Below are 89427 nucleotides of genomic sequence, written 5' to 3'. Positions count from 1 at the left end.
AATCAAACTCCGTGATAGCTGGTTCTCCCCGAAATGCATTTAGGTGCAGCGTCGTGTGTTTCTTGCCGGAGGTAGAGCACTGGATAGGCGATGGGCCCTACCGGGTTACTGACCTTAGCCAAACTCCGAATGCCGGTAAGTGAGAGCGCGGCAGTGAGACTGTGGGGGATAAGCTCCATGGTCGAGAGGGAAACAGCCCAGAGCATCGACTAAGGCCCCTAAGCGTACGCTAAGTGGGAAAGGATGTGGAGTCGCAGAGACAACCAGGAGGTTGGCTTAGAAGCAGCCACCCTTGAAAGAGTGCGTAATAGCTCACTGGTCAAGTGATTCCGCGCCGACAATGTAGCGGGGCTCAAGCGTACCGCCGAAGTCGTGTCATTGCAGCAACAGGGCCAACGCCTGCTGTGATGGGTAGGGGAGCGTCGTGTGCCGGGTGAAGCAGCCGCGGAAGCGAGTTGTGGACGGTTCACGAGTGAGAATGCAGGCATGAGTAGCGATACACACGTGAGAAACGTGTGCGCCGATTGACTAAGGGTTCCTGGGTCAAGCTGATCTGCCCAGGGTAAGTCGGGACCTAAGGCGAGGCCGACAGGCGTAGTCGATGGACAACCGGTTGATATTCCGGTACCCGCTTTGAAACGCCCAATATCGAGCCCATTAATGCTAAGGCCGTGAAGCCGCCCCGGAGCCTTCGGGCAAAGGGGAGTGGTGGAGCCGCTGACCCAAGGTGGTAGTAGGTAAGCGATGGGGTGACGCAGGAAGGTAGTCCAGCCCGGGCGGTGGTTGTCCCGGGGTAAGGGTGTAGGCCGTGAGGTAGGCAAATCCGCCTCACATCAAGGCTGAGACCTGATGCCGAGCCGATTGTGGTGAAGTGGATGATCCTATGCTGTCGAGAAAAGCCTCTAGCGAGTTTCATGGCGGCCCGTACCCTAAACCGACTCAGGTGGTCAGGTAGAGAATACCGAGGCGTTCGGGTGAACTATGGTTAAGGAACTCGGCAAAATGCCCCCGTAACTTCGGGAGAAGGGGGGCCACACCTGGTGATCGGATTTACTCCGTGAGCTGGGGGTGGCCGCAGAGACCAGCGAGAAGCGACTGTTTACTAAAAACACAGGTCCGTGCGAAGCCGTAAGGCGATGTATACGGACTGACGCCTGCCCGGTGCTGGAACGTTAAGGGGACCGGTTAGCTGACTTTCGGGTCGGCGAAGCTGAGAACTTAAGCGCCAGTAAACGGCGGTGGTAACTATAACCATCCTAAGGTAGCGAAATTCCTTGTCGGGTAAGTTCCGACCTGCACGAATGGCGTAACGACTTCTCGACTGTCTCAACCATAGGCCCGGTGAAATTGCACTACGAGTAAAGATGCTCGTTTCGCGCAGCAGGACGGAAAGACCCCGGGACCTTTACTACAGTTTGATATTGGTGTTCGGTTCGGCTTGTGTAGGATAGGTGGGAGACTTTGAAGCAGCCACGCCAGTGGTTGTGGAGTCGCCGTTGAAATACCACTCTGGTCGTGCTGGATGTCTAACCTGGGTCCGTGATCCGGATCAGGGACAGTGTCTGATGGGTAGTTTAACTGGGGCGGTTGCCTCCCAAAGGGTAACGGAGGCGCCCAAAGGTTCCCTCAGCCTGGTTGGCAATCAGGTGTTGAGTGTAAGTGCACAAGGGAGCTTGACTGTGAGACCGACGGGTCGAGCAGGGACGAAAGTCGGGACTAGTGATCCGGCGGTGGCTTGTGGAAGCGCCGTCGCTCAACGGATAAAAGGTACCCCGGGGATAACAGGCTGATCTTCCCCAAGAGTCCATATCGACGGGATGGTTTGGCACCTCGATGTCGGCTCGTCGCATCCTGGGGCTGGAGTCGGTCCCAAGGGTTGGGCTGTTCGCCCATTAAAGCGGTACGCGAGCTGGGTTTAGAACGTCGTGAGACAGTTCGGTCCCTATCCGCTGTGCGCGTAGGAATATTGAGAAGGGCTGTCCCTAGTACGAGAGGACCGGGACGGACGAACCTCTGGTGTGCCAGTTGTCCTGCCAAGGGCATGGCTGGTTGGCTACGTTCGGGAGGGATAACCGCTGAAAGCATCTAAGCGGGAAGCCTGCTTCGAGATGAGTATTCCCACCTCCTTGAGAGGGTAAGGCTCCCAGTAGACGACTGGGTTGATAGGCCGGATGTGGAAGCCCAGTAATGGGTGGAGCTGACCGGTACTAATAGGCCGAGGGCTTGTCCTCAGTTGCTCGCGTCCACTGTGTTAGTTCTGAAGTAACGAACTCGCCATCGCCGGCTTGAGTTCAACTTCATAGTGTTTCGGTGGTCATAGCGTTAGGGAAACGCCCGGTTACATTCCGAACCCGGAAGCTAAGCCTTTCAGCGCCGATGGTACTGCAGGGGGGACCCTGTGGGAGAGTAGGACGCCGCCGAACAATCATTGTGGGAAAGCCCCGCACCTCATGGTGCGGGGCTTTTCTGCGTTCAGGGTCCAACTCGGCGGTAAGGGGATCTCCTCGTTACAGGAGATCCCCTTACGCATTCCTCCGAGCCTGTTCAGAGACGGCCGGCTGCCTTCAGGGCCAGGTACGCGTCCGCCAGCGCAGGGGCGAGGGTGTCCGGCGTCGCGTCGACGACCGTGACGCCGTGGCGCTGGAGCTGTTCTGCCGTGCGGAGGCGCTGGGCCTGGGCCTGGGCGCCGGCGGCGGCCTCGTACATCGCGTCGATGCTGCCGCGGGCGCGGGTCATCTCCGCCGTGTGCGGGTCGGAGACGGAGGCGACCACGACCGTGTGGCGCTGGGTGAGCTGCGGGAGCACCGGGAGGAGGCCCTCCTCGATGGGCGCCGAGTCCAGGCTCGTGAGCAGCACCAGGAGCGAGCTGCGCGGGGCCTTCGCGAGAGCGGTCGCGGCGAGGGAGCGGGCGTCGGTCTCGACGAGCTCGGGTTCGAGCGGAGCCATCGCGTTGACCATCGTGGGGAGGACGTCCGTCGCCGACCGGCCGAGGACCTGCGCGCGGACGCGGCGGTCGTAGGCGAGGAGGTCCACACGGTCGCCTGCGCGGGACGCGAGGGCCGTGAGGAGAAGGGCGGCGTCCATCGAGGCGTCGAGGCGCGGGACGTCGCCCACGCGGCCGGCCGAGGTGCGGCCGGTGTCGAGGACGATCAGGATGTGGCGGTCGCGCTCAGGGCGCCACGTACGGACGGCGACGGTGGTCTGGCGGGCCGTCGCCCGCCAGTCGATGGAGCGGGTGTCGTCGCCGGGGACGTACTCGCGCAGGCTGTCGAACTCCGTGCCCTCGCCGCGGGTGAGGACGCTGGTGCGTCCGTCGAGCTCGCGGAGCCTGGCGAGGCGCGAGGGCAGGTGCTTGCGGCTGGTGAAGGGCGGCAGCACGCGGACCGTCCAGGGCACCTCGTGGTTGCTCTGGCGGGCGGCCAGGCCCAGCGGGCCGAAGGAGCGGACGGTGACGCGGGCGGCCTTGCGGTCGCCGCGCCGGGCCGGGCGCAGGACGGTGGTGAGCCGTCGGCGTTCCCCCGGAGGAACCGTCACTTCATGGCGGGAGGCGGCCGGTTCGGTGCCTCGGGGCCAGCTGCTGGGCGGCCAGGCGTCGCGGACGTGGGCGCGGAGTCTGCGGCGCGAGGGATTGGTGACGGTGAGCTGCACTTCCGCCTCGTCACCGAGTCGAACTGACGTATCACCACTTCGGGTGAAGCGCAGCGTTCGCACTGGCGCCGCCATCGCGTAGTCGCACAGAATTGCGAGAGAGAGAGGCGCGTTCACCGCCAGCATCCCCGTCCAGCTGGGGGCGAGGATGCCGACGGGGAGCGAGCCGATGGCGGCGAGGAGCGCGGTTCGTCCGGTCAGAGCCACGTCGCTGCCTCAGCGGGGGACGGGGACGTGGGCGAGGATCGCGGTGATGACGGAGTCGGGGGTGACTCCCTCCATCTCCGCCTCGGGCCGCAGGTGGATGCGATGACGCAGGGTGGGCAGGGCGAGGGCCTTCACGTCGTCCGGGATCACGTAGTCCCGGCCGGTGAGCCAGGCCCACGCGCGAGCGGTGGACAGCAGTGCGGTGGCTCCTCGGGGAGAGACCCCGAGGGTCAGTGAGGGGGATTCACGCGTGGCACGGCAGATATCGACGACATAGCCGGCGATCTCGGGGGAGACCGAGGTCTTCGCGACGGCGGCGCGGGCGGCTTCGAGTTCGGCGGGTCCGGCGACCGGACGGACGCCGGCGGCCTGGAGGTCGCGCGGGTTGAAGCCGTCGGCGTGCCGGGTGAGGACGTTGATCTCGTCCTCGCGCGACGGCAGCGGCACGGTCAGCTTGAGCAGGAAGCGGTCGAGCTGGGCCTCGGGGAGGGGGTAAGTGCCCTCGTACTCCACCGGGTTCTGTGTCGCCGCGACGAGGAAGGGCTCGGGCAGCGGACGGGGGGTGCCGTCGACGGTGACCTGACGCTCCTCCATGGCCTCCAGGAGGGAGGACTGGGTCTTCGGAGGGGTGCGGTTGATCTCGTCGGCGAGCAGCAGGTTGGTGAAGACCGGGCCGGGCTGGAAGGAGAACTCGGCGCTGCGGGTGTCGTAGACCAGCGAACCCGTGACGTCGCTGGGCATCAGATCGGGGGTGAACTGGACGCGCTTGGTGTCGAGTTCGAGTGCGGCCGCCAGGGAGCGGACGAGCAGGGTCTTGGCGACGCCGGGGACGCCTTCCAGAAGGACGTGGCCGCGGCAGAGGAGCGCGACGACGAGACCGGTGACGGCGGGGTCCTGGCCGACCACGGCCTTCGCGATCTCGGCGCGCAGGGCCTCCAGGGAGGCGCGGGCGGCGTCCGCGTTCTCGGCGGTCGCGGGGGTCGGGGCGGTCATGAGGTGCGTACCTCTCTTTCGAGGGCGTCGAGTTGGTCAGCCAGGCGGATCAGGGCGGCGTCGTCGGCGGGAGCCGGGCCGAAGAGGAGGTCCCTGACGTCGCGGTCGCCCTCGGGCAGACGGGCGGAGACCGCGGGGAGCAGGGCGTCGGGGGCGTGGGCGGCGCGCGGGGCGACGCCGAGCAGGGGAGCGAGCCGCGTACGGGTCGCGGTGCGCAGGACGGTGGCCGCGCGGTCGCGGGCGTCGGCCCTGCGGTAGAGGCGGGCGCGGCCCTCGGTGGTCTCCGAGGCGCGGATCGCCACCGGGAGCCGTTCGGTCACCAGCGGGCCGAGGCGGCGGGCGCGCCAGACGGCGGCGAGCAGGGCGGCGACGAAGAGCTGCAGCGTGCCCCAGAGCCAGCCGGACGGGACGAGTGAGAGGAAGCCTTCGGCGACGCCGGTCTCTTCGGTCGTGTCGTCGGAGGGGCCCTCGTTGAGCGAGGGGTCGGACAGAGAGGGGAGGTACCAGACCAGATGGGTGCGGGAACCGAGGAGTTGCAGGGCGAGCGAGGCGTTGCCCTGCTCGTCGAGGCGGTCGTTGTAGAGGAGGTCGGGAGCGCCGAGCACGACGGTGTCGCCGCCGTCGGCGCCCTCGACGCGCAGGAGGGTCGGGTGGCCCTCGGCGGCGTAGCAGGTGTCGGTCCGCGCGGCGGGGAGTGTGGAGGTGTACGACTCGCCGCCGAGCAGGACGCTGCCGGCGCGCTCGGCGGGCGGGAAGGCGCAGCCGGGCTGCCGGTTCTTCACGGGGGCCGTGGAGGCGCTGGTGACGCCCGGGGCGAGGGTGCCGAGGGAGGCGGGTCCGGGGGCGAGGAGGACGGTGCGGCCGCCGGAGGCAGCGACGGCGGAGTGCAGGGTGTCCTGCTGATAGGGGGTCAGCAGGTCCGGGTTGGTGACGAGCAGGGTGGTGTCGGCGTCGGCGGCGGCGCCGGCCGCGGCCAGGGTGTCGACCGGGGTGACCGTGACGCCCTGGGCCTTGAGGAGTTCGGCGACGGCGCGGCTGCCGAGCTTGTCGGCGGAGCGCGGGTCGAGCCGGCCGTGGTGGTCGCCGGAGCGCATGGCGGCGAGGAGGATCCCGCCGATGAGGAGGATGGCGAGGCCGGCGAGCAGTCCGCGGGCGCGGGTCCACACCACGCGGGCCGGCACGGCCGTCGACGTCGGGCTGGGGGCGGTCCTGCTCATCGTGCGGCCCCCTCGGCGGCGGCTTCGAGCTTCGGCTTCGTACGCTCCAGGGCGGCGTCCAGGCGCTCCACGCGGCGGTACGCGGACTCGTCCGCGCTGCGGCCGCCGTACGTGACGTCGTCGAATGTACGGGCCGCCGCGCGCAGTTCGTCGGCGTGCTCGGGCAGGGCCCGGCCGGCCTCGGCGGCGGCCTCGTCGGAGGTGCGGCCGGGCCGGTGGTCGAGGACGGTGCGCTCCTCCAGGGAGCGGACGACGGCGCGCATCCGCTCCTGGACGGCCTGGTTCCAGTGGCCGGCGGCCGCGTGGCGGTCGGCGGCGGCCCGGTGCTCGGCGGCCGTGCGGGGGCCGTCGTCGAACAGGGAGTCCGCGGAGCCGGGAGTCCGCCGGGGGGTGCCCAGCCGCCACCACAGGGCGGCGGCCAGGGCGAGGACGACGACCACGATGGCGGTCAGGCCCAGCCAGCCACTGGTGCCGACCCCCGAGGCGGAGTCGAAGAGTCCGCCGACCCACTCCCAGAACTTGTCGAGCGCACGCTGCAGCAGGCTCGGGTCGTTCTCGTGGTACGCCGGCTTGGACAGTTCCCGTTCGGCCGCCTCGCGGGCGGGGTCGCGGGGCGTGTCCACCGGTACGTCCGTGCGGACGCGGGCCAGCAGCCGCGCCGTGATCGTTCCCCCCGTGTCGATCACCCCGTCAGCTCCCGGCGGGCTGGGGGCCGGCGGCGGGCGGCTGATCGCCCAGGCCCGCTGCCCGGGCGAGTTCGATGTCGAGCGCCTCGCGGCGGATGCGCTGGTCGACGTAGAGCAGGACGACCACGCCGGCGGAGATCGGGTACGTGATCGTGGAGCCGATCACCGCGCCGATGCCCATGACGATGAGGAAGGCCCAGCTGTACTCCGGCGCCTCGCCGCGCATCATGCTGCCGATGAGGTCGCCGTCGGCGAGGAACGCCAGGATCATGAACGGGATCTGGATGATCTGCGACACCAGGCCGGCGAGGATGGCCGTCAGGATCTGGATGCCGAAGATCCGCCACCAGGAGCCCTTGACCAGCTTCGCGGAGCGCTTGAGCGACTCGATGACGCCCCGGCGCTCCAGCATCAGCGCCGGCGACGCCAGGCTGAAGCGGATGGTCAGCCAGATGACGACGACGAACGCGGTCACCCCGCCGACGGTGGCGAGCAGGCCGCCGCCGACGCCGCCGATGAGCAGACCGGGCACCAGGCCGACCGCCAGGAGCGCCGCCGCGAGGGCCGGCAGTACGAACGTCAGGCCGAGCAGCGGCAGCAGCCGGGGCCGGGCCTCGTGCCAGGCGTCCGCGAGCGTCACGCCGCGGCCCAGGACGGCGCGGCTGATCACGACGGTGAGCAGCGCGGAGCTGATCATGGTGGCGGCCAGCATGATCAGTCCGGCGGGCACGCTGGCCAGGAGGGTGATCTGCAGGTCGTCGGCGGTCTGCGCCAGCGCCTCCGACGGGGTGGCGTCGGGGTTGGGCGCCGCCGGGGTCGGCACGAGGTAGCGCTGCACCAGGATCACGATGATCTGGGAGACCACCGCGACCGTGAGCGAGAGGGCCAGCACGGGACGCCAGTGGGTGCGCAGCGTCGACACGGCGCCGTCGAGGAGCTCTCCGATCCCGAGCGGGCGCAGCGGGATGACTCCGGGCTTGGCGGCCGCCGGGGCCTGGCCGGCCCAGCCGCCGCCCCAGCCCTGTCCGGGCTGCTGCGGCGGGACCGGACCGCCGCTGGCGCCGGTCGGCGGCGACCACTGGCCCGCGGGAGGCTGCTCCTTCGACCACTTCACGCCCGGCTCGCCCGCGTCGGCGGGACCGGCGGGGCGGGGGACCGAGGCGTCGCCGCCGTCGGAGGGATCGGAGGGCGCAGATCCGGGCGAGGCCCAGCCCGGAGTGTCGTTCACGGTCGTCCACCTCGAGTTTCGGTCGCGGGGTCGGCTCACCGAGCCGGCTCGGTCTCAGCGCCCGGCAGCCCTGCGGGGCGGCGGGCCGGCTGCCATCGTGCCACGCGGGGCCCGCCCGCGGGCGGGCCCGGGGATCTCCTCGGAGGCTCGCCCGCGCAGGTCACGGGGTGCAGACCGGGCGGAGGGCGACCAGTCCGTACAAACTCGCGGGGAGACGGGAGGAAAGGGGTGGGTGAAGGAGCGGTGATCTTCCGGCCGGTCGGGGTACGGTGCTGGCCGGCCACGGGGGCCACGGGGTGACCTGCACGCCTGACGTCGACACCCACGCACGAGGTGACCAGCGCCGGACGATCACGGGGAACGTCGGTGCCGGCGGGTGAGCTATCTCACCAGCCGCCTTGAGACTGATACGGAAATGGGATGATGTCGATATGAAGGGACGCGTTCTTGTCGTCGACGACGACACCGCTCTGGCCGAAATGCTCGGGATCGTGCTGCGGGGCGAGGGCTTCGAGCCGTCGTTCGTGGCGGACGGCGACAAGGCTCTCGCCGCTTTCCGGGAGGCCAAGCCGGACCTGGTACTGCTCGACCTGATGCTGCCCGGACGGGACGGCATCGAGGTCTGCCGGCTCATCCGGGCCGAGTCGGGCGTGCCCATCGTCATGCTGACGGCCAAGAGCGACACGGTGGACGTCGTCGTGGGCCTGGAGTCCGGGGCCGACGACTACATCGTCAAGCCGTTCAAGCCGAAGGAGCTCGTCGCCCGTATCCGGGCGCGGCTGCGGAGGTCGGAGGAGCCCGCCCCGGAGCAGCTCGCCATCGGCGACCTCGTGATCGACGTGGCCGGCCACTCCGTGAAGCGCGACGGGCAGTCCATCGCCCTGACGCCGCTCGAGTTCGACCTCCTGGTGGCGCTCGCCCGCAAGCCGTGGCAGGTGTTCACCCGTGAGGTGCTCCTGGAGCAGGTGTGGGGCTACCGGCACGCGGCCGACACCCGGCTGGTGAACGTGCACGTCCAGCGGCTGCGCTCCAAGGTCGAGAAGGACCCGGAGCGGCCGGAGATCGTCGTGACCGTCCGAGGCGTCGGTTACAAGGCCGGACCGAGCTGATCATGAGCGCAGGCAGTGCTGCTCCGAAGCCCGGGGAGCCGGGAGTCCGTACGGGGCGGACTGCCGGGTCCAGGGGCGGAGCCTCGCGGTTCGGCCGTCCGCTCCTCGGCGGAGGGCTGCTCCAGGACAGGGCACCGGGCGGACCGGTGCTCCGCCTCTTCGTGCGCTGGGTGCGCCGTCCGCTGCTGCCCGCCGTACGGCTGTGGCGGCGCAACATCCAGCTGCGGGTCGTCGCGGCGACGCTGCTGATGTCGCTGGGCGTCGTGCTGCTGCTCGGGATCGTCGTCATCGGCCAGGTGCGCAACGGTCTGCTCGACGCCAAGGAGAAGGCCGCCCAGAGCCAGGCCGCCGGCGGTTTCGCCGCCGCGCAGGACCGGGCCAGCACCGCCACCGGGCCGGGAGGCCAGGACGGCGCCCGGGCCGGTACCTCCGTGAACTGGCGGTCCGAGCTGGTCGCCATGCTCGCCAGCGGCGGCCAGAGCGCCTACAACGTGGTCGCGCTCAGCCTCGAGTCCGAGGGGGCCGCCAGCCGCGGCGCCCGCGCCTCGGGCGAGGTCGACCCCACCACCAGCATCCCCGTGGACCTGCGGCACGCCGTGGCGCAGGGCGCGGGCACCTTCCAGTCGTACACGCGGATCCACTACACCTCCGGCAAGAACTCCGAGCCCGGTCTGGTCGTGGGCAAGCGGCTCAACGACCGCGAGGGCACCCAGTACGAGCTGTACTACCTGTTCCCGCTGACGCAGGAGGGGGAGTCGCTCGCCCTGGTCAAGACCACCCTGGCGACGGCCGGGCTGTTCGTCGTCGTGCTGCTCGGGGCCATCGCGTGGCTCGTGGTGCGGCAGGTCGTCACGCCCGTGCGGATGGCCGCCGGGATCGCCGAGCGGCTCTCCGCGGGCCGCCTGCAGGAACGCATGAAGGTCACCGGCGAGGACGACATCGCCCGGCTCGGCGAGGCCTTCAACAAGATGGCCGCGAACCTCCAGGGGAAGATCCAGCAGCTGGAGGAGCTGTCGCGGATGCAACGGCGTTTCGTCTCCGACGTCTCGCACGAGCTGCGCACGCCGCTGACGACGGTCCGGATGGCCGCCGACGTCATCCATGAGGCCCGCAGCGACTTCGATCCGGTGACCGCGCGCTCGGCGGAGCTGCTCGGCGACCAGCTCGACCGCTTCGAGTCGTTGCTCGCCGATCTGCTGGAGATCAGCCGCTTCGACGCCGGCGCGGCCGCGCTGGAGGCCGAGCCGATAGACCTGCGGGAGGTCGTGCGGCGGGTCATCGGCGGCGCGGAGCCGCTGGCGGAGCGCAAGGGCGGCCGGATCGTGGTCGTCGGCGACGAGCAGCCGGTCGTGGCCGAGGCGGACGCCCGACGGGTCGAGCGGGTGCTGCGCAACCTCGTCGTCAACGCCGTCGAGCACGGCGAGGGCAAGGACGTGATCGTGCGCATGGCGTCGGCCGGCGGCGCGGTCGCCGTGGCCGTGCGCGACTACGGCGTCGGTCTGAAGCCCGGCGAGGCGACGCGCGTCTTCAACCGCTTCTGGCGGGCCGACCCGGCCCGTGCCCGTACCACCGGCGGCACCGGCCTCGGCCTGTCCATCGCCGTGGAGGACGCGCGACTGCACGGCGGCTGGCTGCAGGCGTGGGGCGAGCCGGGCGGCGGTTCGCAGTTCCGGCTCACGCTGCCGAGGACCGCGGACGAGCCGCTGCGCGGTTCCCCGATCCCGCTGGAGCCGGAGGACTCGCGTCGCAACCGCGAGCAGGCCGCGGCCGGGGCCCCCCAGGGCGACGCCGGCCGGGTCCGGCGGGCGGCCGTGCCGTCCCAGCCCGGCGGCGAGCGCCCCGGACTGTCCGTACCCGTCGCCCTGCCCGGGCCGCCGCGGCTGCCCCGCGAGGCGGCCGACCCGACGGCGCTGCCGGGCGGGGTGTCCCGGGTGGTCGCGCGGACGGGCGGCGAGACCGGTGACATGACGAGGACGCCGTCGGTGGCGGAGCGGGAGGACAGCAGCAGTGGGGGCTGACACCGGACGCCGGGCCCTTGGCCCGGCCGGCGGCGCGGGACAGGACCACACGGGGACGCGGAGGGGGCGGGCAGGCACGGCAGCCGGGGCCGCCGCCGTGCCGCGGCCCCGGACCGCGCCGGACGCCGCCACGCGGCCCGGCCGTGCCTCCGGGGTCGCCCGCGGCGCCGTCGTGCTCGCCGTCGGCGGTGTGCTCGTCAGCGGCTGCGCGGGGATGCCTGACCAGGGGGACGTTCGCCAGGTGCGGGCCTCCAATCCGGGCGACTCGCAGGTACGGGTCTATGCGGTGCAGCCGCGTGAGGGAGCCGCGCCGGACGAGATCGTCGACGGCTTCCTGGAGGCGATGACCAGCGACGACGCCGGCTTCGCGACCGCGCGCAAGTACCTCACCAAGGAGGCGGCGCTCACCTGGCGGCCGGAGGAGCGCATCACCGTGCTCGCCACCGCGCCCGACCGCAAGCAGCCCGACCGGCCCGACGACCGGGACGCGCGAGAGCTGACGTACCCGATCTCCGGGCGGCAGATCGCGACCGTCGACGCCCGGCACGCCTACCAGCCGATCAGCCCCGCCGACTTCTTGCGCTCCATCCACCTGGTGCAGGTGGACGTCGAGGACGGGCAGGGCAACGGCAAGGAGTGGCGGATCGACCGGCTGCCGCCGGGCCTGGTGCTCAGCGAGTCCGACTTCCAGCGCAACTACCGGTCGATCAACAAGTACTACTTCGCGTCCGGCGAGGACTGGGTGGTCGCGGACCCGGTCTACGTCCGCAACCGGCAGGACCCGGTCACCCGCATGGACCCGGTGGCGCAGACCGTCAAGGCGCTGCTCGAGGGACCGACGAACTGGCTGAAGCAGGTCGTCGACTCGCGTTTCCCGACCGGTACCGCGCTGAAGGAGGGCGTCACCACCCTCGCCCCGGACGACCAGAGCACCCTCAAGGTGCCGCTCAACGACAAGGCGGCGCACGTGGGCCGCAAGCAGTGCCGGCGGATGGCGGCGCAGCTGCTGTTCACCCTCGCCGACCTGCAGTCGGTGCGGATCGAGCAGGTCGAGCTGCAGCGGTCCAACGGCTCGCAGCTGTGCGTGGGCAGCAAGGCGCAGGCGGAGGAGTTCGCGCCGGTGCGGGAGTCCGGCCGCGCGGAGAACGCGTTCTTCGTCGACGGCCGCGGCACGCTGATGATGCTGCCGACGGGCGGCAAGGAGGTCGGCAGCCCGAGCGCCACGCTCGGCCCGTTCGGCAAGGGCCTGGCGCCGTTGCAGTCCGTCGCCGTGTCCCGGGACGAGAGCCGGGCGGCCGGGGTGAGCCAGGACGGCCGTCGGCTGAGCGTCTCGTCGATCATCTCCGACCACGAGCCGCGGGCGCCCAAGGTCACCAGTACGGCGGCCCGGCCCCAGGACCGGCTGTCCGCGCCGAGCTGGGACGGGCGCGGCGACCTGTGGGTGGCCGACCGCAACCCGCTCAGGCCGCGGCTGCTGATGGTGCCGGACGGCGAGGGCACGGCCGTCCCGGTCCGCACCCCGTGGCTGGAGAGCGGTACGCGCGTCGAGGCGCTGAGGGTGTCCGCCGACGGCGTCCGGGTCGCGCTGCTCCTGCACGAGCAGGGCCGTACGACGCTGCAGATCGGGCGGATCGAGCGGCAGACCGGGCCCTCGGGCCGGCCGGTGGTGTCCGTGGTCGAGCCGCAGCGCGCCGCGCCGCGCCTGGAGTCCGTCTCCGCGGTCTCGTGGGCGGGCCCGAGCCGGCTCGTCGTGGTCGGCACGGAGGCCGGGGGCGTGGAGCAGGTCCGGTACATCCTGACGGACGGCTCGACGTCGGCCACGTCGGTGCTGCCCGGCCTGAATGAGGTCAAGGAGGTCGCCGCGCCGCACGACGACCGCGCGCCGGTCGTGGCGAACTCGCAGAGCGACGGCATCGTCCGGCTCGCGCCCGGCGCGAACTGGCAGCCGATGATCAAGGCCGGCTCCTCGCCCGTCTACCCGGGCTAGCCGCCCTTCGGACGGGCCGGCGACGGCCGCGGGCGCAGGGCTTCGGTCGCCGGAATCGAACAGGCCGGGAGGTGGCACTCAGGGCCGCTCGGCGGCCTCGCGCGGGGCCGGGCGCGGTGGTTGTCCACAGCGGTGGCCGGATCCGCCGGTCCGGCGCACAGTGGTGGCATGCGGGGCTGGTGGCGCGAGATCGCCGGGCTGGTGCTGCCGGTCGCCTGCGGAGGCTGCGGCAGCCCCCGTACGCCGCTGTGCGCGCCGTGCGCCCGGATGCTGCACGGTGAGCCCGCTCGGCGGGTGCGGCCGTCGCCCGAGCCTCCGGGGCTGCCGGCGGTCCATGCCGCCGCGCCGTACGAAGGGGCCGTGCGCGCCGTGCTGCTCGCGCACAAGGAACGCGGGGCGCTGGGCCTCGCCGGACCGCTCGGCACGGCGCTGGCCGGGGCCGTGCGCGCCGCTGCCGAGCCTTGTGCCGCCGCCGGGGCGCGGCCTCTCCTCCTCGTACCGGTGCCCTCCTCGCGGCGCGCCGTACGGGCGCGTGGCCACGATCCGACGCGCCGGATCGCCCTGGCCGCGGCGGCTCTGCTGCGCCGCTCGGGGAGGCCGGCGCGGGTGCTCCCCGTCCTGCGCCAGTGCCGCGAGGTGGCCGACCAGTCCGGGCTGGGCGCCCGCGCCCGGAGCGCGAACCTGCGCGGCGCCCTGGAGGTCGTGCCCGGCGGCGAACGGCTGCTGGGCCAAGGGCCGGTGGTCCTCGTCGACGACCTCATGACCACGGGCGCCTCGCTCACGGAGGCGGCCCGTGCACTGAGTGCCGTTCACGGGCCGTTCACCGAGGGATTCACCCGTCCGGCGGCCGCCGTCGTGGCGTCCGTTCCCCGTTCGTTCGAAATAAACCGGAACTCGGGGGGAACACGCAACGTTGCAGGTGGTGAGAGGGGAAAAGCACCTCTTCGGAGGTAAGTGCTGGTAGCAGGTGCCGACACCCGTCGGAGCGAGCTATGTTCGGGTGTGAGGAGAGCGAATGCTACGCCTCAGCGAATGCATGAGTGCGCCTACAGGACAGGAGTTCAGGGCGAATTAACCTGCGGTCGGTGGGGTGGGGATCTTGCCGACTGGGGAGGAGGAGGTGAAAGTCGCCAGTCCGAGGCTCCGGCGATCGTCCGGAGCTTGGTGCAAAGGGAGAAGCTCAGCGGCAGCAGAGCCGACCTGAGCGATCCGGGAACGGAGTTCTGCGTGGACATCGTCGTCAAGGGCCGCAAGACCGAGGTGCCCGAGCGGTTCCGCAAGCACGTGGCCGAGAAGCTGAACCTGGAGAAGATCCAGAAGCTCGACGGCAAGGTGATCAGCCTCGACGTCGAGGTGTCCAAGGAGCACAACCCGCGGCAGGCCGACCGGTCCGACCGCGTGGAGATCACCGTCCATTCCCGAGGCCCGGTGATCCGGGCGGAAGCATCGGCGGCCGACCCCTACGCAGCGCTCGACCTGGCCCACGGCAAGCTCGAGGCCCGGCTGCGCAAGCAGCACTCCAAGAGGTCCACGCGCCGTGGCACCGGACGGCTGTCGGCCGCCGAAGTGCCCGAAGTGGTCCCGGACGTGGCCACCCTGAACGGCAGCGGCGAGCCGGTCCCCTCGGAAGAGTCGGGCGCGGTGCCCACCAAGATGATGGGCTCCGTCGAGGTCCGGGGCGAAGGACCGCTGGTGGTGCGGGAGAAGACCCACAAGGCCGCTCCCATGACGCTCGACCAGGCGCTCTACGAGATGGAACTGGTCGGGCACGACTTCTATCTGTTCGTGGACTCCGACAACAAGCAGCCCAGCGTGGTCTACCGGCGGCACGCCTACGACTACGGCGTGATCCACCTCGAGTCCGACCCGCTCGCCGGTGAGGAAGGCCGCGGCGCCGGCGGCTCGCTCGGCGGCTGACGGCCGGCCCACCCGTCCTCGTGGTGCCCCTGGAGCGCCCTGTGCGCCCCCAGGGGCACCCGCGTGCGACCACGGGATCACCGCTTCGGCGCCCGGGCATGGAATCATGGCGAGCAGGCCAACCGGTGCTCCGTGGACTGCGGTTGGCGACCGAACACGTACTTCAGGCCACGGCCTTCAGGGGGCGGAACGATGGCGGACAGCTTCGGGCCGGTGCACGGCGGGCGGATGCCCGACGGCGCGGCCACCCCGGAGGGACCGGATCCGGACAGCGGGGCGTCCCGCAAGGAGCCGATTCGCGTCCTGGTGGTGGACGACCATGCCCTGTTCCGCAGAGGTCTGGAGATCGTGCTCGCCCAGGAGGAGGACATCCAGGTCGTCGGAGAGGCGGGCGACGGGGCGGAGGCCGTCGACAAGGCCGCGGACCTGCTGCCGGACATCGTCCTGATGGACGTGCGGATGCCCAAGCGGGGCGGGATCGAGGCGTGCACCTCCATCAAGGAGGTGGCCCCCAGCGCGAAGATCATCATGCTGACGATCAGCGACGAGGAGGCGGACCTCTACGACGCGATCAAGGCGGGTGCGACGGGCTATCTCCTCAAGGAGATCTCCACCGACGAGGTCGCCACCGCCATTCGCGCGGTCGCCGACGGCCAGTCGCAGATCAGTCCCTCCATGGCGTCGAAACTCCTCACGGAGTTCAAGTCGATGATCCAGCGCACCGACGAGCGGCGGCTGGTGCCGGCGCCCCGGCTTACCGACCGGGAACTCGAGGTGCTGAAGCTGGTCGCCACCGGAATGAACAACCGCGACATCGCCAAGGAGTTGTTCATTTCCGAGAACACCGTGAAGAACCACGTCCGGAACATCCTGGAGAAGCTGCAGCTGCACTCCCGGATGGAGGCCGTGGTCTACGCGATGCGGGAGAAGATCCTCGAGATCCGCTGAGCGAGCCGGCGAGGGGCGCCAGCCCGCGCGCCCGCCGCCGAACCCCAGCCCCCGCGCCGCCGCCCGGCCCCCGCCCGCTCAGTCCAGGGCGGCGACCAGCGCGGGCGTGAGCTCGGGGCGGTTCACCTGCTCGATCCGGACCGCGTCGCAGCCCACCCACTCAGCAGCCTCGCGCAGTGCCCGGGCCATCGGCTCGACGGCCTTCGGGGCGTCCAGGCTCACCTGGCGGGCGACCAGCGTGCGCCCCTCGCGCGCCGGGTCTACCCGGCCGAGCAGCCTGCCGCCGGAGAGCAGCGGCATCGCGAAGTAGCCGTGCACCCGCTTCTGCTTCGGCACGTACGCCTCCAGGCGGTGCGTGAAGCCGAAGATCCGCTCCGTGCGCGCCCGCTCCCAGATCAGTGAGTCGAACGGCGAGAGCAGCGTCGTACGGTGCCGGCCGCGCGGCTCGGTCGCGAGGGCCGCCGGGTCCGCCCAGGCGGGCTTGGACCACCCGGCCACTGTCACCGGCACCAGGCCGGAGTCCGCCACCACCGCGTCGAACTGCTCGCCCTTGAGCCGGTGGTAGTCCGCGATGTCGGCCCGGGTGCCCACGCCGAGCGCCTCGCCGGCCTGCCGCACCAGGCGCCGTACGCACTCGGCGTCGTCCAGGTCGTCGTGCAGCAGTGTCTCCGGGATCGCCCGCTCCGCGAGGTCGTAGACCCGCTTCCAGCCGCGCCGCTCGACGCAGACCACCTCGCCGTACATCAGGGCCCGCTCCACGGCGACCTTGGACTCCGACCAGTCCCACCACTCGCCCTTGTTCTTCGCGCCGCCCAGCTCCGTGGCCGTCTGCGGGCCCTCGGCGCGCAGCTGCTTGATCACCAGGTCGTACGCGCCGTCCGCGAGCTCGTGGTACCACTGCGGCCGGCTGCGGTAGGCACGGCGGCGGAACGCGAAGTGCGGCCACTCCTCGACGGGCAGGATGCACGCCGCGTGCGACCAGTACTCGAAGGCGTGCGGAGCCGCGCCGTCGGACCCGGTCGACCAGTAGGCGTCCTCGACGGCGCCGCGGCCCACCGCGCCCAGCCGGGCGTACGGGATCAGTTCGTGCGAGCGGGCCAGCACCGAGATCGTGTCCAGCTGCACCGCGCCCAGGTGCCGCAGCACCCCGCGCACCCCGGCCCGCCGGTCGGGCGCGCCCAGGAAGCCCTGGGCCCGCAGGGCGATGCGGCGGGCTTCGTCGGCGGACAGTTCGGCTGCGGGGCGGGGCTGCGGCACGGTCGTCATGCCTCGCACCCTAGGCCCCGGCACTGACAGCCGGGCCGCGGTCCGCCCCCTCCCGGGCGGGCAGGTACGGCAGGACCGACGGCAGGCCCAGGTCCGACGGCAGGAGCGCGCCGATCCAGCAGTCCCGCAGCGTGCCCTTGTTCACCAGGCCCGCCCTCAGCACGCCCTCGACCCGGAAACCGATCTTCTCCGCCACCGCGCGCGAGGGGACGTTGCCGACCTCGGCCCGCCACTCCAGGCGCGGGCAGCCGAGCTCGGTGAAGGCCCAGCGGGCGACGGCGAGCGCCGCCTCGGTGAGGTGGCCGCGGCCCCGGTGCTCCTTGTCCGTCCAGAAGCCGATCTCCCAGCCGCCCGCGCGCGGGTCGTGCAGGCTCAGGGCGCCGATCGGGCGGCCGCCCTCGCGCAGGCGCAGGGCGAAGGTGTACTCGGTGTCGCGGCGCCAGCCGTCGGGGACCATGCGGTGCAGGAAGTACTCGGCGTCCTGCCGCCCGTACGGCGAGGGGATGGTCGTCCAGCGCTGGATCTCGGGATCCTGGCAGCTCGCGTACACCGCGTCCGCGTCCTCGGGGAGGAACGGATCGAGCAGCAGGCGGTCGGTGGTGAGGGTGACGGGCTCCATGAACGGATTCTGGTCCGGCCCCGCCGCCGAAGCGAACACTTTTCGGGACTTGCGGCACCTTCCGAGCGCCTCGTGCGTTCTCCTTCCGGGCGGCAGTTCGCATCGAGGCCGGTGGACCTCCCTGAGCGGCGGTCTCCTCGCTTACGATGGCCGGTGCGGCGGGGACCACCTGCCGCGCCCGTGCCAGTGTCCATGACAAGACCCAGTGCCAGGCCCGACCGGCAAGGAGACCAACCTCAGTGTCCGTCTTCAACAAGCTCATGCGTGCAGGCGAAGGCAAGATCCTGCGCAAACTGCACCGCATCGCGGACCAGGTCAACTCCATCGAAGAGGATTTCGTCAACCTCTCCGACGCCGAGTTGCGGGCGCTCACCGATGAGTACAAGGAGCGCTACGCCAACGGCGAGAGCCTCGACGACCTGCTCCCCGAGGCGTTCGCCACCGTCCGGGAGGCGGCCAAGCGCGTCCTCGGCCAGCGCCACTACGACGTCCAGCTCATGGGCGGCGCCGCGCTGCACCTCGGCTACGTCGCCGAGATGAAGACCGGTGAGGGCAAGACCCTCGTCGGCACGCTCCCCGCGTACCTCAACGCACTGTCCGGCAAGGGCGTGCACATCATCACGGTCAACGACTACCTGGCCGAGCGCGACTCGGAGATGATGGGCCGCGTCCACCGCTTCCTGGGCCTGACCGTCGGCTGCATCCTCGCCAACATGACCCCGGCGCAGCGCCGCGAGCAGTACGCCTGCGACATCACGTACGGCACGAACAACGAGTTCGGCTTCGACTACCTGCGCGACAACATGGCGTGGTCCGCGGACGAGCTCGTCCAGCGCGGTCACAACTACGCCTGCGTCGACGAGGTCGACTCCATCCTGGTCGACGAGGCCCGTACGCCGCTGATCATCTCCGGCCCGGCCGACCAGGCCACCAAGTGGTACGGCGACTTCGCCAAGCTGGTCACCCGCCTGACCAGGGGCGAGCCCGGCAACCCGCTGAAGGGCATCGAGGAGACCGGCGACTACGAGGTCGACGAGAAGAAGCGCACCGTCGGCATCCACGAGTCCGGCGTCGCCAAGGTCGAGGACTGGCTGGGCATCGACAACCTGTACGAGTCGGTGAACACGCCCCTCGTCGGCTACCTGAACAACGCCATCAAGGCGAAGGAACTGTTCAAGAAGGACAAGGACTACGTCGTCATCGACGGCGAGGTCATGATCGTCGACGAGCACACCGGCCGTATCCTCGCCGGCCGCCGCTACAACGAGGGCATGCACCAGGCGATCGAGGCGAAGGAAGGGGTGCAGATCAAGGACGAGAACCAGACGCTCGCCACGATCACCCTGCAGAACTTCTTCCGCCTCTACGACAAGCTCTCCGGCATGACCGGTACGGCCATGACCGAGGCCGCCGAGTTCCACCAGATCTACAAGCTGGGCGTCGTCCCGATCCCGACGAACCGGCCCATGCAGCGCAAGGACCAGCCGGACCTGATCTACCGGACCGAGGTCGCGAAGTTCGCCGCCGTCGTCGACGACATCGCCGAGCGCCACGAGAAGGGCCAGCCGGTCCTCGTAGGCACCACGTCCGTCGAGAAGTCCGAGTACCTCTCGCAGCAGCTCGCCAAGCGCGGCATCCCGCACGAGGTGCTCAACGCCAAGCACCACGAGCGCGAGGCGGCGATCGTCGCCCAGGCCGGCCGCCGGGGCGCGGTCACCGTCGCCACGAACATGGCCGGCCGCGGTACGGACATCAAGCTCGGCGGCAACCCGGACGACCTCGCCGAGGCCGAGCTGCGCCAGGCGGGCCTGGACCCGGTGGAGCACGTCGAGGAGTGGGCCGCGGCCCTGCCCGGCGCGCTGGAGCGGGCCGAGAAGGCCGTGAAGGCGGAGTTCGAGGAGGTCAAGGAGCTCGGCGGCCTGTACGTGCTGGGCACCGAGCGCCACGAGTCCCGCCGTATCGACAACCAGCTCCGCGGCCGTTCCGGCCGCCAGGGCGACCCGGGCGAGTCCCGCTTCTACCTCTCCCTCGGCGACGACCTGATGCGCCTGTTCAAGGCCGCGATGGTCGAGCGCGTGATGGCCATGGCCAACGTGCCGGACGACGTGCCGATCGAGAACAAGATGGTCACCCGCGCCATCGCCTCCGCCCAGTCCCAGGTCGAGGGCCAGAACTTCGAGACGCGCAAGAACGTCCTGAAGTACGACGAGGTCCTCAACCGGCAGCGCGAGGTCATCTACGGCGAGCGCCGCCGCGTCCTGGAGGGCGAGGACCTGCACGAGCAGATCCGCCACTTCATGGACGACACGATCGACGACTACATCCGCCAGGAGACCGCCGAGGGCTTCGCGGAGGAGTGGGACCTCGACCGTCTGTGGAACGCGTTCAAGCAGCTCTACCCGTGCAAGGTCACGATCGAGGAGCTGGAGGACGCGGCGGGCGACCGGGCCGGCCTCACCGCCGACTTCATCGCCGAGGCGGTCAAGGACGACATCCACGAGCAGTACGACGCCCGTGAGCAGCAGCTCGGCTCGGACATCATGCGCGAGCTGGAGCGCCGCGTGGTCCTGTCGGTGCTGGACCGCAAGTGGCGCGAGCACCTCTACGAGATGGACTACCTCCAGGAGGGCATCGGCCTGCGCGCCATGGCGCAGAAGGACCCCCTGGTCGAGTACCAGCGCGAGGGCTTCGACATGTTCTCCGCGATGATGGAGGGCATCAAGGAGGAGTCCGTCGGCTACCTGTTCAACCTGGAGGTCCAGGTCGAGCAGCAGGTCGAGGAGGTCCCGGTCCAGGACGCCGCCGAGAAGACCTCGCTGGCCAAGGAGGGCGCCCCGGCGGGCGCGCGTCCGGAGATCCGCGCCAAGGGCCTGGACGCGCCGCAGCGGCCGGACCGGCTGCACTTCACCGCGCCCAAGGTCGACGGCGACGGCTCGGTCGTCGAGGGCGACTGGGCGACCGACGAGGCCGCGGCCGGCGACGGGATGACCCGCGCGGAGCGCCGCAAGGCGCAGAAGGGCGGCGGCGGCCGCCGCCGCAAGAAGTAGGCCACGGGCCCCGGCAGGGGCCGTCGCGGAGGGCCGGGCACCCGGATCGGGCGCCCGGCCCTCCGGCGTGTCCGGGCGCCGAGGGCCGTCCGGCGGTCCTACGGCCGCGGGCGGCGCGACTGGGCGGGGACGCGGGGCGGCTGGTCGTCCAGTTCGACTGCGGCGCAGCGCCAGCGGCGGTCGGTGGCCCGCTCCAGGCGGAACGCCATGGCGCGCACCCGCTCGCCGGTGGCCACGACCGCGGAGACCTCCATGACCCTGGGCTCGACCGCGCGGTCCTGCTGCACACGGCAGCGGCGCAGGACCGGCCGTACGCCGCCCCGGCCGCCGAAGGGCACGCCCGGGGCGAGCTGGACGAGCTGCTCGTACGCCGGCCCGACGGTCTGGCCCAGCATCCAGTGGACGGGCCGCTCGCCGCTCAGGACGGCGAGAAGCCGCTCGGCGAACAGCGCGGGCGCGGGCAGCGCGCGGACCGGCGTACGGCGGCGCGAGCCCTCGCCGGGGCGGAGGTTCCCGGGGCGGGCGTTGCCCGGCCGGGCCGTGCCGGGCCGGGTGGTGCGGGGGCGGGTCGTGCTGGTCATGGCGGGGGTCCCCGTTTCGGTCGCGCCCGGAGGGGCATACCGGGCGGTAACTTCTGTTGGGGATCTTGTACGGGCGGGCTCCGCGGGCCCGCAAGGCACGCTCCCGGCCGTGGCGGCGGCCGTCGGATTCACCTATCAGAGTGAGTCCCGCCGGCCGCGGGCGTTCCGGCGGGCCCGCGGGCCGGGTGACCGCCCGCGCGCCGGTGGACGGGCCCCGCACGGCCTCCGGCACCCCGAAGGGGGACCTGCGCACGTATCCTGAGGGCGTTTCCGACTACGAAAGCGGCCAGCCATGCGCGTGTACGTCCCTCTGACCCTCCCCGGACTCGCACAGGCGCACAAGACCGGCGAGCTGGGCCCCGGCCCGCTGACCGCCTACGCCGTCACCCCCGCGCTGCGCGAGTGGTACGTCTCCGACGACATCGAGGAGCTCGAGTACGCGGCCCTCAACCGCGCCGCGGCCGCCTCGCTGCGCCTGCTGGCCGGCGACCCCGCCGCGGCCCGCCGCCGGGTCGTCGTCGCGGTCGACGTGCCGGACCGGGAGGCCACCGTCGACCCCGACCGCGGCCTCGACGCCTCCTCGCTCGGCGAGGTCCGCGTCGCCGGTCCCGTACCGCTGGCCAAGGCCGCGGCGGTGCACGCCGACGCGGACGACGCCGAGGCCGACGTCGCCGCCGCGGCGGACGCGCTGGGCGCGGCGGACCAGGGCGACGACGACGCCCGCTTCGTGGTGGACGGCGCGGAGGACCACGAGCTGCTCTGGTACGGCGTGCAGGAGATCCCCGGCCTCCTCGCCTGAGGCGGGCCTGCACAGCACAGGACCGGCTGTCGGAGGCGGGCTGTACCGTTGCCGGTCATGGGGAAGCACCTGGTCTGGGACTGGAACGGCACGCTGCTCGACGACATCCACGCGGTCATCGGGGCGACCAACGCCGCCTTCGAGGAGCTCGGCCTCGAACCGATCACGCTGGAGCGGTACCGCGAGCTGTACACGGTGCCGGTGCCGAAGTTCTACGAGCGGCTGATGGGACGCCTGCCCACGGACGCCGAGTGGCTCGTCATGGACGACGCCTTCCACAAGCACTACTGGGCCCGGGCAAACGCCTGCGGGCTCACGGCGGGCGCCGCGGAGCTGCTCGCCGAGCGTCAGGCGGCCGGGCGGACGCAGTCGCTGCTCTCCCTGGCCCCGCACGACCGGCTGATACCGATCGTGCGGCGGCACGGCATCGAGGAGCGGTTCGTCCGCGTGGACGGGCGGCTCGACACGTCGACGTCCGGCAAGGCGGAGCACATGGTGCGGCACCTGCGGGCGCTGCCGGGCGTCGTGCCCGAGAGCGTCGTCGTCATCGGTGACGCGGCCGACGACGCCATCGCGGCGGCGCACGTGGGGGCGCGGGCGGTGCTCTTCACCGGCGGCTCGCACAGCCGGGCGTCCCTCGCGCGGGTGGGCGTGCCGGTCGTCGACTCCCTGGAGGAGGCCGTCGCCGTGGCGGAGGAGCTGGCCTAGCCGCGCAGCCGGCCCCCTGCCCGTACGGCCCCTGCCTGTACGGCCCCTGCCTGTACGACCCCTGCCCGTACGACCCTCAGCCTGCCGGAGCCGTGTGCCTGAGGATCTTCAGGAACTCGCGCATCCACGTCGGGTGGTCCGGCCAGGCCCGGGACGAGACCAGGGTGCCGTCGACCACCGCCTCCGCGTCCTGGAACGTGGCGCCCGCGGCCTGCATGTCCGGTTCGAGGGCCGGGTACGACGTGACGCGGCGGCCCTCCAGGCCGCCGACCACGGCCGTCAGCAGGGGTCCGTGGCAGATCTGCGCGACCGGCTTGTCCGCGTCGAAGAACGCCTTCAGGATCTTCCGCAGCTCCAGGTCGTTGCGGAGGTACTCCGGCGCGCGCCCGCCCGGGATCACCAGGGCGACGTAGTCCGCGGGAGCCACCTCCGAGAACGCCAGGTCGGCCGGCCAGGTGTAGCCGGGCTTCTCCGTGTACGTGTCGTAGCCCGGCTCGAAGTCGTGGACGACGAAGCGCAGTTGCTTGCGCGTCGGCGCCGCGATGTGCACCTCGTACCCTTCCTCCTGGAGTCGCTGGTAGGGGTAGAGGACTTCCAGCGATTCCGCCGCGTCGCCCGTCACGATCAGGATCTTCGGTGTCATGGGACGCCTCCCGGATCTCGGTGCAGCCTGCGAGAAGGACATGTGTCGCTGTCCAGAACGTCAAACTTCGCCCCCTGCTTTTGTACACATACGGCTCATGACGATCCAGGGGTCCGGAGCGATAGGCTTTTCCCGTGATCAGCGCCATACGCCGAGGGGGCAGCGAAGCCCCCGGCCCGCGCCCGGAGTGCCACCGCGCCCGGGCGAGCAGGGCGATCGCTGATCTTCTCCGGGCCGGCCCGTCGCCGAAAATGGCCGATAAGGGACCGGACCTCTCTCATCCCGGCATAACGTCGACAGCGACCGGACACCCCGGGTCGCGGCGTTGCGCCATTTCTTCCACCGACGTCACGCAACGGCGCGCGACAGGAGCCAGAGGACATGCAGACCAAGCTGGACGAAGCAAAGGCCGAGCTGCTCGCACGGGCCGCCCGGGTAGCTGAGAACAGCCCGGTCGGGGGGCGACTTCCGACGGGCCCGGAGGGCGGGGAGCGCCCGGACCGGGACACCCTGTTCGAGTACCTCCAGCGCTACTACCTGCACACCGCGCCCGAGGACCTCCAGGACCGCGACCCGGTGGACCTCTTCGGCGCCGCGATGTCGCACGCCCGGCTGGCCGAGAACCGCCCGCAGGGCACCGCGAACGTCCGCGTGCAGACCCCCACGGTCGAGGAGAACGGCTGGACGTCCACCCACTCCGTGGTCGAGGTCGTCACCGACGACATGCCGTTCCTGGTCGACTCGGTCACCAACGAGCTGTCCCGTCAGGGCCGCGGCATCCACGTGGTGATCCACCCGCAGGTCGTCGTCCGCCGCGACGTCACCGGCAAGCTCATCGAGGTCCTCACCGGCGAGCCCAAGGGCGACCTGCCGCACGACGCGCTCACCGAGTCGTGGATCCACGTCGAGATCGACCGCGAGACCGACCGCGCCGACCTCAAGCAGATCACCTCCGACCTGCTCCGCGTCCTGTCCGACGTCCGCGAGACCGTCGAGGACTGGGAGAAGATGCGCGACGCCGCGCTGCGCATCGCCGAGGGCCTGCCCGACGAGCCGGTCGCCGACGACCTGCGCCCCACGGAGGTGGAGGAGGCCCGCGAGCTGCTGCGCTGGCTCGCCGCCGACCACTTCACCTTCCTCGGCTACCGCGAGTACGAGCTCGTCGACGGCGACGCCCTGACGGCCGTCCCCGGCACCGGGCTCGGCATCCTGCGCTCCGACCCGCACCACAGCGGCGACGACCACCACGCCCACCCGGTCTCGCAGTCCTTCAGCCGGCTGCCCGCCGACGCCCGCGCCAAGGCGCGCGAGCACAAGCTGCTGATCCTCACCAAGGCGAACAGCCGCGCCACCGTGCACCGGCCCTCGTACCTGGACTACATCGGCGTCAAGAAGTTCGACGCCCAGGGCAACGTCATCGGCGAACGCCGCTTCCTCGGCCTGTTCTCGTCCGCCGCGTACACCGAGTCCGTCCGCCGCGTCCCGGTCATCAGCCGCAAGGTCGCCGAGGTCCTGGAGGGCGCCGGCTTCTCGCCGAACAGCCACGACGGCCGCGACCTGCTGCAGATCCTGGAGACCTACCCGCGCGACGAGCTGTTCCAGACGCCCGTCGACGAACTGCGCTCCATCGTCACCTCCGTCCTCTACCTGCAGGAACGCCGCCGGCTGCGGCTCTACCTGCGCCAGGAGGAGTACGGCCGCTTCTACTCGGCGCTCGTCTACCTGCCCCGCGACCGGTTCAACACCACGGTCCGCGAGCGGCTGACGGACATCCTCAAGGAGGAGCTCGACGGCACCAGCGTCGACTTCACCCTGATGAGCACCGAGTCGGTCCTCACCCGGCTGCACTTCGTCGTGCGCGTCGCGCCCGGCACCGAGCTCAGCCACCTGTCCGACGCCGACAAGGAGCGCATCGAGGCCCGGCTCGCCGACGCCGCCCGCTCCTGGGCCGACGGCTTCGGCGAGGCGCTGCACGCCGAGTTCGGCGAGGAGCGCGCCGCCGAGCTGCTGCGCCGCTACGGCAACGCCTTCTCCGAGGGCTACAAGGCCGACCACTCGCCGCGCGCCGCCGTCGCCGACCTGGGTCACCTGGAGCAGCTCAAGAGCAGCGGCAAGGACTTCGCGCTCTCGCTGTACGAGCCGGTCGGCAGCGGCCCCGGCGAGCGCCGCTTCAAGATCTACAAGGCCGGACCGCAGGTCTCCCTCTCCGCCGTGCTGCCGGTGCTCAACCGGCTCGGCGTCGAGGTCGTCGACGAGCGCCCGTACGAGCTGCGCTGCGCGGACCGTGAGGCGCACGCCTGGGTGTACGACTTCGGCCTGCGGATGCCCGCCGCCACCGGCGACTACCTGGGCGACGACGCCCGCGAGCGGTTCCAGGAGGCCTTCGCCGCCACCTGGACCGGCGCGGCCGAGAACGACGGCTTCAACGCGCTGGTGCTGTCCGCCGGGCTGAACTGGCGCCAGGCCATGGTGCTGCGCGCCTACGCCAAGTACCTGCGGCAGGCCGGCTGGGCCTTCAGCCAGGACTACATGGAGGACACCCTCCGCAACAACGTCCACACCACCCGGCTGCTCGTCTCCCTCTTCGAGGCCCGCCTGTCGCCGGAGCGCCAGCGCGCCGGCACGGAGCTGATCGACGGCCTCCTGGAGGAGCTGGACGGCGCCCTGGACCAGGTCGCCTCCCTGGACGAGGACCGCATCCTGCGGGCCTTCCTCACCCTGATCAAGGCCACGCTGCGGACGAACTTCTTCCAGAAGAACGCGGACGGCGCCCCGCACTCCTACGTGTCGATGAAGTTCGACCCGCAGGCCATCCCGGACCTGCCGGCCCCGCGTCCGGCGTTCGAGATCTGGGTGTACTCGCCGCGCGTCGAGGGCGTACACCTGCGCTTCGGCAAGGTCGCCCGGGGCGGTCTGCGCTGGTCCGACCGCCGCGAGGACTTCCGCACCGAGATCCTCGGCCTGGTCAAGGCGCAGATGGTGAAGAACACCGTCATCGTGCCGGTCGGCGCCAAGGGCGGCTTCGTCGCCAAGCAGCTGCCGGACCCGGCCCTGGACCGCGACGCCTGGCTGGCCGAGGGCATCGCCTCCTACAAGACCTTCATCTCGGCGCTGCTCGACATCACCGACAACCTGGTCGGCGGCGAGGTCGTGCCGCCGGCAGACGTGGTCCGCCACGACGAGGACGACACGTACCTCGTCGTCGCCGCCGACAAGGGCACCGCCACCTTCTCCGACATCGCCAACGGCGTCGCGGAGGAGTACGGCTTCTGGCTCGGCGACGCCTTCGCCTCCGGCGGCTCGGCCGGCTACGACCACAAGGGCATGGGCATCACCGCCCGCGGCGCCTGGGAGTCCGTCAAGCGGCACTTCCGCGAGCTGGGCCACGACACCCAGACCGAGGACTTCACCGTCGTCGGCGTCGGCGACATGTCCGGCGACGTCTTCGGCAACGGCATGCTGCTCTCCGAGCACATCCGCCTCGTCGCGGCCTTCGACCACCGGCACATCTTCGTCGACCCGAACCCGGACGCGGCCGTCTCGTACGCCGAGCGCCGCCGCCTGTTCGAGCTGCCGCGCAGCTCCTGGGCCGACTACGACACCGAGCTGCTGTCCGCGGGCGGCGGCGTCCACCCGCGCACGGCCAAGTCGATCCCGGTCAACGCGCACATGCGAGCCGCCCTCGGCATCGAGGACGGGGTCACCAAGATGACCCCGGCCGAGCTGATGAAGGCGATCCTCCAGGCGCCCGTCGACCTGGTGTGGAACGGCGGCATCGGCACGTACGTGAAGGCCTCCGTCGAGTCCAACGCGGACGTCGGCGACAAGGCCAACGACGCGATCCGCGTCAACGGCCAGGACGTGCGCGCCAAGGTCATCGGCGAGGGCGGCAACCTCGGCGCGACCCAGCTGGGCCGCATCGAGTTCGCCCGCTCCGGCGGCCCCGAGGGCCTGGGCGGCAAGGTCAACACCGACGCCATCGACAACAGCGCCGGCGTGGACACCTCCGACCACGAGGTCAACATCAAGATCCTGCTCAACGGGCTGGTCGCCGAGGGCGACATGACCGTCAAGCAGCGCAACAAGATCCTCGCGGAGATGACCGACGAGGTCGGCTCCCTCGTCCTGCGCAACAACTACGCGCAGAACACGGCCCTCGCCAACGCCGTCGCCCAGTCCCCGTCCCTGCTCCACGCCCACCAGCGCTTCATGCGCCGGCTGGGCCGCGACGGGGCCCTGGACCGGTCGCTGGAGTTCCTGCCCAACGACCGGCAGATCCGCGAACTGCTCAACGCCGGCAAGGGCCTGAGCCAGCCGGAGCTCGCCGTGCTGCTCGCCTACACCAAGATCACGGTGGCGGACGAGCTCATCGGCACCGAGCTGCCGGACGACCCGTACCTGCGCGGGCTGCTGCACGCGTACTTCCCGACGCAGCTGCGCGAGAAGTTCGCCGAGGCGGTCGACAACCACCCGCTGCGCCGCGAGATCATCACCACGGTCCTGGTCAACGACACGGTCAACACCGGTGGTTCGACGTTCCTGCACCGCCTCCGCGAGGAGACCGGCGCGTCGATCGAGGAGATCGTCCGCGCGCAGACCGCCGCCCGCGCCATCTTCCGGCTCGGCGAGGTCTGGGACGCGGTCGAGGCCCTCGACAACAAGGTGCCGGCCGAGGTGCAGACCCGGATGCGGCTGCACTCGCGGCGGCTCGTCGAGCGCGGTACGCGCTGGCTGCTGGGCAACCGGCCGCAGCCGCTGCAGCTGGCCGAGACGATCGAGTTCTTCTCCGAGCGGGTCGAGCAGGTCTGGGCGAAGCTGCCGCAGCTGCTGCGCGGCGCTGACCTGGAGTGGTACCAGTCGATCCTCGACGAGCTGACCTCGGTCGGCGTGCCGGAGGAGCTGGCGCTGCGGGTCGCGGGCTTCTCGTCCGCCTTCCCGACGCTCGACGTGGTGGCCATCGCGGACCGCACCGGCAAGGACCCGCTGGCGGTCGCCGAGGTGTACTACGACCTGGCCGACCGGCTGCGGATCACGGACCTGATGGACCGGATCATCGAACTGCCGCGCAACGACCGGTGGCAGTCGATGGCCCGCGCCTCGATCCGCGAGGACCTGTTCGCCGCGCACGCCGCACTCACCGCGGACGTGCTGGCCGCCGGGAACGGCACCTCCACCCCGGAGGAGCGGTTCAAGGCCTGGGAGCAGAGGAACACGGCGATCCTGGGCCGGGCGCGCACGACGCTGGAGGAGATCCAGGGCTCGGACACCTTCGACCTGGCGAACCTGTCCGTGGCGATGCGGACCATGCGCCAGCTGCTGCGGACGCACAGCTAGCCGACGGCAGGCGCGGCCGGCCGAGAGCAGACACGGCTGGCCGACAGCAGGCACGCTCGGCTGACGGCGGATACTGCTCGTCACGCCGTCGCTCAAGGGGGCGCCCCCGCCGGTTTCCGGCGGGGGCGCCCCTTGTCGTACGCGGCTCGGCCCTCGGGCTCGCCTTGGGTGCCCTGGGCTCGTTCAGCCCTTGGGCTCGCTCACCGAGGTCCGCCACAGGCCCCGGCAGGCCAGGAACCCGGCCGCGAGCAGCAGCCCGTTGCGGGCGACCATGACGGCGAGCCCGGCGGGGGTGCCGGCGAGCACGTCCTCGTACAGGACGGGGTACGCGAGCGCGCTCAGCGCCGTCGCGGGCAGGAGCAGCAGCACCGCCGGGCGCATCACCGTCTCCCGGCAGGTCAGGCAGACCGCGGCGAGACCGAGCAGCCAGACCAGGTACTGGGGGCTGATGACCCGGCTGGTGAGGGTGAACAGCAGCACCGCGGCGAAGGCCGCGTCGAGCGGGGTGGCCGCGGTCCAGCGGCGGGCCCGCACCCGCCACACGACCAGCCAGCAGCAGGCGGCCAGGGTGGCGAGCAGCGCCAGCACCTCGACGTACGAGATGTGCGGACCGACGTACTCGAAGGCCCCGTAGCGGTACTGGACGCGGCCCGGCCAGAGGCCGACGGCGCGGGCCAGCGCGAGGGCCGTGCCGCCGAGCGACTCGATCTGGATGCCCCGGGCGCCCTGCTGGACCAGGAAGTCCAGCGGGTGCCGGAACATCACGCCCAGCGCGATCAGCAGCGCGACGCCCGTGGTGCAGGCGGCCAGCCACGCCTCGCGGGTGGAGCGGCCGCGGGGCGTGCCGATGAGGGTGAGCGCCGGCCACACCTTGATCAGCGCCCCGAGGCCGGCGAGCGCGCCGCCGAGCGCGGGCCGGGCGCGCAGTACCAGCAGGGCGAGCACCGCGACGGCGGTGGTCTGGACGTCGTACCGGGCCAGGGGGATGTGCAGCAGCAGCGGCAGGCCGCAGACCCACACCCAGGCGCCGTGGGTGACGCGGTCGCTGTCGGCGAGGGCGAGCGCGACGGTCACGACCGCGTCGGCGAGCAGCACGAGGGCGACGAACGCCTGGAAGTACGTGAACCAGGGGAGCGCGGCGGGGGAGCCGATGACGAGGGCGGCGCCGGGCGGGTACTGCCAGGTGGGGTCGTCGGGCGGGAAGGTGCCGTGGGCCAGCCGGTCGTACCAGAGCCGGTACAGGACGTGCACCTCGCGGCCGACGCCGCCGATGCCGAGGCTGTCGCGCCACAGCAGCACCAGCATGCCCAGCCGGGTGACGAGCCAGACGGAGGCGAGCGCGATCTGGGGGCCGTAGCCGGTGGCGACGAAGGTGGCGGAGGTGAAGGCCTCCGACTCGAACGGCGAGCGGGTCAGAGACGGCGGAGGGGCGGCCGTACGGCCGACGGACCCGGTCGTGGCGGGGCCGTCGGCAGCACGTCCGCTCCGGCCGCGCCCGACGGCCCACCGCGCCCGCCGCAGAGCGGCGGCCCGCAGCGTCCGCGCGGGGGGCGGCGGGGCGTCGAGGTCGGGCGCGGGCGGGCGGGGGTCGGAGCGGTCGGGCGGGCGGGCGTCCGCGGGGGAGCCGGTGGCGGTGTCGGATGCCGCGCCGAGCGCGGCCCGGCGGGCCGCCTCGGGGGCGGGGCGGGGGGAGCCCTCGGTGACGGGCCCGGGGGGTGCCCCGGCGGCGGACGCGGCGGGTCCGGCGGCGGACTCGGGCGCGGTGACGAGGGCCGCCTCGGGGGCGGCGCCCGTGGGCGCGTCGAGGGCGGCCTCCGGCGCGGGCCCCGTGCCGGTACCGAGCGTGGCCTCCGGCGCAGGCCCTGTGGCGGCGGCCTCCGGGGCGGCGCGCGTGGGGGCGGCCTCCGGGGAGGGGCCCGTGGTGGGGGGTTCGGGTGGGGTGAGGGGCGGTTCGGGCGGGGCGGGTGCGTGATCGTTCGTCATCAGGGCCGCACTCTAGTCCGGTTCGCCCCTTAACTCCCGGTCTTCGCGGCCCGACTCCCGGTCCCGGCGGCCTTCTTGGTGAACTCCTCGTACGCCGCGACCACCTCGGCCGCCGGCCCGTCCGCGCGCAGCGTGCCCGCCTCCAGCCAGAGCGCGCGGTCGCAGGTGCGGGCGATCGTCGCGTTGCTGTGGCTCACCAGGAACACCGTGCCCGCCTGGGCCCGCAGCTCCTCGATCCGTTCCTGGCTCCGGGCCCGGAACTTCGCGTCGCCGGTGGACAGCGCCTCGTCGATCAGCAGCACGTCGTGCGACCTGGCCGCGGCGATGGAGAAGCGCAGCCGGGCGCCCATGCCGGAGGAGTAGGTGCGCATCGGGCGGGAGATCGCGTCGTCCTTCTCGTTGATCCCCGAGAAGTCCACGATCTCCTGGTACCGCGCCTCGATCTCGGCGCGGGTCATGCCCATCGCGAGCCCGCCGAGGATGACGTTCCGCTCGCCGGTCAGGTCGTTCATCAGGGCCGCGTTGACGCCGAGCAGCGCCGGACGGCCCTGCGTGTAGATCAGGCCGCGGTTCACCGGGAGCAGCCCGGCGACGGCCCTGAGCAGCGTCGACTTCCCGGAGCCGTTCGAACCGATCAGGCCGATCGCCTCGCCCCGGTACGCGGCGAAGCTCACGCCCTTGACCGCGTGGACCTGCCGGGCGGCGGGGCCGGGCCGCCGGGACAGGATCCGGCCCAGCGCGGAGGCGGCGCCGGCCCTCGGGGCGCGGCCGCCCTGCACGGTGTACGTGACGTGCGCATCGTCGACGACGACGGTCGGGGTGCGGGTGTCGTGCTCAGCCACGGCCGTACGTCTCCTCTCCCTGCCAGAACCGGACGAAGCCGCCCACGAACGCGAGCAGCGCCCAGCCGGCGGCCAGGGGCCAGGCGTGCGGCGGCAGCTGCTCCACGGTGAAGCTGTCCACCAGCGCGAGGCGGACGAGGTCGATGTAGAGCGCGGCCGGATTGGCCTGCAGAAGGGTGACGGCGAGGTCCGGGAGCCGGCCGGCCCCCGCGAGGTGGTGCAGCGACCACATGACGCCCGAGGCGTACATCCAGGTCCGCAGCACGAACGGCATGAGCTGCGAGACGTCCGGCGTGCGGGCCGCGAGCCGGGCCATCACCAGGGCGAGCCCGGTGTTGAACAGGGCCTGCAACGCCAGCGCCGGGACCGCCAGCAGCCAGCCCGCGTCCGGGAACTCGCCGAAGCAGCACAGGATGACCGCGAGCGCGCCCAGCGAGAAGGCGAGCTGCTGGAGCTGCTGCAGCGCCAGCGCGATGGGGAGGCTCGCGCGCGGGAAGTGCAGGGCGCGGACCAGGCCCAGGTTCCCGCTGATCGCGCGGGTGCCGGCGAGGACGGACTGGGCGGTGAAGGTCCACACGAACACGCCGGTGAGCAGGAACGGCACGTAGTCGGGGACGCCGTGCCGGACGTCCATGATCACGCCGAAGATCACGTAGTACACGGCCGCGTTGAGCAGCGGGGTCATCAGCTGCCAGAGCTGGCCCAGCTTCGCCTGGCTGTACTGGGCGGTCAGCCGGGCGGTCGCGAAGGCGGCGATGAAGTGCCGGCGCGACCAGAGCTGCCGGACGTACGCGGGCAGGCTCGGCCGCGCGCCGCTCACGGTCAGGCCGTGGCGCAGGGCGAGGGCGCGCAGGTCCTCGGCCGGTGGCGCCGGCGGCGCCTGGGGCGGGGTGTCGATGAGGGTCACGGGCTCCCTTTCGCTCGACGGCGGTTTCGCTCGACGGCGGTGCGGCGGGGTGGCGGTGGGCGGGCGGTGAAAGGCGTCGGTGGCGGTGGGCGGGCGGTGAGAAGGCGTCGGCGGCGCCGGATGGGCGTCGGTGGCGATGGACGGCGCGCGTCCGCGTAGCCCGGTCCGCGACGTCACGACGGGACGGGTCCGTATCGTCGTGACGTGAGCGTAGGCCCCTCCGACGTCGGAACGCAACCGTCTCGTCGTGACGTGGCCGTGGCATCATCCTGTGCATGACCACTTCCCCCGGTTCCCCCCGCCGCACCCCCGCCGGCGCGGCCGTGCTGCGCGAGGAGGTCACCGACGCCATCCGCGCCGCCGTCTTCGAGGAACTGGCCGCCGTGGGCTTCGCCCGCATGTCCATCGAGGGCATCGCGCGCCGCGCGGGCGTGGGGAAGACCGCCGTCTACCGGCGCTGGAAGTCCAAGCTGTCGCTCGTCCTCGACCTCGTCGGGGCCGTCGCCGTCCAGGGCCTGCCCGCGCCCCGGACCGGCTCCCTGCACGGGGACGTACGCGCCCTCCTGGAGCTCGCCGCGCACGCCCTGCGGCACCCCGTGGCCTCGCAGGTCATCCCGGACCTGCTCGTGGAGGCGCAGCGCAACCCGGAGATCGCCGACGCGATCAAGGCCGCGCTGCTCGACGGGCAGCAGGGCGTGGTGGCCCAGGTGGTGCGCGAGGCCGTGGCCCGCAGGGAGCTGCCCGAGGGCGCGGACCCGGACCGCGCCCTCGACCTGGTCGTCGGACCGCTGTACTGGCGGCTGGTCGTCGTACGCGGCGAGCTGCCGCCCGGCTACCTGGACGACCTCGCGCGCAGCGCGGTCGCCGCGCTCACCGCGTAGCCACGTACCGCGGGCGGGCTACTTCACCGCGCCCGCCATCACGCCCGACACGAACTGCCGCTGGAAGGCGAAGAAGACCACCAGCGGGATCACCATCGACACGAACGCGCCCGGCGCGAGCACGTCGATGTTGTTGCCGAACTGCCGGACCTGCTGCTGCAGCGCCACCGTGATCGGCGGCGACTCCGAGTCCGCGAAGATGAGCGCCACCAGCATGTCGTTCCAGACCCACAGGAACTGGAAGATGCCCAGCGAGGCGATCGCCGGGCCGCCCAGCGGCAGCACCACGCGGGTGAACAGCCGCACCTCGCCCGCCCCGTCGAGGCGTGCCGCCTCCAGCAGCTCGCGCGGGATCTCCGCGAAGAAGTTGCGCAGCAGGAAGATCGCGAAGGGCAGACCGAAGGCGACATGGAAGAGCACCACGCCGAGCGTGGTCTCGAAGATCCCGAGCGTGCCGAACAGCTTGGACACCGGGACGAGCGCCACCTGCACCGGCACCACCAGCAGCGCCACGACCGCCAGGAACCACCAGTCGCGGCCCGGGAAGTCCAGCCAGGCGAAGGCGTACCCGGCGAGCGAGCCGATCACCACCACGAGGACCGTGGCCGGGACGGTGATCAGGACGGTGGAGAGCAGCGAGTCGGTGATGCGCTCGTCGCCGAGGAGCGAGGCGTAGTTCTCCGTCGTGAGCTGCGCGGGGGCCGTGAAGACCTCCCACCAGCCGCTCGACGCGATCTCCGAGGGGTCGCGCAGCGAGGACAGCAGCAGCCCGACCGTCGGCATCAGCCAGAACAGCCCCACCAGGACGAGGAAGACGCGCAGGGCCCCGCCCGCCGCCCGCGCCGCGAGGCGCGAACCGAGTGACGTCTCAGGGGTGCTCATCGCCGTGTCTCCCTTCGCATCCTGCGGATGTTGAAGGCCATCACCGGGATCACCAGCAACAGCAGCAGCACCGCGATCGCCGAGCCGACGCCCAGGTCCGCGTCCGTGCCGAACGACGAGCGGTACAGCTGGAGCGCCAGGACGTTCGCGTCGTCCTGCGCGGAGCCGGGCGCGATGATGAACACCAGGTCGAAGACCTTCAGCACGTTGATCATCAGCGTCACCAGCACCACCGCGAGCACCGGCGCGAGCAGCGGCACCGTCACCCGGCGGAAGACCTGCCACTCGTTCGCCCCGTCGACCCGCGCCGCCTCCAGCAGCTCGCGCGGCACCGCCGCGAGCCCCGCCGCGATCAGCACCATCGCGAAGCCCGCCCACATCCACACGTAACTGCCGATGACCGCCGGGGTGACCAGCGAGGGCCCCAGCCAGTGCACGCCGTTGTACTGCTCCCGGAAGTTGCTCTCCGGCAGCCGCAGCAGCGCGCCGTCGGCCGCCGCCGGCAGGCGGAACGAGCCGTCCGCGCCGGCCGTCGCCGAGGCGACGACCTTCCCGTCCTTCACCGCCTCCACGCGCAGCCCGGTCAGCCCCAGCTCCTTCGGGTCGACGACGTTGGGCGTGCCGCCGCCGCCCCGCGTGAAGTCCAGCCACGCGGTGCCGCCGACCCCGCCGCCCGGCGGCGCCGCGGGCGCGGCGGCCGGCCGGGCGTCCTGCGGCATCTGCGCGGGCGCCACGCCGACCAGCGGGAGCAGCGCCGGCTCGCCGGCGCGGACCGGGGCCTTCGTCACGTACCCGCCGTCGCCGGCCGCCTTCAGCGGATGCACCGGCAGCGGGCGCGCCTTCGGGAAGACGGAGGACTCGGCGAACGTGTCGTGCACGCCCACCCAGACCGCGTTGGCCACCCCGCGGTCCGGGTCCTGCTCGTACACGAGCCGGAAGATGATGCCCGCGGCCAGCATCGAGATGGCCATGGGCATGAAGACGACCAGCTTGAACGCCGTTCCCCAGCGCACCCGTTCGGTGAGCACCGCGAAGATCAGACCGAGCGCGGTGGCGACCGTCGGCGCGAACACCACCCAGATCGCGTTGTTCTTGACGGCGGTCAGGATGGTGTCGTCGGTGAACAGCTCGACGTAGTTGGCGAGTCCGGCGAAGGAGTCGCCGGACTTGTCGAAGAAGGACCGCTGGACCGAGTACCCGATCGGGTAGACCACGAGCGCACCCAGCAGGACCAGCGCGGGGAGCAGGAAGCCCGCCGCGACGGCCCTGCGGGTGCCGGTCACGCCGTGCCGGACCGAGGACATCACAGCCCCCGGCTCAGCTCTTGTACGCCTTGGCCGCGTCGGCCTCCAGGCGCGCCTGGGTCCCCGCGACGTCCTTCGGGTTCTTCAGGAAGTCCTGCAGCGCCTTCCACTCGCCCTTGCCGGGCGTGCCGCCGAACGACTGCGGCATCTGGTCCGACATGTCGAAGCGGAAGTCGTCGCCGGAGGCGATCAGCGCCTTCGCGATCGTGCGCAGCACGTCGTTCGGGTACGCGGCCGGGTCCAGCGCCTTGTTCGGCGAGAGGAAGCCGCCCTGCTCCGCCCAGATCCGTGCCGCGTCCGGCGAGGCCAGGAAGGTCAGCAGCGCCTGCGCGCCCTTGGTGTCCTTCAGCGCCACCGCCGCGTCGCCGCCCGTCACCACAGGCGCCGGGCCGGAGCCGACGGCCGGGAACGGGAACACCTTGGCGTCCGTGCCGACCTTCGCCTCGGTCTGGCCGATGTTGACGGCCACGAAGTCGCCCTCGAAGACCATCGCGGCCTTCGGCTGGTCGCCGCCGGTGAACGTCTGCGTCACGGAGACCGGGAACTCCGTCTGCAGCGCGCCCGCCGCCCCGCCCGCGATCAGCTGCGGCTTGCCGAACAGCTCGCCGAGGGTGGTCAGGGCCTGCGCGACGGACGGGTCCGTCCACTTGATCTCGTGCCGGGCGAGCTGGTCGTACTTCTCCGGGCCGGCCTGAGACAGGTAGACGTTCTCGAACCAGTCGGTGAGCGTCCAGCCGTCCGCGCCGCCGACCGAGACCGGGGTGACACCCGAGGCCGAGATGGTCTCGGCGGTGCTCAGGAAGTCCTTCCAGGTCGTGGGCTCCTTGGCCCCCGCGTTCTCGAAGGCGGCGTTGTTGTACCAGATCAGCGACTTGTTGGCGGCCTTGAAGTACAAGCCGTACTGCGTGCCGTCGACCGCGCCGAGGTCCTGCCAGCCCTTGCCGTAGTTCTTGGCGAGCTGCGCCTTGGCTTCCGCGCCGAGCGGCTTGATCCACTTCTGGGCCGCGGCCTGCTTGATCGCGCCGACCTGCGGGAGCATCGCGACGTCCGGCGGGCTGCCGCCCGCGATCTTCGTACCGAGGAAGTTGACGATCGGGTCCTGCGCCGGGACGAACGTGACCGTCGCGCCGGTCCGCTTCTCGAACTCGTCCAGGACCTTGGTGAAGTTCTCCTGCTCGGGGCCCGTCCAGACGGCCGCGACCTCGATCTTCTCGCCCTTCAGGGAAGGTAACGAGAGACTCGACCCCGAGGTCCGACCGGTGTCGGGCTTCTTGTCCGCGCCCTCGCCGCCGCAGCCGGCCAGGCCCAGGGCGGCGGTGGTGGTGAGCGCGGTGATCGCCAGTGCGGCCTTGCGTGTACGAAGAGTTGTACGCATTTCTGCCCCGTCTCGTTCGTGCGCGAGCTCGTCCCGTGCCGACAGTCCTACGCCGGGGGCACGAGCCCCGCAATACCGCCTTCGGGGTCCCACGGGGGATCGTGATCGGCTCGTGACGTGCCGTCAGTGGCGTGCGGCCGCCCGGCCGCTCCGCCCCGCCGGGCCGCGCTCAGGCGTGGTTCGCCGGGGTCAGCGGGGCCAGCGGGGCCGCGTCCACGGAGCGCGCGGCGCGGTCGAGGGCGGAGGCCAGCAGGGCGAGGTCCGTCGGCCCGTTGCCCAGTTCGCGCACCGGACGGCGGGACGGCGGGTCGCCCATCCGCTCCCACTCCAGCGGGACCACGGTCGGGCGGAGCGTCGCCGTACGCGGGATGCGGCCCGTCACCCGGCCGCCCTGGAACGGCGTCACGCGGCCGTCCGGGTGACCGAGCCGGCCGCGGCCGGGCGCGGGGTCGTCCGGGCCCGGCGAGGCGGGCGGGGCGTCCAGGACGATCCGCAGCCTCGCGCCGTGCGCCAGCTCCGTGTCCGCCGTGCGGTCCGGCCGCCCCGAGGTCGCCACCAGGTGCACCCCGAGCCGCTCCCCGTTGCGCGCCACCGCCTCCAGGGCCCGGACGACCGAACCGGCCGCGGGCCTGCCGGGCGAGCCCAGCGCGGGCGCGACCAACGCGTCGTAGTCGTCCACCAGGACCACCAGCCGCGGCAGCCCCGCCGCCCCGGCCGGTCCACCCGCGGGCGCGCCGGCGTCGGCCGGTCCGGCGGGCCCGGGGATCCGGCCGGCCGTCTCGGAGGCAGGCTCGTGGCCGCCGGGGTCGTACGCGCCGGCCCGCCGGGCGCGGGCGCCGGCAGTGTCGGGCAGGTCGCCGCGGAGGACACGCCCGCTCGGCCGGTCGTCCAGGTCGCCGGCCGGGTCGTACGCGCGGGCCGCGTCGCCCTGGCCGGCGCCGCGCAGCAGCCGGCCGCTGGGCCGGTCGCCCAGGTCCGCGCCCGCGTCGTACGTGGCCGAGGCCGCGCCCGGGCGGGGCAGCCGGCCGCTCGGCCGGTCGTCCAGCTCGGCGCCCGGGTCGTACGCGCTGCTCCGCCGCGTCCGGGCGCTCGGCGCGTCGCCCACCGCCGCGTCCGACCAGCGGGACGTGCGGGAACTCGGGCGGGACATCAGGTCGTCGGGGCTGGTCCGGGCGTCCGGGACGCGCGGCTCGCGGGGCGCGGCCTCCGCCAGGATCTCCGCCCGGCGCTTCAGCTCCGCCCCCAGCGCCTGCGCGAACTCCCGCATCCGCACCGGGTCGGAGGCCACCAGATGCTCGGTCACGTGCGGCAGCTCCGTACAGGGCGCGAGGCCCTCGCCGCGCTCGCCGCCCGCGCCGTCGACGAGCAGCAGCCCGAGCCGGTCCGGCCGGCCCGCCGCCGACAGCGAGGCGGCGATGGCGCGCAGCAGCTCCGTACGGCCGCTGCCCGGCCCGCCCTCGATCAGCAGGTGCGGGCCCTCCTCGATCAGGTCCACCGCCACCGGCCCGTGCGGGCCCGCGCCGAGCACCGCCGTGCCCTCGCCCGCCGCGGCCCAGCGGGCCATCAGCGACGCCGGCGTGGCGCGGGCGAGCCCCAGCTCGTCCAGGAGCCGCGCCGAGCGCGGCAGCGCCGCCGCCGGCAGCCGGCCGCCCCGGTGTGCCGCCGCCTCGGCGCGCAGCGGCGCCAGCGCCCGGGCGAACCGCTCCGCCCAGGCCGGCGACACCGCGTCGAGGGCCGCCACCGTGCCGTGGCCGGCCGCCCGGCCGCCCGCCGTGCGCAGCAGCCGCAGCGCCGTCGCCACGTCGCCGCTCAGCAGCGCGGCGGCCCCGCACTCGCGGAACGGCAGCGCGGCCGCGCAGGCCGACTCGTACGTCGCCGCCACCGGAGACGTCGGGGAGGCCGCCGGGGCCTCGGCGAGGCAGATCAGATGGATGCCGGCCGCCGCGCCCGCGCCGGCCAGCCGCGCCGTGGTCTCGCGCAGCGCCGCCGAGCCCGGGTCGCCGTCGACGATCACGACCGTGCGCGGCCCCTCGTGACCGGCGGCGGCCTCCGCGACCGCCGGGCGGTCGGCGCTCGCCCACCCGGGGCCGAGCGGCCCGTCGTCCAGCCGGCGGGTCAGCTCGGCGGTGCGGGCGGCGGCCTGCTCGCGGTCGTAGGCCAGCAGCAGCCGGCAGTCCTGGCCGTGCGCGGGCTTCAGATGCGGCAGCCAGCCGAGCCAGCCCCACGTCCGCCGCCGCTCCTCCAGCGGCCGTCCGCGGTCGGCGGCGATCAGGACCAGCTCCAGGTCCGCGGGGGAGTGCAGGGCGGCCAGCTGCGCCACGACGGAGCGGGCCAGGCCCACGAGCCGCTCGCGTGGACCGGCCAGGCCCAGCGAGCCGGCCTCGCGCAGCCCGACGGTCACCGGGACCGCCGGCAGATCGGCGCGGTCCGCCGTGCCGAGCCGGACCACGAGGGACTCGGGGTGGTCGGGGCCGCGCTCCCAGAGCCTCGGGCCGGGGCCGAGCGCGGTCAGCAGCACGGCGGCGGGGTCCGGCCACGTGTCGGAGGCGGGGGCCGGCGCGGCGGGCGCGGGCGCCGCCCCGGGCTGCGCGGGCGCGCCGGCGGGGAGCGGGGCCGCCTCCTCCCGGGCACCGGCGAGCCGACGCGCCCAGGCGCCGAGGCCGCGCCGTCGGGCGCCGTCGGGGCCCTGCGTGGAGGGCGCCTGGCGACGGGTGCGGCCCGTGCGGCTGTGCGCGGCGCCGGGGTCGTCCTCGTCGGCGCGGGCCCGGCCGTGGGCGTCCTCGTCCGTACCGGGCCGGGCTGCCGCCGGGGGCTCGTACGGGATGCCCCGCCCGCCGTGCGTCCGGTCGTCCGCGCCGGGGCGTACGGGCGCGTCGTACGCGCCGCGGCCGTGCGCCCCCGTGGACACCGTGCCGCCGGACACCGGGCCCTCGACGGGGGCGGGGGCGGCGGGAGCGGCCTCGCCGGCGCCGGTGATCACCCGGAGGTGGCCCTCGCCGTCCGGGGCGGTGGCCCGCGCGTCCGCCCCGCAGGCGTCCGGGGGCGTGAGCCGCAGCGCGGACTCGCCGACCCGCAGCAGCGCGCCGGGCGGGAGGGGCACGGGGCGGGCGCCGACCTCGACGCCGTCCAGGGTGGTGCCGTTCGTGGAGCCGAGGTCCGCGACGGTGACCCGGCCGCCGGGGCCGACGGTGACCGTGCAGTGGATCCGGGAGACGTCCGGGTCGTCCAGCGGCACGTCCGCGTCCAGGGAGCGGCCCACCCGGATCGCGCCGCCGTGGAGCAGGTGCACCCCGCCCGCGTCGGGCCCCGCGACCACGTGCAGCCGGGCCGCCACCTCGCCCTCGCCGGGCGTCTCGTCCGCGCCGGGGCCCGGCCCGCCGAGCGACAGCACCGCGCCGTCGACCAGCGGCGGCTCGCCGAGCGCGCAGCGCTGTCCGTCGAGCCGTTCCTGACCCGCGTACAGCACGACGGGGCCGGTGGCCTCCGGTCCGGAGACGGCCGCGGCGAGACCCGAGGCCACCGCGGACAGGGCCGTGCCCGCGGGGGCGGTGACGAGCACGTCGCAGGAGCGCACGGCCGCGCCGGAGTGGCCGTGGCCGGTGTGCGGCGCGAGGACGGTCAGCCGGATCTGCATCGCCGTCAGCGGTCCCTTCTGCGCGCTGCGCCCGGCAGTGGGACCCCCCGGCGGACCGGTGCCTCCCCCTGACCCGGCACGGACGCGTCGTCCGGTACAGGTCGGCACGGACGAGGGGCTCCCGACCCCAGCACGGCCGTGCTGAAGGCATCCTCGCACCTGCCGCCGACAACCTGTCCCCGGGTCGGCCATAAACGATCTTGAATGGTCGACTGTGGACGCAAAAGTGCCTGGTTGTGTCCTCCGCCCGATGCTCCGGGCAACCGCCGGCGCGTCCGAAGCGTCTCGTTCCACGTCGCCTCCCGGCCGGTTCGCGGACGGTTCCGGCCGGGGAACGCGACCGCCGGCGACCGGGCCGTGACCCGTTCGGCGGCACTAAAGTGGGTCGGACACCCGGACGGGTCAGAAGAGACCAAGGAGTCCCCGGGAACCCATCAGGGGAACCATCAGGGGCACCCCGGTCGGGAGCCCCCGGACCCGAGGACCTCCGGACCCCCAGGACCACGATCAGCAGGGAGCGCGTGACGTGCGGCCAATCGGCAGCAAGTACCTGCTCGAGGAGCCGCTCGGCCGCGGCGCCACGGGCACCGTCTGGCGAGCCCGCCAGCGGGAGACGGCGGGCGCCGAGGCGTCCGTGCCCGGCCAGCCCGGCGAGACCGTGGCGATCAAGGTCCTGAAGGAGGAGCTGGCCAACGACGCGGACATCGTCATGCGCTTCCTGCGCGAGCGGTCCGTGCTGCTCCGGCTCACCCACCCCAACATCGTGCGGACCCGCGACCTGGTCGTCGAGGGCGACGTCCTCGCCCTCGTCATGGACCTCGTCGAGGGCCCCGACCTGCACCGCTACATCCGCGAGAACGGCCCGCTCACCCCGGTCGCCGCCGCGCTGCTCACCGCGCAGATCGCCGACGCGCTCGCCGCCAGCCACGCCGACGGCGTGGTCCACCGCGACCTCAAGCCGGCCAACGTGCTGCTCGCCGAGCGGGACGGCCGGATGCACCCGATGCTCACCGACTTCGGCATCGCGCGCCTCGCCGACTCCCCGGGCCTGACCCGCACCCACGAGTTCGTCGGCACCCCCGCGTACGTCGCCCCGGAGTCCGCCGAGGGCCGCCCGCAGACCTCCGCCGTCGACATCTACGGCGCCGGCATCCTGCTGTACGAGCTGGTCACCGGCCGGCCCCCGTTTGCCGGCGGCACGGCTCTGGAGGTGCTGCAGCGGCACCTCAGCGAGGACCCGCGCCGCCCCTCGACCGTCCCCGCCCCGCTGTGGACGGTCATAGAGCGCTGCCTCAGCAAGGACCCGGACCGGCGACCCAGCGCCCAGAACCTGGCCCGCGGGCTGCGCGTGGTCGCCGACGGCATCGGCGTGCACGCCACCCCGGCCCAGATCGAGGCCGCCGAGGGCGTGGGCGCGCTGCTCGCCCCCGACCCGGCCCCCGCGCCCGTGCCGCAGACCCCCGCGGTCCCCGGCGCCGCCGACGCGACCCAGGTGCTGCCGACCGGCCCCGGCGCGCAGTACGACCCGGCCGGCGCGACCAGCGTCCTGCCGGTGAACGGCGCCGGCGACCCGACCACGGTCATGCCGCCGGTCCCGCCCCGCCCCGACGGCCCCCCGCAGCCGCAGCCGGAGGACCCGCACCCCTGGCAGACCCAGCTGCAGGGCGTCCGGGACCGCAACGAGCAGACCCAGATCCAGTACCTGGACCCCGACGACGACCCGCTGCGCCGCCGCCCCCAGCGGCGCCCCGCGCAGCCGCCGCCGTACCAGCCGCCGCAGCCGGCCCAGCCGTACCAGCAGCCGCAGCCGTACCAGCGGCCGGCGCCGCAGCAGCAGCCCGCTCCGCGCCGCCGTCCGCAGCCGCAGCCCGCGCCCAGGCAGCAGTACGCCCCGCCGCAGCAGCAGTACGCGCCCCCGCAGCCGCCGCCCCAGCAGCCCGCGCCGCGGCCGCCGCGCGAGCCGCGCCCGCCGCGGCAGCGCAGCGCCAACCCGATGCGCATCCCGGGGCTCGGCTGCCTCAAGGGCTGCCTGTTCATCATCGTGATGTTCGTGATCGGCGGCTGGATGATCTGGGAGCTCACCCCGCTGCAGGGCTGGATCGCGGAGGGCAAGACCTACTGGGAGGCGATCGGGGACGGCATCGACACCGTCACCAAGTGGTTCGACGAGCTCACCAGCACCGCCGACAGCGTCTCCGGCAGCGGTGGCGGCACCGGCGGTACCGGTCAGTAGGGGCGGTACCGGCCAGTAGGAGCCCCCCGAAGCCGCCGACTCTGCCGATTTGTCGACTTCCGGGGGGTGAATTCCGCCCGGGAGTCGAGACCGGCGACGGAGGCCGCGTAACTTTGACGCGAACTCCAGCCGCTGAGGGAGCAGTCTTGGCACGCAAAATCGGCAGCCGCTACACGGCCCACCAGATCCTCGGGCGGGGCAGCGCCGGCACGGTGTGGCTCGGCGAGGGCCCCGAGGGCCCCGTCGCCATCAAGCTGCTGCGCGAGGACCTGGCCTCGGACCAGGAGCTCGTCGGGCGCTTCGTCCAGGAGCGCACCGCCCTGCTCGGGCTCGACCACCCGCACGTCGTCGGCGTCCGCGACCTCGTCGTCGACGGCAACGACCTGGCCCTCGTCATGGACCTCGTCCGCGGCACGGACCTGCGCACCCGCCTCGACCGCGAGCGCCGGCTCGCCCCCGAGGCCGCGGTCGCGATCATCGCCGACGTCGCCGACGGCCTCGCCGCCGCGCACAAGGCCGGCGTCGTCCACCGCGACGTGAAGCCCGAGAACATCCTGCTCGACATGGAGGGCCCGCTCGGCCCCGGCGGCGCCCACCCGGCCCTGCTCACCGACTTCGGCGTCGCCAAGCTGATCGACACGCCGAAGCGGACCAAGGCCACCCGGATCATCGGCACGCCGGACTACCTGGCCCCCGAGATCGTCGAGGGCCTCCCGCCGCGCGCCGCCGTCGACATCTACGCCCTCGCCACCGTCCTGTACGAGCTGCTCGCGGGCTTCACGCCGTTCGGAGGCGGCCACCCGGGCGCGGTGCTGCGGCGCCACGTGACGGAGACCGTCGTCCCGCTCCCTGGCATCCCCGAGGAGCTGTGGCAGCTGATCGTCCAGTGCCTCGCCAAGGCCCCCGCCTCCCGGCTGCGCGCCTCGGAGCTGGGCGCCCGGCTGCGCGACGTGCTGCCGATGCTGAAGGGCATCCCGCCGCTGGACGTCGACGAGCCGGACGCGGAGCCCGCGGCCCCGGAGCCGTACGAGGACGAGCCGCACGCCACCCGGGCCGGCGAGCCCGGCCCGCGCCGGGCCTCCGTCCCGCTGGTCCCGGGCGCCTCCCCGGACTCCCACCGGGACACCCACACCTCGATGCGCGTCCCGGCCCCCGACGAGCTCTCCGGCGGCCCCCTGGGCACCGCCCGCGCCCCCCGGGCCGCGGGCGCCCGCCGCCCCGGCTCCGCCCGCCACAAGGCGGAGGCGGTGCGCAAGCGCCGCATCACCCTGGGCGTCGCCGCGGCGCTGCTCGCGGCGGCCGTGGGCGCGGGGGCGTACGCGGTCACGACCGGCGGGGAGGAGCCCCCGCCGCGGGACTCGAAGCAGACCACGCGGCCGTAGGGGGTGTCTCGTCGATCACGCCGGGCTCGCGACGCCCGGCACCGCTCCCCCGCTGCCCGAAAGGCGCGGGGGGACCCCAAGCCGCGTTGTCGTCGGTCGCCGACGCGCTGCGTCGCCTCCCTCCTCCGCCTTGCGATGCACGGCACCGGACGCCGCTCCCTGATCCGGCCTGATCGACAAGACACCCCTAGGGAACCCTGGGCGGTCCGGCTCCTTGCGCGGAGCCGTTACGCTGGACGCGTGGCAGTCGTCGATGTATCCGAAGAGCTGAAGTCCCTCTCCTCGACCATGGGGTCGATCGAGGCCGTCCTGGACCTCGACAAGATGAGGGCAGACATCGCCGTGCTCGAGGAGCAGGCCGCGGCGCCGTCCCTGTGGGACGACCCGGAGGCGGCTCAGAAGATCACGAGCAAGCTTTCGCACCTCCAGGCCGAGGTCCGCAAGACCGAGGCGCTGCGCAGCCGCATCGACGACCTCGGCGTGCTCTTCGAGCTCGCCGAGGAGATGGACGACCCGGACACCCGCGCCGAGGCCGAGACCGAGCTCGCCGCCGTCCGCAAGGCGCTGGACGAGATGGAGGTCCGCACCCTCCTGTCCGGCGAGTACGACGAGCGCGAGGCGCTGGTCAACATCCGCGCCGAGGCCGGCGGCGTCGACGCCTCCGACTTCGCGGAGCGGCTGCAGCGCATGTACCTGCGCTGGGCGGAGCGCCACGGCTACTCGACCGAGGTCTACGAAACGTCGTACGCGGAAGAAGCCGGCATCAAGTCCACGACCTTCGTGGTGAAGGCCCCCTACGCCTACGGCACCCTCTCCGTCGAGCAGGGCACGCACCGCCTGGTGCGCATCTCGCCCTTCGACAACCAGGGCCGCCGCCAGACGTCCTTCGCGGGCGTCGAGGTCCTGCCGGTCGTCGAGCAGTCCGACCACGTCGAGATCGACGAGTCGGAGCTCCGCATCGACGTCTACCGCGCGTCCGGGCCCGGCGGCCAGGGCGTCAACACGACGGACTCCGCGGTCCGCATCACGCACCTCCCCACGGGCATCGTGGTCTCCTGCCAGAACGAGCGCAGCCAGATCCAGAACAAGGCCAGCGCCATGAACGTCCTCCAGGCGAAGCTCCTCGAGCGCCGCCGCCAGGAGGAGCAGGCCAAGATGGACGCCCTGAAGGGCGACGGCGGCAACAGCTGGGGCAACCAGATGCGCTCGTACGTCCTCCACCCGTACCAGATGGTCAAGGACCTCCGCACCGAGTTCGAGGTCGGCAACCCGCAGTCCGTCCTGGACGGCGAGATCGACGGCTTCCTGGAAGCCGGCATCCGCTGGCGCAAGCAGCAGGAGAAGTAACCTCCGAACAACGGCGTCGGCCCCCTCCACAACGGAGGGGGCCGACGCTGTTTCCGTATGCCCGAGCGGCAGCCGCGCGGAACCTTTATCCAGGTGCCCGCCACCGGCCCCCTCTCCTACCGTGTGCCGAGGTCGGCTGAGCGGAGGGGATCGGCGATGAGCATGTATTTCGAGATCGGTGACGAGACGTTGTGGAACCCGTCGAACGGCGCCGGGCGCCTCTTCCTGCGGCAGGTCGAGGTCTTCGAGGCGGAACTCGGACTTCCCTCGGGTATCGGCCCGGGAAGGTACCCGGGCGACCCGGATGTGCTCGGGATCGATCCGGTGGTGTACGCCGCGTTCGTGCGCGCCTTGGCCGCCAGGCACTGCCGGACGGGGCACTCCGTGATTCTCGCGCTCTCCGAGGGGTTCGTGGCGACGGCGGTCGCGCTCGCGCGGCGCGCTCGAATCGACGTGGAGCTGACCGAACCGGCCCATGAGTTCGGCGGTGACCGGCGCGACGTGCAGGTTCCCGGCAACCCGAGGGCCACGCCGGGCGCCGTCGCCGATGCGCTGGACTCGCGGGCGCGCGAGATGGACCGTTGGATGGCCCGCTGATCCGATGGCGGTGTTCCATGGCGGAACTCAACACGTCGCCATGCGAAGTCGGTTGGGGGCGGTTGATTCGCTGGCGCAAGTGGAAGCTGCGCGTTTTCCTCGCTTTGTCGACATGGGAACTGCGCTTGGGGAGGCGGAAGTTCCGGGTTTACGTCACAGTTGCTTCACCATATGGCGGGCAAGGCCGGAGGTTTCGGGCATTGCGCGCGCAACGTGCTTGACGGTGCTTTGAAAACTCGCCACGCTGGCGCACGGCATGCGCATTTCTGGGGCGTGTGTGAACGGGGGCAGAACCAGTAACGTCGCCGCCCCCCGTGCCCGTTGCCCCGAGCGCTGCTCCACAAACGAGATGAGCTACTGGGGGTAGCAACCAGATGACGAAGAAGACGCGTGTCCGTGTCGCGCGGATAGCGGCCGGCGCGGTGATCGCCGCCGGTGCGTCGCTCACGGCGGCGGGTGCGGCCTCGGCCGTGGGTGTGGACGTCGAGATCGGCCCGCTGAGCGTCGAGGCGCAGGTCGGCGAGGAGACGGACCCCTGCATCCCGGGCTCGCCCGGCTGTGAGGACCCGACCACGCCGGACCCGACGACCCCGGACCCGACCACGCCGGACCCGACCACGCCGGACCCGACCACCCCGGACCCGACGACCCCGGACCCGACGACGCCGGACCCGACGACGCCGGACCCGACGACGCCGGACCCGACGACGCCGGACCCGACGACCCCGGACCCGACCACGCCGGACCCGACGACGCCGGACCCGACGACGCCGGATCCCACCACGCCGGACCCGACCACCCCGGACCCGACGACGCCGGACCCGACCAACCCGGGCCCGACGAACCCGGACCCGACGAACCCGGGTACGACCGACCCCGACCCGACCAACCCGGGTACCACGAACCCTGACCCGACCAACCCGGGTACCTGCACCGTGGACCTCGACGGCGCCGAGTGCGTCGACAACAACCCGGGGACCAACAACGCCGGCTCGCAGCCCGTCGAGCAGGGCAAGGCCAAGGAGGAGCTGGCGGAGACCGGCGCCGCCGAGACCTCGTTCCTGCTGATCGGCGCCGCGACGATGATCGCCGGTGGCATCGGCTTCCGCATGCTGCCGCGCCTCGTCGCCGGTGGCCGTGGGGCCGCTGCCTAAGCCTCAGGCGATACGCGCAGCAGAGGGCCGGGGCGCTGTTCCTTCCAGCGCCCCGGCCCTCCGGCGTACGTACGCTGCCCGCTACGCGGTCTGCAGGGCCGTGACCAGCGCCACCGCCGCCACCAGGGCGAGCACCAGCGCCAGCAGCATCACGGGGTTCAGGCCGCCGAACGGGCCCTCCTGCTGCATCCGCTCCCGATTCGCCCGGCAGACAGGGCAGCGCCCCTCCGCGACGGGCGCCGCGCAGTTGGCGCACACCAGTCGGTCGTAGGTCATGCGCTCTCCTCTCCGGGAGTCTTCCGCGCGGCGTTCTCCCCGTACAACGCTCCGGGAAGCGCGGTCGTTCCCCTACCACTGTGCCAGCTCCCGCGCGTTTCGGCGCGCCCCGCCCGCGTACCGCCGGATTCCACCCGTTCCGCCCGGAGGGGCGAAAAGGATATAGCGCGCAAGCTGGGACGGCGACTGCGCGGGCGGTCCCCCGTCGCGTAGTGTCACGCACACCTATACTCCCGGCCGACCGTGGTGCACCCGTGATCCGATTCGACAACGTCTCCAAGTCCTATCCGAAGCAGAATCGCCCCGCGCTCCGGGACGTCTCCCTGGAGATCGAGAAGGGCGAGTTCGTCTTCCTCGTCGGCTCGTCCGGCTCCGGAAAGTCGACCTTCCTGCGGCTGCTCCTGCGCGAGGAGCGCGCCAGCCACGGCCAGGTGCACGTCCTCGGGAAGGACCTGGCCCGGCTCTCCAACTGGAAGGTCCCGCACATGCGGCGCCAGCTCGGCACCGTCTTCCAGGACTTCCGCCTCCTGCCCAACAAGACCGTCGCCGAGAACGTGGCGTTCGCCCAGGAGGTCATCGGCAAGCCCCGCGGCGAGATCCGCAAGGCCGTGCCCCAGGTGCTCGACCTCGTCGGCCTCGGCGGCAAGGAGGACCGGATGCCGGGCGAGTTGTCCGGTGGTGAGCAGCAACGCGTCGCCATCGCCCGCGCGTTCGTCAACCGGCCGATGCTGCTGATCGCGGACGAGCCCACCGGCAACCTGGACCCGCAGACCTCCGTCGGCATCATGAAGCTGCTCGACCGCATCAACAGGACAGGGACCACCGTCGTCATGGCGACCCACGACCAGAACATCGTCGACCAGATGCGCAAGCGCGTCATCGAGCTGGAGCAGGGGCGGCTCGTCCGCGACCAGGCGCGCGGCGTCTACGGTTACCAGCACTGAGCGGGTAGGGGAACGACACACCATGCGCGCTCAGTTCGTGCTTTCCGAGATCGGCGTCGGCCTCCGGCGCAACCTGACGATGACCTTCGCCGTCATCGTCTCCGTGGCCCTGTCGCTCGCGCTCTTCGGCGGCGCCCTGCTCATGCGCGAGCAGGTCAGCACCATGAAGGACTTCTGGTACGACAAGGTCAACGTCTCCATCTTCCTCTGCAACAAGAGCGACGCGGCCACCACGCCCAAGTGCGCCAAGGGCGCGGTCACCGCGCAGCAGAAGGAACAGATCAAGGCCGATCTGGACAAGATGGACGGCCTCGTGGAGAAGGTCCACTACGAGTCCGCCGAAGAGGCCTACAAGCACTACAAGGAGCAGTACGGCGACACGCCCATCGCCGCCACCATCACGCCGGACCAGATGCAGGAGTCGTACCGGGTCAAGCTCAAGGACCCGGAGAAGTACAAGGTCGTCGCGACGGCCTTCGCCGGGCGGGACGGCGTGCAGTCCGTCCAGGACCAGCGGAACATCCTGCAGAACCTGTTCGACCTGATGAACGGCATGAACGTGGCCGCGCTCGGCGTCATGGGCCTGATGCTGATCATCGCCCTGATGCTGATCGTCAACACGGTCCGCGTCTCCGCGTTCAGCCGGCGCCGCGAGACCGGCATCATGCGGCTCGTCGGCGCGTCCAGCTTCTACATCCAGATGCCGTTCATCATGGAGGCCGCCTTCGCGGGTCTCCTCGGCGGCGCCGTGGCCTGCGTGATGCTCCTGGTCGGCCGGTACTTCCTGATCGACCACGGGCTCGCGCTCGCGGACAAGATGCAGCTGGTCAACTTCATCGGCTGGGACGCCGTCTTCGCCAAGCTGCCGCTGGTCCTCGTCATCGGCCTGCTGATGCCCGCCATGGCCGCCTTCGTCGCGCTGCGCAAGTACCTGAAGGTGTGACGAGCGCCGCCCGTTCACCACGAGCGCCGTACGGCCAACCGCCGTACGGCGCTCCGTGCTTGTCCTAGAGTGGGCGCCATGGTGGAACCCGGCTTCTGTCGCAGGCCCCGTCGCCACGGCGCCGGGGCCGCCCTGACGTTGGTCTTCGCCGGAGTGCTCGCGGCCGCCGTGGCGACCGACTCCCTGCCCCGCGCCCGGCCCGAGCAGCCGCGCGCCCTGAGCGCCGCCGCCCGCCCGGCCGGCGACACCGTCGACCGCGAGGCCCTCACCGAGGCCGCCGCCGAGGCGATCGCCGACGGCAAGTCGGGCACCGAGGCGGCCGAGGAGTTCGTCAGCCGAAGCGGCGACCGCTGGGGCGCGGTGTACGACCGGCGCGAGTACCAGGAGTTCGAGCAGGCCCTCGGCGGCCGGTACACAGGCGTCGGACTCTCCGCCCGGCACGCCGCCGGCGGGGGCGTCGAGGTGGCCGACGTACGCGCCGACGGACCGGCCGGACGGGCCGGGGTGCGCGCCGGCGACCGGCTGCTCAGCATCGACGGCCGCCCGGTCGGCGGGCTGTCCGTCTCCGAGGTGGTCTCCCTGCTGCGCGGCGACGGCGTCCCCGGCTCCTCCGTGGTCCTCGCCACCGAGCGCGCCGGCTCCGCCCGGACCGTGACGCTGCGGCGCGCCCGGCTCGCCATCGAGACGGTCTCCGTGCGACGGCTCGACGACGGGACGCTACTGATCCGGGTCACCGCCTTCACCAAGGGCGTCGGCGAGCGGGTCCGGGAGGCGGTACGGTCCGCCCCGGCCGGCGCGGGCGTCCTCCTCGACCTGCGCGGCAACTCCGGGGGCCTGGTCTCCGAGGCGGCGGTCGCCGCCTCCGCCTTCCTCGACGGCGGCCTGGTCGCCACGTACGACGTGGACGGCGAGCAGCGCGCGGTGTACGCGGAGGACGGTGGCGACACCCGCCGCCCCGTGGTCGCGCTGATCGACGGCGGCACCATGAGCGCGGCCGAGCTCCTGACCGGCGCGCTGCAGGACCGCGGCCGGGCGGTCACCGTCGGCGCCCGCACCTTCGGCAAGGGCTCCGTGCAGATGCCCAGCGCCCTGCCGGACGGCTCCGTCGCCGAGCTCACCGTCGGCCACTACCGCACTCCGGCGGGCCGCGGCGTCGACGGGCGGGGGATCACCCCGGACCTCACCGTCGGCGACGGCTCCGGTCCGCGGGCCGAGGAGCAGGCCCGCTCGGTATTGAGTGGCCTCAGGGGCGGGTCGTAGTGCGAAAATGACCGCACTATGGCAAAGGGACTCGTGAACGTGCAGGGCAAGCCTGCGAAGAAGAACACCAAGGACAAGGGCCCGGAGCGCAAGCTCATCGCGCAGAACAAGAAGGCGCGGCACGACTACCACATCCTCGACACCTACGAGTGCGGGGTGGTCCTCATGGGGACCGAGGTGAAGTCGCTGCGGATGGGCCGGGCCTCGCTCGTCGACGGCTTCGTGCAGATCGACGGCCACGAGGCGTGGCTGCACAACATCCACGTGCCCGAGTACATGCAGGGCAGCTGGACCAACCACTCGGCGAAGCGGAAGCGCAAGCTGCTGCTGCACCGCGCCGAGATCGACAAGCTGGAGCAGAAGGCCAACGAGACGGGTCACACGATCGTGCCCCTCTCGCTGTACTTCCTGGGCGGCCGGGTCAAGTGCGAGATCGCGCTCGCCAAGGGCAAGAAGGAGTACGACAAGCGGCAGACCCTGCGGGAGAAGCAGGACACCCGCGAGGCCAGCCGGGCCATCGCCGCGGCCCGTCGGCGTCAGCGCGCGGCGCAGTCGGCCTGACGGAATACGCTGGCGACCGGCCGCGTTGGTCACGTACGATGGGCCCCGCACCTCACAGCGGGTGCACATCTTGATAAATCAACATGGGGATGATCGGTTTCGACAGCGGATGTCGAAGCAGGGGAAGCGTGTCGAGGAAGCGACAATGATCTCGTAAACCATATGTCGCAACCAATAATCGCCAACACCAAGCGCGATTCCTTCGCCCTCGCTGCCTAAGTAGCGACTCGCGAAGTGTCAGCCCGGGGCTGTTCCCGACCCGGATCCTGGCATCAGCTAGGGAACTAAACTCACCGACCCGGTCACGGGGCCGGTGAGGAAATCAAACAGTGACTGAGCCCGTTCCGGACTTGTCTGGGTGATCCGGAGGGCTGAGAAACTCGTACCAGACTGCACACGGAGAAGCCCTGGTTCCGCACCGTTGGACGCGGGTTCGATTCCCGCCATCTCCACTCATCCCATGTGGGCAAGGGCCCGGTGGTCTCACGACCACCGGGCCTTTGTCATGCCCGCCTGCGTACCCACGCCACGCACACCACCAGCGCCAGGCCCGCCGCCGCCGGAGGGGCGAGGTAGCCGTACGCGGCCGTCGGGGCGTGCTCCGCCGCCCAGCCGCCCGTCGCCGAGCCGGCCGCGATGCCGCCGAGCAGGGCGGTCACCGCCAGCGTCATGCCCTCGTTCAGCTGCGCCGGCGGGGTCAGCCGCTGGACCAGGCCCATGCCCGTGACCATCGTCGGGGCCGTCGCCATGCCCGCCACCAGCAGCGCGCCCGCCAGGGCCGGCAGCGAGCCGGTGGTGGCCGCGAGCAGCGGCAGCGTCATCAGGGCCGCCATCGCCGCCAGGCAGCCCGCCAGGCCCGCCGCGCGGCGGACCCGCCCGTACGCCAGGCCCGCCGCGCACGAGCCCGCCGCCTGGAGGGCCAGGACCGGGCCGGCCGCGGGGCCGTCCACGTACGCCAGCGTCACGACCTCCATCGCGCCGAACACCGCGCCCGTCGCCAGGAAGACCGCGAGCAGCGGCGCCATGCCCGGCGCGCGCAGCGGCGAACCCGCTGAGGTCCGCGGGGCCACCGGGGGCTCCGTCGACCGCTGCGCGGCGAACGCCAGCACCCCGCCGAGGAAGAGCACCGCGCCGGCCAGCGTGCCCGCCTCCGGGAACAGCGCCGAGCACAGGAACGCGGCCAGCACCGGCCCGATCATGAAGCACAGCTCGTCCACCGCCTGCTCGAAGGCGTTCGCGGTGTGCCGGGCCGCCGGGTCGTCCCGGTACAGGTGCGCCCAGCGGGCCCGCGACATGCCGCCGGTGTTGGGGGCGGTAGCGGTCGCCGCGTAGCTGACGAACAGCGTCCAGGCCGGTGCGCCGAAGTGGACGCAGAGCAGCAGGGCCAGCTGGCCGAGCACGGCCAGGGCCGTGGCCGGGACCGCGACCCGGGCCTGTCCGTACCGGTCGACGAGCCGGGCCGTCCACGGTGCGACGACCGCCGTCGCCGCGAGTCCGGTGGCGGTCACCGCGCCGGCCAGCGCGTACGAGCCGTACCCGGTGGCGATCATGATCACCGCTGAGACGCTGAACATGCCCATCGGCAGCCGCGCGACCAGATTGCCCGCGGTGAACGCCTTCGTGCCCGGCAGGGTGAACAGCCGGGCGTACGCGCTGCCGCGCCGGCGGCGCGCCGGGGCCGCCTCGCGGTAGCGGGGGGCGAGGGCGGGGCCGTGCGGGGTCATGGTCAGGGTCGTCTCAGGCATGGATCAAGGTTCGCGGCAGGGGGCCGGGCCGGTCCAACACCTAACCGATGGCCATTCACGCACCTGCGTTGTTAAATGCCGCGTGACCTCCTCGACCGATCTCGACCCGCGACTGCTGCGCGCCTTCACCGCCGTCGCCGACGAACTGCACTTCACCCGTGCCGCCGCCCGGCTGTACGTCGCGCAGCAGGCCCTCAGCCGGGACATCCGGCGGCTGGAGCGCGAGCTGGGCGCGGAGCTGTTCGTCCGTACCACCCGGCAGGTCACCCTCACCCCTGACGGCGAGCGGCTGCTGCCGTACGCCCGGCAGGTGCTCGCCGCGCACGACGCGCTCGCCGACGCCTTCCGGGCCGCCGCCCGTCCGCTGCTCGTCGACCTGAACAGCCCGGAACTGGCCACCACCTCCCGCGTCCTCGCCCGCGCCCGCGAGCTCGCCCCGGACCAGGAGCTGATGGCCCGCTACGAGAGCGGGCTCACCGGCGCCGCGGCCCAGATCACGGCCGGCGGGCTCGACGTCTCCTTCGGCCGGTACGGCGGCCTGCCGGCGGCCACCCGCGCCCGGCTCGGCGCGCAGCTCGTCCGGTACGAGCCGATGGCGGTGATCCTGCCGGAGGACCATCCGCTCGCCGGAGTGCCCGAGGTGCCGCTCGACGCGCTCGCCGGCGAGCGGATCTACGCGGGCGCGGGCAACGAGCGCACCCCCGAGTGGACCGACCTGGCGGCGCGGCTGTTCGCCGGGCGGGGCATCGCCATCGCGCCGCCCGCGCCGCTCGCGGTCGGCAAGGAGGAGTTCCGGCGGCTGATGGACCGGCACCGGGTGCCGGTGCTGGCCGTGGTCGGTTTCCCGCCGATGCCCGGCACCGTGCAGCGGCCGCTGACCGCGCCCGTCCCCCTCTCCCCGGTCTCGCTGGTGTGGCGCAAGGGGCTGCGGCACCCCGGCCTGGACGCGTTGCGCCGGGCGGCGGCCGAGCTCGCCGACCGGGAGGGCTGGCTCGTACGGCCGCCCGGGTCGTGGCTCCCGGAGGGGGAGCCGGGCCTTACGGGGGCATGACGTGGCGGCCCGCCGTGACGGCGCGGCTCACCGTCACGCGGCGGCTCACACGGCCCGCCGCACCCCGGTGAGAGCAAGGTTCCGTACCCGTCACCTCACGGCATCGGCCTGAAACGCGCCCTGCCTAGCGTCGGGAGCACGTTGGGGACGCGACACGGAGGTGGGAGATGGCCGGCAGGTGGATCGAACGCTGGGAACCCGAGGACGAGACCTTCTGGAATGAGCAGGGGGAGCGGATCGCCAGGCGGAACCTGTTCTTCTCCGTGTTCTCCGAGCACGTCGGCTTCTCGATCTGGAGCCTCTGGTCGGTCATGGTCCTCTTCATGGGACCGGAGTACGGGATCGACCCGGCCGGCAAGTTCTTCCTCATCGCCACCGCCACCCTCGTCGGCGCGGTGGTCCGCATCCCGTACACCTTCGCCGTCGCCCGCTTCGGCGGCCGGAACTGGACCGTCGTCAGCGCCGTGCTGCTGCTCCTGCCGACCGGCCTCGCGTTCGCGGTGATGGAGCCGGGGACCTCGTACGGGACGTTCCTCCTGGTGGCCGCGCTCACCGGCGTCGGCGGCGGCAACTTCGCCTCCTCGATGACCAACATCAACGCCTTCTTCCCGCTCCGGAAGAAGGGCTGGGCGCTCGGCCTCAACGCCGGCGGCGGCAACATCGGCGTACCGGTCGTCCAGCTCGTCGGCCTGCTGGTCATCGGCACGGCCGGGGCGGCGCACCCGCGGATCGTGCTCGGCGTGTACCTCCCGCTGATCGTCGTGGCCGCGGTCTGCTCGGCGCTCTTCATGGACAACCTGGCCCCGGTGAAGAACGACACCGGCGCGGTCAAGGAAGCCGTGCAGGCCCGGCACACCTGGATCATGGCGTTCCTGTACATCGGCACCTTCGGCTCCTTCATCGGCTACAGCTTCGCCTTCGGCCTGGTGCTCCAGACGCAGTTCGGCCGGACCCCGCTGCAGGCCGCCTCGCTGACCTTCATCGGCCCGCTGCTCGGCTCGCTGATCCGCCCGGTCGGCGGCTCGCTGGCGGACCGGTACGGCGGCGCGCGGATCACGGTGTGGACCTTCGTCGCGATGGCCGCGGCGACCGGGGTCGTCGTGTACGCCTCGGTGATCGAGTCGCTGACCGTCTTCCTCGTCGGCTTCATCGGACTCTTCGTCCTCAGCGGCCTCGGCAACGGCTCCACGTACAAGATGATCCCGGCGATCTTCCTGGCGCAGGGCCACCGCAAGGGCCTGGCCGGCGAGGAGGCGGAGGCGTACGGCCGCCGGCTCTCCGGGGCCTCCATGGGCCTGATCGGCGCGGTCGGCGCGGTCGGCGGGCTCGGCATCAACCTGGCCTTCCGGCAGTCCTTCCAGACGGCGGGCACCGGCACCCAGGCCTTCGTCGCCTTCCTGGCCTTCTACGCTGCGTGCATCCTCGTCACCTGGGCGGTATACCTTCGCGGGACCGTCGGCGTGCCCGACACCGCGGAGGCCGCCACGACCGAGCCGCAGCGCGGATACGCCGAGGTGTGAGCCACCGTGGCCGGTGACACAGTGGCCCGTAACGACCGGGAAATACAGCGGAACCGAGACTGTCACGAGCTGCCGTCAGGCTCGGTTCCCATGTACGAGCAAGAGCAGGGGCCCCTCGCGGGGTTCACCGTCGGCGTCACGGCGGCGCGGCGCGCGGACGAGCTGGCCGCGCTGCTGCGCCGCCGCGGCGCGGCCGTGGTGCACGGGCCGGCGCTGCGGATCGTCCCCCTCGCCGACGACACCGAGCTCCTCGCCGCGACGAAGGAGCTGATCTCCGACGCCCCGGACGTCGTCGTCGCCACCACGGCGATCGGCTTCCGCGGCTGGATCGAGGCCGCCGAGGGCTGGGGGTGCGGGGAGGAGCTCCTCGCCTGCCTGCGCGGCGTGGAACTGCTGGCCCGTGGGCCGAAGGTCAAGGGCGCGGTACGGGCCGCCGGGCTCACGGAGGAGTGGTCGCCCTCCTCGGAGTCCATGGCGGAGGTCCTGGAACGGCTGCTCGCCGAGGGCGTGGCGGGCCGCCGGATCGCCCTGCAGCTGCACGGGGAGCCGCTGCCGGGGTTCGTGGAGGCGCTGACGGCGGCCGGTGCGGAGGTCGTCGGGGTGCCGGTGTACCGGTGGATGCCGCCGGAGGACCTCGCGCCGCTGGACCGGCTGCTCGACCAGGCGCTGGCCGGGGCGCTGGACGCGGTGACGTTCACCAGCGCGCCGGCGGCGGCCTCGCTGCTGACCCGGGCGGAGGACCGCGGGGTGCTGCCCGAACTGCTCGGGGCGCTGCGGCACGAGGTGCTGGCGGTGTGCGTGGGGCCGGTGACGGCGCTGCCGCTGCAGGCGCGGGGCATCGAGACGCTCCAGCCGGAGCGGTTCCGGCTGGGGCCGCTGGTGCAGCTGCTCTGCCGGGAGCTGCCGGCCCGGGCCCGGACGTTCCCGGTGGCCGGCCGCAGCATCGAGATCCGCGGGCACGCGGTGCTCGTCGACGGCGTCCTGCGGCCGGTGCCGCCGGCGGGCATGGCACTGCTGGCCGCCCTGGTCCGGAAGCCCGGCTGGGTGGTCTCCCGCGCGGACCTGCTGCGCGCGCTGCCCGGCGCGGGCCGGGACGAGCACGCGGTGGAGACGGCGATGGCCCGGCTGCGCACCGCGCTCGGCGCGCCGAAGCTGATCCAGACGGTCGTCAAACGCGGCTACCGGCTCGCCGTGGACCAGGCGGCGGAGACCAAGTACGGGGACGGGTGAGCCGGTTGGGCACCCTCTAGGGTGTCTCGTCGATCACGCCGGGGCCCCGGGCCCCTAGGGTGGTCGAATGATCTCGATCCGGCCCGCCGTCCCGTCCGACGCCCCCGCCCTCGCCGCCGCGCTCGTGCGCAACCGGGAGTCGCTGCGTCCCTTCGAGCCGTGGCGGACGGAGCGGTACTACACCGCCGAGGGGCAGGCGGAGCGGCTCGCGGACGGCGGGCGGCGGTGGGTCGCCGCCGACGGGGACACGCTCGTCGCCCTGGCGACGCTCTCCGGGATCGTGCTCGGCCCCTTCCGCAGCGCCTCGCTCGGGTACTGGGTGGACGCCGCGTACACGGGGCAGGGCCTGGCCACCCGGCTCACCGAGGAGGTGTGCCGGGCCGCCCGCGAGGAGCTGGGGCTGCACCGCGTCGAGGCGTCCACCCTGCTCGACAACCACGCCTCCCAACGGGTCCTCGCCAAGACGGGGTTCGCGCACATCGGCACCGCCCCGCGCTACCTGCACATCGACGGGGAGTGGCGGGACCACCACCTGTTCCAGCGGATCCTCCACGACGATCCTCCGCCGCGGGGCTAGTCCCTTCCGCCCCGCGTGGGCACTCTGGGGGGCGGCACCGCACACCGACCGTCCCCCGCACGCGAGGTGGTGACAGGGTCATGTCCCTACGCGTCCCGGCAGCACGGAGCGAGACCCCGCCGTCCGGAACCCCGCCCGCGCGGGCCGGACGCATCGACGCCGGGCGGATCTGTCTCGACCTCGCCGCCCAGCCGCCCGACCGTGCCGACGCCCTCGACCGCTGGCTGCACACCGCCGGGCTGGTCCCCGGCACCACCCCATTGCCCGCCCTGGACGCCCGCTGGGTCGCCCGCTTCCGCGAACTCGGCGACTGCGTCGGCGCGTTGGTCCGCGCCCAGCTGCACGGCCGCGGCCCCGACCCGGCCGCCCTCGACCGGCTCAACGCCCTCGCCGCGGCCGCCGCCCCGCCCGCGCCCCGCGCCGTCCGCACCGAGACCGGCGGCCTGGTCCGTGAGTTGAGCGCCGCGCCCGAGTGCCGCGCCCTGCTCGCCGCCGTCGCCCGCGACGCGGTCGACCTGCTCACCGACCCCGTCGCCCGTACCCTGCTGCGCCAGTGCGAGAGCGCCGACTGCCACCGCTGCTACCTCGACACCTCCCGCGGACGCCGCCGGCGCTGGTGCTCCAGCGAGCTGTGCGGCAACCGCGAACGCGTCGCCCGCCACCGCCGCCGCTCCCGCGAACGCCCCCGTACGTGACCGCGAACGCCCCCGACCGACCCCCGCGCCCGTCCGTCACCGCGTCCGCCCCGACCGGCCTGTCCCCGACCGCTTCCCGAGAAAATCCGCCGCCCGTTGAACACCGCCCCGGTCCGGCCCGTATCGGAGGAGGACAACAGTCCGACGAGGTCTCGACCGGGAGGTTCAGCGTGCGCAAGGATGCCGCCGTGGCCGATGACCGTCCGCACCGGGCCCGGCACCGAGGCAGCCCCGCACGCCTCAAATCCTCCGTCCCCGACGAGGAGTTGATGCGGGCGCTGTACCGGGAGCACGCCGGACCGCTGCTCGCCTACGTGCTGCGCCTCGTCGCCGGCGACCGCCAGCGCGCCGAGGACGTCGTGCAGGAGACGCTCATCCGTGCCTGGAAGAACGCCGGCAGCCTGGGCCAGGCCACCGGTTCCGTCAGACCCTGGCTGGTGACGGTCGCCCGGCGCATCGTCATCGACGGCCACCGCAGCCGGCAGGCCCGGCCGCAGGAGGTCGACGCGTCGCCGCTGGAGGTCATGCCCGCGGAGGACGAGATCGACAAGGCGCTCTGGCTCATGACCCTCTCCGACGCCCTCGACGATTTGACCCCGGCCCACCGGGAAGTCTTGGTCGAGACGTACTTCAAGGGGCGTACCGTCAACGAGGCGGCCGAAACGCTCGGCATACCCAGCGGGACCGTCCGGTCCCGGGTGTTCTACGCACTGCGTTCGATGAAGCTCGCGCTGGAGGAGAGGGGGGTGTCGGTATGACCGCGCACGACAGCGGACCGGCGTACGACCGCGCATCGCCGCACGACGCCGTCGGCGCGTACGTGCTCGGCGTGCTCGACGAGGCGGACGCCACCGCCTTCGAGGCCCATCTCGCCGGCTGCGCGCGCTGCGCGGAGCATCTGGAGGAGTTCGCCGGGCTCGAACCGATGCTCGCGATGCTCGCCGAGGGCCCCGGCCCCGCCGCCGTCCCCGAACCCCGCACGGGCGGCCCCGTCGACCCGTACGCGGAGGACGCCTTCGACGCCTTCGCCCCGCGCCCGCCCGCGCCCCGGCCCGCGCCCCCGCGCCCGGCCGCCGTCGAACCGCCCGTCGCGCCCCGCCCCGAACTGCTCGACCGGCTCGTGGACGAGGTCGGCGCCCGGCGCGCCCGGCGCCGCCGCCGCACCCACTACCTGATCGCCGCGGCCGCCGCGCTGATCATCGGCGGGCCCGCCGTCGCCGTCGTCGCCACCTCCGGCGGCGGCACGAACGACGTCGCCGCCGACCCGCACCCCACCAGCCCGGCCGAGGACGCCTTCTTCCACCACATGGAGGAGAAGATCGCCGCCACCGACGCGATCACCAAGGTCAGCGCCACCGTCGGCATGGAGAAGAAGGGCTGGGGCACCCACGCCGTCCTGGAGCTGAAGAACGTCAAGGGCCCCCTGAAGTGCACCCTGGTCGCCGTCTCCAAGACGGGGGAGGAGGAGATCGTCACCTCCTGGGCCGTCCCGAAGTGGGGCTACGGCATCCCCGACAGTCCGAACGAGGCCGGCCGGAACCCGCTGTACGTGCACGGCGGATCGGCCATGGACCGGGCCGACATCGACCGCTTCGAGGTCAGGACCTTCGACGGCGACCGCCTCGTGGAGGTCGACGCCTGATGATCCGCCGCCCCGCCCGGGGGGATCACGCCTGACACGACCGGCCCCCGTGGCGTACGCTCGACGGCTGCCCAGTGCACGTTGAGAAGGGGGCCCCGGTGGCCGCGCAGGAAGCCGACGGTGTGGTCGACACCGTCCGGGACCGAGAGATCGGTGTCGAACAGGAACACCTGGACCGGGTGTACCGGCGTCTCGAGGAGAAGATCCACGAGGCGGAGTTCCTGATGCACGACGCCGCCCAGCGCGGCCACGTCGGCACGCCCGGCGCGCTCGCCGAGCGCGACGCGCAGGTGTTCCGCGCCGGCGTCCACCTCAACCGGCTCAACAACGAGTTCGAGGACTTCCTCTTCGGCCGGATCGACCTGCTGGACGGCAAGGACGGCAAGAAGGGCCCGGACGGCGCGTACACCTCCGTCGAACCGGCCGAGGACGCGATCCGGCCCGACAACACCGCCGACATCGGCGAGACCCTGCACATCGGCCGGATCGGCGTCCTCGACGAGGAGTACGCCCCGCTGGTCATCGACTGGCGCGCCCCGGCCGCCGCCCCCTTCTACCGCTCCACCCCGGTCGACCCCGGCCGGGTGGTGCGCCGCCGGGTCATCCGCTCCAAGGGCCGCCGGGTCCTCGGCGTCGAGGACGACCTGATGCGCCCGGAGCTGACCGCCTACCTGAACGGCGAGGAGCTGCCCGCGATCGGCGACGGCGCGCTGATGGCCGCGCTCGGCCAGGCCCGCAGCCACACCATGCGGGACATCGTCTCCAGCATCCAGGCCGAGCAGGACCTCGTCATCCGCGCGCCCGCCGCCTCCGTCACGTACGTCGAGGGCGGCCCCGGCACCGGCAAGACCGCCGTCGCGCTGCACCGGGCCGCGTACCTGCTCTACCAGGACCGGCGGCGGTACGCGGGCGGCATCCTGATCGTCTCCCCGACGCCGCTGCTCGTCTCGTACACCGAGGGCGTGCTGCCCTCGCTGGGCGAGGAGGGCCAGGTCGCGATCCGCGCCCTCGGCTCGCTCGTCGACGGCGTGGAGGCCACCGCGTACGACGAGCCGGCCGTGGCCCGCGTCAAGGGCTCCTCGCGCATGCTCAAGGTGCTGCGCAAGGCGGCCCGGGGCGCCCTGGAGACCCCCGGCGCGCCGCAGCTGCTGCGGGTGGTCGCCTTCGGCCGCCGCCTGGAGCTGGAGGCCGACGAGCTGCGGCGGATCCGCGAGACCGTGCTCGGCGGCACCGCCCCGGTCAACCTGCTGCGCCCCCGGGCCCGCCGGCTGCTGCTCGACGCCCTGTACGCGAAGTCCGGCGCGGGCACCCGTCACACCGACCCCGAGCTCGCCGCCGAGCTGCGTTCCTCCTTCGACGAGGACGTCTCCACCGAGGACGCCTTCCTCGGCTTCCTCGACGCCTGGTGGCCGGAACTCACCCCCCGCCAGGTGCTCGACGCGATGGCCGACGAGAAGCGGCTCTCCCGCTGGTCCCGCCGGGTGCTCAACCCCGGCGAGGTGCGCCGGGTGGCCCGCTCGCTGCGCCGGGAGGGGTACTCGGTCCACGACGTGGCCCTGCTCGACGAGCTGAACAGCCAGCTCGGGACCCCGGCCCGGCCGCGGAAGAAGCGCGAGTACGACCCGCTGGACCAGCTCACCGGCCTGGAGGAGCTTATGCCTGTGCGCGAGGAGACCCAGCGGGAGCGGGCCGAGCGGCTGGCCGCGGAGCGCACCGAGTACGCGCACGTGATCGTCGACGAGGCGCAGGACCTCACGCCCATGCAGTGGCGGATGATCGGCCGCCGCGGCCGGCACGCCACCTGGACGGTCGTCGGCGACCCGGCCCAGTCGTCCTGGTCGGCCCCGGACGAGGCCGCCGAGGCGCGGGACGAGGCGCTCGGCACCCGGCCGCGGCGCCGCTTCGAGCTGACCGTGAACTACCGCAACCCGGCCGAGATCGCCGAGCTGGCGAGCAAGGTGCTGGCCCTCGCGATGCCCGGCAAGGAGGCCCCGCGGGCGGTCCGCTCGACGGGCGTGGAGCCCCGCTTCGTGGCCGTGGCCGAGCGCGACGACCTGGCCGGAACCGTGCACGCGGAGGCGGCGCGGCTCCTCGGCCGGGTGGACGGCACGGTCGGCGTCGTGGTGGCGATGCACCGCCGCGAGCAGGCCGCCCGGCTCCTCGCCGACCTGGGCGACCGGGTGGTGGCGCTGGGCTCCCTGGAGGCCAAGGGCCTGGAGTACGACGCCACGGTGGTCGTCTCGCCGGCGGAGATCGCCGACGAGTCGCCGGCCGGCCTGCGGGTGCTGTACGTGGCGCTCACCCGGGCGACGCAGCAGCTCACGGTGGTCTCCGGGCCCCGCGACGTACCCGACGAGGACGGCGTCCCGGACCTGCTGCGGGACTGATTTCAGGACGGGCCGTCGTACAGGAATCACTTCCGGGGGCGGTTTGTTAGCCTGTGTGTGGCACCGGCTCGATCCAAGCCCCCGGGCCCAACCTTCGTCCCTCAGAGGGACCACTTGCCGCGAGGCGAGCATGGCGGGTCGGTGCCACCCAGACGGTCTTGTGCGGACGCACAAAGTTCAGGCCCCTGTCACCCCTGGTGACGGGGGCTTCTTCTGTTCTTCCTCCAGTTCTCGTATGGTGGAAAGTACTTTCCGAAAACGAAATGACCGCATTACCTGCTACCGGCAGGTAGGTGCGACCATCGGAGGGCGCCGCCGGGCAACCAGCCCGGTCCGGCGTAGCAACGAAACCAGGGAAAGCAGAGGAACCCGGACATGGCAACGGCGCCCAGCGTCTCGTACTCGATGACGGTCCGTCTTGAGGTACCGGCGAGCGGGACCGCGGTCTCCCAGCTCACCACCGCGGTCGAGTCCTCCGGCGGCTCCGTCACCGGCCTCGACGTGACCGCTTCCGGCCACGAGAAGCTGCGCATCGACGTCACCATCGCGGCGACCTCCACCACCCACGCCGACGAGATCGTCGCGAAGCTCGGGAACATCGAGGGCGTCACCCTCGGCAAGGTCTCCGACCGCACGTTCCTCATGCACCTCGGCGGCAAGATCGAGATGGCGTCCAAGCACCCCATCCGCAACCGTGACGACCTCTCGATGATCTACACCCCGGGCGTCGCCCGGGTCTGCATGGCGATCGCCGAGAACCCCGAGGACGCCCGCCGCCTCACCATCAAGCGCAACTCGGTCGCCGTGGTCACCGACGGCTCCGCCGTCCTCGGCCTCGGCAACATCGGCCCCAAGGCCGCGCTGCCGGTCATGGAGGGCAAGGCGGCCCTGTTCAAGCGCTTCGCCGGCATCGACGCCTGGCCCATCTGCCTGGACACCCAGGACACCGACGAGATCGTCGCGATCGTGAAAGCCATCGCCCCGGGCTTCGCCGGCATCAACCTCGAGGACATCTCCGCGCCCCGCTGCTTCGAGATCGAGGCGCGGCTGCGCGAGGCCCTCGACATCCCCGTCTTCCACGACGACCAGCACGGCACCGCCATCGTCGTGCTCGCCGCGCTGACCAACGCGCTGCGGGTCGTCGGCAAGGGCATCGGCGACGTACGGGTCGTCATGTCCGGGGCGGGCGCGGCCGGTACGGCCATCCTGAAGCTGCTCATCGCGGCCGGGGTCAAGCACGCGGTGGTCGCCGACATCCACGGCGTCGTGCACGCGGGCCGCGCCGACCTGGTCGACGCGCCGGCCGACTCGCCGCTGCGCTGGATCGCCGACAACACCAACCCCGAGGGCGTCACCGGCACCCTCAAGCAGGCCGTCGCCGGCGCCGACGTGTTCATCGGCGTCTCCGCCCCGAACCTGCTCGGCGCGGAGGACGTGGCGGCCATGGCGGACGGCGCGATCGTGTTCGCGCTCGCGAACCCGGACCCGGAGGTCGACCCGGCGGCCGCCCGCCAGACCGCGGCCGTCGTGGCCACCGGCCGCTCCGACTTCCCGAACCAGATCAACAACGTGCTGGTCTTCCCGGGCGTCTTCCGCGGTCTGCTCGACGCGCAGTCGCGCACCGTCAACACCGAGATGATGCTCGCCGCGGCGAGCGCCCTCGCGGACGTCGTGACCGAGGACGAGCTGAACCCGAACTACATCATCCCGTCGGTCTTCAACGACAAGGTCGCCGGCGCGGTGGCCGGCGCCGTGCGCACCGCGGCCCGCGCCGCGGGCGCCGGGGCCGACACGGCGTCGAACGGCCTCTGACGGCTCGCCCGAGGGGGTCTGACGGCGCGTCGCGGGTCGCCGCGCCGCGGACCCGCCTCTAGGGTTGCTGTTCGGCTCCGCAGCGTCTTCGCGGAGTCGACGCAACGTCACCGCGAAGGGCCTCTGGCGCTTTTCGTGTGACCCCGGAGGGTGCCGGATTGGCGTTCCCGCCGCTGGTGGGGGCAGGATGCCTATTCGGGCGCGAGGGTCTGGCGACAGACCCGGGTCCGGGGACTGTCCGAGGGCCCTGGCAGCATCGGCTTCGCTGTGCCCAACATGCGGCTCCGCCGCGTGGCCCGCCTCACAGGCAAGAAGAACACGGGAGTAACAACATGAACCGCAGTGAGCTGGTGGCCGCCCTGGCCGACCGCGCCGAGGTGACCCGCAAGGACGCCGACGCCGTGCTGGCCGCCTTCGCCGAGATCACCGGCGAGATCGTCGCCAAGGGCGACGAGAAGGTCACCATCCCCGGCTTTCTGACCTTCGAGCGCACCCACCGTGCCGCTCGCACCGCCCGTAACCCGCAGACCGGCGACCCGATCGACATCCCGGCCGGCTACAGCGTGAAGGTCTCCGCGGGCTCGAAGCTCAAGGAAGCCGCCAAGGGCAAGTAAGCGCCGCTCCGTACGCCCGTACGAAGCGCACGAGGGCCGGTGTCCACCCCAGGGGGTGAACACCGGCCCTCCGCCGTTCTGAGGGCCCCTCAGACTCCCTGAGGGGCCGACGAGGAGCTACACCAGCGCGCTGCCCGGCAGCTCGACCTTTGCGCCGAGCTCGACCAGCTTCTCCATGCTGTGTTCTTCCGGGGGATCACCCCCGGACCCCCAGCAGAGGGTCCCGGGGCCCCGCGGTGCCGCCTCGTGCGCGTCAGACCAGCGCGCTGCCCGGCAGCTCGACCTTCGCGCCGAGCTCCACCAGCTTCTCCATGCTGTGTTCTTCCGGGGGATCACCCCCGGACCCCCAGCAGAGGGTCCCGGGGCCCCGCGGTGCCGCCTCGTGCGCGTCAGACCAGCGCGCTGCCCGGCAGCTCGACCTTCGCGCCGAGCTCGACCAGCTTCTCCATGAAGTTCTCGTAGCCGCGGTTGATCAGCTCGATGCCGTGGACGCGCGAGGTGCCCTCGGCCGCCAGGGCGGCGATCAGGTACGAGAAGCCGCCGCGGAGGTCGGGGATGACCAGGTCCGCGCCCTGGAGCTTCGTCGGGCCGGAGACGACCGCCGAGTGCAGGAAGTTGCGCTGGCCGAAGCGGCAGTCCGAGCCGCCCAGGCACTCGCGGTACAGCTGGATGTGCGCGCCCATCTGGTTCAGCGCCGAGGTGAAACCGAGCCGGGACTCGTACACCGTCTCGTGCACGATCGACAGACCCGTCGCCTGCGTCAGCGCGACGACCAGCGGCTGCTGCCAGTCGGTCTGGAAGCCGGGGTGCACGTCCGTCTCCAGGGCGATGGACTTCAGCTGGCCGCCGGGGTGCCAGAAGCGGATGCCCTCGTCGTCGATCTCGAACGCGCCGCCGACCTTCCGGTACGTGTTCAGGAAGGTCATCATCGAGCGCTGCTGCGCGCCGCGCACGTAGATGTTGCCGTTGGTGGCCAGTGCCGCGGACGCCCAGGAGGCCGCCTCCAGGCGGTCCGGGAGCGCCTGGTGGTTGTAGCCGCCGAGCTTGTCGACGCCGGTGATGCGGATCGTCCGGTCGGTGTCGATGGCGATGATCGCGCCCATCTTCTGCAGCACGCAGATGAGGTCCTCGATCTCCGGCTCGATCGCCGCGTTCGACAGCTCGGTCACGCCCTCGGCGAGCACCGCCGTCAGCAGCACCTGCTCGGTCGCGCCGACCGACGGGTACGGCAGCCGGATCTTGGTGCCGCGCAGCCGCTGCGGGGCCTCCAGGTACTGGCCGTCCGCACGCTTCTCGATCTTCGCGCCGAACTGCCGCAGCACGTCGAAGTGGAAGTCGATCGGCCGGCCGCCGATGTCGCAGCCGCCCAGGCCGGGGATGAACGCGTGGCCGAGGCGGTGCAGCAGCGGGCCGCAGAACAGGATCGGGATGCGCGACGAGCCGGCGTGGGCATCGATGTCGGCCACGTTGGCGGACTCGACGTGCGTCGGGTCGAGCACCAGCTCGCCGGGCTCGTCGCCCGGGCGCACCGTCACCCCGTGCAACTGGAGCAGCCCGCGCACCACCCGCACGTCGCGGATGTCGGGCACGTTGCGCAGCCGGCTCGGGGCTTCGCCGAGCAGGGCGGCGACCATCGCCTTGGGCACGAGGTTCTTCGCGCCTCGGACGCGGATCTCGCCCTCCAGCGGGGTGCCGCCGTGGACAAGCAGGACATCGTCTGTGCCGGTCATGAATCTCGCGTTCCGAAGGGGTCCCCCACAGCCGTGCGAGGGGGAGGTCGGGCAGGGCCAGGGAAAAGGGTAAGGGCCGAGCACCCCCCTTTCGTAAGGGCGAGGCGGCCCCGCAGATGTAAGGAATTCGGCACAACACCCTCCGCTCCCGCGAGCTTGCGGAGCGTCACCGTCCGTTTCTTGCCACGTGGCTCACCGGACATCGGACGCCGCGCGCCCCACCTGCGCCGCCGCGCCGGCCGGATCGGTCCGGCCGCCCGGTCCCCACGGCGGCCCCGGATGCGGGATCATGTCTCGCATGACCGAGGTGTCCTCGCTCACAGGACGGCTGCTCGTCGCCACGCCCGCGCTGACCGACCCGAACTTCGACCGCGCGGTCGTGCTGCTGCTCGACCACGACGACGAGGGCTCCCTCGGCGTGGTCCTGAACCGCCCGACCCCCGTCACCGTCGGTGACATCCTGGAGTCCTGGGCGCCGCTGGCCGGCGAGCCGGGCGTCGTCTTCCAGGGCGGCCCCGTCTCCCTCGACGCCGCCCTGGGCGTCGCGGTCATCCCCGGCGACGAGGGCCCGCTCGGCTGGCGCCGGGTGCACGGGGCGATCGGCCTCGTCGACCTGGAGACCCCGCCCGAACTGCTCGCCGCCGCGCTCGGCTCCCTGCGGATCTTCGCCGGCTACGCGGGCTGGGGCCCCGGTCAATTGGAGCGGGAGCTCGCCGAGGGCGCCTGGTACGTGGTCGAGTCCGAACCCGGCGACGTCTCGTCCCCCCGCCCCGAAACCCTGTGGCGCGCGGTCCTGCGCCGCCAGCGCGGCGAACTCGCGATGGTCGCCACGTACCCGGACGACCCGTCGTTGAACTGAAGCCGTCGCGTTTCAGTACGCTTGGGACCCATGAGCACTCTCGAGCCCGAGCGCGGCACAGGTACGGGAACCCTCGTAGAGCCGACGCCGCAGGTGTCCCACGGCGACGGCGACCACGAGCGCTACGCCCACTACGTCCAGAAGGACAAGATCATGGCGAGTGCCCTCGACGGCACTCCCGTGGTGGCACTGTGCGGCAAGGTCTGGGTACCGGGGCGCGACCCCAAGAAGTACCCGGTGTGTCCGATGTGCAAGGAGATCTACGAGTCCATGGGCTCCGGCGGGGACAAGGACAAGGGCGGCAAGGACAAGTAACCACCGGTCCTGACGCGGGGACGGCCCCCGGGAGCGTGCTGCGGCGCGCGCCCGGGGGCCGTGCTGCGTCCTGGGGCCGGGGCCCCGCCGTGCCGTGGGGCGGAGTGACGGGGAAGTGGTCGAGACCACTTGTGGGGGTGTGCGGGCCGGCTCTAACCTCTCGCGTGTTGTGCAACACGAAACGCTCGTTGCGTATGTTGCAACGCGGATTCACGGGAGCCCCGAATGAAGCGTTCCGCCCGCATCGTCGCCCCGCTCGCCGCCCTGCTGCTCGCCGGTCTCGCCGCCGCCGGCTGCGCCCCGCAGACCTCCGGCGGCGGCGCCGCGAAGGACGAGAAGAGCGGCACCCTGCGCGTCTGGCTCTTCCGGGAGGTCGACAACCGGCCGAAACAGCAGGTCGTCGACGCCGCCGTCGCCGCCTTCCGGGCCCGCCACCGGGGCACGGACGTCGAGGTCGAGTACATCCCCGTCGAGACCCGCGCCCAGCGCGTCACCGCCGCCTTCAACGACCCCGCCTCCGCCCCCGACCTCATCGAGTACGGCAACACCGACACCGCCGCGTACGTGAAGGACGGCGGACTCGCCGACCTCACCGCCGAGTTCGCCGCCTGGCCCGACGCGAAGGACACCGACCCCGCCGCGCGCGCCTCCGTCACCGTGGACGGCAAGGTCTACGGTGCGCCCCTCCTCGTCGGCGTCCGCGCGCTCTACTACCGCACCGACGTCTTCCGCGAACTCGGCCTCCGCCCGCCCCGCACGCAGGCCGAGCTGATCGCCACCGCGAAGCGGCTCCGGCGCGCGAAGCCCGAGCTGTACGGGCTCGCCGTCGGCGGCGCGTACACCTACGGCGCGCTGCCCTTCGTCTGGGCGCACGGCGGCGAACTCGCCACCGGTCCGGCCGGTTCGTACGAGGCCGCCGTCGACGGCGCGGCCGCGCGCCGGGGCGTCGCCGCGTACGCCTCGCTCTTCGGCGACGACAACTGCCCCGCCGCCAAGTGCGCCGCCATGGGCGGCAACGCGACCGTCACCGCCTTCGCCTCCGGCAAGGCCGCCATGGCCATCGGCGGCGACTTCAGCCGCGCCGCCGTCGACGCCGGCCCGGTCAAGGGGAAGTACGCGGTCGTCCCGCTGCCCGGCCTCGCCCCCGGCTCCCTCGCCCCGCCCTTCGCGGGCGGCAACAACCTCGGCGTCCTGAAGAGCACCGCGCACCGCACCCTCGCGGTCGACCTGATGAAGACGCTGGCCGGCAAGGAGACCCAGGGCAGGCTGTTCGACGCGATGGGCTTCCTGCCCACGTACACCGACGTCCGCGCCGAGGCCGCGCGCCGGCAGCCCTTCGTGAAGCCGTTCATCGACTCCCTCGACGCCGGCGCGAAGTTCGTGCCCGTCACCCCCGCCTGGGGGCGGATCGACGCCGAGCAGGTGCTGCCGACGATGTTCCAGGAGATCGTGAGCGGCCGTAAGGACGTGGCCGCGGCCACGTCCGACGCCGCGAGGAAGATGGACGCGGCGTTCGCGGCGGCCCGATGACCGCGGCCCGCGCCGGCTGGACGCCCTGGCTCTACCTGCTGCCCGCGCTCGCCGTGCTCGGCGCGCTGCTGGTGTACCCGATCCAGCAACTCGTCCTGATCTCGCTCCTGGAGTACACCCAGGCCCAGGTCAGCGGCGGCGAACCGACCTCCTTCCAGGGCCTCGGCAACTACGTCGCGCTCTTCTCCGACCCGCAGTTCTGGCAGGTGCTGCTCGCGACCGTGGTGTTCGCCGCCGCCTGCGTCCTCGCCACGCTGGCCGTCGGCTGCGTCCTCGCCGTGCTGCTGACCCGCGTACGGGCCGCGCCGCGGCTGGCGCTGATGCTCGCCGCGCTCGGTGCGTGGGCGACGCCGGCCGTCACCGGCTCCACGGTGTGGGTCTTCCTCTTCGACCCGGACCACGGGCCGGTCAACCGGCTCCTGGGCCTCGGCGACTTCTCGTGGACGTACGGGCGGTACAGCGCCTTCGCGCTCGTCCTGTTCGAGGTCGTCTGGTGCTCGTTCCCGTTCGTGATGGTCACCGTCTACGCGGGCCTGAGGGCCGTCCCCGGCGAGGTCCTGGAGGCCGCGGCGCTCGACGGGGCCTCGCAGTGGCGCACCTGGCGGTCGGTCACCGCGCCGATGCTGCGGCCGATCCTGCTCGTCGTCACGATCCAGTCGGTCATCTGGGACTTCAAGGTGTTCACCCAGATCTACGTGATGACCAACGGCGGCGGCATCGCCGGCCAGAACCTCGTGCTCAACGTGTACGCGTACCAGAAGGCGTTCGCCTCGTCGCAGTACAGCCTCGGCTCGGCGATCGGCGTGGTGATGCTGCTGATCCTGCTGGGCGTGACGCTTCTGCACCTGCGGGTGCTGCGGCGGCGGGGAGGGGAGCTGTGAGCCGGTTCCGTCCGCGCCGCCTCGTCACCGAGGGGGCCGCGCTGCTCGTCGCCGCGGTGGTCGCGTTCCCGCTGTACTGGATGGTGCTCTCGGCGTTCCGGCCGGCCGGGGAGATCCAGTCGGCCGAGGCCCCGCCGTGGACCCTCGCGCCGTCCCTGGACGCGTTCCGACGGGTCTTCGCCCAGCAGGATTTCGGCCGCTATCTGCTCAACAGCCTGGTCGTCGCGGGGACGGTGGTGGTCGCCTCCGCGGTGATCGCCTTCCTGGCGGCGACGGCGGTCACACGATTCCGCTTCCGGTTCCGGACCACGCTGCTCGTCATGTTCCTCGTCGCGCAGACCGTGCCCGTCGAGGCGCTGACGATCCCGCTGTTCTTCCTGATGCGGGACCTCGGGCAGCTCAACACGCTGGGCTCGCTGATCCTGCCGCACCTGGCGTTCTCGCTGCCGTTCGCGATCTGGATGCTGCGCGGCTTCGTGGAGGCGGTGCCGGAGGCGCTGGAGGAACAGGCCGCGCTGGACGGCGCGAGCCGGGCGCGGTTCCTGTGGACGATCCTGTTCCCACTGGTGTTCCCGGGGCTGGTGGCGACGAGCGTCTTCTCGTTCATCTCGACCTGGAACGACTTCCTGTTCGCGAAGTCCTTCCTCGTCAGCGACACCTCGCAGTCGACGCTCCCGATGGCGCTGCTGGTGTTCTTCAAGCCCGAGGACAACGACTGGGGCGGCATCATGGCGGCGTCGACCGTGATGACGATCCCGGTGCTCGTCTTCTTCGTACTCGTCCAACGCCGCCTGGTCTCCGGGCTGGGCGGCGCGGTGAAGGACTGAAGGGTGGCCGATCCCATGGACCTTGTGGACCTCGTTCCCGCGCCCCGCGCCGTCGAGGGCCCGCACCGCTGCGGGTTCGCCCTCGACGAGGGCACGGCGCTGTGCGCAGGGCCCGGCACCGAGTCCACCGCGCGCGTCCTGCGCGCCACGCTGGGCGCGGCCCTCGGGCTGCCGCTCCCGCCGGTGCGGGAGCCGGGCGGCGGCAACGCCCTGGAGCTGCGCCTCGACGGCACCCTGGGCCCGGAGGCGTACCGGCTCACCGTGGCCCCCACGCACGGCGTGGAGATCGTGGGCGGCGATCCCGCGGGGGTGTTCTGGGGTGTCCAGACGCTGCGTCAGCTGCTGGGCCCGGACGCCTTCCGCAGCGCCCGCCTCCCGCGCGGGGCGACCCGGGGCGTACCCGCCCTGGTCGTCACCGACGCCCCCCGTTTCCGCTGGCGGGGCGTGCTGCTCGATGTGGCGCGGCATTTCATGCCGAAGGGCGACGTGCTGCGGTACGTCGATCTGCTAGCCGCGCACAAGCTCAACGTGCTGCACCTGCACCTCACCGACGACCAGGGCTGGCGCGTCGAGATCGAGCGGCACCCGCGGCTCACCGAGGTCGGCGCGTGGCGGCCGAGGAGCAAGTGGGGGCACCGGGACTCGCCGTACTGGAACGAGACCCCGCACGGCGGGTACTACACGCACGACGACATCCGCGAGATCGTCGCGTACGCCGCCGAGCGGCACATCACCGTCGTCCCCGAGATCGACGTCCCGGGCCACTCGCAGGCCGCCATCGCCGCGTACCCCGAACTCGGCAACACCGACGTCGTGGACACCTCCGCCCTCGGCGTCTGGGACGACTGGGGCGTGAGCCCGCACGTGCTCGCTCCCACGGAGCACGTGCTGCGCTTCTACGAGGGCGTCTTCGAGGAGGTCCTCGGCCTGTTCCCGTCGGCCTTCGTCCACGTCGGCGGCGACGAGTGCCCCAAGGACCAGTGGCGGAAGTCCCCGGCCGCGCAGGCCCGCATCGCGGAGCTGGGGGTCGACGGCGAGGACGGACTGCAGTCCTGGTTCGTCCGGCACTTCGACCGCTGGCTCGCCGCCCGCGGCCGCCGGCTCATCGGCTGGGACGAGATCCTGGAGGGCGGGCTCGCCGAGGGGGCCGCGGTCTCCTCCTGGCGCGGCCACGCCGGCGGGATCGCCGCCGCCGAGGCCGGGCACGACGTCGTCATGTGCCCGTCGCCGGACGTGTACCTGGACCACCGTCAGGCGCCCGGCGAGGACGAGCCGATGCCGATCGGGCACGTACGGACGCTGGAGGACGTCTACCGGTACGAGCCCGTACCGCCGGGGCTGTCCGAGGCGGCCGCCGCGCACGTCCTGGGCGCCCAGGCCAACGTGTGGACGGAGGTCATGCAGGACCGCGGCCGCGTGGACTACCAGGTCTTCCCCCGGCTCGCCGCCTTCGCCGAGGTCGCCTGGTCCGCCCTGCCCGCCCCCGCGGACCGCGACTTCGCCGGTTTCGAGCGGCGCATGGCGGCCCATTACGCCCGGCTCGACGCGCTCGGCGTCGACTACCGGCCTCCTTCCGGCCCCCGCCCCTGGCAGCGCCGCCCCGGCGTCCCGGGCCGCCCCGCCGAGGACTCGCCCACGAACGTGTGAGTACCGACAAATCCAGCCATATCCCGGGTCGCGGGAGGTCCGGGACGGAACCGCCCTTCGCGGACCCTCGCGCCGGACGGCTCGGAAGATGTGCCAGAGTTGCCACGTCCCGGCTGTGAGCACGTACGGTACGGCCACACAGGCGGGACGACCGGGGACAGTCGGGGACACCGGGAAGGGGCAGCGGGTTGACCACGCACGCACCACGGCAGGCGCATTCGGTGACGCTGCCGGCCACGCTCGACGAGGCCGTGGCCGCGCTCACCGCCATGCCCGCCGCCGTGCCCGTCGCGGGCGGCACCGATCTGATGGCGGCCGTCAACCGGGGGCAGCTGCGCCCCGCCGGGCTCGTGGGCCTCGGCCGGATCAACGAGATCCGCGGCTGGCAGTACCAGGACGGCCACGCCCTGCTCGGCGCGGGTCTCACCCACTCCCGGATGGGCCGGCCCGACTTCGCCGCGCTCATCCCGGCGCTGGCCGCGGCCGCCCGCGCCGCCGGACCGCCGCAGATCCGCAACGCCGGCACCCTCGGCGGCAACGTCGTCTCCGCCGCCCCCACCGGCGACTCGCTGCCCGTCCTGGCCGCCCTGGAGGCGGACCTCGTCGTCGTCGGCCCCGAGGGCCGCCGCGAGATCCCCGTCTCGCACCTGCTGGCCGGCCGCGACCTGCTCGCGCCCGGCGAGCTCGTCGGCTTCGTGCGCGTCCCCCTGCTGCACGCCCCGCAGGTCTTCCTCAAGGCCACCGGCCGCACCGGCCCGGCCCGCGCCGCCGCCTCGGTCGCCGTCGTGCTCGACCCGGCGCACCGCTCGGTGCGCTGCGCGGTCGGGGCGATCGCGCCGATGCCGCTGCGGCCGCTGGAGGCGGAGCGCTGGATCGCCTCGCTGATCGACTGGGACAACGCCCGCGGGCTCGCCCCGGAGGCGCTGACGGCCTTCGGCGAGTACGTGGCCGCGGCCTGCATCCCGGACCCGGCGGGCGACGAGCAGCTGCCGCCCGCCGTACTGCACCTGCGGCGCACCGTCGCCGCGCTGGCCCGACGGGCACTGGGGAGGGCGCTGTCGTGAGCACCGACGAGAACGAGCACCTGTACGGGACCCCGCAGGGGCAGGAACAGGGCCGGGTGCCGGCGCAGGGCGGCCCGGAGCACGCGCACGGCTGGCAGCCGCTGCCCAGCGAGGGCTACGACAGCGACGCCACCGCCTTCGTCCAGCTGCCGCCCGACTTCGACTTCGGCGCGGTGCCGCTGGAGGCCCCCGGCCACGGCTACGTGCCGCCGCCGATGATCGTGCCGCTCACCCCGGCCGCGGCGAACGACCCCGCCGCGACCGGGACCTGGGCGGTGCACGAGCCGACCGAGGCGGAGTACCTGCCGCCGCACGAGAGCGTCGAGCAGCAGGCCGCCTCCGGCGTGCCCGAGGCGCAGGGCGGGCACGACCCGCACGCCACCGGGCAGTGGAGCTTCCCCGACGCGGCCCACTCGACGGGGCAGTGGACCATCCCGACCGCGCCCGAGGGCGCGGACGAGTCCGGCGAGTTCACCACGTCGATGCTGGCCCAGTACGCGAGCAGCGCGCCCGCGACCCTGCCGGGCGGCGCGCCCGCCCCGTGGGCGGTGCCGCAGGAGGCGGAGTCCGGCGAGGCGCAGCAGACCGCGCGGGAGCCGGAGGCCGCCGGCGAACAGGCCCCGGAGCCCGCCGGCGAGCAGGCCTCGCACGACGCCCTGCACCAAGCCGGGCACGACGCCCCGCACGAGCCCGGGCACGAGCCCCCGCACGACGAGCCCGCCGCCGGGGAGCCCGTGGCCCCCGCCACGGCCGCCGAGGAGCCCCACGGGACCGTTCCGGCGGCCTTCGCGGCCCCGGAGGTCCCCGAGGCGCTCCCGGAGCCCCCGGAGGCCCTTCCCGAGCCGCCGCCCGCCCCGGTGTTCGACACCGGCAGCAGCAGCGACAGCGAGGACCACCCGCACGTCTCGTACGTGCTGCGCGTCAACGGCGCCGACCGGCCCGTCACCGGCTCCTGGATCGGCGAGTCGCTGCTCTACGTGCTGCGCGAGCGCCTCGGCCTCGCCGGCGCCAAGGACGGCTGCTCGCAGGGCGAGTGCGGCGCGTGCAACGTCCAGGTCGACGGCCGGCTGGTCGCCTCCTGCCTGGTCCCGGCCGCGACCGCGGCCGGCAGCGAGGTGCGGACCGTCGAGGGCCTGGCCGTCGACGGCGAGCCCTCCGACGTGCAGCGGGCCCTGGCCGCCTGCGGCGCGGTCCAGTGCGGCTACTGCATCCCCGGCATGGCCATGACCGTCCACGACCTGCTGGAGGGCAACCCCGCGCCCACCGAGCGGGAGGCCCGCCAGGCCCTCTGCGGCAACCTGTGCCGCTGCTCGGGCTACCGCGGCGTGCTCGACGCCGTCCAGGAGGTCGTCGCCGAGCGGTCGGCCGCCGCCGCGAACGGACAGGCCGCCGAACCCGCCGACGAGGCGCGCATCCCGCAGCAGATCCCCCACCCGCTCGACGGAGGCATGGCGTGAGCAGCGACGCGACCACCGCCGTTCCCACGGCGCCCGAGGTTCCCCGGCAGGAGGAGAGGGAGAACGGCCTGGGCGCCTCCGTGCCGGCGGCCGACGCCCGGGCCAAGACCGAGGGCACCTTCCCGTACGCCTCCGACCTGTGGGCCGAGGGCCTGCTGTGGGCGGCGGTCCTGCGCTCCCCGCACCCGCACGCCCGGATCGTCTCGATCGACACCTCGGCCGCCGCCGAACTGCCCGGCGTCCGCGCCGTCGTCACGCACGCCGACGTGCCCGGCGACCCGGCGTACGGGCGGACCGTCGCCGACCGTCCGGTGTTCGCCTCCGACATCGTGCGGCACCACGGCGAGGCCATCGCGGCCGTCGCCGCCGACCACCCCGACACCGCCCGGCTCGCCGCCGCGGCGATCGCCGTCGAGTACGAGGTCCTGGAACCGGTCACCGACCCGGAGAAGGCCTTCGCCGCGCCCCCGCTGCACCCCGACGGCAACCTGATCCGGCACATCCCGCTGCGCTACGGCGACCCCGACGTCACCGGCGAGGTCATCGTCGAGGGCCTGTACCGGATCGGCCGCCAGGACCCCGCGCCGATCGGCGCCGAGGCCGGCCTGGCCGTGCCGCGCCCGGACGGCGGCGTGGAGATCTACACCGCCTCCACCGACCCGCACACCGACCGCGACCTCGCCGCGGCCTGCTTCGGGCTCGCCCCCGAGCAGGTCAAGGTGGTCGTGACCGGCGTCCCCGGCGCGACCAGCGACCGCGAGGACCCCGGCTTCCAGATCCCGCTGGGCCTGCTCGCGCTGCGCACCGGCTGCCCGGTGAAGCTCACGGCCACCCGCGAGGAGTCCTTCCTCGGCCACGCCCACCGCCACCCGACGCTGCTGCGCTACCGGCACCACGCGGACGCGGAGGGCCGGCTGGTGAAGGTCGAGGCGCAGATCCTGCTGGACGCGGGCGCGTACGCGGACCACTCCGCCGAATCGCTCGCCGCCGCCGTCTCGTTCGCCTGCGGCCCGTACGTCGTGCCGCACGCCTTCGTCGAGGGCTGGGCGGTACGGACGAACAACCCGCCCTCCGGCCATGTGCGCGGCGAGGGCGCGATGCAGGTGTGCGCCGCGTACGAGGCGCAGATGGACAAGCTGGCCGCGAAGCTCGGCGTCGACCCGGCCGAGCTGCGCCTGCGCAACGTGCTGGCCACCGGCGATCTGCTGCCCACCGGCCAGACGGTGACCTGCCCGGCCCCGGTCGCGGAACTGCTCGGCGCGGTACGGGACTTCCCGCTGCCGCCGCTGCCGCTGGACGACCCCGAGGAGGACTGGCTGCTGCCCGGCGGCCCGGAGGGCGCGGGCGAGCCGGGCGCGGTGCGGCGGGGCGTCGGCTACGCGCTCGGCATGGTCCACATGCTCGGCGCGGAGGGCGCGGACGAGGTCTCGACGGCCACGGTCAAGGTGCAGGACGGGGTCGCGACCGTCATCTGCGCGGCGGTGGACACCGGTTCGGGTTTCGGCACGCTGGCCCGGCAGATCGTCCAGGAGACGCTCGGGGTCGACGAGGTGCACGTCGCCTCCGTCGACACCGACCAGCCCCCGGCCGGCGCGGCCACGCACGGGCGGCACACCTGGGTCTCGGGCGGTGCGGTGGAGCGGGCGGCCAAGATGGTCCGTACGCAGCTGCTGCAGCCGCTGGCGCACAAGTTCGGCATGTCGACGGAGCTGCTGCAGATCACCGACGGCAAGATCACCTCGTACGACGGCGTGCTGTCCACGACGGTGACCGAGGCGATGGACGGCAAGGAGCTGTGGGCCACCGCGCAGTGCCGCCCGCACCCGACCGAGCCGCTCGACGAGTCGGGCCAGGGCGACGCGTTCGTGGGCCTGGCGTTCTGCGCGATCCGCGCGGTGGTGGACGTCGACATCGAGCTGGGCTCGGTGCGGGTGGTGGAGATGGCCGTCGCCCAGGACGTCGGCCGGGTCCTGAACCCGGCGCAGCTCGCGGCCCGGATCGAGGCGGGCGTGACGCAGGGCGTGGGCGCGGCGCTCACGGAGAACCTGCGGACGGCGCGCGGGGTGGTGCGGCACCCGGACTTCATGGGGTACGCGCTGCCGACCGCGCTGGACGCGCCCGACATCAGGATCGTGAAGCTGATCGAGGAGCGGGATGTGGTGGCCCCGTTCGGCGCGAAGGCCGCGAGCGCGGTGCCCGTCGTGACGGCGCCGGCGGCGGTCGCCTCGGCGGTGCGGGCGGCGACGGGGCGGCCGGTGAACCGGCTGCCCATCCGCCCGCAGGCCGCGGTGGCGGCGCCGCCGACGAGCTGAGTCCGCGCGGCGGTGGGCCGTGCGGCTGTCGGCGCGCGCGGCCGTCTCAGTCCTCCTCGGCCGCGTTGCCGAGGAGGAGCGAGACGCCCAGGATGGCGACGCGGGTGATCAGGCCGGCGAGCACGATCGTGAGGAAGCCGTCGACCCGCAGCTCGGCGCCGGCGGCCGGTCCGGCCCAGGACAGCAGCCACCAGATGAGCGAGTCCTGCACGACGCCGACGGCGGCGAAGGCGAGCAGCGGCAGGCCGCCGATGCGGGCGGAGGGGCCGACGTAGATCAGCTGCGTCAGCACCGCGACGGCGATGAACGCCAGCAGCACCGACATGTAGGCGTCGCTGCCGGAACCGAGGGTGATGCCGGGAAGGAAACCCCCGGCAAGGGCGACGCCGACGAGGGCGCCGAGCTTGCGACCGGCCGTGATTGTCATGGACGGGACTGTGGCACGGCCGACGGGGCCTTGTGAAGATCCTTAGGGGAAACTGAGGAGGGCCCGGGGGTGTACCCCGGGCCCTCCGTCGGAGACCGTGGCGGGATTCGAACCCGCGTCACTCGAGTTGCAGTCGAGCCCCTGGGCCTCTCGGGCACACGGTCGTGGTGGCGACAGGAACGACGTTAGGGCGGCGGCGCGGGGCGCGGAAGAGCGGCGCGGACCCCGCAACGGGACTGCCACACGCCGTTCATGAACGCGCCGTTCCGGCCGGGTCGTACGACCAAGGTCCCGGACGGACCGGGCCCCGCGACAGGCCCCAAGATCGGGTACGCCTCTTACGCTGGAGGCATGAGCGCCCTGGACCCCCGCGACACGGACGTCGCAGCCGTACCGTCCGCCGAGACCGCCGCCGAGAACTCCGGCGGCGGAGTCCTGGACCGGGAGCACCGGGCTCTCAGCATCGGCATCGTCTCCGTCGTCCTGCTCATCGCCTTCGAGGCGACCGCGGTGGGCACCGCCATGCCGGTCGCGGCCCGCGAGCTGGACGGGGTCGCGCTGTACGCCTTCGCGTTCTCCGCGTACTTCACCACCAGCCTGTTCGGGATGGTGCTCGCGGGGCAGTGGTCCGACCGCAGCGGCCCGCTCGCGCCGCTCGCCGTCGGCATCTCGTCCTTCGCCGCCGGACTGCTGCTCTCCGGGACCGCCGGGACGATGGTGCTGTTCGTCCTGGGGCGCGCGGTGCAGGGGCTCGGCGGCGGGCTGGTGATCGTCGCGCTGTACGTGGTCGTCAGCCGGGCGTACGAGGAGGCGCTGCGGCCCGCGATCATGGCGGCGTTCGCGGCGAGCTGGGTGGTGCCCTCGGTGGTCGGGCCGCTGGCCTCCGGGACGATCACGGAGCACCTGGGCTGGCGGTGGGTCTTCGTCGGCATCCCGGTCCTGGTCGTCTTCCCGCTGGCGCTCGCGCTGCCGGCGATCCGGCGGACGGCCTCCGGGCCGGCCGACCCGTCCGCGCCGCTGCCGCCGTACGACCGGCGGCGCATCCGGCTGGCCCTCGGGATCTCGCTGGGTGCGGGGCTGCTGCAGTACGCCGGGCAGGAGCTGCGCTGGCTCGCGCTGGCGCCGGCGGTGGCGGGCGCGGCGCTGCTCGTGCCGTCGGCGCTCGGGCTGCTGCCGAAGGGCACGTTCCGCGCGCGGCGCGGGCTGCCGTCGGTGGTGCTGCTGCGCGGGATCGCGGCGGGCTCGTTCATCGCGGCGGAGTCGTTCGTGCCGCTGATGCTGGTCGTGGAGCGGGGACTGAGCCCGACGCTGGCCGGCCTGTCGCTGGCGGTGGGCGGACTCACCTGGGCCCTGGGCTCGTACCTCCAGGCCCGGCCGTGGATGGCGCCGCACCGGGAGCGGGCGCGGGTGGTCGGGATGGTCCTGGTCGCGGCGGCGATCGCGGCCGCGCCGAGCGTGCTGATCCCGGCGGTGCCGGCGTGGACCGTGGCGGTGGCGTGGGCCTTCGGCTGCCTCGGGATGGGCGTGGTGATCGCCTCCACGAGCGTGCTGCTCCTGGAGCTGTCGGCGCCGGAGGAGGCGGGCGCGAACTCGGCGGCCCTCCAGATCGCGGACGGCCTGTCGAACGCGCTCCTCCTCACGGCGGGCGGCGCCGCCTTCGCCGCCCTCGGCGGCGGCGCGCTCGGCCCCGCGGCCCACGGCGCGACCTCGGCCCCGACCCCGCACCCGGCCGCCTTCGCCGCGGTCTTCCTCCCCATGGCCGCAGTCGCCGCAACAGGCGCCTGGGTCGCCACCCGCCTGCGGGTGCCTGCGGGCCGGGCTGCGGGGAAGTAGCGCGGCTCGGGCGACGGGCCACGAACCGCCAGCGGCCGCGGGTCAGCCGTACGCCGGCCGGCCTCTCGCCGGTCTCCGGCGAAAAAGGCGTCGCACCGCCCCCGCCCCCGCCCCCGCCCCTAGCCTCCTCCCATGCGAGAGATCACCGTGAGCGTGAGCCCCGAGCTCGTCGATCTGGCGGACGCCCGGGGCGTCGAGGTCGAGGAGCAGGTGCAGGAGAGGCCGTGCGCCGGTACCTGAGCGTCGAGGGCGCGCTCGTGACCCATCACGCCATGCGGCTGGCGCTGCGGCACGGTCCGCTGCTGCGGAGGCTCGGCGCATGAGCACCCGCTTCCTGACCGTCCGCGAGGTCACCGACATCGCCCGCATCGCCTTCACGGGGGGCGACGCCCCCGAGCTCCGTGCGCCCGGGCTGCTGGAGTCCGCGGTGCACCGGCCGCGGGCCCGCATGTTCGGGGAGAGCGCGTACGGCGACCCGTACGAGCAGGCCGCCGCGCTGCTGCACGCGATCGCCGCGAACCATCCCTTCGTGGACGGGAACAAGCGCGCCGCCTGGCTCTCCGCCGCCGTGTTCCTGGCCGTCAACGGTGTCGATCTCGCCGACGTCGACCAGGACCTGGCATATGAGCTGGTCATCGAGGTCGCCGGTGGCGAGCGGGCCGACATTCCGGACATTGCGCGGCGGCTCCGGGAACTGTGAGGACCGTCTCACGCGCCCCCGCCACGCCTTCGGGCGCGGCGGGTCGCCCCGGCCTCACCGGTAAGGTGGCCCGGTTGTCATATCTGGACGAGTGTCGAACCGGAGACCGTGACTACCACCGCCAGCTCCTCCCACCACCTCTCTCCCGCCTTCCCCGGCCGCGCCCCCTGGGGCACCGCGAACAAGCTGCGTGCCTGGCAGCAGGGCGCCATGGAGAAGTACATCCAGACGCAGCCGCGCGACTTCCTCGCCGTCGCGACCCCGGGCGCCGGCAAGACCACCTTCGCGCTCACCCTCGCGTCCTGGCTGCTGCACCACCACGTCGTGCAGCAGGTCACCGTCGTCGCCCCCACCGAGCACCTGAAGAAGCAGTGGGCGGCCGCCGCGGCCCGGATAGGGATCAAGCTCGACCCCGAGTACAGCGCGGGGCCGCTCAGCAAGGAGTACGACGGCGTCGCCCTCACGTACGCCGGTGTCGGCGTGCGCCCCATGCTGCACCGCAACCGCTGCGAGCAGCGCAAGACGCTGGTGATCCTGGACGAGATCCACCACGCCGGCGACTCCAAGTCCTGGGGCGAGGCCTGCCTGGAGGCGTTCGAGCCCGCCACCCGCCGGCTCGCCCTCACCGGCACGCCGTTCCGCTCCGACACGAACCCCATCCCGTTCGTGACCTACGAGGAGGGCAACGACGGCATCCGGCGGTCCGCCGCCGACTACACCTACGGCTACGGCAACGCCCTCGGCGACGGCGTCGTCCGGCCCGTCATCTTCCTCTCCTACAGCGGCAACATGCGCTGGCGCACCAAGGCCGGCGACGAGATCGCCGCCCGGCTCGGCGAGCCGATGACCAAGGACGCCATCAGCCAGGCGTGGCGCACCGCGCTCGACCCCCGCGGCGACTGGATGCCGAACGTGCTGCGCGCCGCGGACCACCGGCTCACCGAGGTCCGCAAGTCCATCCCCGACGCCGGCGGCCTCGTCATCGCCTCCGACCAGGACTCGGCCCGCTCGTACGCCAAGCTGATCCGCGAGATCACCGGCACCAAGGCCACCGTCGTGCTCTCCGACGACGCCGGCGCCTCGTCGCGGATCGACGAGTTCAGCGAGAACGACGACCGCTGGATGGTCGCCGTCCGCATGGTGTCCGAGGGCGTCGACGTCCCCCGCCTCGCGGTCGGCGTGTACGCCACCACCATCTCCACCCCGCTCTTCTTCGCGCAGGCCGTCGGCCGCTTCGTGCGATCGCGCAGGCGCGGCGAGACCGCGTCCGTGTTCCTTCCCACGATCCCCAGCCTCCTCGGTTTCGCCAACGAGATGGAGGTCGAGCGCGACCACGTGCTCGACAAGCCGAAGAGGGACGGCGAGGAGGACCCGTACGCCGAGTCCGAGAAGGAGATGGCGGAGGCCGAGCGCCAGCAGGACGAGGACACCGGCGAACAGGACATGCTGCCCTTCGAGGCGCTGGAGTCCGACGCCGTCTTCGACCGCGTCCTCTACAACTCCGCCGAGTTCGGCATGCAGGCCCACCCGGGCAGCGAGGAGGAGCAGGACTACCTCGGCATCCCCGGCCTCCTCGAACCCGACCAGGTGCAGCTGCTGCTCCAGAAGCGCCAGGCCCGGCAGATCGCGCACAGCCGCAAGAAGCCCGACCACGAGGCCGACCTCCTGGAGCTTCCGGCGGAGCGGCGTCCCGTCGTTTCCCACAAGGAGCTGCTCGAACTGCGCAAGCAGCTCAACACGATGGTCGGCGCGTACGTGCACCAGAGCGGCAAGCCGCACGGAGTGATCCACACCGAGCTGCGCCGGGTCTGCGGCGGCCCGCCGAGCGCGGAGGCGACGGCCGGACAGATCCGCGAGCGGATCAAGAAGGTCCAGGAGTGGGCCACCCGGATGCGGTGACCCCCGCGGACGACCGCCGGCGGGCGGGGAGGGGCGGGGGCGCGGGACGCGGGACGACCCCGTTCCCGTCCGCCGTTCCTCTTGGGTGATCTTGTCCCGCCGATGTCCGGTGAAAAGCCGCCCACCGGCCCAACTGCGACCCGAACCGAACGTATCCGGTCGCCCGCGCCCGGATTCTGGACGAGGTCTTCCGCTGAGCGGAGTGGGTCGCTACTGTCCCCGCCAAGCAAACGCCCCGTGGCAACGCCGCCGCGGAGCGCAGCCGGTATGCACCCCGTCCGCCGGCGGCCTCTGACGCGCGTCGCCGTGGGACCGGTGTCGCACACCCCAGGAGTCCGTCGGCACTCACTCCGAAGGAGAGGGCGTCGTGACCGCGGAGACCTCCCAGACGCTCGACCGGGGACTGCGTGTCCTCAAACTGCTCGCCGACACCGACCACGGTCTGACGGTCACCGAGTTGTCCAACAAACTCGGCGTGAACCGCACGGTGGTCTACCGTCTGCTGGCCACGCTGGAGCAGCACGCCCTGGTCCGCCGCGACCTCGGCGGCCGGGCCCGCGTGGGGCTCGGCGTGCTGCGCCTCGGACGGCAGGTCCATCCGCTCGTCCGGGAGGCCGCGCTGCCCGCGCTGCGCTCGCTCGCCGAGGACATCGGCGCGACGGCCCACCTGACGCTCGTCGACGGCGCGGAGGCCCTCGCGGTGGCCGTCGTCGAGCCCACCTGGACGGACTACCACGTGGCGTACCGGGCCGGCTTCCGGCACCCGCTGGACCGCGGCGCGGCGGGCCGGGCGATCCTCGCCGCCCGGCAGGGCGGGCTGACCGAGCCGACGTTCACGCTCACCCACGGCGAGCTGGAGGCCGGCGCGAGCGGCGCGGCCGCCCCGCTGATAGGCGTGACCGGCATCGAGGGCAGCGTCGGCGTGGTCATGCTGGCCGACGCGGTGCCGGAGCGGGTGGGCCCCCGCGTCGTCGACGCGGCCCGCGAGGTCGCCGACGCCCTCCGGTAGGGCACACCGCCCGTCGGAGGCTCTCCGGCGGGCGGGGGAGCGGGCCGGGCGGCCCGTTATCTTGGGGGGCGTGTTCAGCAACCTCTCCCGGGCCCGTGCGCTCGGGCTCTGCGCCCTGCCCGTCGTCGCGCTGCTCGCCGTCGCCGGGACGGCGCCGCTGCCGTTCTCGGTGGCGCAGCCGGGCACGACCGCGGACGTCCTCGGCTCGGACGAGGGGCGGCCGGTCATCACCATCACCGGCGCGCCCGTGCGCCCGACGACCGGGCAGCTGCGGATGACCACCATCCTGGCCACGGGGCCCAGCGCCGAGATCGGCCTCGGCGACCTCGCGGACGCCTGGTTCCGCGGCGACCGGGCCGTGTACCCGCGGGCGATGGTCTACCCGGCCGGGAAGTCCGACGCGGAGGTCGAGAAGCACAACCTCCGGCAGATGAAGGAGTCGCAGGACGCCGCCGCGCTCGCGGCCCTGAACCACGTGGGCCGCAGCCCGAAGGACGTGAAGGTCACCCTGCACCTCGCGGACGTCGGCGGCCCCAGCGCGGGCCTGCTGTTCTCGCTCGGGATCGTCGACAAGCTCGTGGGCGACGGCGCGGGCGGTGAGCTCACCGGCGGCCGGGTCGTCGCCGGCACCGGCACGATCGACGCCGACGGCACCGTGGGCGCGGTCGGCGGGGTCTCCCTCAAGACACAGGCCGCCGGCCGGGACGGGGCGACCGTGTTCCTCGTGCCCAAGGCGGAGTGCGACGACGCGGAGGCCGAACTGCCGAAGGGCGTCCGCCTGATCCCGGTCACGACCCTGGACGACGCCGTCGCCTCCCTGAAGGCCCTGAACAAGGGCCAGGAGCCGAAGATCCCGCGCTGCTGACGGCGGGCGAACCCGGCCGGGGCGGGGTCGGCCGCGTACGGCCGGGGGCGACCCCGCTGCGTACGCCGCAGGCGCGCCCGGCTGCGTACGGCCCGTACGCGAAACGGCCCCTACACCTCGTCCAGCGCCGCCTGCTGCACCAGCGGGATGATCCGCAGCGGGACCGGGTTCTCCATCACGATCGCCGTCGACGCCCGCACGATGCCCTCGAAGCCGACCACCCGGTCGATCACCCGCTGCAGATCCGCGTTCGACCGCGCCACCAGCCGGCAGAGCATGTCGCCGTGACCGGTCGTGGTGTGCAGCTCCAGCACCTCCGGCACCGACGCCAGGTGCGCCCGGACGTCGCCGCCCTGGCCCTGCTTGATCTCCAGCGTCGCGAACGCGGTCACCGGATACCCCAGCGCCGCCGGATCCACATCGGGGCCGAAGCCGCGGATCACCCCGTTCGACTGGAGCCGGTCGAGGCGGGCCTGGACCGTGCCGCGGGCCACGCCGAGCCGGCGCGACGCCTCCAGGACCCCTATGCGGGGTTCCTGGGCCAGCAGGGTCAGCAGTCGCCCGTCCAGATGATCGATCGCCACGGCGGCCTCCGGTTGGTCATCCTGTGCAGAACGTACGCCGATACTCGCGCGTCGCTGGTCAGATTGACCAGTGATTCAGCGAACTATTGCGCAGCTTGTGGAACGGAGAGAGTCTGCGCACATGACTGAGACCCTCCACCCCACCCCGACCACCGCGCGCGAGGCCGATCCCTTCCCGGTGAAGGGAATGGACGCGGTCGTCTTCGCCGTCGGCAACGCCAAGCAGGCTGCGCACTACTACTCCACGGCCTTCGGCATGAAGCTCGTCGCGTACTCCGGACCGGAGACCGGCAGCCGGGAGACGGCGTCGTACGTCCTCACCAACGGCGCCGCCCGCTTCGTGCTCACCTCCGTCATCAAGCCCTCCACCGACTGGGGCCGCTTCCTCGCCGAGCACGTCGCCGAGCACGGCGACGGCGTCGTCGACCTGGCGATCGAGGTGCCGGACGCCCGCGCCGCGTACGCGTACGCCGTCGAGCAGGGCGCGACCGGCATCACCGAGCCGTACGAGCTGAAGGACGAGCACGGCACCGTCGTCCTCGCCGCCATCGCCACGTACGGCAAGACCCGCCACACGCTCGTCGAGCGCTCCGGCTACGACGGCCCGTACCTGCCGGGCTTCGCCGCCGCGGACCCGATCGTCGAGCCGCCCGCCAAGCGCACCTTCCAGGCCATCGACCACTGCGTCGGCAACGTCGAGCTCGGCAAGATGGACGAGTGGGTGGCCTTCTACAACAAGGTCATGGGCTTCACCAACATGAAGGAGTTCGTCGGCGACGACATCGCGACCGAGTACTCGGCGCTGATGTCGAAGGTCGTCGCGGACGGCACCAAGAAGGTCAAGTTCCCGATCAACGAGCCGGCGATCGCGAAGAAGAAGTCGCAGATCGACGAGTACCTGGAGTTCTACGGCGGCCCGGGCGTCCAGCACATCGCCCTCGCCACGAACGACATCGTCGCCACCGTGCGCGCGATGCGCGCGGCGGGCGTGGAGTTCCTGTCCGTTCCGGACGCGTACTACGACACGCTCGGCGAGTGGGTCGGCGACACGCGTGTGCCGATCGACGAGCTGCGCGAGCTGAAGATCCTCGCCGACCGCGACGAGGACGGCTACCTGCTGCAGATCTTCACCAAGCCGGTCCAGGACCGCCCGACCGTCTTCTTCGAGATGATCGAGCGCCACGGCTCCATGGGCTTCGGCAAGGGCAACTTCAAGGCCCTGTTCGAGGCGATCGAGCGCGAGCAGGACCGCCGCGGCAACCTCTGACGCCCGGAGGGCGAGCCGGCCGCCCGGGGGACGCCCGGCCCGCCCCCGGAACCGCCGCAGCCCCGCAGGACGCATGTCCTGCGGGGCGACGGCGTTTCCGGGCCCCTGCCGTGCAGGTCACCTCGCGGGGCGCGGGCGGGCGGCGGGGCGTTGTTCCCTGGGGCCCGCGGCGGAACCGCGAGGCTTCTGGAGCGACTTCGGGCCGCCCGGCGGCGGGTCGCCCAGGGCCGCCAGGGCCTCCTTCGCGCGGGGGGCGAGCAGCGGCGAGAAGTGCGGGTTCGTGCGCAGCGCCTCGGCCAGGTGCCGACGCGCCGCCCCGTACTCGCCGAGCGCGCGCTCGATCTGGCCCCGGTGGTACGAGAACAGCGCGCTGCGCCGCCCCTCGTCCGTCGCCCGCTTCGCGTACGGCAGCGCCTCCTCCGCCCGGCCCGTCCGGTACAGCGCCCAGCCCAGCGCGTCCGCGACCTCCATCGAGCGGTGGCCCCTCGCCCACTCCGCCCGCAGCCGCCGCAGCGCCTCCTCCGGGGCGCCGTGGTCCGTCTCGTAACGCGCCAGCACCAGCTCGCCGTTCACCCCGTACGAGCCCGCCTCCGTCACCCGCGCGCGCAGCGTCTCGTACTGCGTCGCCGCGTCCCCGTCCAGGCCCGCCGCCTCGTACAACTCGCCCGCCTCCAGGGCGTACTCCGGCAGCGGCATCGCCTCCAGCGCCGCCCGGTAGTCCCGGAACGCCTCCGCCGTCCGCCCCTGCGCGCCGAGCGCCCGCGCGCGGCCCGCCAGCGACGGACCGTGCGCCGGCACCAGCCGCAGCGCCGCCGTGTACTGCGCCGCCGCCTCCGCCGGCTCGCCCCGCTCCCAGGCCAGTTCGCCCAGCCGGTACAGACAGGCCGCCTTCTGCGCGGGGCCCTGCGCGCGCGCCGCCGCCTCGATCGCGGTCGCGTTCGCGTCCTCGCGCCAGCCGCGGTCCCGGAACGACTGCGCGGCGCGGTCAAGCGCCGCCGCGCCGCGCCGCAGCCCCTGCAGCGCCTCCGCCGCCTTGTGGGCCGCGGCGTAGTCGCCGAGGCCCTTGTACGCGTCGATCAGCACCGGGTACGCGGTCCAGCGCTTCGGCGCGGCCCTGCGCACCCGCTCCGCCCACGCCCGCCCCCGCGCGTAGTCGCCGCGCGCGTTGGCCAGCGCCCCGAGCGCCAGCTGCGCGTCCACGTTCCCCCGCTTCGCCGGCCGCACCGCCAGGGACTTCCGCAGCGCCCGCTCCGCCCGCCCGAAGTCCGCGGGCCCGGCGATCCGCGTCCCGCGCTCGGTGTACGCCGCTCCGAGCACCGCCCAGGAAGCCTCGTCCCCCGGATGCTCCCGCAGCCACGCCTTCCGGTCGCCGATCAGCGCCGCCAGGTCCGGCAGCGAGGCCGGCGCCCCGGCGTGCGCCGCGGACAGGGCCCGGCCGGCCGGGCCGGGCAGCGGCCGGGGCCCGTCGTCGAACAGCGCCGGCCCCCACGTCAGCGCCGCGCCGGCGAGCGCCGCCGCGCCCAGTCCGGCGGCGAGAAGGGTTCTGCCGGCGGGCCGCCGCCTCGTCCCGGCAGACGGACCGGCGGGCTCGCCGGCGGTCGTTGCGAGGGTCTTCATGGCGCTCACTCTGCGCCCGTACGACGATCCGACCCGGGGCGACGAAGCCGTACGTCCGCCGGGTTCACACCGATGGCCCCGGGTGCCACGCTGGAGTCATGGACGATCTTCACGCCCGCCTGCGGGCCGGCCTCCCCGCCGAGGCCCTGCAGACCGATCCCGACGTCATGGCCTCCTACGCCCACGACATGGCGAGCTTCTGCCCGGCCGGCACGCCCGCCGCCCTGGTGTTCCCGCGCACCGTCGAGCAGGTCCAGCACGTCATGCGGGTCGCGACGGAGCTGCGCGTCCCCGTCGTCCCGCAGGGCGCCCGGACCGGGCTGTCCGGCGGCGCCAACGCCACCGACGGCTGCATCGTGCTGTCCCTGGTGAAGATGGACCGGATCCTGGAGATCGACCCGGTCGACCGGATCGCCGTCGTCGAACCCGGCGTCGTCAACGCGGTGCTCTCCCGCGCCGTCGACGAACTCGGCCTGTACTACCCGCCGGACCCGTCCAGCTGGGAGACCTGCACGATCGGCGGCAACATCGGCACCGCGTCCGGCGGCCTGTGCTGCGTCAAGTACGGGGTGACGGCGGAGTACGTGCTCGGCCTCGACGTCGTGCTCGCCGACGGCCGGCTGCTGTCCACCGGCCGGCGCACCGCCAAGGGCGTGGCCGGGTACGACCTCACCCGGCTCTTCGTCGGCTCGGAGGGAAGTCTGGGGATCGTGGTGAAGGCGGTGCTGGCGCTCAGGCCGCGACCGCCGCGGCAGCTGGTGCTCGCCGCCGAGTTCGGCTCGGCGGCGGCCGCCTGCGCGGCGGTCTGCTCGATCATGGAGGCCGGCCATACGCCCTCGCTGCTGGAGCTGATGGACCGCACCACCATCAGGGCCGTCAACAAGCTGGCGAACATGGGCCTTCCGGACACGACGGAGGCGCTGCTGCTGTGCGCCTTCGACACCCCGGACCCGGCCGCCGATCTGGCCGCGGTCGGCGAACTGTGCACGGCCGCCGGAGCGGCCCAGGTGGTGCCCGCCGAGGACGCGGCGGAGTCCGAACTCCTGCTCAAGGCCCGCCGGCTGTCCCTCACCGCCCTGGAGACGGTGAAGCCCGCGACGATGATCGACGACGTGTGCGTGCCGCGCACCCGGCTGGCCGCCATGCTCGACGGCACCGCCGCCATCGCCGAGAAGTACGGACTGACCATCGGCGTCTGCGCCCACGCCGGCGACGGCAACACCCACCCCGTCGTGTGCTTCGACCACACCGACGCGGACGAGGCCCGCCGGGCCCGCGAGTCCTTCGACGCGATCATGGCGCTCGGCCTGGAGCTGGGCGGCACGATCACCGGCGAGCACGGGGTGGGCACGCTGAAGAAGGAGTGGCTGGCCCGCGAACTGGGACCGGTGGGAGTGGAGATGCAGCGCGGGATCAAGCGGACCTTCGACCCGCTGGGCATCCTCAACCCCGGCAAGGTGTTCTGAGACGGCGGTACGACGCCTCCTCACAGGTCGCCGTCCTGCGACTCGTCCGACGGCCACGGCCCGCGCAGCCACAGGTCGTCGGCCGCCGCCGGGGCCAGAAGCCGGGCGAGCCCGTCGTCGATGCCGAGCCGGTCGGCCTCGGTGCCCGGCGCGACCGCGCGCAGGGTGCGCTCCAGCCAGGCGGACACCTGCGCCGACGGGACCTCCAGGAGGGCGTCCCCGTCCGGCGAGGACAGCGCCATCAGCACGACGCTGCGGCCCTCGACCTTCGTCGGCCAGATCCGCACGTCGCCGTGGCCGCACGGCCGGAACACGCCCTCGACGAGCAGCTCGCGGGCGAACGTCCAGTTGACGGGGTGCTCCGAACCGATGTGGAAGGTGATGTGCACGGCGAAGGGGTCGTCG

At 73.0% G+C, this 89427-nt stretch carries 68 protein-coding genes, 1 tRNA gene, 2 rRNA genes, 1 other RNA gene and 1 pseudogene (2 of these 73 only partly in view); 49 read left to right on the top strand and 24 right to left on the bottom strand.

Annotation, left to right across the window (positions count from 1 at the left end; translation table 11 throughout):
• Both ACNJ93_RS12030 and rrf read left to right on the top strand, forming a co-directional pair.
• Positions 1–2231 (top strand): 23S ribosomal RNA (locus ACNJ93_RS12030) (it extends 886 nt beyond the left edge of the window).
• A 75-nt stretch (positions 2232–2306) separates the two neighbouring features.
• Positions 2307–2423, top strand: a 5S ribosomal RNA gene (gene rrf, locus ACNJ93_RS12025).
• Between the two features lie 121 nt (positions 2424–2544).
• On the opposite strand, the gene ACNJ93_RS12020 is transcribed toward rrf, so the two are convergent.
• From ACNJ93_RS12020 to ACNJ93_RS12000, 5 genes are read right to left on the bottom strand one after another with little or no spacing between them, the layout of a single operon-like run.
• The gene (locus tag ACNJ93_RS12020) at positions 2545–3855 is read right to left on the bottom strand and encodes a DUF58 domain-containing protein (protein ID WP_418957380.1); all 1311 of its coding nucleotides are present in this window, start codon (positions 3853–3855) and stop codon (positions 2545–2547) included.
• Positions 3856–3864: 9 nt separating this feature from the next.
• Positions 3865–4848 carry an AAA family ATPase gene (locus ACNJ93_RS12015; RefSeq protein ID WP_418957379.1) on the bottom strand — a complete coding sequence of 328 codons (984 nt, stop codon included), beginning with the start codon at positions 4846–4848 and terminating at the stop codon, positions 3865–3867.
• Positions 4845–6065, bottom strand: coding sequence for a DUF4350 domain-containing protein (locus ACNJ93_RS12010; RefSeq protein ID WP_418957378.1), 1221 nt, complete (start codon positions 6063–6065; stop codon positions 4845–4847). The genes ACNJ93_RS12015 and ACNJ93_RS12010 overlap by 4 nt, the downstream gene beginning before the upstream one ends.
• Complete coding sequence (locus ACNJ93_RS12005) at positions 6062–6751, bottom strand: DUF4129 domain-containing protein (protein ID WP_418957377.1); 690 nt, start codon at positions 6749–6751, stop codon at positions 6062–6064. The genes ACNJ93_RS12010 and ACNJ93_RS12005 overlap by 4 nt, the downstream gene beginning before the upstream one ends.
• Before the next feature lie 4 nt (positions 6752–6755).
• Positions 6756–7979 (bottom strand): glycerophosphoryl diester phosphodiesterase membrane domain-containing protein, encoded by a 1224-nt coding sequence (locus ACNJ93_RS12000; RefSeq protein WP_418957376.1) that lies wholly within the window; start codon positions 7977–7979, stop codon positions 6756–6758.
• 431 nt (positions 7980–8410) lie between these two features.
• Here ACNJ93_RS12000 and mtrA point away from each other — a divergent pair, with 431 nt between their 5' ends.
• From mtrA to ACNJ93_RS11970, 6 genes are all read left to right on the top strand, one after another.
• Positions 8411–9088, top strand: a complete 678-nt coding sequence (gene mtrA / locus ACNJ93_RS11995; protein WP_009333493.1) for a two-component system response regulator MtrA — start codon at positions 8411–8413, stop codon at positions 9086–9088.
• A gap of 2 nt (positions 9089–9090) precedes the next feature.
• Positions 9091–11106, top strand: a complete 2016-nt coding sequence (gene mtrB / locus ACNJ93_RS11990) for an MtrAB system histidine kinase MtrB (RefSeq protein WP_418957375.1) — start codon at positions 9091–9093, stop codon at positions 11104–11106.
• Between the two features lie 214 nt (positions 11107–11320).
• Entirely contained in the window at positions 11321–13093 is a 1773-nt protein-coding gene (locus ACNJ93_RS11985) for an LpqB family beta-propeller domain-containing protein (protein WP_418961378.1), read from the top strand.
• A gap of 168 nt (positions 13094–13261) precedes the next feature.
• Complete coding sequence (locus ACNJ93_RS11980; RefSeq protein ID WP_418957374.1) at positions 13262–14047, top strand: ComF family protein; 786 nt, start codon at positions 13262–13264, stop codon at positions 14045–14047.
• Between the two features lie 273 nt (positions 14048–14320).
• Complete coding sequence (hpf, locus tag ACNJ93_RS11975; RefSeq protein WP_418961377.1) at positions 14321–15010, top strand: ribosome hibernation-promoting factor, HPF/YfiA family; 690 nt, start codon at positions 14321–14323, stop codon at positions 15008–15010.
• 192 nt (positions 15011–15202) lie between these two features.
• A complete protein-coding gene (locus ACNJ93_RS11970; RefSeq protein ID WP_418957373.1) occupies positions 15203–15958 on the top strand; it encodes a response regulator in 756 nt (251 codons plus the stop codon).
• A gap of 78 nt (positions 15959–16036) precedes the next feature.
• Here ACNJ93_RS11970 and ACNJ93_RS11965 read toward each other — a convergent pair whose 3' ends face one another.
• Both ACNJ93_RS11965 and ACNJ93_RS11960 read right to left on the bottom strand, forming a co-directional pair.
• Positions 16037–17224, bottom strand: a complete 1188-nt coding sequence (locus ACNJ93_RS11965; protein WP_418957372.1) for a winged helix-turn-helix domain-containing protein — start codon at positions 17222–17224, stop codon at positions 16037–16039.
• A 10-nt stretch (positions 17225–17234) separates the two neighbouring features.
• A complete protein-coding gene (locus tag ACNJ93_RS11960) occupies positions 17235–17843 on the bottom strand; it encodes a GNAT family N-acetyltransferase (RefSeq protein ID WP_418957371.1) in 609 nt (202 codons plus the stop codon).
• A gap of 239 nt (positions 17844–18082) precedes the next feature.
• Between ACNJ93_RS11960 and secA the strand changes: the two genes are divergently transcribed.
• Complete coding sequence (secA, locus tag ACNJ93_RS11955; protein WP_418957370.1) at positions 18083–20890, top strand: preprotein translocase subunit SecA; 2808 nt, start codon at positions 18083–18085, stop codon at positions 20888–20890.
• A 98-nt stretch (positions 20891–20988) separates the two neighbouring features.
• Here secA and ACNJ93_RS11950 read toward each other — a convergent pair whose 3' ends face one another.
• A complete protein-coding gene (locus ACNJ93_RS11950) occupies positions 20989–21471 on the bottom strand; it encodes an Rv3235 family protein (RefSeq protein ID WP_418957369.1) in 483 nt (160 codons plus the stop codon).
• 292 nt (positions 21472–21763) lie between these two features.
• On the opposite strand from ACNJ93_RS11950, the gene ACNJ93_RS11945 reads away from it, so the two are divergent.
• The gene (locus ACNJ93_RS11945; protein WP_418957368.1) at positions 21764–22270 is read left to right on the top strand and encodes a DUF6912 family protein; all 507 of its coding nucleotides are present in this window, start codon (positions 21764–21766) and stop codon (positions 22268–22270) included.
• Positions 22271–22327: 57 nt separating this feature from the next.
• Positions 22328–22978, top strand: a complete 651-nt coding sequence (locus ACNJ93_RS11940) for an HAD family hydrolase (RefSeq protein WP_418957367.1) — start codon at positions 22328–22330, stop codon at positions 22976–22978.
• 76 nt (positions 22979–23054) lie between these two features.
• Here ACNJ93_RS11940 and ACNJ93_RS11935 read toward each other — a convergent pair whose 3' ends face one another.
• On the bottom strand, positions 23055–23621 hold the full coding sequence (locus tag ACNJ93_RS11935; protein ID WP_418957366.1) for a DJ-1/PfpI family protein: 567 nt from the start codon (positions 23619–23621) through the stop codon (positions 23055–23057).
• A 381-nt stretch (positions 23622–24002) separates the two neighbouring features.
• Here ACNJ93_RS11935 and ACNJ93_RS11930 point away from each other — a divergent pair, with 381 nt between their 5' ends.
• Positions 24003–28955, top strand: a complete 4953-nt coding sequence (locus ACNJ93_RS11930) for an NAD-glutamate dehydrogenase (protein ID WP_418957365.1) — start codon at positions 24003–24005, stop codon at positions 28953–28955.
• A 183-nt stretch (positions 28956–29138) separates the two neighbouring features.
• On the opposite strand, the gene ACNJ93_RS11925 is transcribed toward ACNJ93_RS11930, so the two are convergent.
• Genes ACNJ93_RS11925 through ACNJ93_RS11915 form a run of 3 tightly spaced genes read right to left on the bottom strand, consistent with a single transcriptional unit; the run spans position 29139 to position 32687 of the window.
• Positions 29139–30938 (bottom strand): glycosyltransferase 87 family protein, encoded by a 1800-nt coding sequence (locus ACNJ93_RS11925; protein ID WP_418957364.1) that lies wholly within the window; start codon positions 30936–30938, stop codon positions 29139–29141.
• 29 nt (positions 30939–30967) lie between these two features.
• Positions 30968–31780 carry an ABC transporter ATP-binding protein gene (locus ACNJ93_RS11920; protein ID WP_418957363.1) on the bottom strand — a complete coding sequence of 271 codons (813 nt, stop codon included), beginning with the start codon at positions 31778–31780 and terminating at the stop codon, positions 30968–30970.
• On the bottom strand, positions 31773–32687 hold the full coding sequence (locus tag ACNJ93_RS11915) for an ABC transporter permease (protein WP_418957362.1): 915 nt from the start codon (positions 32685–32687) through the stop codon (positions 31773–31775). The genes ACNJ93_RS11920 and ACNJ93_RS11915 overlap by 8 nt, the downstream gene beginning before the upstream one ends.
• Positions 32688–32962: 275 nt before the next feature.
• Between ACNJ93_RS11915 and ACNJ93_RS11910 the strand changes: the two genes are divergently transcribed.
• Positions 32963–33568 carry a TetR/AcrR family transcriptional regulator gene (locus tag ACNJ93_RS11910; protein ID WP_418957361.1) on the top strand — a complete coding sequence of 202 codons (606 nt, stop codon included), beginning with the start codon at positions 32963–32965 and terminating at the stop codon, positions 33566–33568.
• A gap of 18 nt (positions 33569–33586) precedes the next feature.
• Here ACNJ93_RS11910 and ACNJ93_RS11905 read toward each other — a convergent pair whose 3' ends face one another.
• The 4 genes from ACNJ93_RS11905 to ACNJ93_RS11890 all read right to left on the bottom strand — a co-directional run bounded on the left by ACNJ93_RS11905 (position 33587) and on the right by ACNJ93_RS11890 (position 40763).
• A complete protein-coding gene (locus ACNJ93_RS11905) occupies positions 33587–34450 on the bottom strand; it encodes a carbohydrate ABC transporter permease (protein WP_418957360.1) in 864 nt (287 codons plus the stop codon).
• The gene (locus tag ACNJ93_RS11900; protein WP_418957359.1) at positions 34447–35754 is read right to left on the bottom strand and encodes a carbohydrate ABC transporter permease; all 1308 of its coding nucleotides are present in this window, start codon (positions 35752–35754) and stop codon (positions 34447–34449) included. Before ACNJ93_RS11900 ends, ACNJ93_RS11905 begins: the two co-directional genes overlap by 4 nt.
• Before the next feature lie 13 nt (positions 35755–35767).
• A complete protein-coding gene (locus tag ACNJ93_RS11895; RefSeq protein ID WP_418957358.1) occupies positions 35768–37129 on the bottom strand; it encodes an ABC transporter substrate-binding protein in 1362 nt (453 codons plus the stop codon).
• A gap of 169 nt (positions 37130–37298) precedes the next feature.
• The gene (locus ACNJ93_RS11890) at positions 37299–40763 is read right to left on the bottom strand and encodes an FHA domain-containing protein (RefSeq protein WP_418957357.1); all 3465 of its coding nucleotides are present in this window, start codon (positions 40761–40763) and stop codon (positions 37299–37301) included.
• 526 nt (positions 40764–41289) lie between these two features.
• Between ACNJ93_RS11890 and ACNJ93_RS11885 the strand changes: the two genes are divergently transcribed.
• The 5 genes from ACNJ93_RS11885 to ACNJ93_RS11865 all read left to right on the top strand — a co-directional run bounded on the left by ACNJ93_RS11885 (position 41290) and on the right by ACNJ93_RS11865 (position 47476).
• Positions 41290–42996 carry a serine/threonine-protein kinase gene (locus ACNJ93_RS11885; RefSeq protein WP_418957356.1) on the top strand — a complete coding sequence of 569 codons (1707 nt, stop codon included), beginning with the start codon at positions 41290–41292 and terminating at the stop codon, positions 42994–42996.
• Positions 42997–43142: 146 nt separating this feature from the next.
• On the top strand, positions 43143–44378 hold the full coding sequence (locus tag ACNJ93_RS11880) for a serine/threonine-protein kinase (RefSeq protein WP_418957355.1): 1236 nt from the start codon (positions 43143–43145) through the stop codon (positions 44376–44378).
• A 240-nt stretch (positions 44379–44618) separates the two neighbouring features.
• Positions 44619–45725 (top strand): peptide chain release factor 2, encoded by a 1107-nt coding sequence (gene prfB, locus ACNJ93_RS11875; RefSeq protein WP_418957354.1) that lies wholly within the window; start codon positions 44619–44621, stop codon positions 45723–45725.
• Between the two features lie 156 nt (positions 45726–45881).
• Positions 45882–46322, top strand: coding sequence for a DUF6086 family protein (locus ACNJ93_RS11870; RefSeq protein WP_418957353.1), 441 nt, complete (start codon positions 45882–45884; stop codon positions 46320–46322).
• Positions 46323–46696: 374 nt separating this feature from the next.
• On the top strand, positions 46697–47476 hold the full coding sequence (locus tag ACNJ93_RS11865) for an LPXTG cell wall anchor domain-containing protein (RefSeq protein WP_418957352.1): 780 nt from the start codon (positions 46697–46699) through the stop codon (positions 47474–47476).
• 81 nt (positions 47477–47557) lie between these two features.
• Here ACNJ93_RS11865 and ACNJ93_RS11860 read toward each other — a convergent pair whose 3' ends face one another.
• On the bottom strand, positions 47558–47752 hold the full coding sequence (locus tag ACNJ93_RS11860; RefSeq protein ID WP_418957351.1) for a hypothetical protein: 195 nt from the start codon (positions 47750–47752) through the stop codon (positions 47558–47560).
• Between the two features lie 254 nt (positions 47753–48006).
• On the opposite strand from ACNJ93_RS11860, the gene ftsE reads away from it, so the two are divergent.
• The 5 genes from ftsE to ssrA all read left to right on the top strand — a co-directional run bounded on the left by ftsE (position 48007) and on the right by ssrA (position 51915).
• Positions 48007–48696 (top strand): cell division ATP-binding protein FtsE, encoded by a 690-nt coding sequence (gene ftsE / locus ACNJ93_RS11855; RefSeq protein WP_351642984.1) that lies wholly within the window; start codon positions 48007–48009, stop codon positions 48694–48696.
• A 22-nt stretch (positions 48697–48718) separates the two neighbouring features.
• Positions 48719–49639 (top strand): permease-like cell division protein FtsX, encoded by a 921-nt coding sequence (gene ftsX, locus ACNJ93_RS11850; RefSeq protein ID WP_418957350.1) that lies wholly within the window; start codon positions 48719–48721, stop codon positions 49637–49639.
• A 78-nt stretch (positions 49640–49717) separates the two neighbouring features.
• Positions 49718–50899, top strand: coding sequence for a S41 family peptidase (locus tag ACNJ93_RS11845; RefSeq protein WP_418957349.1), 1182 nt, complete (start codon positions 49718–49720; stop codon positions 50897–50899).
• Between the two features lie 18 nt (positions 50900–50917).
• A complete protein-coding gene (smpB, locus tag ACNJ93_RS11840; RefSeq protein ID WP_418957348.1) occupies positions 50918–51460 on the top strand; it encodes an SsrA-binding protein SmpB in 543 nt (180 codons plus the stop codon).
• A gap of 85 nt (positions 51461–51545) precedes the next feature.
• Positions 51546–51915, top strand: a transfer-messenger RNA (tmRNA) gene (gene ssrA, locus ACNJ93_RS11835).
• 48 nt (positions 51916–51963) lie between these two features.
• Here the strand turns inward: ssrA and ACNJ93_RS11830 are convergent.
• Positions 51964–53184 (bottom strand): MFS transporter, encoded by a 1221-nt coding sequence (locus ACNJ93_RS11830; protein ID WP_418961376.1) that lies wholly within the window; start codon positions 53182–53184, stop codon positions 51964–51966.
• A 103-nt stretch (positions 53185–53287) separates the two neighbouring features.
• Between ACNJ93_RS11830 and ACNJ93_RS11825 the strand changes: the two genes are divergently transcribed.
• The 10 genes from ACNJ93_RS11825 (at position 53288) to ACNJ93_RS11780 (ending at position 64733) form a co-directional block, all read left to right on the top strand.
• Positions 53288–54256 (top strand): LysR family transcriptional regulator, encoded by a 969-nt coding sequence (locus tag ACNJ93_RS11825; protein ID WP_418957347.1) that lies wholly within the window; start codon positions 53288–53290, stop codon positions 54254–54256.
• Positions 54257–54423: 167 nt separating this feature from the next.
• On the top strand, positions 54424–55776 hold the full coding sequence (locus tag ACNJ93_RS11820; protein WP_418957346.1) for a nitrate/nitrite transporter: 1353 nt from the start codon (positions 54424–54426) through the stop codon (positions 55774–55776).
• A 90-nt stretch (positions 55777–55866) separates the two neighbouring features.
• Entirely contained in the window at positions 55867–57006 is a 1140-nt protein-coding gene (locus ACNJ93_RS11815; protein ID WP_418957345.1) for a uroporphyrinogen-III synthase, read from the top strand.
• 67 nt (positions 57007–57073) lie between these two features.
• Positions 57074–57583 (top strand): GNAT family N-acetyltransferase, encoded by a 510-nt coding sequence (locus ACNJ93_RS11810; protein WP_418957344.1) that lies wholly within the window; start codon positions 57074–57076, stop codon positions 57581–57583.
• An 80-nt stretch (positions 57584–57663) separates the two neighbouring features.
• The gene (locus ACNJ93_RS11805) at positions 57664–58278 is read left to right on the top strand and encodes an ABATE domain-containing protein (RefSeq protein ID WP_418957343.1); all 615 of its coding nucleotides are present in this window, start codon (positions 57664–57666) and stop codon (positions 58276–58278) included.
• A gap of 170 nt (positions 58279–58448) precedes the next feature.
• Positions 58449–59036: a sigma-70 family RNA polymerase sigma factor gene (locus tag ACNJ93_RS11800; protein ID WP_418957342.1), complete on the top strand. Its 588-nt coding sequence runs from the start codon at positions 58449–58451 to the stop codon at positions 59034–59036.
• Positions 59033–59920 (top strand): anti-sigma factor family protein, encoded by an 888-nt coding sequence (locus tag ACNJ93_RS11795; RefSeq protein WP_418957341.1) that lies wholly within the window; start codon positions 59033–59035, stop codon positions 59918–59920. The genes ACNJ93_RS11800 and ACNJ93_RS11795 overlap by 4 nt, the downstream gene beginning before the upstream one ends.
• 98 nt (positions 59921–60018) lie before the next feature.
• The gene (locus ACNJ93_RS11790) at positions 60019–62307 is read left to right on the top strand and encodes a HelD family protein (protein ID WP_418957340.1); all 2289 of its coding nucleotides are present in this window, start codon (positions 60019–60021) and stop codon (positions 62305–62307) included.
• A 375-nt stretch (positions 62308–62682) separates the two neighbouring features.
• Entirely contained in the window at positions 62683–64119 is a 1437-nt protein-coding gene (locus tag ACNJ93_RS11785; protein ID WP_418957339.1) for an NAD-dependent malic enzyme, read from the top strand.
• 332 nt (positions 64120–64451) lie between these two features.
• Entirely contained in the window at positions 64452–64733 is a 282-nt protein-coding gene (locus ACNJ93_RS11780; RefSeq protein ID WP_418957338.1) for an HU family DNA-binding protein, read from the top strand.
• Positions 64734–65122: 389 nt separating this feature from the next.
• On the opposite strand, the gene murA is transcribed toward ACNJ93_RS11780, so the two are convergent.
• Positions 65123–66463, bottom strand: coding sequence for a UDP-N-acetylglucosamine 1-carboxyvinyltransferase (gene murA / locus ACNJ93_RS11775; RefSeq protein WP_418957337.1), 1341 nt, complete (start codon positions 66461–66463; stop codon positions 65123–65125).
• A gap of 298 nt (positions 66464–66761) precedes the next feature.
• On the opposite strand from murA, the gene ACNJ93_RS11770 reads away from it, so the two are divergent.
• The 9 genes and pseudogenes from ACNJ93_RS11770 (at position 66762) to ACNJ93_RS11730 (ending at position 77355) form a co-directional block, all read left to right on the top strand.
• Entirely contained in the window at positions 66762–67322 is a 561-nt protein-coding gene (locus tag ACNJ93_RS11770) for a YqgE/AlgH family protein (protein ID WP_418957336.1), read from the top strand.
• Positions 67323–67352: 30 nt separating this feature from the next.
• Positions 67353–67637 carry a DUF3039 domain-containing protein gene (locus tag ACNJ93_RS11765; RefSeq protein ID WP_418957335.1) on the top strand — a complete coding sequence of 95 codons (285 nt, stop codon included), beginning with the start codon at positions 67353–67355 and terminating at the stop codon, positions 67635–67637.
• A gap of 225 nt (positions 67638–67862) precedes the next feature.
• Positions 67863–69167 (top strand): extracellular solute-binding protein, encoded by a 1305-nt coding sequence (locus ACNJ93_RS11760; RefSeq protein WP_418957334.1) that lies wholly within the window; start codon positions 67863–67865, stop codon positions 69165–69167.
• A gap of 5 nt (positions 69168–69172) precedes the next feature.
• Positions 69173–70048 (top strand): annotated as a pseudogene (locus tag ACNJ93_RS11755) (carbohydrate ABC transporter permease); the annotation flags it as partial.
• Positions 70045–70875 (top strand): carbohydrate ABC transporter permease, encoded by an 831-nt coding sequence (locus ACNJ93_RS11750; RefSeq protein ID WP_418957333.1) that lies wholly within the window; start codon positions 70045–70047, stop codon positions 70873–70875. The pseudogene ACNJ93_RS11755 and the gene ACNJ93_RS11750, both read left to right, overlap by 4 nt.
• A gap of 15 nt (positions 70876–70890) precedes the next feature.
• On the top strand, positions 70891–72522 hold the full coding sequence (locus tag ACNJ93_RS11745; protein WP_418957332.1) for a beta-N-acetylhexosaminidase: 1632 nt from the start codon (positions 70891–70893) through the stop codon (positions 72520–72522).
• 188 nt (positions 72523–72710) lie between these two features.
• Positions 72711–73586: an FAD binding domain-containing protein gene (locus ACNJ93_RS11740; RefSeq protein WP_418957331.1), complete on the top strand. Its 876-nt coding sequence runs from the start codon at positions 72711–72713 to the stop codon at positions 73584–73586.
• Positions 73583–75043 carry a 2Fe-2S iron-sulfur cluster-binding protein gene (locus ACNJ93_RS11735; protein WP_418957330.1) on the top strand — a complete coding sequence of 487 codons (1461 nt, stop codon included), beginning with the start codon at positions 73583–73585 and terminating at the stop codon, positions 75041–75043. Before ACNJ93_RS11740 ends, ACNJ93_RS11735 begins: the two co-directional genes overlap by 4 nt.
• On the top strand, positions 75040–77355 hold the full coding sequence (locus tag ACNJ93_RS11730) for a xanthine dehydrogenase family protein molybdopterin-binding subunit (RefSeq protein WP_418957329.1): 2316 nt from the start codon (positions 75040–75042) through the stop codon (positions 77353–77355). The genes ACNJ93_RS11735 and ACNJ93_RS11730 overlap by 4 nt, the downstream gene beginning before the upstream one ends.
• A 46-nt stretch (positions 77356–77401) precedes the next feature.
• On the opposite strand, the gene ACNJ93_RS11725 is transcribed toward ACNJ93_RS11730, so the two are convergent.
• Positions 77402–77782 (bottom strand): hypothetical protein, encoded by a 381-nt coding sequence (locus ACNJ93_RS11725; protein WP_418957328.1) that lies wholly within the window; start codon positions 77780–77782, stop codon positions 77402–77404.
• A gap of 92 nt (positions 77783–77874) precedes the next feature.
• A tRNA-Cys gene (locus ACNJ93_RS11720) sits at positions 77875–77946 on the bottom strand.
• A gap of 187 nt (positions 77947–78133) precedes the next feature.
• Here ACNJ93_RS11720 and ACNJ93_RS11715 point away from each other — a divergent pair.
• From ACNJ93_RS11715 to ACNJ93_RS11695, 5 genes are all read left to right on the top strand, one after another.
• The gene (locus ACNJ93_RS11715) at positions 78134–79615 is read left to right on the top strand and encodes an MFS transporter (protein ID WP_418957327.1); all 1482 of its coding nucleotides are present in this window, start codon (positions 78134–78136) and stop codon (positions 79613–79615) included.
• Between the two features lie 319 nt (positions 79616–79934).
• Positions 79935–80315, top strand: a complete 381-nt coding sequence (locus ACNJ93_RS11710; RefSeq protein ID WP_418957326.1) for a type II toxin-antitoxin system death-on-curing family toxin — start codon at positions 79935–79937, stop codon at positions 80313–80315.
• Positions 80316–80423: 108 nt separating this feature from the next.
• Complete coding sequence (locus tag ACNJ93_RS11705; RefSeq protein WP_418957325.1) at positions 80424–82214, top strand: DEAD/DEAH box helicase; 1791 nt, start codon at positions 80424–80426, stop codon at positions 82212–82214.
• A 367-nt stretch (positions 82215–82581) separates the two neighbouring features.
• Positions 82582–83223, top strand: a complete 642-nt coding sequence (locus tag ACNJ93_RS11700; RefSeq protein WP_393648073.1) for an IclR family transcriptional regulator — start codon at positions 82582–82584, stop codon at positions 83221–83223.
• A 70-nt stretch (positions 83224–83293) separates the two neighbouring features.
• Positions 83294–84088 (top strand): S16 family serine protease, encoded by a 795-nt coding sequence (locus tag ACNJ93_RS11695; RefSeq protein WP_418957324.1) that lies wholly within the window; start codon positions 83294–83296, stop codon positions 84086–84088.
• A 110-nt stretch (positions 84089–84198) separates the two neighbouring features.
• On the opposite strand, the gene ACNJ93_RS11690 is transcribed toward ACNJ93_RS11695, so the two are convergent.
• Entirely contained in the window at positions 84199–84672 is a 474-nt protein-coding gene (locus ACNJ93_RS11690; RefSeq protein WP_418957323.1) for an Lrp/AsnC family transcriptional regulator, read from the bottom strand.
• Positions 84673–84793: 121 nt separating this feature from the next.
• On the opposite strand from ACNJ93_RS11690, the gene hppD reads away from it, so the two are divergent.
• Positions 84794–85939, top strand: a complete 1146-nt coding sequence (gene hppD, locus ACNJ93_RS11685; protein WP_418957322.1) for a 4-hydroxyphenylpyruvate dioxygenase — start codon at positions 84794–84796, stop codon at positions 85937–85939.
• A gap of 117 nt (positions 85940–86056) precedes the next feature.
• On the opposite strand, the gene ACNJ93_RS11680 is transcribed toward hppD, so the two are convergent.
• A complete protein-coding gene (locus ACNJ93_RS11680; protein ID WP_418957321.1) occupies positions 86057–87556 on the bottom strand; it encodes a tetratricopeptide repeat protein in 1500 nt (499 codons plus the stop codon).
• A gap of 98 nt (positions 87557–87654) precedes the next feature.
• On the opposite strand from ACNJ93_RS11680, the gene ACNJ93_RS11675 reads away from it, so the two are divergent.
• Positions 87655–89022, top strand: a complete 1368-nt coding sequence (locus tag ACNJ93_RS11675; RefSeq protein WP_418957320.1) for an FAD-binding oxidoreductase — start codon at positions 87655–87657, stop codon at positions 89020–89022.
• 20 nt (positions 89023–89042) lie between these two features.
• Here the strand turns inward: ACNJ93_RS11675 and ACNJ93_RS11670 are convergent, their stop codons facing one another.
• Positions 89043–89427 carry the 3' portion of an SsgA family sporulation/cell division regulator gene (locus ACNJ93_RS11670; RefSeq protein WP_418957319.1) on the bottom strand. Its footprint extends 104 nt past the window's final position, so only the last 385 of its 489 coding nucleotides appear in the window; its start codon lies off the right edge, out of view; it ends in the stop codon at positions 89043–89045.

The sequence above is a fragment of the Streptomyces tritici genome (assembly GCF_048500665.1).
Classification (GTDB): domain Bacteria; phylum Actinomycetota; class Actinomycetes; order Streptomycetales; family Streptomycetaceae; genus Streptomyces; species Streptomyces tritici.
This window is presented reverse-complemented; position numbering and strand designations above follow the sequence as displayed.

Bases quoted from the DNA above. Each gene is read 5' to 3' on its own strand.
- ACNJ93_RS12015 (WP_418957379.1), bottom strand. From the start codon at position 4,848: ATGACCGCCCCGACCCCCGCGACCGCCGAGAACGCGGACGCCGCCCGC.
- ACNJ93_RS12010 (WP_418957378.1), bottom strand. From the start codon at position 6,065: ATGAGCAGGACCGCCCCCAGCCCGACGTCGACGGCCGTGCCGGCCCGC.
- mtrA (WP_009333493.1), top strand. From the start codon at position 8,411: ATGAAGGGACGCGTTCTTGTCGTCGACGACGACACCGCTCTGGCCGAA.
- mtrB (WP_418957375.1), top strand. From the start codon at position 9,091: ATGAGCGCAGGCAGTGCTGCTCCGAAGCCCGGGGAGCCGGGAGTCCGT.
- ACNJ93_RS11985 (WP_418961378.1), top strand. From the start codon at position 11,321: ATGCCTGACCAGGGGGACGTTCGCCAGGTGCGGGCCTCCAATCCGGGC.
- ACNJ93_RS11980 (WP_418957374.1), top strand. From the start codon at position 13,262: ATGCGGGGCTGGTGGCGCGAGATCGCCGGGCTGGTGCTGCCGGTCGCC.
- ACNJ93_RS11970 (WP_418957373.1), top strand. From the start codon at position 15,203: ATGGCGGACAGCTTCGGGCCGGTGCACGGCGGGCGGATGCCCGACGGC.
- ACNJ93_RS11965 (WP_418957372.1), bottom strand. From the start codon at position 17,224: ATGACGACCGTGCCGCAGCCCCGCCCCGCAGCCGAACTGTCCGCCGAC.
- ACNJ93_RS11960 (WP_418957371.1), bottom strand. From the start codon at position 17,843: ATGGAGCCCGTCACCCTCACCACCGACCGCCTGCTGCTCGATCCGTTC.
- ACNJ93_RS11950 (WP_418957369.1), bottom strand. From the start codon at position 21,471: ATGACCAGCACGACCCGCCCCCGCACCACCCGGCCCGGCACGGCCCGG.
- ACNJ93_RS11945 (WP_418957368.1), top strand. From the start codon at position 21,764: ATGCGCGTGTACGTCCCTCTGACCCTCCCCGGACTCGCACAGGCGCAC.
- ACNJ93_RS11940 (WP_418957367.1), top strand. From the start codon at position 22,328: ATGGGGAAGCACCTGGTCTGGGACTGGAACGGCACGCTGCTCGACGAC.
- ACNJ93_RS11935 (WP_418957366.1), bottom strand. From the start codon at position 23,621: ATGACACCGAAGATCCTGATCGTGACGGGCGACGCGGCGGAATCGCTG.
- ACNJ93_RS11930 (WP_418957365.1), top strand. From the start codon at position 24,003: ATGCAGACCAAGCTGGACGAAGCAAAGGCCGAGCTGCTCGCACGGGCC.
- ACNJ93_RS11925 (WP_418957364.1), bottom strand. From the start codon at position 30,938: ATGACGAACGATCACGCACCCGCCCCGCCCGAACCGCCCCTCACCCCA.
- ACNJ93_RS11910 (WP_418957361.1), top strand. From the start codon at position 32,963: ATGACCACTTCCCCCGGTTCCCCCCGCCGCACCCCCGCCGGCGCGGCC.
- ACNJ93_RS11905 (WP_418957360.1), bottom strand. From the start codon at position 34,450: ATGAGCACCCCTGAGACGTCACTCGGTTCGCGCCTCGCGGCGCGGGCG.
- ACNJ93_RS11900 (WP_418957359.1), bottom strand. From the start codon at position 35,754: ATGTCCTCGGTCCGGCACGGCGTGACCGGCACCCGCAGGGCCGTCGCG.
- ACNJ93_RS11895 (WP_418957358.1), bottom strand. From the start codon at position 37,129: ATGCGTACAACTCTTCGTACACGCAAGGCCGCACTGGCGATCACCGCG.
- ACNJ93_RS11890 (WP_418957357.1), bottom strand. From the start codon at position 40,763: ATGCAGATCCGGCTGACCGTCCTCGCGCCGCACACCGGCCACGGCCAC.
- ACNJ93_RS11870 (WP_418957353.1), top strand. From the start codon at position 45,882: ATGAGCATGTATTTCGAGATCGGTGACGAGACGTTGTGGAACCCGTCG.
- ACNJ93_RS11865 (WP_418957352.1), top strand. From the start codon at position 46,697: ATGACGAAGAAGACGCGTGTCCGTGTCGCGCGGATAGCGGCCGGCGCG.
- ACNJ93_RS11860 (WP_418957351.1), bottom strand. From the start codon at position 47,752: ATGACCTACGACCGACTGGTGTGCGCCAACTGCGCGGCGCCCGTCGCG.
- ftsX (WP_418957350.1), top strand. From the start codon at position 48,719: ATGCGCGCTCAGTTCGTGCTTTCCGAGATCGGCGTCGGCCTCCGGCGC.
- ACNJ93_RS11845 (WP_418957349.1), top strand. From the start codon at position 49,718: ATGGTGGAACCCGGCTTCTGTCGCAGGCCCCGTCGCCACGGCGCCGGG.
- smpB (WP_418957348.1), top strand. From the start codon at position 50,918: ATGGCAAAGGGACTCGTGAACGTGCAGGGCAAGCCTGCGAAGAAGAAC.
- ACNJ93_RS11830 (WP_418961376.1), bottom strand. From the start codon at position 53,184: ATGACCCCGCACGGCCCCGCCCTCGCCCCCCGCTACCGCGAGGCGGCC.
- ACNJ93_RS11820 (WP_418957346.1), top strand. From the start codon at position 54,424: ATGGCCGGCAGGTGGATCGAACGCTGGGAACCCGAGGACGAGACCTTC.
- ACNJ93_RS11815 (WP_418957345.1), top strand. From the start codon at position 55,867: ATGTACGAGCAAGAGCAGGGGCCCCTCGCGGGGTTCACCGTCGGCGTC.
- ACNJ93_RS11810 (WP_418957344.1), top strand. From the start codon at position 57,074: ATGATCTCGATCCGGCCCGCCGTCCCGTCCGACGCCCCCGCCCTCGCC.
- ACNJ93_RS11805 (WP_418957343.1), top strand. From the start codon at position 57,664: ATGTCCCTACGCGTCCCGGCAGCACGGAGCGAGACCCCGCCGTCCGGA.
- ACNJ93_RS11795 (WP_418957341.1), top strand. From the start codon at position 59,033: ATGACCGCGCACGACAGCGGACCGGCGTACGACCGCGCATCGCCGCAC.
- ACNJ93_RS11785 (WP_418957339.1), top strand. From the start codon at position 62,683: ATGGCAACGGCGCCCAGCGTCTCGTACTCGATGACGGTCCGTCTTGAG.
- ACNJ93_RS11780 (WP_418957338.1), top strand. From the start codon at position 64,452: ATGAACCGCAGTGAGCTGGTGGCCGCCCTGGCCGACCGCGCCGAGGTG.
- murA (WP_418957337.1), bottom strand. From the start codon at position 66,463: ATGACCGGCACAGACGATGTCCTGCTTGTCCACGGCGGCACCCCGCTG.
- ACNJ93_RS11770 (WP_418957336.1), top strand. From the start codon at position 66,762: ATGACCGAGGTGTCCTCGCTCACAGGACGGCTGCTCGTCGCCACGCCC.
- ACNJ93_RS11765 (WP_418957335.1), top strand. From the start codon at position 67,353: ATGAGCACTCTCGAGCCCGAGCGCGGCACAGGTACGGGAACCCTCGTA.
- ACNJ93_RS11760 (WP_418957334.1), top strand. From the start codon at position 67,863: ATGAAGCGTTCCGCCCGCATCGTCGCCCCGCTCGCCGCCCTGCTGCTC.
- ACNJ93_RS11745 (WP_418957332.1), top strand. From the start codon at position 70,891: ATGGACCTTGTGGACCTCGTTCCCGCGCCCCGCGCCGTCGAGGGCCCG.
- ACNJ93_RS11725 (WP_418957328.1), bottom strand. From the start codon at position 77,782: ATGACAATCACGGCCGGTCGCAAGCTCGGCGCCCTCGTCGGCGTCGCC.
- ACNJ93_RS11715 (WP_418957327.1), top strand. From the start codon at position 78,134: ATGAGCGCCCTGGACCCCCGCGACACGGACGTCGCAGCCGTACCGTCC.
- ACNJ93_RS11710 (WP_418957326.1), top strand. From the start codon at position 79,935: ATGAGCACCCGCTTCCTGACCGTCCGCGAGGTCACCGACATCGCCCGC.
- hppD (WP_418957322.1), top strand. From the start codon at position 84,794: ATGACTGAGACCCTCCACCCCACCCCGACCACCGCGCGCGAGGCCGAT.
- ACNJ93_RS11680 (WP_418957321.1), bottom strand. From the start codon at position 87,556: ATGAAGACCCTCGCAACGACCGCCGGCGAGCCCGCCGGTCCGTCTGCC.
- ACNJ93_RS11675 (WP_418957320.1), top strand. From the start codon at position 87,655: ATGGACGATCTTCACGCCCGCCTGCGGGCCGGCCTCCCCGCCGAGGCC.